General features: G+C 58.0%; 124 protein-coding genes (2 of these 124 running past the window's edge). 66 read left to right on the top strand and 58 right to left on the bottom strand.

Annotation, left to right across the window (positions count from 1 at the left end; translation table 11 throughout):
* The 3 genes from AC2FHX_RS05930 to ubiA form a co-directional block, all read right to left on the bottom strand.
* On the bottom strand, positions 1–121 hold the 5' portion of the coding sequence (locus AC2FHX_RS05930; protein ID WP_142635291.1) for a hypothetical protein. 200 nt of this gene lie to the left of the window's left edge; the window shows 121 of its 321 coding nt (coding positions 1–121); its start codon is at positions 119–121; its stop codon lies off the left edge, out of view.
* A 1-nt stretch (position 122) separates the two neighbouring features.
* Positions 123–2,021, bottom strand: coding sequence for an OmpA family protein (locus AC2FHX_RS05935; RefSeq protein ID WP_496701008.1), 1,899 nt, complete (start codon positions 2,019–2,021; stop codon positions 123–125).
* Positions 2,022–2,086: 65 nt separating this feature from the next.
* On the bottom strand, positions 2,087–3,049 hold the full coding sequence (gene ubiA, locus AC2FHX_RS05940; protein ID WP_496701006.1) for a 4-hydroxybenzoate octaprenyltransferase: 963 nt from the start codon (positions 3,047–3,049) through the stop codon (positions 2,087–2,089).
* Positions 3,050–3,061: 12 nt separating this feature from the next.
* Here ubiA and AC2FHX_RS05945 point away from each other — a divergent pair, with 12 nt between their 5' ends.
* The 10 genes from AC2FHX_RS05945 to AC2FHX_RS05990 all read left to right on the top strand — a co-directional run bounded on the left by AC2FHX_RS05945 (position 3,062) and on the right by AC2FHX_RS05990 (position 13,625).
* Positions 3,062–3,787, top strand: coding sequence for a 16S rRNA (uracil(1498)-N(3))-methyltransferase (locus AC2FHX_RS05945; RefSeq protein WP_282021667.1), 726 nt, complete (start codon positions 3,062–3,064; stop codon positions 3,785–3,787).
* Complete coding sequence (locus AC2FHX_RS05950) at positions 3,784–4,446, top strand: hypothetical protein (RefSeq protein ID WP_282021666.1); 663 nt, start codon at positions 3,784–3,786, stop codon at positions 4,444–4,446. Before AC2FHX_RS05945 ends, AC2FHX_RS05950 begins: the two co-directional genes overlap by 4 nt.
* Entirely contained in the window at positions 4,443–4,970 is a 528-nt protein-coding gene (locus AC2FHX_RS05955; RefSeq protein WP_271948569.1) for a hypothetical protein, read from the top strand. The genes AC2FHX_RS05950 and AC2FHX_RS05955 overlap by 4 nt, the downstream gene beginning before the upstream one ends.
* Before the next feature lie 65 nt (positions 4,971–5,035).
* A complete protein-coding gene (locus AC2FHX_RS05960) occupies positions 5,036–6,406 on the top strand; it encodes a glutamate--cysteine ligase (protein ID WP_281995270.1) in 1,371 nt (456 codons plus the stop codon).
* Between the two features lie 70 nt (positions 6,407–6,476).
* Entirely contained in the window at positions 6,477–7,550 is a 1,074-nt protein-coding gene (pheS, locus tag AC2FHX_RS05965) for a phenylalanine--tRNA ligase subunit alpha (protein ID WP_496696529.1), read from the top strand.
* 592 nt (positions 7,551–8,142) lie between these two features.
* The gene (locus tag AC2FHX_RS05970; protein WP_496701002.1) at positions 8,143–8,934 is read left to right on the top strand and encodes a CE1 family esterase; all 792 of its coding nucleotides are present in this window, start codon (positions 8,143–8,145) and stop codon (positions 8,932–8,934) included.
* 66 nt (positions 8,935–9,000) lie between these two features.
* Positions 9,001–9,408, top strand: a complete 408-nt coding sequence (locus AC2FHX_RS05975; protein ID WP_496701001.1) for a cupin domain-containing protein — start codon at positions 9,001–9,003, stop codon at positions 9,406–9,408.
* An 85-nt stretch (positions 9,409–9,493) separates the two neighbouring features.
* Positions 9,494–11,890 (top strand): phenylalanine--tRNA ligase subunit beta, encoded by a 2,397-nt coding sequence (gene pheT, locus AC2FHX_RS05980; RefSeq protein ID WP_496691852.1) that lies wholly within the window; start codon positions 9,494–9,496, stop codon positions 11,888–11,890.
* 263 nt (positions 11,891–12,153) lie between these two features.
* A complete protein-coding gene (locus AC2FHX_RS05985) occupies positions 12,154–13,113 on the top strand; it encodes a hypothetical protein (protein WP_496700999.1) in 960 nt (319 codons plus the stop codon).
* A gap of 62 nt (positions 13,114–13,175) precedes the next feature.
* The gene (locus tag AC2FHX_RS05990; protein ID WP_271948554.1) at positions 13,176–13,625 is read left to right on the top strand and encodes a YtoQ family protein; all 450 of its coding nucleotides are present in this window, start codon (positions 13,176–13,178) and stop codon (positions 13,623–13,625) included.
* 36 nt (positions 13,626–13,661) lie between these two features.
* Here AC2FHX_RS05990 and AC2FHX_RS05995 read toward each other — a convergent pair whose 3' ends face one another.
* The gene (locus AC2FHX_RS05995; RefSeq protein ID WP_496691849.1) at positions 13,662–14,360 is read right to left on the bottom strand and encodes a glutathione S-transferase family protein; all 699 of its coding nucleotides are present in this window, start codon (positions 14,358–14,360) and stop codon (positions 13,662–13,664) included.
* Positions 14,361–14,494: 134 nt separating this feature from the next.
* On the opposite strand from AC2FHX_RS05995, the gene mscL reads away from it, so the two are divergent.
* Complete coding sequence (gene mscL / locus AC2FHX_RS06000) at positions 14,495–14,923, top strand: large conductance mechanosensitive channel protein MscL (protein WP_142635318.1); 429 nt, start codon at positions 14,495–14,497, stop codon at positions 14,921–14,923.
* A 98-nt stretch (positions 14,924–15,021) separates the two neighbouring features.
* A complete protein-coding gene (locus AC2FHX_RS06005) occupies positions 15,022–15,831 on the top strand; it encodes a mechanosensitive ion channel family protein (protein ID WP_281995264.1) in 810 nt (269 codons plus the stop codon).
* A 194-nt stretch (positions 15,832–16,025) separates the two neighbouring features.
* On the opposite strand, the gene ald is transcribed toward AC2FHX_RS06005, so the two are convergent.
* A complete protein-coding gene (ald, locus tag AC2FHX_RS06010) occupies positions 16,026–17,144 on the bottom strand; it encodes an alanine dehydrogenase (RefSeq protein WP_496700996.1) in 1,119 nt (372 codons plus the stop codon).
* Positions 17,145–17,280: 136 nt separating this feature from the next.
* On the opposite strand from ald, the gene AC2FHX_RS06015 reads away from it, so the two are divergent.
* Complete coding sequence (locus AC2FHX_RS06015) at positions 17,281–17,739, top strand: Lrp/AsnC family transcriptional regulator (protein ID WP_142635322.1); 459 nt, start codon at positions 17,281–17,283, stop codon at positions 17,737–17,739.
* 1 nt (position 17,740) lies between these two features.
* Here AC2FHX_RS06015 and AC2FHX_RS06020 read toward each other — a convergent pair whose 3' ends face one another.
* Positions 17,741–18,580 carry a CPBP family intramembrane glutamic endopeptidase gene (locus AC2FHX_RS06020; protein ID WP_496700994.1) on the bottom strand — a complete coding sequence of 280 codons (840 nt, stop codon included), beginning with the start codon at positions 18,578–18,580 and terminating at the stop codon, positions 17,741–17,743.
* Positions 18,581–18,856: 276 nt separating this feature from the next.
* Here AC2FHX_RS06020 and ppk2 point away from each other — a divergent pair, with 276 nt between their 5' ends.
* Positions 18,857–19,774, top strand: a complete 918-nt coding sequence (ppk2, locus tag AC2FHX_RS06025) for a polyphosphate kinase 2 (protein WP_496689073.1) — start codon at positions 18,857–18,859, stop codon at positions 19,772–19,774.
* A 58-nt stretch (positions 19,775–19,832) separates the two neighbouring features.
* Here ppk2 and AC2FHX_RS06030 read toward each other — a convergent pair whose 3' ends face one another.
* Positions 19,833–20,960: a CAP domain-containing protein gene (locus AC2FHX_RS06030; protein WP_496693539.1), complete on the bottom strand. Its 1,128-nt coding sequence runs from the start codon at positions 20,958–20,960 to the stop codon at positions 19,833–19,835.
* A gap of 267 nt (positions 20,961–21,227) precedes the next feature.
* A complete protein-coding gene (gene rpsU, locus AC2FHX_RS06035) occupies positions 21,228–21,434 on the bottom strand; it encodes a 30S ribosomal protein S21 (RefSeq protein ID WP_005614280.1) in 207 nt (68 codons plus the stop codon).
* A gap of 111 nt (positions 21,435–21,545) precedes the next feature.
* On the opposite strand from rpsU, the gene AC2FHX_RS06040 reads away from it, so the two are divergent.
* Positions 21,546–22,238: a COQ9 family protein gene (locus AC2FHX_RS06040; RefSeq protein WP_496700992.1), complete on the top strand. Its 693-nt coding sequence runs from the start codon at positions 21,546–21,548 to the stop codon at positions 22,236–22,238.
* 62 nt (positions 22,239–22,300) lie between these two features.
* Positions 22,301–23,287, top strand: a complete 987-nt coding sequence (locus AC2FHX_RS06045) for an NAD(P)H-quinone oxidoreductase (protein WP_496700990.1) — start codon at positions 22,301–22,303, stop codon at positions 23,285–23,287.
* 9 nt (positions 23,288–23,296) lie between these two features.
* Here AC2FHX_RS06045 and AC2FHX_RS06050 read toward each other — a convergent pair whose 3' ends face one another.
* The gene (locus tag AC2FHX_RS06050) at positions 23,297–24,154 is read right to left on the bottom strand and encodes a DUF2189 domain-containing protein (RefSeq protein WP_496689066.1); all 858 of its coding nucleotides are present in this window, start codon (positions 24,152–24,154) and stop codon (positions 23,297–23,299) included.
* Positions 24,155–24,349: 195 nt separating this feature from the next.
* On the opposite strand from AC2FHX_RS06050, the gene AC2FHX_RS06055 reads away from it, so the two are divergent.
* Positions 24,350–25,333 (top strand): quinone oxidoreductase family protein, encoded by a 984-nt coding sequence (locus tag AC2FHX_RS06055; protein WP_496700988.1) that lies wholly within the window; start codon positions 24,350–24,352, stop codon positions 25,331–25,333.
* A 44-nt stretch (positions 25,334–25,377) separates the two neighbouring features.
* Here the strand turns inward: AC2FHX_RS06055 and AC2FHX_RS06060 are convergent, their stop codons facing one another.
* From AC2FHX_RS06060 to AC2FHX_RS06105, 10 genes are all read right to left on the bottom strand, one after another.
* Positions 25,378–25,911, bottom strand: coding sequence for an outer membrane protein (locus AC2FHX_RS06060; RefSeq protein WP_271948532.1), 534 nt, complete (start codon positions 25,909–25,911; stop codon positions 25,378–25,380).
* A 261-nt stretch (positions 25,912–26,172) separates the two neighbouring features.
* Positions 26,173–26,649: a YHS domain-containing (seleno)protein gene (locus AC2FHX_RS06065; protein ID WP_142635340.1), complete on the bottom strand. Its 477-nt coding sequence runs from the start codon at positions 26,647–26,649 to the stop codon at positions 26,173–26,175.
* Between the two features lie 216 nt (positions 26,650–26,865).
* Entirely contained in the window at positions 26,866–27,702 is an 837-nt protein-coding gene (locus AC2FHX_RS06070; RefSeq protein ID WP_496700986.1) for a fatty acid desaturase, read from the bottom strand.
* 65 nt (positions 27,703–27,767) lie between these two features.
* Positions 27,768–28,310: a GbsR/MarR family transcriptional regulator gene (locus AC2FHX_RS06075; RefSeq protein WP_496676669.1), complete on the bottom strand. Its 543-nt coding sequence runs from the start codon at positions 28,308–28,310 to the stop codon at positions 27,768–27,770.
* A gap of 81 nt (positions 28,311–28,391) precedes the next feature.
* Positions 28,392–29,000, bottom strand: coding sequence for a glycerol-3-phosphate 1-O-acyltransferase PlsY (gene plsY, locus AC2FHX_RS06080; RefSeq protein WP_142635346.1), 609 nt, complete (start codon positions 28,998–29,000; stop codon positions 28,392–28,394).
* Positions 29,000–30,280, bottom strand: coding sequence for a dihydroorotase (gene pyrC / locus AC2FHX_RS06085; RefSeq protein WP_496700984.1), 1,281 nt, complete (start codon positions 30,278–30,280; stop codon positions 29,000–29,002). The genes plsY and pyrC overlap by 1 nt, the downstream gene beginning before the upstream one ends.
* Complete coding sequence (locus AC2FHX_RS06090) at positions 30,277–30,663, bottom strand: hypothetical protein (RefSeq protein WP_496700982.1); 387 nt, start codon at positions 30,661–30,663, stop codon at positions 30,277–30,279. Before AC2FHX_RS06090 ends, pyrC begins: the two co-directional genes overlap by 4 nt.
* Positions 30,648–31,166: a hypothetical protein gene (locus tag AC2FHX_RS06095; protein ID WP_496700980.1), complete on the bottom strand. Its 519-nt coding sequence runs from the start codon at positions 31,164–31,166 to the stop codon at positions 30,648–30,650. The genes AC2FHX_RS06090 and AC2FHX_RS06095 overlap by 16 nt, the downstream gene beginning before the upstream one ends.
* Entirely contained in the window at positions 31,163–32,098 is a 936-nt protein-coding gene (locus tag AC2FHX_RS06100) for an aspartate carbamoyltransferase catalytic subunit (RefSeq protein WP_142635354.1), read from the bottom strand. Before AC2FHX_RS06100 ends, AC2FHX_RS06095 begins: the two co-directional genes overlap by 4 nt.
* Before the next feature lie 74 nt (positions 32,099–32,172).
* Complete coding sequence (locus AC2FHX_RS06105; RefSeq protein ID WP_496700978.1) at positions 32,173–32,832, bottom strand: scavenger receptor class F, member 2; 660 nt, start codon at positions 32,830–32,832, stop codon at positions 32,173–32,175.
* 40 nt (positions 32,833–32,872) lie between these two features.
* On the opposite strand from AC2FHX_RS06105, the gene AC2FHX_RS06110 reads away from it, so the two are divergent.
* The 6 genes from AC2FHX_RS06110 to AC2FHX_RS06135 all read left to right on the top strand — a co-directional run bounded on the left by AC2FHX_RS06110 (position 32,873) and on the right by AC2FHX_RS06135 (position 40,365).
* The gene (locus tag AC2FHX_RS06110; RefSeq protein ID WP_496701049.1) at positions 32,873–33,637 is read left to right on the top strand and encodes a uracil-DNA glycosylase; all 765 of its coding nucleotides are present in this window, start codon (positions 32,873–32,875) and stop codon (positions 33,635–33,637) included.
* On the top strand, positions 33,637–34,233 hold the full coding sequence (locus tag AC2FHX_RS06115; RefSeq protein WP_496700976.1) for a metallophosphoesterase family protein: 597 nt from the start codon (positions 33,637–33,639) through the stop codon (positions 34,231–34,233). Before AC2FHX_RS06110 ends, AC2FHX_RS06115 begins: the two co-directional genes overlap by 1 nt.
* Entirely contained in the window at positions 34,233–34,853 is a 621-nt protein-coding gene (locus AC2FHX_RS06120; protein WP_281972585.1) for a LysE family translocator, read from the top strand. Before AC2FHX_RS06115 ends, AC2FHX_RS06120 begins: the two co-directional genes overlap by 1 nt.
* A 6-nt stretch (positions 34,854–34,859) precedes the next feature.
* Positions 34,860–35,402: a molybdenum cofactor biosynthesis protein B gene (moaB, locus tag AC2FHX_RS06125; protein WP_281972584.1), complete on the top strand. Its 543-nt coding sequence runs from the start codon at positions 34,860–34,862 to the stop codon at positions 35,400–35,402.
* A 104-nt stretch (positions 35,403–35,506) separates the two neighbouring features.
* Complete coding sequence (locus AC2FHX_RS06130) at positions 35,507–36,961, top strand: efflux RND transporter periplasmic adaptor subunit (protein WP_496700974.1); 1,455 nt, start codon at positions 35,507–35,509, stop codon at positions 36,959–36,961.
* A gap of 5 nt (positions 36,962–36,966) precedes the next feature.
* Positions 36,967–40,365, top strand: a complete 3,399-nt coding sequence (locus AC2FHX_RS06135) for an efflux RND transporter permease subunit (protein WP_496700972.1) — start codon at positions 36,967–36,969, stop codon at positions 40,363–40,365.
* On the opposite strand, the gene AC2FHX_RS06140 is transcribed toward AC2FHX_RS06135, so the two are convergent.
* Together AC2FHX_RS06140 and AC2FHX_RS06145 are read right to left on the bottom strand one after the other, a co-directional pair.
* Positions 40,362–40,778 carry an NUDIX hydrolase gene (locus AC2FHX_RS06140; protein WP_496700970.1) on the bottom strand — a complete coding sequence of 139 codons (417 nt, stop codon included), beginning with the start codon at positions 40,776–40,778 and terminating at the stop codon, positions 40,362–40,364. The genes AC2FHX_RS06135 and AC2FHX_RS06140 overlap by 4 nt on opposite strands.
* A 7-nt stretch (positions 40,779–40,785) precedes the next feature.
* A complete protein-coding gene (locus AC2FHX_RS06145) occupies positions 40,786–41,598 on the bottom strand; it encodes a protein-disulfide reductase DsbD domain-containing protein (protein ID WP_496700968.1) in 813 nt (270 codons plus the stop codon).
* 145 nt (positions 41,599–41,743) lie between these two features.
* Here AC2FHX_RS06145 and AC2FHX_RS06150 point away from each other — a divergent pair, with 145 nt between their 5' ends.
* Entirely contained in the window at positions 41,744–42,298 is a 555-nt protein-coding gene (locus AC2FHX_RS06150; RefSeq protein WP_496700966.1) for a YqgE/AlgH family protein, read from the top strand.
* Here AC2FHX_RS06150 and AC2FHX_RS06155 read toward each other — a convergent pair whose 3' ends face one another.
* Positions 42,299–43,249: an L-threonylcarbamoyladenylate synthase gene (locus tag AC2FHX_RS06155; RefSeq protein ID WP_496700964.1), complete on the bottom strand. Its 951-nt coding sequence runs from the start codon at positions 43,247–43,249 to the stop codon at positions 42,299–42,301.
* Positions 43,250–43,387: 138 nt separating this feature from the next.
* Here AC2FHX_RS06155 and AC2FHX_RS06160 point away from each other — a divergent pair, with 138 nt between their 5' ends.
* The 7 genes from AC2FHX_RS06160 (at position 43,388) to AC2FHX_RS06190 (ending at position 49,901) form a co-directional block, all read left to right on the top strand.
* On the top strand, positions 43,388–45,094 hold the full coding sequence (locus AC2FHX_RS06160; protein ID WP_496700962.1) for an acyl-CoA dehydrogenase: 1,707 nt from the start codon (positions 43,388–43,390) through the stop codon (positions 45,092–45,094).
* Positions 45,094–46,140, top strand: a complete 1,047-nt coding sequence (locus AC2FHX_RS06165; protein WP_496700961.1) for an MBL fold metallo-hydrolase — start codon at positions 45,094–45,096, stop codon at positions 46,138–46,140. The genes AC2FHX_RS06160 and AC2FHX_RS06165 overlap by 1 nt, the downstream gene beginning before the upstream one ends.
* Positions 46,141–46,145: 5 nt before the next feature.
* The gene (locus AC2FHX_RS06170) at positions 46,146–46,595 is read left to right on the top strand and encodes a DUF6173 family protein (protein WP_496691825.1); all 450 of its coding nucleotides are present in this window, start codon (positions 46,146–46,148) and stop codon (positions 46,593–46,595) included.
* A gap of 63 nt (positions 46,596–46,658) precedes the next feature.
* The gene (locus AC2FHX_RS06175) at positions 46,659–48,497 is read left to right on the top strand and encodes a glycerophosphodiester phosphodiesterase family protein (protein WP_496730555.1); all 1,839 of its coding nucleotides are present in this window, start codon (positions 46,659–46,661) and stop codon (positions 48,495–48,497) included.
* The gene (locus AC2FHX_RS06180) at positions 48,484–49,044 is read left to right on the top strand and encodes a hypothetical protein (RefSeq protein ID WP_496700957.1); all 561 of its coding nucleotides are present in this window, start codon (positions 48,484–48,486) and stop codon (positions 49,042–49,044) included. Before AC2FHX_RS06175 ends, AC2FHX_RS06180 begins: the two co-directional genes overlap by 14 nt.
* A 68-nt stretch (positions 49,045–49,112) precedes the next feature.
* Positions 49,113–49,247, top strand: coding sequence for an aa3-type cytochrome c oxidase subunit IV (locus tag AC2FHX_RS06185; protein ID WP_142635378.1), 135 nt, complete (start codon positions 49,113–49,115; stop codon positions 49,245–49,247).
* A 21-nt stretch (positions 49,248–49,268) separates the two neighbouring features.
* Entirely contained in the window at positions 49,269–49,901 is a 633-nt protein-coding gene (locus AC2FHX_RS06190; protein WP_271948503.1) for a hypothetical protein, read from the top strand.
* Here the strand turns inward: AC2FHX_RS06190 and AC2FHX_RS06195 are convergent.
* On the bottom strand, positions 49,890–50,222 hold the full coding sequence (locus tag AC2FHX_RS06195) for an AzlD domain-containing protein (RefSeq protein ID WP_496700955.1): 333 nt from the start codon (positions 50,220–50,222) through the stop codon (positions 49,890–49,892). The two genes, AC2FHX_RS06190 and AC2FHX_RS06195, sit on opposite strands and share 12 nt — an antisense overlap.
* Entirely contained in the window at positions 50,219–50,929 is a 711-nt protein-coding gene (locus tag AC2FHX_RS06200) for an AzlC family ABC transporter permease (RefSeq protein ID WP_496700953.1), read from the bottom strand. Before AC2FHX_RS06200 ends, AC2FHX_RS06195 begins: the two co-directional genes overlap by 4 nt.
* A 49-nt stretch (positions 50,930–50,978) precedes the next feature.
* On the opposite strand from AC2FHX_RS06200, the gene AC2FHX_RS06205 reads away from it, so the two are divergent.
* The 5 genes from AC2FHX_RS06205 to AC2FHX_RS06225 are packed head-to-tail and all read left to right on the top strand — an operon-like array spanning position 50,979 to position 54,790.
* Complete coding sequence (locus tag AC2FHX_RS06205; protein ID WP_496701047.1) at positions 50,979–51,866, top strand: formate dehydrogenase accessory sulfurtransferase FdhD; 888 nt, start codon at positions 50,979–50,981, stop codon at positions 51,864–51,866.
* Entirely contained in the window at positions 51,863–52,399 is a 537-nt protein-coding gene (locus AC2FHX_RS06210; RefSeq protein WP_496700951.1) for a hypothetical protein, read from the top strand. Before AC2FHX_RS06205 ends, AC2FHX_RS06210 begins: the two co-directional genes overlap by 4 nt.
* Positions 52,396–53,040: a molybdenum cofactor guanylyltransferase MobA gene (mobA, locus tag AC2FHX_RS06215; protein ID WP_496700949.1), complete on the top strand. Its 645-nt coding sequence runs from the start codon at positions 52,396–52,398 to the stop codon at positions 53,038–53,040. The genes AC2FHX_RS06210 and mobA overlap by 4 nt, the downstream gene beginning before the upstream one ends.
* Positions 53,037–53,528: a molybdopterin-guanine dinucleotide biosynthesis protein B gene (gene mobB, locus AC2FHX_RS06220; protein WP_271948498.1), complete on the top strand. Its 492-nt coding sequence runs from the start codon at positions 53,037–53,039 to the stop codon at positions 53,526–53,528. Before mobA ends, mobB begins: the two co-directional genes overlap by 4 nt.
* Positions 53,525–54,790: a molybdenum cofactor synthesis domain-containing protein gene (locus AC2FHX_RS06225; protein WP_496700947.1), complete on the top strand. Its 1,266-nt coding sequence runs from the start codon at positions 53,525–53,527 to the stop codon at positions 54,788–54,790. Before mobB ends, AC2FHX_RS06225 begins: the two co-directional genes overlap by 4 nt.
* Here the strand turns inward: AC2FHX_RS06225 and AC2FHX_RS06230 are convergent.
* The 3 genes from AC2FHX_RS06230 to AC2FHX_RS06240 form a co-directional block, all read right to left on the bottom strand.
* Entirely contained in the window at positions 54,787–55,779 is a 993-nt protein-coding gene (locus AC2FHX_RS06230; protein WP_142635394.1) for a hypothetical protein, read from the bottom strand. The two genes, AC2FHX_RS06225 and AC2FHX_RS06230, sit on opposite strands and share 4 nt — an antisense overlap.
* 17 nt (positions 55,780–55,796) lie before the next feature.
* A complete protein-coding gene (gene greA, locus AC2FHX_RS06235) occupies positions 55,797–56,267 on the bottom strand; it encodes a transcription elongation factor GreA (RefSeq protein ID WP_142635396.1) in 471 nt (156 codons plus the stop codon).
* Positions 56,268–56,505: 238 nt separating this feature from the next.
* Positions 56,506–56,886: a VOC family protein gene (locus AC2FHX_RS06240; protein ID WP_496700945.1), complete on the bottom strand. Its 381-nt coding sequence runs from the start codon at positions 56,884–56,886 to the stop codon at positions 56,506–56,508.
* An 86-nt stretch (positions 56,887–56,972) separates the two neighbouring features.
* Between AC2FHX_RS06240 and soxR the strand changes: the two genes are divergently transcribed.
* From soxR to AC2FHX_RS06260, 4 genes are all read left to right on the top strand, one after another.
* Positions 56,973–57,428 (top strand): redox-sensitive transcriptional activator SoxR, encoded by a 456-nt coding sequence (soxR, locus tag AC2FHX_RS06245; protein ID WP_142635400.1) that lies wholly within the window; start codon positions 56,973–56,975, stop codon positions 57,426–57,428.
* A gap of 136 nt (positions 57,429–57,564) precedes the next feature.
* The gene (locus AC2FHX_RS06250) at positions 57,565–59,211 is read left to right on the top strand and encodes an electron transfer flavoprotein-ubiquinone oxidoreductase (RefSeq protein WP_271948491.1); all 1,647 of its coding nucleotides are present in this window, start codon (positions 57,565–57,567) and stop codon (positions 59,209–59,211) included.
* A gap of 7 nt (positions 59,212–59,218) precedes the next feature.
* Positions 59,219–61,027, top strand: a complete 1,809-nt coding sequence (locus AC2FHX_RS06255; protein WP_496700944.1) for a tetratricopeptide repeat protein — start codon at positions 59,219–59,221, stop codon at positions 61,025–61,027.
* Positions 61,017–61,838 (top strand): 4-(cytidine 5'-diphospho)-2-C-methyl-D-erythritol kinase, encoded by an 822-nt coding sequence (locus AC2FHX_RS06260; protein WP_496700942.1) that lies wholly within the window; start codon positions 61,017–61,019, stop codon positions 61,836–61,838. The genes AC2FHX_RS06255 and AC2FHX_RS06260 overlap by 11 nt, the downstream gene beginning before the upstream one ends.
* Here AC2FHX_RS06260 and AC2FHX_RS06265 read toward each other — a convergent pair.
* The gene (locus AC2FHX_RS06265; protein WP_496700940.1) at positions 61,831–62,829 is read right to left on the bottom strand and encodes a polyprenyl synthetase family protein; all 999 of its coding nucleotides are present in this window, start codon (positions 62,827–62,829) and stop codon (positions 61,831–61,833) included. The two genes, AC2FHX_RS06260 and AC2FHX_RS06265, sit on opposite strands and share 8 nt — an antisense overlap.
* 56 nt (positions 62,830–62,885) lie before the next feature.
* Between AC2FHX_RS06265 and AC2FHX_RS06270 the strand changes: the two genes are divergently transcribed.
* The 3 genes from AC2FHX_RS06270 to AC2FHX_RS06280 all read left to right on the top strand — a co-directional run bounded on the left by AC2FHX_RS06270 (position 62,886) and on the right by AC2FHX_RS06280 (position 64,157).
* Positions 62,886–63,101, top strand: a complete 216-nt coding sequence (locus tag AC2FHX_RS06270; RefSeq protein ID WP_496676622.1) for a putative signal transducing protein — start codon at positions 62,886–62,888, stop codon at positions 63,099–63,101.
* Positions 63,098–63,871 carry a tRNA1(Val) (adenine(37)-N6)-methyltransferase gene (locus tag AC2FHX_RS06275; protein ID WP_496700938.1) on the top strand — a complete coding sequence of 258 codons (774 nt, stop codon included), beginning with the start codon at positions 63,098–63,100 and terminating at the stop codon, positions 63,869–63,871. The genes AC2FHX_RS06270 and AC2FHX_RS06275 overlap by 4 nt, the downstream gene beginning before the upstream one ends.
* 121 nt (positions 63,872–63,992) lie before the next feature.
* Positions 63,993–64,157, top strand: coding sequence for a YdcH family protein (locus AC2FHX_RS06280; RefSeq protein WP_142635414.1), 165 nt, complete (start codon positions 63,993–63,995; stop codon positions 64,155–64,157).
* Here AC2FHX_RS06280 and yddG read toward each other — a convergent pair.
* The 11 genes from yddG to AC2FHX_RS06335 form a co-directional block, all read right to left on the bottom strand.
* On the bottom strand, positions 64,154–65,020 hold the full coding sequence (gene yddG / locus AC2FHX_RS06285; RefSeq protein ID WP_496700936.1) for an aromatic amino acid exporter YddG: 867 nt from the start codon (positions 65,018–65,020) through the stop codon (positions 64,154–64,156). The genes AC2FHX_RS06280 and yddG overlap by 4 nt on opposite strands.
* Complete coding sequence (locus AC2FHX_RS06290) at positions 65,017–65,964, bottom strand: transcriptional regulator GcvA (protein WP_142635418.1); 948 nt, start codon at positions 65,962–65,964, stop codon at positions 65,017–65,019. Before AC2FHX_RS06290 ends, yddG begins: the two co-directional genes overlap by 4 nt.
* A gap of 301 nt (positions 65,965–66,265) precedes the next feature.
* Positions 66,266–66,988: an acetoacetyl-CoA reductase gene (gene phbB / locus AC2FHX_RS06295; protein ID WP_142635420.1), complete on the bottom strand. Its 723-nt coding sequence runs from the start codon at positions 66,986–66,988 to the stop codon at positions 66,266–66,268.
* Between the two features lie 113 nt (positions 66,989–67,101).
* On the bottom strand, positions 67,102–67,488 hold the full coding sequence (locus tag AC2FHX_RS06300; RefSeq protein ID WP_142635422.1) for a hypothetical protein: 387 nt from the start codon (positions 67,486–67,488) through the stop codon (positions 67,102–67,104).
* Between the two features lie 7 nt (positions 67,489–67,495).
* Positions 67,496–68,671, bottom strand: coding sequence for an acetyl-CoA C-acetyltransferase (locus AC2FHX_RS06305; RefSeq protein ID WP_142635424.1), 1,176 nt, complete (start codon positions 68,669–68,671; stop codon positions 67,496–67,498).
* A gap of 179 nt (positions 68,672–68,850) precedes the next feature.
* Positions 68,851–69,684 carry an EAL domain-containing protein gene (locus AC2FHX_RS06310; RefSeq protein WP_496700933.1) on the bottom strand — a complete coding sequence of 278 codons (834 nt, stop codon included), beginning with the start codon at positions 69,682–69,684 and terminating at the stop codon, positions 68,851–68,853.
* A gap of 85 nt (positions 69,685–69,769) precedes the next feature.
* Positions 69,770–69,958: a hypothetical protein gene (locus AC2FHX_RS06315; RefSeq protein ID WP_281995235.1), complete on the bottom strand. Its 189-nt coding sequence runs from the start codon at positions 69,956–69,958 to the stop codon at positions 69,770–69,772.
* 88 nt (positions 69,959–70,046) lie between these two features.
* A complete protein-coding gene (locus AC2FHX_RS06320; RefSeq protein ID WP_496700931.1) occupies positions 70,047–71,018 on the bottom strand; it encodes a sterol desaturase family protein in 972 nt (323 codons plus the stop codon).
* Positions 71,015–71,401, bottom strand: a complete 387-nt coding sequence (locus tag AC2FHX_RS06325; RefSeq protein WP_281972562.1) for a hypothetical protein — start codon at positions 71,399–71,401, stop codon at positions 71,015–71,017. The genes AC2FHX_RS06320 and AC2FHX_RS06325 overlap by 4 nt, the downstream gene beginning before the upstream one ends.
* A gap of 117 nt (positions 71,402–71,518) precedes the next feature.
* Positions 71,519–71,884, bottom strand: coding sequence for a hypothetical protein (locus AC2FHX_RS06330; protein WP_281972561.1), 366 nt, complete (start codon positions 71,882–71,884; stop codon positions 71,519–71,521).
* A gap of 66 nt (positions 71,885–71,950) precedes the next feature.
* Complete coding sequence (locus AC2FHX_RS06335) at positions 71,951–72,517, bottom strand: TlpA disulfide reductase family protein (protein WP_271948463.1); 567 nt, start codon at positions 72,515–72,517, stop codon at positions 71,951–71,953.
* A gap of 21 nt (positions 72,518–72,538) precedes the next feature.
* Between AC2FHX_RS06335 and argH the strand changes: the two genes are divergently transcribed.
* The 5 genes from argH (at position 72,539) to AC2FHX_RS06360 (ending at position 78,253) form a co-directional block, all read left to right on the top strand.
* Complete coding sequence (gene argH / locus AC2FHX_RS06340) at positions 72,539–73,927, top strand: argininosuccinate lyase (protein ID WP_496700929.1); 1,389 nt, start codon at positions 72,539–72,541, stop codon at positions 73,925–73,927.
* On the top strand, positions 73,927–74,109 hold the full coding sequence (locus tag AC2FHX_RS06345; protein WP_496700927.1) for an argininosuccinate lyase: 183 nt from the start codon (positions 73,927–73,929) through the stop codon (positions 74,107–74,109). The genes argH and AC2FHX_RS06345 overlap by 1 nt, the downstream gene beginning before the upstream one ends.
* A gap of 82 nt (positions 74,110–74,191) precedes the next feature.
* A complete protein-coding gene (locus tag AC2FHX_RS06350; RefSeq protein ID WP_185956656.1) occupies positions 74,192–74,347 on the top strand; it encodes a hypothetical protein in 156 nt (51 codons plus the stop codon).
* 65 nt (positions 74,348–74,412) lie between these two features.
* Entirely contained in the window at positions 74,413–75,678 is a 1,266-nt protein-coding gene (gene lysA / locus AC2FHX_RS06355) for a diaminopimelate decarboxylase (protein WP_496689007.1), read from the top strand.
* A gap of 37 nt (positions 75,679–75,715) precedes the next feature.
* Positions 75,716–78,253 (top strand): TIGR02302 family protein, encoded by a 2,538-nt coding sequence (locus tag AC2FHX_RS06360; protein WP_496700925.1) that lies wholly within the window; start codon positions 75,716–75,718, stop codon positions 78,251–78,253.
* Here AC2FHX_RS06360 and AC2FHX_RS06365 read toward each other — a convergent pair whose 3' ends face one another.
* Positions 78,254–78,988 carry a zinc-ribbon domain-containing protein gene (locus tag AC2FHX_RS06365; RefSeq protein ID WP_496700923.1) on the bottom strand — a complete coding sequence of 245 codons (735 nt, stop codon included), beginning with the start codon at positions 78,986–78,988 and terminating at the stop codon, positions 78,254–78,256. It lies immediately after the preceding gene.
* A gap of 182 nt (positions 78,989–79,170) precedes the next feature.
* On the opposite strand from AC2FHX_RS06365, the gene AC2FHX_RS06370 reads away from it, so the two are divergent.
* From AC2FHX_RS06370 to AC2FHX_RS06390, 5 genes are all read left to right on the top strand, one after another.
* Complete coding sequence (locus AC2FHX_RS06370; protein ID WP_496700921.1) at positions 79,171–79,848, top strand: cell division ATP-binding protein FtsE; 678 nt, start codon at positions 79,171–79,173, stop codon at positions 79,846–79,848.
* Positions 79,845–80,747 (top strand): cell division protein FtsX, encoded by a 903-nt coding sequence (locus tag AC2FHX_RS06375; RefSeq protein WP_496700920.1) that lies wholly within the window; start codon positions 79,845–79,847, stop codon positions 80,745–80,747. The genes AC2FHX_RS06370 and AC2FHX_RS06375 overlap by 4 nt, the downstream gene beginning before the upstream one ends.
* Complete coding sequence (locus tag AC2FHX_RS06380) at positions 80,747–81,487, top strand: lysophospholipid acyltransferase family protein (RefSeq protein WP_496700918.1); 741 nt, start codon at positions 80,747–80,749, stop codon at positions 81,485–81,487. Before AC2FHX_RS06375 ends, AC2FHX_RS06380 begins: the two co-directional genes overlap by 1 nt.
* On the top strand, positions 81,474–82,079 hold the full coding sequence (locus tag AC2FHX_RS06385; RefSeq protein ID WP_496700916.1) for a pyridoxamine 5'-phosphate oxidase family protein: 606 nt from the start codon (positions 81,474–81,476) through the stop codon (positions 82,077–82,079). The genes AC2FHX_RS06380 and AC2FHX_RS06385 overlap by 14 nt, the downstream gene beginning before the upstream one ends.
* 91 nt (positions 82,080–82,170) lie before the next feature.
* On the top strand, positions 82,171–83,223 hold the full coding sequence (locus tag AC2FHX_RS06390; RefSeq protein WP_271948450.1) for a sterol desaturase family protein: 1,053 nt from the start codon (positions 82,171–82,173) through the stop codon (positions 83,221–83,223).
* Between the two features lie 102 nt (positions 83,224–83,325).
* On the opposite strand, the gene AC2FHX_RS06395 is transcribed toward AC2FHX_RS06390, so the two are convergent.
* Positions 83,326–83,919, bottom strand: coding sequence for an NAD(P)H-dependent oxidoreductase (locus AC2FHX_RS06395; protein ID WP_142635456.1), 594 nt, complete (start codon positions 83,917–83,919; stop codon positions 83,326–83,328).
* A 99-nt stretch (positions 83,920–84,018) separates the two neighbouring features.
* Between AC2FHX_RS06395 and AC2FHX_RS06400 the strand changes: the two genes are divergently transcribed.
* Entirely contained in the window at positions 84,019–84,597 is a 579-nt protein-coding gene (locus AC2FHX_RS06400) for a TetR/AcrR family transcriptional regulator (protein ID WP_142635458.1), read from the top strand.
* Positions 84,598–84,614: 17 nt separating this feature from the next.
* Here the strand turns inward: AC2FHX_RS06400 and lpdA are convergent, their stop codons facing one another.
* The 13 genes from lpdA to mdh all read right to left on the bottom strand — a co-directional run bounded on the left by lpdA (position 84,615) and on the right by mdh (position 97,986).
* On the bottom strand, positions 84,615–86,003 hold the full coding sequence (gene lpdA / locus AC2FHX_RS06405) for a dihydrolipoyl dehydrogenase (protein ID WP_496700914.1): 1,389 nt from the start codon (positions 86,001–86,003) through the stop codon (positions 84,615–84,617).
* An 84-nt stretch (positions 86,004–86,087) separates the two neighbouring features.
* Positions 86,088–86,477 carry an MAPEG family protein gene (locus tag AC2FHX_RS06410; protein ID WP_496700912.1) on the bottom strand — a complete coding sequence of 130 codons (390 nt, stop codon included), beginning with the start codon at positions 86,475–86,477 and terminating at the stop codon, positions 86,088–86,090.
* A 44-nt stretch (positions 86,478–86,521) separates the two neighbouring features.
* Positions 86,522–86,791: a hypothetical protein gene (locus AC2FHX_RS06415; protein WP_142635953.1), complete on the bottom strand. Its 270-nt coding sequence runs from the start codon at positions 86,789–86,791 to the stop codon at positions 86,522–86,524.
* Positions 86,792–86,793: 2 nt separating this feature from the next.
* Positions 86,794–88,296 carry a 2-oxoglutarate dehydrogenase complex dihydrolipoyllysine-residue succinyltransferase gene (odhB, locus tag AC2FHX_RS06420; RefSeq protein ID WP_496700910.1) on the bottom strand — a complete coding sequence of 501 codons (1,503 nt, stop codon included), beginning with the start codon at positions 88,294–88,296 and terminating at the stop codon, positions 86,794–86,796.
* A 2-nt stretch (positions 88,297–88,298) separates the two neighbouring features.
* On the bottom strand, positions 88,299–91,256 hold the full coding sequence (locus tag AC2FHX_RS06425) for a 2-oxoglutarate dehydrogenase E1 component (protein WP_496700908.1): 2,958 nt from the start codon (positions 91,254–91,256) through the stop codon (positions 88,299–88,301).
* 37 nt (positions 91,257–91,293) lie between these two features.
* Positions 91,294–91,992 (bottom strand): sulfotransferase family 2 domain-containing protein, encoded by a 699-nt coding sequence (locus tag AC2FHX_RS06430; protein WP_496700906.1) that lies wholly within the window; start codon positions 91,990–91,992, stop codon positions 91,294–91,296.
* 57 nt (positions 91,993–92,049) lie between these two features.
* On the bottom strand, positions 92,050–92,592 hold the full coding sequence (locus AC2FHX_RS06435; RefSeq protein WP_496689161.1) for a DUF805 domain-containing protein: 543 nt from the start codon (positions 92,590–92,592) through the stop codon (positions 92,050–92,052).
* Positions 92,589–93,242, bottom strand: a complete 654-nt coding sequence (locus AC2FHX_RS06440) for a hypothetical protein (protein WP_496700904.1) — start codon at positions 93,240–93,242, stop codon at positions 92,589–92,591. Before AC2FHX_RS06440 ends, AC2FHX_RS06435 begins: the two co-directional genes overlap by 4 nt.
* 36 nt (positions 93,243–93,278) lie before the next feature.
* Positions 93,279–94,160, bottom strand: coding sequence for a succinate--CoA ligase subunit alpha (sucD, locus tag AC2FHX_RS06445; protein WP_109312903.1), 882 nt, complete (start codon positions 94,158–94,160; stop codon positions 93,279–93,281).
* Positions 94,161–94,232: 72 nt separating this feature from the next.
* Positions 94,233–94,481 (bottom strand): hypothetical protein, encoded by a 249-nt coding sequence (locus AC2FHX_RS06450; RefSeq protein ID WP_281972548.1) that lies wholly within the window; start codon positions 94,479–94,481, stop codon positions 94,233–94,235.
* Positions 94,482–94,695: 214 nt separating this feature from the next.
* Positions 94,696–95,889 carry an ADP-forming succinate--CoA ligase subunit beta gene (gene sucC / locus AC2FHX_RS06455; protein ID WP_496696438.1) on the bottom strand — a complete coding sequence of 398 codons (1,194 nt, stop codon included), beginning with the start codon at positions 95,887–95,889 and terminating at the stop codon, positions 94,696–94,698.
* 216 nt (positions 95,890–96,105) lie between these two features.
* Entirely contained in the window at positions 96,106–96,954 is an 849-nt protein-coding gene (locus AC2FHX_RS06460) for a putative nucleotide-diphospho-sugar transferase (RefSeq protein WP_271948429.1), read from the bottom strand.
* A gap of 69 nt (positions 96,955–97,023) precedes the next feature.
* A complete protein-coding gene (mdh, locus tag AC2FHX_RS06465; RefSeq protein ID WP_142635480.1) occupies positions 97,024–97,986 on the bottom strand; it encodes a malate dehydrogenase in 963 nt (320 codons plus the stop codon).
* 161 nt (positions 97,987–98,147) lie between these two features.
* Here mdh and AC2FHX_RS06470 point away from each other — a divergent pair, with 161 nt between their 5' ends.
* Positions 98,148–98,903: a sulfite exporter TauE/SafE family protein gene (locus AC2FHX_RS06470; protein ID WP_496700902.1), complete on the top strand. Its 756-nt coding sequence runs from the start codon at positions 98,148–98,150 to the stop codon at positions 98,901–98,903.
* On the opposite strand, the gene AC2FHX_RS06475 is transcribed toward AC2FHX_RS06470, so the two are convergent.
* Positions 98,900–99,199 (bottom strand): hypothetical protein, encoded by a 300-nt coding sequence (locus AC2FHX_RS06475; RefSeq protein ID WP_496700900.1) that lies wholly within the window; start codon positions 99,197–99,199, stop codon positions 98,900–98,902. The genes AC2FHX_RS06470 and AC2FHX_RS06475 overlap by 4 nt on opposite strands.
* Before the next feature lie 171 nt (positions 99,200–99,370).
* On the opposite strand from AC2FHX_RS06475, the gene AC2FHX_RS06480 reads away from it, so the two are divergent.
* The 8 genes from AC2FHX_RS06480 (at position 99,371) to sdhA (ending at position 105,549) form a co-directional block, all read left to right on the top strand.
* Positions 99,371–100,228, top strand: coding sequence for an HpcH/HpaI aldolase/citrate lyase family protein (locus AC2FHX_RS06480; RefSeq protein ID WP_496700898.1), 858 nt, complete (start codon positions 99,371–99,373; stop codon positions 100,226–100,228).
* Positions 100,229–100,234: 6 nt separating this feature from the next.
* The gene (locus tag AC2FHX_RS06485) at positions 100,235–100,789 is read left to right on the top strand and encodes an NnrU family protein (protein ID WP_496688977.1); all 555 of its coding nucleotides are present in this window, start codon (positions 100,235–100,237) and stop codon (positions 100,787–100,789) included.
* Between the two features lie 12 nt (positions 100,790–100,801).
* Positions 100,802–101,008: a DUF1737 domain-containing protein gene (locus AC2FHX_RS06490; protein ID WP_142635490.1), complete on the top strand. Its 207-nt coding sequence runs from the start codon at positions 100,802–100,804 to the stop codon at positions 101,006–101,008.
* The gene (locus tag AC2FHX_RS06495; RefSeq protein ID WP_496676575.1) at positions 101,008–102,036 is read left to right on the top strand and encodes a MaoC family dehydratase; all 1,029 of its coding nucleotides are present in this window, start codon (positions 101,008–101,010) and stop codon (positions 102,034–102,036) included. The genes AC2FHX_RS06490 and AC2FHX_RS06495 overlap by 1 nt, the downstream gene beginning before the upstream one ends.
* Before the next feature lie 50 nt (positions 102,037–102,086).
* Positions 102,087–102,749: a DUF1194 domain-containing protein gene (locus AC2FHX_RS06500; RefSeq protein WP_496700896.1), complete on the top strand. Its 663-nt coding sequence runs from the start codon at positions 102,087–102,089 to the stop codon at positions 102,747–102,749.
* A 199-nt stretch (positions 102,750–102,948) separates the two neighbouring features.
* Positions 102,949–103,332, top strand: a complete 384-nt coding sequence (gene sdhC / locus AC2FHX_RS06505; RefSeq protein ID WP_142635496.1) for a succinate dehydrogenase, cytochrome b556 subunit — start codon at positions 102,949–102,951, stop codon at positions 103,330–103,332.
* Positions 103,333–103,343: 11 nt separating this feature from the next.
* A complete protein-coding gene (locus AC2FHX_RS06510) occupies positions 103,344–103,715 on the top strand; it encodes a succinate dehydrogenase, hydrophobic membrane anchor protein (RefSeq protein WP_496700894.1) in 372 nt (123 codons plus the stop codon).
* Between the two features lie 25 nt (positions 103,716–103,740).
* Positions 103,741–105,549, top strand: coding sequence for a succinate dehydrogenase flavoprotein subunit (sdhA, locus tag AC2FHX_RS06515; protein WP_496700892.1), 1,809 nt, complete (start codon positions 103,741–103,743; stop codon positions 105,547–105,549).
* Between the two features lie 78 nt (positions 105,550–105,627).
* On the opposite strand, the gene AC2FHX_RS06520 is transcribed toward sdhA, so the two are convergent.
* Positions 105,628–106,494, bottom strand: a complete 867-nt coding sequence (locus AC2FHX_RS06520; RefSeq protein WP_496730566.1) for an FkbM family methyltransferase — start codon at positions 106,492–106,494, stop codon at positions 105,628–105,630.
* On the bottom strand, positions 106,487–107,554 hold the full coding sequence (locus tag AC2FHX_RS06525) for a glycosyltransferase family 4 protein (RefSeq protein WP_496700888.1): 1,068 nt from the start codon (positions 107,552–107,554) through the stop codon (positions 106,487–106,489). Before AC2FHX_RS06525 ends, AC2FHX_RS06520 begins: the two co-directional genes overlap by 8 nt.
* 158 nt (positions 107,555–107,712) lie before the next feature.
* Between AC2FHX_RS06525 and AC2FHX_RS06530 the strand changes: the two genes are divergently transcribed.
* The 3 genes from AC2FHX_RS06530 (at position 107,713) to AC2FHX_RS06540 (ending at position 109,017) form a co-directional block, all read left to right on the top strand.
* Complete coding sequence (locus AC2FHX_RS06530) at positions 107,713–108,492, top strand: succinate dehydrogenase iron-sulfur subunit (RefSeq protein WP_496693580.1); 780 nt, start codon at positions 107,713–107,715, stop codon at positions 108,490–108,492.
* Positions 108,493–108,628: 136 nt separating this feature from the next.
* Complete coding sequence (locus AC2FHX_RS06535; RefSeq protein WP_496691784.1) at positions 108,629–108,769, top strand: hypothetical protein; 141 nt, start codon at positions 108,629–108,631, stop codon at positions 108,767–108,769.
* A gap of 50 nt (positions 108,770–108,819) precedes the next feature.
* On the top strand, positions 108,820–109,017 hold the full coding sequence (locus AC2FHX_RS06540) for a hypothetical protein (protein WP_496700886.1): 198 nt from the start codon (positions 108,820–108,822) through the stop codon (positions 109,015–109,017).
* A 39-nt stretch (positions 109,018–109,056) separates the two neighbouring features.
* Here AC2FHX_RS06540 and deoD read toward each other — a convergent pair whose 3' ends face one another.
* On the bottom strand, positions 109,057–109,240 hold the 3' portion of the coding sequence (gene deoD / locus AC2FHX_RS06545; RefSeq protein WP_496700884.1) for a purine-nucleoside phosphorylase. Its footprint extends 527 nt past the window's final position; only the last 184 of its 711 coding nucleotides appear in the window; its start codon lies off the right edge, out of view; its stop codon occupies positions 109,057–109,059.

Below are 109,240 nucleotides of genomic sequence, written 5' to 3' on the forward strand. Positions count from 1 at the left end.
CGGCGACGTCGCTTTGGCGAACACGAGACAGACGATGGGCCAGCCAGTTGGCGAACCACCCCATGCAGAAGGCTGCGAACAGGATGATGGCGGTGGCAATGATGAATTCTATTCTGTTCAACTTACTGATCCTCTGCGCCGGTATCTGCGGCGTCTTCTGGCGTCTCTGTCTCGGCCTCCAGCGCCTCAAGCCCGGTCTCGGAATTGGCAATGGGCTCGGGCCGGATCAGGCGGAATTCAATGCGACGGTTTTCTTCTCGGCCTGCCTCGGTATCGTTGTCTGCGATCGGTTGCGTTTCACCATATCCCACGGCCGAGTAGCTTGACGTTGGGATGCGGCGTCCGCGCAACTCATTCAGGATCGACTGAGCCCGCGCCTGGCTGAGTTGCTGGTTCATCTCTTCGCGGCCCTGACTATCTGTATGGCCCTGAATTTCAATCCGGATGGGGCCGCATTCGCGCAGAATCTCGGCGATCTGATTGACGGTATCGCGCGAATCCGCTGCAACCGTGGCCGATCCCGGTTCGAATGCGATTTTGCTGCTGGCCTGAACCTCAGCAAGCTGGTCTTCGCACAGCTCTGGGTCGGGCAGGCTGTCTGCGGGTTTCGGCGGCTCTTGATAGGTGATCGAAAGGGTGAAACCTTTGGCATCCCCAAGCTTTTCCGACAGCAATCCGGCGATACGGGCTTTGGCGTCCGGGTCGTAGCTGACCCCGCTGAGAGAAACGTCGTCAGGGGTAACAGTCAGAGCGCCGTTATGCAGCAGAGACAACGCTTCCAGCCCCGCCAGAACACGCACCGGCCAGTCTGCGGGTAAGTCGGAGGCGATGCGGGTGGCGGTATAAACCTGTTCCGATCCAAATGCCGCGCGGGCAAAACTGTCGGCCATGTCGCGCGATGTCTCATTGCTCAGACGACCGCGCATTTGGACCAGCCCTTCGGGGCTGCGCGTGGTCGAGAACTCGGGGGGGCCGGTGGATTCGGCGGTTTCGGGTTCGGGCAGGACGGCGTGCAGGGCGAAAACCTCGGGCAGCGCATTTTCCAGCTCGCCCACCACACGGTCAAAGACCCCAGCCTCTGTTCCCTGCGCCGCCACCAGCGTGATATCCGCATCCGAAATCGTGACCGAACCCTGACCAATCTTGGACAGGGCACGAATGCTGAGCGTTGCCGCTTCGGGCCAACGGGGTGAGGGCACGCCCAAACCGATTGTACAGTTAAACGGGCCAGCAAGGCCTGCCTCTTTGGCAGCAGCGACGATGGCATCCCGCGCTTTTTCATTCTGGGCCGAGCAGGCATCGAACTGGCCGCCGTTGGCATCAATCAGGTAGCGCAGTGTAAAGGGGGTGATTACGGGGCGCGGAGCCGAGATCGACAACCCGATTCGCAAACTGGGAGGTGCTGCGCGGGTCAGGCTCTGTTCCAGTCGTTCTTTTTCCCGCAGGCTGTCTGCAATGGCGGTGATTTTCACCAAACCGGGGCTGGCCGATATTTTGGCGCGCGGCAGGCGGGTCAACGCTTCGAGCGCATAGTTCAACGCGTCGTCCCAGCCTTCGGGTATAGGGTAATCCGCCGTTTCCATCAGGTCCGAAACGGTGTCGCCGTCCATCCGGCGCAACCTTTCGATCAGCTCGCTGCGGTCTTGGCTTGCGGGTATCAGACCAATAATCGAAATACCGCTGTCGTTTCGCAAAATTTCAGCGGAAAAGCGCGGTGCTGCCAGTTGCCGGGTGGGGGCGACCTGCATGTCATCAATAACGCGTGAGGTATCAACCTCGGTCCCGGCTGCGGTCAGCGCATTGAACCGCGTTGCTTCGTCAATGGCTGTGCCGGTCAGGACAACGCGCAGGCCATCGGATTCGACTTCGGCCCAGTCATGCCCTTTTAGGTCAAGCGCACGCCGCACGGCGAGTTCCGACGCTTCTTCGACTTTGGTTACCGCATATCCTGCGGCCACGAGCGAAAGGCTGGCCGAAACGAGGAATATCAGGGAGGCAGCTAGGAAATAGGGCAGGCGCATGTGCGGGCAGACGACTCCTGAAGTTATTGAGCAGGACTCTTACAGAGGCCCGCGCCGAGGTGCAATCAGAGCAGCACAGCAATGCAAAGGAAGATCAGCGGAATAAGGCCGGTGTCACGATTGGCGCGGAAAAGTTGCAGTAATTTGGCGTTGTCTTCAGTGTCCAGCCCACGCAGTTGCCACGTCATGTGCCATCCCATCGCCCAAGGTCCGGCAAGTGCCACGAACATGGCTGTAATCGGCTCCTGCCCTGTCATGGCGTCGATAATGGCCAGCGCCATTAGGGATACAGTGGCGACCAGGAAATACTTTAACCAATGCGCAGTATTTGTCCCGAACAGGCGGGCGGTGGATTTGATACCGATCAGCTCGTCATCCTCGGCGTCCTGATGCGCATAGATCGTGTCGTAGAACAGCGTCCAGGCGATGCCGGCCAGGTACAGAGTGATAGCCGGGCCGCCGACCGTTCCAGTATGCGCGGCCCAGGTCAGCAGGATGCCCCAGTTGAAGGCCAGCCCCAGAAATACCTGTGGCCACCAGGTGAACCTTTTGGCGAAGGGGTAGACAGCGACGGGCAACAGGGACAGCACGCCCATGGCGATGGCGGCCTGGTTGAAGCTCAGCAGAACCAACAATGCCAGCAGGCATTGCAGCACCATCCAGATCGCGGCCTGCCGAACACTGACTTGCCCAGAAGGGATCGGGCGCGACCGGGTCCGTTCCACTTTTGCATCAAAGTCGCGGTCCGAAATGTCATTCCATGTGCAGCCCGCGCCGCGCATCAAAAAGGCACCGATGGCACAACCGATGGCGATCCAGAGGTCCTCCCACCGCGGGGTGCCGTCGCTGAGGATGGCCAGCGCCAGCCCCCACCAGCAGGGGATCAGCAGCAGCCATGTGCCGATAGGCCGATCAGCCCGGCTCAGCCGCAGGTAAGGGCGCGAGAATTCCGGCGCATAGGTGTCGACCCAGTTGCCGCTGACCGCATCAGCGACCTGACCGTCTGGTGTTGGCGCATTGCCTTGCATATGTAAGGTCTCATGAGTGCAAAGATCAGACTGTATGTAGAGCACCCTTTGGGTCCGGGGCAATCGGTAGAATTGACGCGCGAGCAGGCACATTACCTGTTCGGTGTCATGCGCCTGGCTGTGGGGGGGCAGGTTGCCTTGTTTAACGGACAGGACGGAGAATGGCAGGCCGAAGTGGCCGAAGCGGGAAAGCGTGGCGGTGTACTGACCTGTGTCGAACAGACCAAACCGCTGCAACGGCCACCCGACCTGTGGTTCCTGTTCGCCCCGATCAAAAAGGCACGCACCGATTTCATCGTTGAAAAGGCGGCGGAAATGGGTGCGGCGCGGATCATGCCGGTGCAGACAGAATTCACCAATTCCGAACGTATCCGCCAGGACCGCTTGCAAGCCCACGCGGTTGAGGCCGCCGAGCAATGCGGCGGTACCTTTGTGCCCGAGGTCGCCGATCTGCAGCGGCTGGACCGAGTTCTGGATGGCTGGCCCGAGGGTCGTCAACTGATGTTTTGTAACGAGGCCGAGGTCGGCTCGGCCCTGCGCCTGGCGGCGAATGAAAAGGGGTTGCCATGGGCGATCCTTATCGGACCCGAGGGCGGCTTTTCCCAACGTGAACGCGCTCGGCTGACCGCCTTACCCTATGCCCATGTCGTCAGTCTTGGCCCACGTATCCTGCGCGCGGATACAGCAGCCGTCGCGGCTCTGACCATGTGGCAGCAGGCGTTGGGGGACTGGGCGTGACACAAACCCCGAGACAAGAACTTCACCTTTTCTTCTCAACTGAGAGTAGCGATGCAGTGATACTCTTTCGGGCGAGTAACAGTCTTTACCGTTTGATCCATTGGCAGACCAAAGGAGATAAGTTTACCTTTGGTCAGTGGATCAAGACACGAATTTATGGGAGCGATTGCGCGCTTTCCCCAGACGGCCGTCATTTCTTGTACGGTGGGATGCAAAAAAACTCTGCCTATCCCTTTATGGCGATCAGCAGGCCTCCTTATTTTACGGCGCTAGAGTATTTTCCATATCAGGTCACGTACTCTTGCGGTGGTTTTTTTGTAGATAACACTACAGTTTCACTTCTAGGCGCCGCAAATGACCAAGGTATTGAAGCTCTTAGATCTGGTTTCAAATTGGATAGATCCAAAAAGCCGTGGTTGCATTTGAGGCCTCGGTCTGAATGGGAAAAAACGTCTGAACAAGAAATCACGAGACTGCGAAAAATGGACGGGGAAAGAAGAGGCAGGCCTTCGGTGCTGTTGAATTGCTATTATTGCGAGGGAGCAAAGCTATTTCGTAAGACTGCAGACGGCAACAAATTGATCGGAGACTTTGGAGATATGCAGTTTGAGAATATTTCAGCACCATACCGCGGGATAGAAGGTAGTACAGTCAAATGAGTTTCATCCGACCCGAAGCGAAACTGGCCCTGTGGCGCTGGCGCGAAGTGCTGGTTGCCGGTGTCATCCTGTTGGTTGGCCTCAGCTGGATCAGCGGCCCGGGTGGGTTGCTGGGCTGGTTGGGCTGGGTTTTGGTGGCGGTGTCGGTTGCACTGGCCGTGATCGGGGTTCAGCGCGCTAGGTTTCGCACCGGCGTCGGTGGCCCCGGAGTTGTGACCATCGACGAAGGCCAGATATCCTATTTTGGCCCGCTGGACGGCGGCATGGTAGCGACGCGGGAAATCGAACGGTTGGCGTTGGACCCATCCTCGAATCCAGCGCATTGGGTGTTGGAACAGCCTGGCCAGCCGACGCTTCACATTCCTGTGAATGCCGAAGGGGCCGAAGCGCTGTTTGACGTGTTCTCGGCGCTGCCGGGGTTGAAAACAGAACATATGTTGTCGGAATTGAACGGTGGGGCCGTCCATCCCGTAGTAATTTGGGAGCGTCAGCCGATGCGCCCTGCGCATATGCGGTTGCATTGACACCGCCGTCGTTTGCGACCACGACTGACCAACAAGACAGACACATCAGGATCGGAGCACGGTTCATGTCCATCCCCCAGTCCGGCGGCGGACCGATCGAACGCCACGAGCAACTTGCCGAATATCTGGAAGCGGGCTGCAAGCCCAAAGCCGATTGGCGTATCGGAACCGAACATGAAAAGTTCGGCTATTGTAAAGACTCACTGAAACCGCTGCCATTCGAAGGCACGCGGTCGATTGTGGCGGTGCTTGAAGGGCTGCGCGACCGGCACGGCTGGGCCGAGGTGCGCGAAGCGGGCCACCTGATCGGCCTGGAAAAAGACGGCGCCAATGTCAGCCTTGAACCGGGCGGTGCACTAGAGCTGTCGGGCGCGCCGTTGGAGACGATCCACGAGACCTGCGACGAGGTGAACACCCACCTGCGCGAGGTTAAGGATATCGCTGATGAAATCGGCGTGGGCTTTATAGGTCTGGGCGCGGCCCCGATCTGGACCCATGAGCAGATGCCTCTGATGCCCAAAGGCCGTTATCGGCTGATGAACGATTACATGGAAAAAGTAGGTTCCATGGGTCGTGCCATGATGCGGCGCACCTGCACGGTTCAGGTCAATATCGACTTTGGGTCCGAGGCCGACATGGTGCAGAAACTGCGCGTCGCGCTGGCTTTGCAGCCGGTGGCCACCGCGCTGTTCGCCAATTCGCCCTTCTTTGAGGGCAAGCCCAACGGCCAGAAAAGCTGGCGCAGCCATATCTGGCGGCACCTGGACGATGCGCGCACCGGCATGCTGCCCTTCGTGTTCGAAGAGGGCTTTGGGTTCGAGCGCTACGTGCAATACGCGTTGGATGTGCCGATGTACTTTGTCTATCGCGATGGCCAGTATATCAACGCGCTGGGCATGTCCTTCCGCGATTTCCTGCAGGGCAAACTGCCCGCGCTGCCGGGTGAAACACCTACCCTGTCCGATTGGGCCGATCACCTGACCACCGCCTTCCCCGAGGCGCGGATCAAGAAATTCATGGAGATGCGCGGCGCGGATGGTGGCCCTTGGCGGCGTCTGTGTGCGCTGCCTGCCTTCTGGGTTGGCCTGACCTATGATCAGGGCGCGCTGGATGCGGCCTGGGATCTGGTCAAGGGCTGGGATGCCGAAACGCGCGAGGAACTGCGCGTTCAGGCGGCCGTCAATGGCCTGCAGGCGCAGGTTGGCGACATCAACATGCATGATCTTGCCCGCGAAGTGGTTGCGATCTCGGAAAGTGGTCTCAAGGCCCGGGCCTATCCCGGCGCAGGTGGTCTGGTTCCCGATGAGACGCATTTCCTGAATGCGCTGAAGGAAAGTCTCGATACCGGCAAGGTTCCAGCGGATGAGTTGCTGGAACACTACAATGGCGACTGGAACGGCGATCTGACCCGAATTTATCCCGAATACAGCTATTGACCCACCGCGTCCCGCTTGCATTCGCGGGGCGGGGCCGATAGCAGGTTGGCGACCAAATTCAGAGGGCGTCATGGACGATCTTAAGGCAAAATATCTGGGGCAAATCGCCGAGGCGGGCGATGAGAACGCGCTTGAGGCGATCCGCGTCGCCGCCGTGGGCAAAAAGGGCGAGGTCGCGCTGAAGATGCGCGAGCTGGGCAAGATGACCCCCGAGGAACGTCAGGTCGCAGGCCCTGCGCTGAACGCCCTGAAGGATGAGATCAACTCGGCACTGGCCGCCAAGAAAGCCGGTCTTGCCGATGCCGCGCTGGATGAACGTCTGCGCACCGAATGGCTGGACGTGACCCTGCCGACCCGTGCGCGCCGTCAGGGCTCGATCCACCCGGTCAGCCAGGCGACCGAGGAATTGACTGCGATCTTTGCCGAACTGGGTTTCTCGGTGGCCGAAGGGCCGCGGATTGAGACCGATTGGCACAATTTCGACGCGCTAAACATCCCCGGCCACCACCCCGCGCGGGCCGAGATGGACACGTTCTATATGCACCGTGCCGAGGGCGACGAGCGCCCGCCGCATGTGCTGCGCACCCATACTTCGCCGGTCCAGATCCGCTCGATGGAGCTGCAGGGCGCGCCGATCCGCATCATTTGCCCGGGCGGCGTCTACCGCGCCGATTATGATCAGACCCACACGCCGATGTTCCATCAGGTCGAGGGGCTGGCCATCGACAAAGACATCTCGATGGCGAACCTGAAATGGGTTCTGGAAGAGTTCGTGAAGGCGTTCTTCGAAGTCGACAATGTCGAACTGCGCTTCCGCGCCTCGCACTTCCCCTTCACCGAGCCATCGGCCGAGGTCGATATCCGCTGTTCCTGGGATAACGGCCAGCTGAAGATCGGCGAGGGTGACGACTGGATGGAGATTCTGGGCTCGGGCATGGTCCACCCCAAAGTGATCGCCGCCGGTGGGATTGATCCCGAGGTCTATCAGGGCTTTGCGTTCGGGATTGGGATCGACCGTCTGGCGATGCTGAAATACGGCATTCCTGATCTGCGGGCCTTCTTTGATTCCGATCTGCGGTGGTTGCGCCACTACGGGTTTGCGGCGCTGGATATGCCGAACCTGCATGGTGGTTTGTCGCGGTAAGTGTATTCGCTGGCTGTATATCTGGCTCGATACATCGACTGGTGGCGCCGCCGTGTGGCTAGGGCACCTTTCCTTTGGTTGACCGGTATTCTTTCAGCAACGATAGCAATTCAGTTTCTAACGGTAACGTTGTTCGCATCTGCCGTCGTTTGGGTTTGGCCTCTCCTGTTAGTCGCTGTAATTCCAGGATTATGGGCGGCGATGGATGCTCTTTCACATCGGGCAGACCAAAGAAAAGAGGCGAAGGACCGACAAACGATGGTTAAAAAGCTAATCGATCAATATGCAAAAGATAGATCGAAATAGTCTTCGATAATCGTGCGCGCGATAAAGTCCATAAACAAAGTGGATTGATCGAATACTGCGCGGAGCAAAGGCCGATAGGCCGCCGCGCTATCGCCAGACCGCCGGCACGGGCTGGCGATTTGTCTCCATTAGCGCAACGCTCGAACAGTGCACGGATTTGGCCAGCATATACTGCCCTCCACAGCCCAAGGATCGCCACCCCACGGTCTGGCGATAGCGCGGCTTGTTTCAGCCTCCCACGGGGTTGTGACGTGACTTCGTGCGCGGGGCGGGTAGGCTCCGAGTTATGTTCCGGATTCTGACCTGCCTGTTTTTTCTTCTCCCGCTCCAAGCTGCAGCAAATGGCTGCCATGGCGACACGGCCTGCCCGCTGGGCGACCGCTCATACCATGTGCTGGAGCCTGATGGCTGGGACGGAAAAAGCCCTCTGCCGGTATTGCTGCACTTCCACGGTTGGGCGCGGCAAGGGGATGTGGTGGTCAACCACGAACGCATCGCGGGGGCCACGAAACTGCGCGGCGTGCTGCTGGTGGCCCCGAACGGGCGCGGCAAAAGTTGGGATTTCTGGACCTCCGACACTGATGACGTCCCCTTTGCGGATCGGGTGCTAGAGGATGTGGCGGCGCGCTATCCGATCGATCCGGACCGCATCTATGTCTCGGGTTATTCCTATGGCGGCGCGATGGCGTGGCGCTATGTCTGTCAGTCCGGCGATGACGTTGCGGCCCTGCTGGCCGTGGCTGGCAGCATTCGCCAGACCGAGGAGTGCCCGCAGGCCCCGCGCCAGGTGCGCCATGTGCATGGGCTGGATGACACGGTGATGGATTTCCCTTTGGGTTCGGGCGGGGACACGACCTATCCGGTGGCGCTGTGGCGGCAGAAATTCGACTGCAATGGTGCGACGCCGCGCGGGGATTGGAGCGTGAAACCCTTCCTGACCCTCAGCCGTGTGGAATGGACCGATTGCGCGCAGGGGCAGGTTACGTTGGACACGCATCCGGGCGGGCATTTCATCCCTCATGGCTGGATCGGCTGGCAGTTGGATGAGCTGGCCGGACGAGCGCCGGTCTATCCCTGACCCGTTTGACAGCCCCCTACATCCGGGGTCATCTGCGCAGGCCATCTGACCAAGGAGCCTTGCCCGATGAAACCCCTGCTGGTGACCGCCGCGATCCTGACCGCAACCTCTGCCCTGGCGCGTGATGCCTATCCGCCTGTTGATGTGTTGCTGCAAACGGACAAATCCGTGATCGGAGAGGCGCTGGAATACCCGGACGGCACGCCGCAGATCACCATGGCCATCATTACCATGCAGCCGGGTCAAGTGACCGGTAGTCACCGACATAATGCTCCGCTGGTGGCCTATGTGCTGGAAGGGGAAATCACTGTCGATTACGGCGCGGCGGGGACAAAGACCTACAAAACCGGTGATGCCTTTGTCGAAGCGTTCCGATCCCCGCATGTGGGGGCGAATACAGGCGAAAGCATCGCGCGGATTTTGGCGGTGTTTGCCGGATCGGATAGCGTCGCCAACACAGTTGCCGAACAGTAGGTGATCATGTGGCACACGGCCTCTTTCCCCTTGTCTGAATATCCGTTACACGCGGGCTGACCCAAGATTATGCGGAATACGACCGATGAAATTCACCCTTTCCTGGCTCAAGGATCACCTGGACACTGACGCGTCGGTCGATGAGATCGCCGAAACGCTGACCGATCTGGGGCTCGAAGTCGAAGAGATCGTCAATCCGGCGGACCGACTGGCGGGCTTTACGCTGGGAAAAGTGACCCATGCCGAACAGCACCCTGATGCCGACAAGCTGCGGGTCTGTACGGTTGCGACGGATGAGGGTGATCTGCAGATCATCTGCGGCGCGCCCAATGCGCGCGAAGGTATCACTGTCGTGGTCTGCAAACCGGGCATGTATATTCCGGGCCTGGACATCACCATCAGCGTCGGCAAGATCCGCGGTGTCGAAAGCTTTGGCATGATGGCCTCGGAGCGCGAGCTGGAGCTGTCGGAAGAGCATGACGGCATCATCGAGCTGCCCTCGGGTGAGGTCGGCGATCAGTTCGTTGACTGGCTGGCCGAGAATGATCCCGCAAAGGTCGATCCGATGATCGAGATTGCGATCACCCCGAACCGTCCCGATGCGCTGGGCGTCGCCGGGATCGCGCGCGATCTGGCGGCACGCGGGGTCGGCACGCTGAAAGAGCGCGACTATGTGCCGGTGCCGGGCGATTTCGTCAGCCCGATCAAGGTGACGATTGATGATGACACGCTGGACGGAGCACCTCATTTCACCGGGCGTCTGATCAAGGGTGTCAAGAACGGCCCCAGCCCGCAGTGGCTGCAGGATCAGTTGAAGGCGATCGGCCTGCGTCCGATCTCGGCCTTGGTGGATATCACCAACTATATGACCTTCGACCAGAACCGTCCGCTGCATGTCTTTGATGCGGACAAGGTTCAGGGCAACCTGCGCGTACATAGGGCCAAGGGCGGCGAAAAGCTGGTGGCGTTGGACGAAAAGGAATACACGCTGCAACCGGGCATGATGGTGATTTCGGACGACAACGGCCCGGAATCCATTGCAGGGATCATGGGCGGCGAAGAAACCGGCTGTACCGAGGGTACCGTGAACGTCTTCCTCGAAAGCGCGTTCTGGGATCATGTGCAAATTGCACTGACAGGCCGGGCATTGAAAATCAACTCGGATGCGCGGTACCGATTCGAGCGCGGCGTCGACCCGGAATACACGCTGGAAGGATTGGAACATGCAACGCAGATGATCCTGGATATCTGCGGTGGCGAGGTCTCTAAAGTGGTTGAGGCAGGCAAAGCACCAAACCACGCGCGATCCTACAAGTTGGACTCGGCCCGGGTGCAATCGCTGGTCGGGATGGTCATTCCCGAAAGCGAGCAGCGCCAGACCCTGACCCGTCTGGGTTTCCGCCTTGAAGGCGAGATGGCCCATGTCCCCAGCTGGCGCCCCGATGTCATGGGCGAGGCTGATCTGGTGGAAGAGGTCGCACGAATTGCCTCCCTGACCAAGCTTCAGGGCAAGCCGCTGCCGAGGGTCACTGATGGCATTCCGAAACCGGTTATGACAGCCACTCAGCGCCGCCAGTCGATGGCGCGCCGCACCTGTGCCGCATTGGGTTATAACGAATGCGTCAGCTATACCTTCATTGATCAGACATCCGCAGCGCTGTTTGGCGGTGGCGATGAAGCGACGCAGTTGGAAAACCCGATTTCGTCCGAGATGAGCCATATGCGCCCCGATCTGCTGCCGGGGCTGTTGCAAGCGGCGGCCCGCAATCAGGCGCGCGGCTATGCGGATGTGGCGCTGTTTGAAGTTGGCCCAGTTTTTCACGACGGCGAGCCAGGCGATCAGAAAATCCAGATTACCGGCCTGCTGGTCGGTCGCGACGGCCCCAAGGATGTGCATAGCGCCACACGCCCGGCGGATGTGTTCGACGCCAAGGCAGATGCCGAGGCCGTTTTGGCCGCCATCGGCGCACCCGCCAAGGTTCAGATCCTACGCGAGGGCGACGCCTGGTGGCATCCGGGTCGGCACGGCAAAATTTGTCTGGGTCCGAAAAAGGTACTGGGCGTTTTCGGCGAGTTGCATCCGCGTGTGTTGCAGGCGATGGACATCAAGGGCCCGGCGGTGGCTTTCACTATCTGGCCGGATGAGGTGCCTCTGCCGCGTAAATCCGGGGCGACCCGCGCGGCGCTGGAACTGCGCGATCTGCAGGCGGTCGAGCGTGACTTTGCCTTTGTCGTCGATGAAGGCGTCGAGGCACTGACGCTGGTGAATGCCGCTGCCGGGGCCGACAAGGCGCTGATCGAAGATGTGCGCGTCTTTGATGAATTCATTGGCGGCAGCCTGGGTGAGGGCAAGAAATCTCTGGCCATCACCGTTCGGCTGCAGCCGACAGATGCGACGCTGAAGGAAAAAGATATCGAAGCGGTGGCTGAAAAGATCATCGCCAAGGTGTCCAAGGCAACAGGCGGCGTTTTGCGCGGCTAACGCCATAGTAATCCAAATGCAAAGCGCGCCCTTCGGCGCGCTTTTCTCGTTTCTCAGACGCCAGTGTTGCCGTGCTGCAACGTCCCTGCGTCCTGAAAATCCAGGGGTTGAGTGGAATCACCCCCTGGCCGTAAGCCCAGCCCCCTGATGCAATTACAATCCGGAGTCGGCCCAATGCCAGATCCCAGCCTCGCAAAAGCAATGCCCAAACCCTGATTGCCCGCCAACTGACCGGCGGGCCTTTTTCCCGTTGGAGAGTTGTCATGAAACGCCAAGACATCTCGATGATCCGGCAGATTCTGCCGGAAGAGATGCCATTCTACTATTTTACCGACCGGCAAAGCCCCTGGTTGCTGTGCCAGTCGATGGAGGCCGAAATGTCGGTTTCGGATCTAAAGCAATCGGGGCTGTCCCGTTTGCTGGCGCGTCCTTTGCTGAAACCCATGATCGCGCGGTGCGGCGGGGTTTTGCGGCGGCACGATGTGCTGGCCGTGGCCCATGCGGATCGCGCCGTGCGTCTGGAGGGGCTAAGCCCTGCGGCGTTCCATGGTTTAGAAGCGGTCTATCAGTCCGAATGGCTGGATTTCTGCCTGAGCTTTGAGCGCTGGTCGGGTGAACAAACCACGCGCAAGGCGCATAACCTTGTGGTGCAGTTGGGCTTCCCGACCGAGCATGCCGAGCTGTTGTGGAAATTCGAACAGCGCGCGGCGGTGGGTGCGTTCCAAAGCTGTTGGCACCCGGTACGCACGCATGGCCGTCCGACTCTGGCCTGGTGCCGCTTGGATATAGATTTAACAAGTGGCTTTTGTCTGATTGAAGAAATTCAGTCCGACTGGTTGCGCTTTGTCGGCCATGCCCGGCGTCGGCTGCAATGCCGGGCGCCCCGGTCGCGTGAGTTGCGTTTGACGCGTGAATACGAGCAGGCGCTGCAGCAGAAATACGCGAAAATATGGGCCGAGGTCATGATGTTGGCAGTGTTGGTGCTGCTGCGCGACGAATTCGCCATTCGCGAAGTCTGGATGCACCAGCCAGAACCGGGCGCGCAGCTGAAAGGGATCACCTGGGGGCGGTTGCCGCCGCGGTCGATCTATACCCGTTTACCCCGCAGTTTCGGGTTCGAGCCAACATCCGAGATGCCGGGGTTTCTGGGAAGCAAGCAGCGCAGCGCGGCCCGTAGGGCAGTTCCCAACGGGCAGCCGGTGTTTTGGAGGCTAGCTTTCTGAGCCCCCCTTGGGTCAGGTCCATTTTGTCTTTAGGGTCGCCAATAAAATCAAAGGAGAAATCAATGGGCCTGAACGTCTACCTGTCCGGAGAGATACACACCGACTGGCGCGAGCAGATCATTGACGGGGCGAAAGGGTTGGACATTTCGTTCAACAGCCCTGTCACGGTTCACGAAGCTAGCGACGATTGCGGCGTTGCAATTTTGGGGTCCGAGCCAAACAAGTATTGGCATGACCACAAGGGTGCGATGGTCAATGCGATCCGAACCCGCAAGGGCATTTCAGACGCGGATGTCGTGGTCGTCCGCTTTGGCGATCAATACAAGCAATGGAACGCAGCCTTTGACGCGGGATATGCGGCGGCTTTGGGCAAGTCGATCATCGTAGTGCACGGGCCAGATCATCAGCACGCGTTGAAAGAGGTGGATGCAGCCGCCCTGGCTGTTGCTGAACATCCCTCGCAGGTGGTGGATGTGTTGCGGTATGTTCTGACGGGCAAGCTTCCAAGTTAAATGGATGGGGTGAGGTATTGCCTCACCCCACACGTGTTAACCTGGGGAAGGAATCTGCAGCCCGCGCTGAACGGCGGGACGCGCAAGAAACCGATCAAGATAAGGTTGGAGATTTGCGTACTCATCCCAGCCAACAATGTCTCGGGCACCATAAAAATCCAACCCGCGCAGCCAGGGGACGATTGCAATGTCGGCGATCGAGTAATCCCCGGAGATCCATTCCTGGCCATCAAGTTGATTGTTCACGACATTCAAAAGCCGCTTTGCCTCGTTGAGATAACGCTCACGGGGGCGCGGATCTTCGATCTCTTTCCCGGCGAATTTGTGGAAAAAGCCAAGTTGCCCAAGCATGGGACCAATTCCACCCATCTGGAACATGAGCCATTGGGTAATGCGATGTCTGTCGCTTTGTGTCTGGCCCATGAATTTCCCTGACTTCTCGGCCAGATACAACAGGATCGCACCGCTTTCGAACAGGCCCAGGGGATGTCCATCAGGACCGTTCGGGTCAATGATTGCAGGGATTTTGTTGTTTGGGTTCAGCGACAGGAACTCGGAGCTTTTGACATCCGCATCCGCAAGCGTGACCAGATGCGCCTCGTAGGGCAGGCCAGTTTCCTCAAGCATGATCGAGGCTTTGACGCCATTAGGCGTCGGATAAGAATAGAGCTGAATGACCGAAGGGTCTTTGGCGGGCCATTTGTCTGTAATGGAATAAGACGCAAAATGTGTCATGGGGTCTCCTGAATAAGCCGATTGGGGAAAAATAGTCACGATTTCCCATAAAAACATACATTTTATAGTGCAATTAGCGCACAGTTGCCGTGCGTTTAGGCGCATAAAAATGACAACAGGGAAAGAGGGAAGTTATGTTCCAGGAGTTCAAGACATTCATTGCCAAAGGCAATGTTATGGATATGGCGGTGGGTATCATCATTGGAGCCGCATTTACCGCAATTGTTACGTCTCTTGTTGGCGATCTGATCAATCCATTGATTGGCCTGTTCACGGGTGGGGTTGATTTCACCAACAACTACTCCGTTCTGGCCGGTGATGTCGCCGAAGGGGCGAGCCTGGAAGCGGCGCGGGAAACCGGTGCTTCTGTTTTTGCATATGGTGCGTTCATCATGGCGATCATCAACTTTCTGATCATCGCCTGGGTGGTTTTCATGCTGGTCAAAATGGTGAACCGGGTCAAAGAGGCGGCAGAAGAGGAAGCACCGGCGGAAGAAGAAGCGCCAGCCGGGCCAAGCGAGCTGGACATCCTGATGGAAATCCGCGACGCACTGAAAAAGTGACTCCTGCAGTTACGGCAGAAGAGGAGCCCACCAGATAGGTGGGATTCAATTAACGATCTGAAAGCAGAAGGAAACCCGAATTGGAGCAGACGATGGAAATGGCAAATCAAGCCATGGATATGGCAAACGGCTATGTGCCAATCTTGATGAGTGCGGGCAAGGCTCTGATTGTTCTGATATTGGGCTGGATTGCGGCAGGTATGATCGCTGGGGTTGTTCGCCGCCGTATCAACAAAACGCCCCATATTGATCCGACGCTGGGCAATTTTGCCGCCAGCATGATCAAATGGGCCATTCTGGCCATGGTAATTGTGGCTGTTCTGGGCATCTTCGGGATCGAAGCAACCAGTATCGTTGCCATTTTGGGCGCTGCTTCGCTGGCCATAGGCCTGGCGCTGCAGGGTACACTTAGTGATCTGGCGGCAGGCGTGATGTTGGTTGTCTTCCGGCCGTATAAGCTTGGTCAATATGTCGACATCGGCGGAACAGCCGGAACTGTCAAAGATCTGAATCTGTTCACGACCGAACTCGTGACCCCCGACAATGTGCAGATCATTGTACCCAATGGCCAGGCTTGGGGGTCAGTTATCACCAACTACTCGGCACACGAGACGCGTCGTGTAGATTTGGTGTTTGGTATCGACTATGGCGATAGCGCGGATGAGGCGATGAAAATCATCCTGGACCTCGCAATGGCTGATGGGCGCATCCACGGCGATCCCGAGCCCTGGGTGCGGGTCACAAATCTGGGGGACAGCTCGGTCGATCTGACGGCGCGCTTGTGGTGTGCCGCTGTCGATTATTGGGATGTCAAATTTGAAATGACCAAAGCAGTCAAAGAAGCGTTTGATGCAAAAGGCGTTTCGATTCCATACCCGCATTCGGTCGAGATCCAGAAACAGGGATGATGCTCCCGCCCGTCGCTCGGGCAATAAAATACCCTCCTCCGGTTGGGCCCGGCGCCGCGCTAATCGCGCGGCGTCGTTGTTTTTGGTGCCCCGTTCAACGCTGTGAACAGGTCACGCCGCTTCGAAGAGGCGGCGCTATGCCCAACGCTGCAAACGCCCTCGGGAGAGGGCGCTTCAGGGGCTGGAGGGTTTCGTCAGGATTTGATGACAACGTTGGGGGATACCACGTCAATCCCAAGCGCTTTGCCAACCGCATAATAGGTGAGTTGGCCGGCGTGAACGTTCAAGCCAGCCAGCAGGTGCGGATCATCCTGACAGGCCTGTTTCCATCCTTTATCCGCCAGTGCCAGCATGAACGGCATTGTGGCGTTGCCCAGTGCTATTGTTGACGTTCTTGCAACCGCGCCGGGCATGTTGGCCACGCAGTAATGCATGACGCCGTCAACTTCATAGATCGGGTCCGCATGGGTTGTGGCCTTTGAGGTTTCAAAACAGCCGCCCTGGTCGATGGCAACATCCACCAGAACCGCGCCGGGTTTCATGGTGGACAGCTGCGCGCGCGTCACCAGTTTCGGCGCTGCCGCACCCGGGATCAGCACAGCGCCAATCACCATGTCGGCGGTCTGGATCAGCTCCGCGGTCGCACCTGCAGTTGAATACTGGTTCTTGAACTGACCGCCGAACACGTCGTCCAGATAACGCAGCCGGGGCAGGGACCGGTCCAGTACCGTCACATCCGCGCCCATACCTGCGGCGATCTTGGCGGCATGGGTGCCGACGACGCCTCCACCGATAACCACAACTTTTGCTGGACCAACGCCGGGGACGCCACCCATCAGAACTCCGCGGCCGCCATTGGCCTTTTGCAGCGTCCAAGATCCGACCTGTGGTGCCAGACGGCCCGCAACCTCGGACATGGGTGCAAGCAGGGGCAGACCTCCATTTGCATCGGTCACTGTCTCATAGGCGATAGCCGTACAGCCCGATTCCAGCAGGTCATTGGTCTGATCCGGATCCGGGGCCAGATGCAGGTAGGTGAACAAAAGCTGCCCTTCACGCAGCATCTTGCGTTCGCCCGCCTGGGGTTCTTTGACTTTGACAATCATATCTGCGGTGGCAAAAACTTCTTCTGCACTGTCCACGATGCGGGCACCTGCGGCGACGTAATCATCGTTATCAAACCCGGCGCCAATGCCAGCTCCGTTTTCGATTATCACGTCATGGCCACGAGACACCGCCTCTTGTGCGGCGTTGGGCGTCATGCCGACACGGAATTCCTGCGGCTTGATTTCTTTGGGGCAACCGATTTTCATTAGGTCTCTCCGTTCCTAAACTGCCTAAATAATGGGCGGTTTCGGGTGCAATTTCTGTGAAACTCTGCCCGCATTCCGGCTTTTCTTCGGGAAAATCTTCGCTACAATGGGTAAAACCCGCAAAGGAATTGCGTGGATGAGCCTTGATACGACAGATAGAAAGATTCTGGCCGCCTTGCAGCGGAATGGTCGTATGTCGAATGCCGAATTGTCCGAGCAGGTGAATTTGTCGCCTTCGGCCTGCCACAGGCGGGTACAGAGGCTTGAGGCCGATGGCTATATCCGCAACTACGTTGCCTTGTTGGACGCGCGCAAGATGAATGTGCCAACAACGGTGTTTGTCGAGATCACCTTGCAGGGCCAGGCCGAGGAAGTACTGGAGGCTTTTGAGAAAGCCGTTGCGCGGATCCCGGATGTTTTGGAATGCCACCTGATGGCAGGAACTGCGGACTACATCCTGAAGGTCGTTGCCGAAAACACCGAGGATTTCGCCCGCATCCACCGCCAATATCTGTCTCGACTTCCAGGCGTGGCGCAGATGCAAAGTTCATTCGCGCTTCGGACTGTGTTCAAGACGACGGCGTTGCCGGTTTAACCTAGGCTGGGCCGGGATAGGTGAAAATCACCAGATGCGCCGCGTTAAAGGCGAAATGCATCAGAACCGGAACCCAAAGACGTCCTGTCGCGTAAAATCCCAGGCCACATGCCGCGCCAAGAAGGGCTGCAAAGAAAACCAATGCAGGTCCACCTGCAAAATGTGCAAGCCCGAAAAGCAGGCTGGCCGCAGCAATCCCCGCAGCAGCCCCCAGGCGTTTGGAAAGTGCTGATTGCAGATAGCCACGGAAAAAGGCCTCTTCCGTGAGGCAGGTCAGAAACAGGTTGGAAAGTGCAAAGATCATCCACCAATGGGGAAGGGTGAACTCTGGCCGGATGGCACCAACTGAGAGGCCCAGTAGAAACAGGGCCGGCAATGCGACCAGCCCGACCGCCAGCGGCGATTTGCGTATATACGCTACCCCATCATTCATGCGTGGCCAGGCCAGAAGGACGGCGAACAGGATCAGAGGCTTGTCCAGGTTCAGGTACATCGTGAAATCGGTGCTGCCCGGACCGGAATGAACCCGGTCCAGTACCAGAAGGTTATGAAAGCCCGGAACCAGATGTGCGCCCATGGCCAAGCACCACAGGATCAAGGCGATATGTCCAACAAAGGAAAACGCACCGTTCAAACCGCGTAGCATCAACGCCCCGGCAAGACCTGCTGACGAAATAGCTGCGGCAAAGGGCGTGACCAGACCCAAGGTCAGGGCAATCAGGCCAAAACAGGTCAGCAGAACGAACCCCAAAGACCATTTCCCCGAAACAGCGCATATCTGCGCGGCGATCAGGATAAACCAGGGCCAAACAACCGGCAGAACAGATATGAAATGCGCCACGGCCCCTCTCTGAAATGACCTGTGCTTTGATGCCCTCAGAACACTCGGGCTGGCAAGTCGTGTTAACAGGCTTCATACAAACTGAAGTAGGGGTGGTTCTGGCGATTGAATGATCCAGCCGAGGGGAAATGCCAAGTTTCCGATTTCCTGGGGCAGTGATCTTGCTGACCCCGGCAGATAAGCTTAGAAAAAGGCTTTCATCTACCTCTGTGATGACATCAGGCGGTTACACGCGCCTGATAGGGTCCTGACCCGAGAATTGATAAGGAGCAGACCTTGACCGACGAGTTTAACCATGCACCAAAAGACTGGCTCGAAGCCGAGTTGGAAGACGCGCTGGACGAAGATTTTGAGATCGAATTCAGCGAGCCCATGCTGTCGGTGGAAGTGCGGAAGATCTACAAGGATCAGCATCCCGACATGCTGGATCGCAAGGTCTATTTCCGTAACTTGCTACGACTTCAGGCTGAACTGATCAAGGTGCAGGACTGGGTGCAACATACCGGTGCCAAGGTCTGTATCCTGTTTGAAGGCCGGGACAGTGCTGGCAAGGGTGGGGTGATTAAGCGGATTACGCAGCGCCTGAATCCGCGTGTTGCCCGGGTGGTTGCTCTGCCGGCGCCCAGTCGTCGTGAGCAGAGCCAGTGGTATTTCCAGCGTTACGTCCCGCATCTGCCCGCCGCCGGTGAGATCGTTCTGTTCGATCGGTCCTGGTATAACCGTGCCGGGGTCGAAAGGGTGATGGGGTTTGCCAGCAAAGATCAGGTTGATCAGTTCTTTCAGGACGTTCCCGAATTCGAACGGATGTTGGTTCGATCCGGGATCATCTTGCTGAAATACTGGTTCTCGATCACGGATGAGGAACAGCAGCTGCGATTCCTTATGCGGATTCACGATCCTATGAAACAGTGGAAACTGTCCCCCATGGATCTGGAATCCCGTATCCGCTGGGAGGCCTATACCAAAGCCAAAGAGGACATGCTGTTCCGTACCAACATCCGAGAGGCGCCCTGGTACATCGTCGAAGGCAACGACAAAAAGCGTGAGCGCCTGAACTGTATTGAGCATCTTCTGACCAAGATCCCCTATACGGATGTACCGCAGGAAAAAGTTGATCTCCCGGATCGCAAATATAATCCGGAATACGAACGGCGTGTTTTGCCGGACGAGCTGTACGTGCCCAAGATTTACTGATCACGAAAAACGCCCCCGGATTCCGGGGGCGTGGCTTTAGTTTTCGCTTGTCCGGCCTTCAGAACACAAAGTCGTCTCTGGCCAGGTCCGATAACAAGGTATCTTCTAGTGTCAGGGTGTGGCCGTTACCGGCATCGATGATGACGTCATTTCCGGATTGCGAAATGTGGTTCTTCATCAGATCGTTATACCCAACGATAGACTTGGCCTGCCGGAGGTTGACGATATCCTCGTCGGTGAAATCCGTCACAGTATCCGCGCCCTTGGTGAAGTAGAATTGATCCACTCCGGTGCCACCGGTCATGACATCTGCACCATTGCCACCAAGCAATTTATCGTTGCCAGCGCCACCGATAAGAATGTCGTTGTCCTGCCCGCCTTTAAGCACATCGTTTCCGGCGCCGCCGTCCAGCTGGTCAATGCCATAGCCGCCTTTCAGAAGGTCTTTGCCATCACCCCCATTCAGGTCGTCATTATCAGCTCCGCCAACCAGAGTGTCATTTCCGCCTTCGCCGTTCAGGGTGTCGTCGCCGGAGCGGCCAAGCAGCTTATCTCGGCCGCCGCCACCAACCAGGGTATCATCACCGCCGCGCCCATCCAAAAGGCCAGACTGTCCGGATTTCAAAACGAACCAGTCATCCGCAGCAGTGCCGATCTTGCCAGCCCTGACGTCCAACTGCCCCGAGGGCGGTGGAGGTGTGGAACCACCGGAACCACCCGAACTGCTGGTATCAAGCTGCAAAGGCGCAGAGGTCCGTGCAAAGTTCTGGGTCACCATGATGGCGTTCCAGCCGTCATAGTTTCCGACCTCAATCCCAATTCCGATAACGGTCACGTTGGCGTCCAGAATATTCGCGCGATGGCCGGAACTGTTCATCAGGCTGTTGTGCAGATCCTGAACGTCATCCGACAGCCCCGGCGCACCGCGGACACTCTGCCATGCGATGTTTTCAGTCGCGCGCCAGCTTCCGGAGAATTCGAAGCCCGCATCTTCCATTCTGTCCGATGGTCGCGAACCTCCGGCGCCGGTATGGCTGAACTTATCGACGTTCAGCATCCACTCGCTGTGATCTTCCGCCGCTGCGTTCAGCCGAAGCTCAAGCTTGACCGGTTGTAAGCCCGCCTTCGCCCGCTCTGCATTGATCAATGCGAGCATCTGCCGTTCTAGATCGCTGGCCGTTGACATGATTCTGCCTCCAATAGATTGCGTTATTTTGGCGGGACATTAGTGGCGAGAACTTGGCGACGAGAAGACACAATCGTGCCGCTCGCGGTTGGTGGGCAGATCGCCACCGGAAGTTGAATCTGAGTTCGCGATTTATCGCGCATTGACGCTGGGTTGCGTCAGCCAGTCGCGAAAAAGCGCGCAACGTCACCCTGAAAACGACAAACCCCCGGGCGATGCCTCGGGGGTCGTCAAATAGTGTCATCCAAAACTGGACGAGGAAGGTGCTTAGAGCAAACCTTCGCGCTGTGCTTTCTTACGTGCCAGTTTACGGGCACGGCGGATCGCTTCAGCTTTCTCGCGCGCTTTTTTCTCGGACGGTTTCTCGAAATGTTGCTTAAGCTTCATTTCGCGGAACACGCCTTCGCGCTGCAGCTTTTTCTTCAGGGCACGAAGCGCCTGATCGACGTTATTGTCGCGAACACTAACCTGCATGTGGTTGTCACCACCTTTCTAGATAGAGTTGCAAGGAAATTGCAGGAATTGGCCGTATAGCAAAGCGCCTCTATCTTGTCTAGTACTGGTCCTGATAACCGGAGAACCGCCATGACCACCACCTATGAAGACGCCAAGCAGCAGCTTTTGGATGCGATGCTGACACATGTTCCCTTCGATGGCTGGTCGGAAACCAGCTTTCGCGCGGCGATTGAAGAATGTGGAATGGATGACGTTCTGGTGCGTGCGATTTGTCCGCGTGGTGCCGTTGACCTGGCGTTGGCATTTCATGCGCGCGGGGACGCAGTGATGGCAGATCGCCTTAAAACTGAGGATTTGGGCGATATCAAATTCCGTGACCGGATCGCCGCTGCCATCCGGTTCCGGCTGCAGGCCGTGCCGGATAAGGAACTCGTGCGCCGGGGTATGACCATGTTTTCGCTGCCAAGCCACGCGGCTGATGGCGCAAGGGCAGTATGGCAAACCTGTGATCTGATCTGGGACACGTTGGGAGATACGTCGGACGACGTGAACTGGTACACCAAGCGGGCGACATTGTCGGGGGTCTATTCCTCGACCCTGTTGTTCTGGTTGGGGGACGATTCGCCCGGGAATCAGAAAACGTGGGAGTTTCTGGACCGTCGTATCGACAATGTCATGCAGTTCGAAAAGCTTAAGGGGCAGGTGAGGGACAATCCTCTGTTCAGACCGTTTCTTGCTGTTCCGAATTGGCTGGCCGGGCAGGTGAAGGCTCCGACTAAAACCCACGGCAGGCTTCCCGGATTCCTGACACCGCGCAAGTAGTCCTCTTGCTACTGGGCCTTGACGTTTCAGCCTGCTAGGCATTGGCCAAAGGAGATCTACCCATGACTCAGATGATGCGCGCCATTGAAATCACCGAACCCGGCGGTCCGGATGTTCTGCAACTGACAGAACGCCCGATGCCCCATGCATTGGCCGGTCAAGTGATCCTCAAAGTCGCCTATGCGGGGGTGAACCGCCCGGATGCTCTGCAGCGCGCCGGTGCCTATAATCCACCTCCGGGTGCCAGTGATCTGCCGGGTCTTGAGGCCGCGGGTGAGGTCGTGGCCGTCGGGGCGGGGGTCGAAGACCTATCTGTTGGCGATCAGGTCTGTGCTTTGCTGCCGGGCGGCGGCTATGCCGAATATGTGGCCACACCTGCGGCACATTGTTTGCCGGTGCCAGCGGGGATGGGCCTGAAAGAAGCCGCCTGCCTGCCAGAGACCTTCTTTACCGTCTGGTCCAACGTCTTTATGCGCGGCAGCCTGAAGGCCGGTGAGCGGTTTCTGGTGCATGGTGGTTCCAGTGGTATCGGCACAACGGCGATTCAGCTGGCGAACGCCTTTGGAGCGCGGGTTTTTGCTACTGCAGGCTCGGCTGAAAAATGTGAGGCCTGTGAAAAGCTGGGTGCCGAACAGGCGATCAACTACCGTGACGCGGATTTCGTAGCCGCGATGCGGGCCGAGGGCGGGGCGAATCTGATACTGGACATGGTGGGCGGCGACTATATCCCACGCAACGTCAAGGCGCTGGCCGAGGATGGGCGGCTGGTGCAGATAGCCTTCCTTCAGGGGCCCGTGGTCGAGCTGAATTTTGCGCTTATGATGGTCAAACGGCTGACCTTGACTGGCAGTACCCTGCGCCCGCAAAGCGATCTGGCCAAGGCAAAAATCGCTTCGGATCTGCACGAAGCGGTCTGGCCCTTGCTCGAGGCGGGAAAAGTTGCCCCTGTTATGGATAGTGAGTTTGATCTGGCTGATGCGGCGGCGGCCCATGCCCGGATGGAAAGCTCTGGCCATATTGGCAAGATTGTTCTGAAAGTTGCGGGATAAAGCTGTGTTTCAGGCCACGGCACGCCGATAGAGATGCCAGGTGGCGTGGCCCAGTACCGGCATCACGACGATCAGGCCCAGCAACATCGGGATCGCTCCGATGACCAGCAGCGCAGCAACGATGAATCCCCAGCTCAGGATGACGCCCGGATTGTGACGCAACACCCGTACGGATGTCACCACGGCGACCGGAACGCCCACTTTGCGGTCCAGCAGCAGCGGAAAGCTGACGACGCTGATTGCCAGGGCGACGAGGGCAAACAGAAACCCAACAGCGTTCCCGAACAAGATCATGGTCCATCCAGCGGCGGTGGTGAACACTTGGGTTAGAAAGGCACCCAGCGACGCGGGCAGGTCAGGGCCGAGTGTCTGAACATAGATGCTCTGCGCGACCATCAGCCAGACCAGAAACAGCATGACCATGTAAAACGCCAAAGCCAGAATTGCACCCAGGGAAGGGGACCGGAACACGCCAAACGCATCCAGCCATCCAGCCTCGCCACCTTGTTCTCGTTTGCGGCTGATTTCGTACAGGCCAAGGGCGGCTACCGGACCCACAAGCGCAAAACCACCAACCAGCGGTGCCAGCAGTGGAACCATGTTTGTGTTCAGCCCAATTCCGAACATCAGAAAACCTGCGATCGGATAGATGAGCACCACGAAAATCGCATCGGCCCTTGTATCCAGAAAATCGCTGTATCCTGCCCTCAGGCAGGCCCAAAGATCATCCATCGTCAGCGTACGAACCACTGGCAGGTGTCGTGTATCCGCGCTGCCGATATGGCTGATATTTTCAGCTAGGTGATCCCCGGTTGCACCTATGTTCCGTGCCGCCCAGGTGATCGGATTGCCAATCGTTTTGTCCATTGCCGTCCCCTCCTGCATTGCGATGTTGCGCAGCGGGGTCAATCCGGCGACTTGTTGCTTTTGGCCGGACCAGCCAGCAACGCCTTGGGCATAGTATAGCACAAATTTTCGCGTTTGGGTTGCGCCTCGCGTAATCGTGTCGATTGCCCTGCGTCACAGGCATGTTAGCTTGGCCTGAGGCTAGAGGAGGACAACATGCAGAAAACGGCACGAACCGTCGTCATCCATGAACACGGCGGCCCCGAGGTTCTGAAGATCGAAGATCGCCCACTTGGTGAACCCGGCCCCGGTGAGGTTCGTATTCGTCATCATGCCTGCGGGCTGAATTTCATTGATGTATATCAGCGCACTGGGCTGTATCCGCTGGATCTGCCTCAGGCTTTGGGCATGGAGGCCGCTGGCGTGATCGAAGCCGTCGGGGAAGGTGTAACGCATCTGGAACTCGGGCAGCGCGCGGCCTATGCTGCCTCTCCGCCCGGAGCCTATTGCGAGGCACGGGTCATGCCCGCCGCACAGGTGTGCCCGCTTCCGGATGGAATTTCTTTTGATGCGGCGGCCGCGATGATGCTCAAGGGGATGACAGTCGAATATCTGTTTCATCGCACCACACCGCTGAAACGCGGGGATACCGTGCTGTTTCATGCAGCTGCCGGGGGTGTTGGCTTGATTGCCTGCCAATGGGCCAAATCCGAAGGGATCACGTTGATCGGTACTGCCGGAACCGATGAAAAATGCAGTTTGGCGCAGTTCAATGGTGCCGCGCATTGCATCAATTACCGGACCGAGAACTTTGCCGAGCGCGTTGCGCAGATCACCAAGGGCAAAGGCGTAGACGCGGTGATGGATTCCATCGGGTCGGACACGTTTGACGGATCGCTCGACAGCCTGAAACCGCTTGGCATGATGATCTCGTTCGGCAATGCCTCTGGCCCGGTGCCTCTGATCGACATTGGCATTCTGGCCAAGAAAGGATCGCTCAAGATAACGCGGCCAACGCTCTTCACACATATTTCGGACCACGCGGTCTGTCAGGCCATGGCGCGGCGCCTGTTCAACAAGGTCGAAGGCGGCGAGATCAAAATCCACATTGATCAGAGGTTCCCGCTGGATCAGGTGGCCGAGGCCCATCGCGCACTTGAGGCGCGCCAAACCACAGGCAGCACTGTTCTTGAGCTGTAAATGAAAGGAACCCGGCGTTTGTGCCGGGTTCCGTCACTGTTTTCTTAGAACCGGTAGGTGGCGCGGGCCTGGATTGTGGTCGCGTCCACATCAATTCCGGTCGAATCGAAATCGTTGAATTCGTGATACAGGATTTCGCCTCCAACGCTGACATTGGGGGCGACAATTTGTTCATACCCAGCGCCGATGAACCAACCATCGTCACTGCCAAGATTGTCCGTACTCGCCTCGGCATAGCCCCCGATACCATATAGCAGCCCCACCGGAGTCACTTTGTATCCGGCGCGTGCTTTCAGGCGCCAAACGTCTTCGACCTCGACGCCGGGGGTCAGTTCAATGCTGGTCCAGTCATAGTCAAAACCGCCACCGACAACCCAATCCCCCAGATCATAATCATATCCCAACACGATACCGCCAATCGCGCCATCACCGTCGACGCCCGAAACATTGGTGTCGATATCGGCATAGCCGACCTGAAGGCCGCCGTAAAAGCCCGTCCAGTTGCCCGAGGATTGCGCCGAGGCGCCTCCGGCCGCAATAGAGGCGATAAAGGCCGCAATAAAAAATCTACCTGTCATTCTGTTAACCTTTCTTTCGAATTGGTCTTCAGCAAACCTGTGCTGCTCATTTGTACGTGGTATTGCCAGGGCCCGGTCTGACGACCGGATCGCTGTTTTTTGGCTGTTTCCGTACGTGTTCTCTGTGCCGCCGCTTCGGGGCACTGGCCCACGTTTTTTGGGCTCGTTCCTGCTTGAACAACTAGGGTGAAAAATGGCGGTTTCAAATGGTAATCGGCGGCAGGGTGAACTGCCGCCGATCCGGTGTTTTTCTTGGGCGGATTATTGCGCCTGCAATTCCGAAGGGCTCTTGTCGGCGATATCTTTCCAGTTGGTGTCGGCGCGCTCGTTAAAGCCGGGGATGTCGCCTTCCCAACGTTCCTGAATATCTGCGGACAGATTCAGGTACAGCTTGTTGTCGACGATTCTCCAGTAGTTCGGGTCGCCGTCAAACTTGAAGCCCATCGCGGTGCCGAATGCGCAATAGCCACCATATGCAGGCAGGTAGGCATCGGGGTTTTCTTCAAACGCGACTTTGTTTTCTTCCGAGGCAAAGCGGTACAAGGCTTCGTTGTGCAGCGCAGTGATGCGGTAATCGCCCTTGGTGGCTTCGCCAGCGGTGAAGTAAGCGACCGGGTCATAGCCCTGCAGCGCCAGACCGGTCGAACTTGCGTTCAGTTCGACGCCTGCAGCCAGGGTTGAGCTTGCGATGGCAACAGACAGCGCGACGCCGCCGATAAGGGATTTGATCTTGTTCATTGTTTTCACCTTTCGTGAATCGGACTGCCGGGGGATTCCGTAATTGAGTCTGGGCAACCCTGATTGTTTTGTTCCGTGCGGTCGGTAATTGGCCGCCACGACCCCGAAGTGGGCAGCGTATTGATCACGTTCAAAACAACTAAAGGTGATTGTGTGCTGGCAAACGGATCCTGTGCGTTTCCGCTCAGGATCCTTGGGTGCGCGTACCAGCAAGGATTAGGGTTCAACCCGGAACCGGCGGGGTTCCAGCCAGCCGATGACCGGCTTGCGACTTGCGGCATATCCCGCAACCGAACGTTCCAGCCGATCCGCAAGAACGGGCAACCGGCTGACAGGAACCTTCGGGAACAGATGATGTTCGCGGTGGTAGAACATCAGATAGGCCAGCCGCGCCAGCACCCCGCGCTGACTGCGCGCGGCAACGCCACTGTTATGCGTGCCCTGATGGGTTATCCAGACCGCAAACAGGGCGGCAAGGCATTGGGCTGTGCTCATCGCAGCCACGTGCAGCAGCAAGGTTTGCGATCCGCTCAGCACAGCAGCGGCGATCACGGCAAGCACCAGCCCCCAGTCGATCAGGATGCGGCGACGGGCCTTGACGTTGGCGACCCGCCAGGCCGCACGGTTGATGTCGAAGGGAAACCGGGGTCCGTATACCAAGACCTGCGCCAGGGTCATGTGCCCGCAATTCCCCTCGCAATCGCCCGGACCCATGGCGTGTTTGTGATGCAGCAGGTGGCATTGGCAGAAAGCGTGATTAGAACCCAACATAAGCGCGCTGAGCACATGCATCACCAAGGAATCCTGCCGCCGCGACAGCCCGAGATTGCCATGGATCGCTTCGTGGTTCAGGCGCAGGGCGCACAGAAAGAACAGAAAGCTGGCCATAGCACCAAGTGGCCAGAGGGCAGTGCTGTAGAGCGTCAGAGACAGCAGCAACCAAGGCAGCGGTAGCATCAGTTCCTTGATCTTGTCCCAGCGGTTCAGGGGAACCAGGTCGGCCCATTGGATGCCTTTCGGGGCGCGTTCGGGCGGGCGTTTGGGCTGGATCATGTCATGCTCCTTCTTACATCATATTCTGAGATTTCTGTATTGAGGGAAATTTGAGGGTAAAATTTTTAGGGCGACTTGTCCCCTTGTCCCTTGGGCAGCAGCCGGGCGATGCGTCCGCCAAGTTTGACGATTGCCAGTTGAACGCGGCGAGGTAGACGGTTCACATCGACATACCAGTCGTCGAACATCTGCATGGTCTCTAGCGTCTCATCAATCCGCTGGCGCACTTTGGGCGAGGTGCCGTCATTCTGAGCCTCTTGGGCAACGATACGCAGCGCGGCCAGAGTGGGCGCATATTCACGTTCGCGGCGGCCTTCAACCACAGCTTTGGTCAGGTCAAACATGTCCCGGATCGAATGAAAGTGATCGCGCCGGTCACCCAGGTTTCGGCTGGCTTTGATCAGCTTCCAGCCTTGCAGTTCCTTCAGCCCGGTCGAGACGTTCGAGCGGGCCAGCCCGAGCGTTTCACAGATCTCATCTGCAGTCATCGGTTCGGGCGAGATGTGCAATAGAGCGTGGATTTGCGCGACCGAGCGGTTCACACCCCACTTGGTACCCATTTCTCCCCAATGGAGGATAAAGTCGCGCATGGATTCAGTAAGGTGCATAATTGTATCCAGTAATTTCTGTAATGACAGAAATTACAGATAGAATTGATTCGATCAAGAACCAATTAACTCAGGCGGATATCAGGTCTTGGACCCGATCCTGGGTTCGGTGCCAGCTTTGATGCGCGAGATATTGGCGGCATGGCGCCAGTACACAAGCAATGTCAGGACGATTCCCAGAATAAACGTCGACCCGTCACTCAAAACCATGACCCAGGTTGTAGACAGGGACGCTGCTGCAAGGGCCCCAAGCGACGAAATCCGCCAGATGGCAGCGGCCACCAGCCAAGTTATGCAGCAGGCAATGCCCACGCCCCAGTCAAGCGCTAGCCAGAGGCCCAGAAAGGTCGCGACACCCTTGCCACCTTTGAAGCCCAACCAGACTGGAAAACAGTGGCCCAGAAACGCGGCCAATGCGGCGACCTGTACGGCGTCTTCCCCGGCCATGGCACGGGCGAGCAAGACGGCAGCGGCCCCTTTCCCGGCGTCAAAGATCAGAGTCAGCGCGGCGGCGGCCTTGTTGCCGGTGCGAAGTACATTGGTCGCCCCAATATTGCCCGACCCGATATCGCGCAGATTTCCCAGTCCCATCACCTTGGCGATGATCATGCCAAAGGGGATCGACCCCATCAGGTATCCAATCGCGGCCCAGAGGATCAGCTGGGTCATCGTACTGTCGATCAGGGGCATCAGGGTCTCCGGTATACTTCTTGGCCTGCCACAAAGGTTGCGGTGACCTTACCTTGCATCCTCTGGCCGTCAAATGGCGTATTCTGCGATTTGGATCTAAGCGTGAACCGGTCCAGCACAAAGGGCACATCCGGGTCGAACAGAACCAGGTCGGCCGGCGCGCCCTCAGACAAGCGACCGCTGTCCAGACCCAGTCGTTTAGCTGGGTTCAGAGCCATCGCGCGGAACAGAGTCGGCAAGTCCAGTTGATCAGAATGGTACAGGCGCAAAGCCGCAGGCAGCAACGTCTCCAGCGCCACCGCGCCCGAGGCCGCCTCTTCAAACGGGAGGCGTTTGCTTTCTTCGTCCTGTGGCGTGTGCATGGAACTGATCGTGTCGATCAGACCTGCCCGCACCGCTTCGATGACAGCCCGCCGGTCATCTTCCGACCGCAGCGGAGGTTTGACCTTGAAGAAGGTGCGATAGTCGGCCACGTCCAGCTCATTCAGCGTCAGATGGTGGATCGAGGTGCCAGCAGTGATGTCCAGCCCGTTCCGCTTGGCCCGTTCCAGCGCGGGCAGGGCGCGGGCGGTGGTAATCTGATCGGCGTGATAGGCCGCACCGGTCATTTCCAGCAACGCAATGTCGCGGTCCAGCCCCATACGCTCGGCCATTGGGGAAACGGCGGGCAACCCGCGCAAGGCGGCGAATTTGCCGCTGGTGGCGGCGGCGCCAGCGCTCAGCCCCGGTTCCTGAGGGTGGGCGATCACCAGCGCACCGCAGGATTTCGCATAGGTCAGCGCGCGGGTGAACACTTTGGTATCTGCAATGACATGATCACAGTCGGTAAAGGCGACGGCACCGGCATCCAGCAGAAATCCGATCTCGGTCATCTCGCGCCCCTCGCGCCCTTTGGTCAGGGCCGCCATGGGCAGCACGTTGACCGGGGCATCCGCCTGTGCGCGCCGGGTCGCAAATTCCAGCGTTTCCGGCGTGTCCACGGCGGGTAAGGTATCGGGGCGCGTCACGATCGTGGTCACACCCCCTGCCGCCGCCGCCAGGCCTGCGGATTTATAGCTTTCCTTGTGCCGCTCGCCCGGCTCGCAAACCTTGACGCCGAGATCGACGATGCCCGGTGCCAGGCAATGCCCGCCGCAGTCGATGACCTGCGCGTCAATCGACGGGGCCGCACCTTCGCCCTTGGCCACGATACGGCCATCAGCCACATGCACCCATCCCGGTGCGTCCGCGCCAGTTTCGGGGTCGATCAGGCGGCCGTTGGTGAAGATCAGATTGCTCATGCCATGGCCCTTTCAATAGCGGCTTTGGTAGCGGCGGGATCTGCCTGATACTTGATCAGGTGCTTGTCCCCGCCTTTTGTGACGATTTGAACAAAGCTACCCATGGTTTTAACAGCCTCGATCTGGTTCAGCGCCACTTTGCGCGGGCCAGGGCCGGTCAGAGTAGTGTCTGTCATTTCCCATGCGGCCGTCAGCTCTTCTGAGGCCAGATACCACGCACGAATGCCGATTGCAGCAAGGCCCGCTGGCGCGCCGGTCCACACATAGGGATTACCGATCAGCCAAAGGATGATCATGGCCCCTGCCATAGCCGCGGCTGCCATCCACGTGTTGGTGCGGATATAGGCCCCTTTGTCGGGCGGGAAAGTCACAGGATCAGCCATAGGGCACCTCCGATAACCAGAAGGATCAGCAGCGCCAGAACCGCAGAGCCCATGCGACGCGGTCTGTCATTTTGCGGTGCGGATTGCGGCGCCGAATACGGTTTCGCGCTTTCCGTCTCAATCCGGCCACCTGCCCAGCTTGTTGCTTCTTCGGTGTACAGGCCGATCAGGCGCAGCCTGCGGTCGGGGCGCAAAGCGGCTGCACGACCGCGAAATGCGGCGCTGCGGACCACCAGAACCCAGCCGTCAATCGCATCCAGCGCTGTGCGGTCCAGCTGATCTGCGTACACGTCGCAGCCCTCGGTCAGATAGCCAAAGAGGCCAAGGTCTTCGAGGTCCGAGACCGGAAAGACGTCAACCTGTTCGGGATCCAGCCCCGCTACCCCTAGAATCTGATCGACGGCTCCGGGTTCGCGCAGAAACTTGGCCTCTTCCGGGCGCATGTCGAGCGCGAACAGGCGGATAACGCCGTGTTCATGGGATGCGACGACCAGATCGCTCATGCGGCCTCGCGCAGATTGCGGGCCAGCAGTTCCATCGCAGCCATGCGGACGGCGACACCCATCTCAACCTGCTCCTGAATGACCGAGCGGTTGATATCATCGGCTAGCGTTCCGTCAATCTCGACCCCGCGGTTCATTGGGCCGGGATGCATTACAATGGCATCGGGTTTGGCCTGCGCCAGTTTGGCGGCATCCAGCCCGTAGCGATGATAGTATTCACGTTCCGAGGGGATGAACCCGCCATCCATCCGCTCTCTCTGAAGGCGCAGCATCATCACGACATCGACGTCTTGAAGGCCTTCGTTCATATCGTCATAGATCTCGGCTCCAAACTCGGCAAATTGGCTGGGGACCAGCGTTGGCGGGCCGATCAGGCGAATGCGGTTTTCCATCTTGCCCAGCAGGATCAGGTTCGACCGCGCCACGCGGGAATGGGCGACGTCGCCGCAGATCGCGATGTTCAGCCGGTGCAGGCGGCCCTTGGCACGGCGAATGGTCAACGCATCCAGCAGCGCCTGTGTCGGGTGCTCATGCCGCCCGTCGCCTGCGTTCAGTACGGCGCAATTCACCTTCTGCGCCAACAGATCAACCGCGCCGGAATGCGGGTGCCGCACCACCAAAAGGTCAGGATGCATCGCGTTCAGCGTCATCGCCGTGTCGATCAACGTCTCGCCTTTTTTGATCGAGCTGGCCTGCATTGCCATATTCATCACATCTGCACCCAGCCGCTTGCCTGCCAGTTCGAAACTGGCCTGAGTACGGGTCGAGTTCTCAAAGAACATGTTGATTTGCGTCAGCCCGGCCAGCACATCTGAGTGCTTGTTCGGTTGCCGGTTCATCTCGACATAGGTCTCGGCCAGATCAAGAATGGCAGTAATATCGGATTGGGACAGGTGCTCGATGCCAAGAAGGTGACGATGGGCGAAACGCATGGGCGGACTCCTGTCTGACAATCGGCCCGCTTATAGAAAGCCGCGCCGCTCAAGGCAACCTTGGGATCAAGGCGTTAGGGCAGTTTCTCGCACCCCCCCTCGGGCAAGCACTGTTCGCCGGGTTTGCACCATTTGCCATAGCCGCAGTCGATCGCCTTAACCGGCACACATCCTTGATGGTTCGAACATTTGAATCCGGGGCGGCATTGTGATCCGGTTTTCTCGCACAAGAACCAACCGGGCTGTGCGCATCCTCCGCCTGGCAGGCAGGATGATCCGGCCGCACAGGTCAGCCCGTCCTCACAGGTGATGGGGCTGCCGTCGGTTGCTGAATTCGGGTCGAATTCGGGGGTGTTTCGCTGACATTCCCCGCGCGCGTTGCAAAAGCTATCGCCGGGGCAGTCCAGACGCGTCGTGCATGCGTTGGCCCCTTTGGGTGCGCAGCGCAACCCGCCTGCCACGCAGCGCTCGAACGGCCCGCAGCTGCGGCCGCCGCCGCAATAGGTGCCGCCCAGCGGGATGCAATGATTGTCGAAACTGCATCTTTGCCCACCGGAACAGCACCGACTGCCACAGGCGAACTGCCCCGCGCTACACTGATCATTTCGGTCAAATAGCTGCGCCGAGACAGGCCCACTGGCCAAGGCCAGCAGCGCCCAAATTGAGAGGATTCGAAACATGATCAGCATGATTGCCCCAATGGTCGGTGCGACCGAGCGCGCAATCAAGGCCAATTCGCTTTCCCTCGGTCAAAAGGAGGTTAGATTGAGGTCTATGGAATCGGCTTTGGACTTTCACACAGCGCGGGCTCTGCTGGACTGGCAGATTGAACTGGGCGCGACGGATGCGATCGGGGATATCCCGGTGAACCGCTATGCGTTGCCCGACACTGCGCCCAAATCCAAAAAGCCCACAGCGGTACAAACGGCGCCGGAAAAGCCCAAGCCGGTCGATGCGTTGGCGATTGCCGATTCAGTCGCCAAGACTGCTGGATCGCTGGACCAGTTGCGCGCTGCGATGGATGCGTTTGATCATTGCGATTTGAAACGTGGTGCGCGCCAGTTGGTGTTTGCCGACGGGACGCCGGGTGCTCGGGTGATGATTATAGGCGAGGCTCCGGGCCGGGATGAAGATCGCGAGGGCAAGCCCTTTGTTGGCCGGGCCGGGCAGTTGCTGGACAGGATGTTGTCCGCGATTGAGCTGAACCGTGCCGAAAACGTCTATATCACCAATGTTCTGCCCTGGCGGCCCCCGCAGAACCGGGATCCCAAGCCCGAAGAGATCGGCATGATGAAGCCGTTTCTGGAGCGCCACGTCGCATTGGCCAAGCCCGAGGTTCTGGTCGTGATGGGCAATATCAGCTGTCAGGCGGTGCTGGGCAAACGCGGTATAACTCGGTTGCGCGGCCAGTGGGATCAGGCTTGGGGGCTGCCGGTCATCCCGATGTTTCACCCTGCTTACTTGCTGCGGCAACCGCCAATGAAACGGCAGGCCTGGGCAGATCTGTTGGAGTTGAAGGCCCGGCTGGAGGGCAAGTGATGCGCATCCTGGCCTTTTCCGACCTGCATATGGCGCGCAGTCGGGCGGTAGAATTGGTTGCCGCCAGCGCCGAGGCGGATCTGGTGATCGGTGCTGGTGATTTCTGCAATATGCGGCAAGGGCTGGATCAGGCGATGGAGATGCTTGCGGGCATTTTGGCCCCTCTGGTCCTAACCCCCGGCAATGCCGAAAGCGTCCAAGAGCTGACAGCGGCTGTGCCCGAAGGTGTCCACGTGCTGCATGGCACCGGGATGACTGTGGACGGGGTGCGCCTGTTTGGTCTGGGATATGGTGTGCCCGTGACGCCTTTTGGCGGTTGGTCCTGCGATCTGACCGAGGCCGAGGCCGCCGAGTTGCTGGATCGGTGCGACGCTGCCGATATTCTGATTACGCATTCTCCGCCCAAAGGGCATGGCGATGTCACGTCGATGGGTGGCGCTGTCGGTTCGGTCGCGGTGCGCGACGCGATCGAGCGGGTGCAGCCGCAGCTTTCTCTGCATGGCCATATCCATGACAGCTGGGGGTATCGCGGGGCAATCGGGCGCACCCAGGTGGCCAATCTGGGGCCCAGACCAAATTGGTTTGAGCTGCATTGATGATCGAAACTGTGACCCTTCTGGCGTTTATCCCGGCTGCGCTCGCTCTGAACCTCACACCCGGAGCTGATATGATGTTCTGCTTTGGGCAGGGCCTGCGCAAAGGCGCACGGCCCGCGCTTGCGGCCAGCGCCGGTATTTCTGCAGGGTCGATGGTGCATGTCCTGCTGGCTGGGCTTGGGTTTGGCGCGGTGGTATCGACGCTGCCCTGGCTGTTTGATGTGATCCGTTGGTTGGGGGTGGCCTATCTGCTGTATCTGGCCTGGCGTTCGATCCAAAACGGTGCCGTGCCGGCCGAGGCACCGGCACATAGCGGGAAACTTGCGTTTCGTGATGGGCTGCTGGTCAATCTCACCAATCCAAAGGTCATCCTGTTCGTGCTGGCCTTCATCCCGCAATTTGTGGACCCGACCTTGGGGCCAATCTTGCCGCAGTTCCTGACCCTTGGCCTCATCATCGCGGTGGGCGGCTTTGTGGTGAACGGGATGGTCGGCATGTTTGCCGGTGGCGCGGGCCGAGTCTTGGTCTCGAACCCGCGTGCCTCGCGTTTCATGGGCTGGGTGACCGGAGGGATTTTTACGGCGCTCGCCATTCGGCTTGCGATTATGGAAAGGGCCTGACGTCATATGTCACGCATCGACGAAAGCAAAAAATTCATTCCAGTTCGGATCGCCGTCCTCACTGTCTCGGATACGCGGACGCTGCCCGAGGACCGATCGGGACAGACTTTGGTGGATCGGATTCAGGCGGCGGGCCATTTGGTCGCGGACCGCAAGATCCTTCCGGATGAGCGCGCCCAGATTTCAGAACAGCTGCGCGTGTGGATCGCAGATCCTGAAATAGATGCCGTCATCTCGACCGGGGGTACCGGCCTGACAGGGCGCGACGTTACAGTCGAGGCGCATCGGGATGTCTACGAGAAGGAAATCGACGCGTTCGGCACGGTTTTTACAATCCTGTCGTTGCAAAAGATCGGCACCTCTGCCGTCCAGTCGCGCGCCACAGGTGGCGTCGCCGGGGGCACCTATCTGTTTGCATTGCCCGGCAGCCCCGGTGCCTGCAAGGATGCCTGGGATGGAATATTGCTAAAACAGTTCGATTATCGTCACCGGCCCTGCAATTTCGTGGAAATTATGCCCAGATTGGACGAACATCTGCGACGGAAGTAAGCTGGTTACACGTTCAAATGTGTATTACCGCTTTGTGGCTTGGCATTTTTCGGGGCAAAGCTACCTTCTGAAATGCTAGCCTGATGCGAACGGGGTGATAGTAAATGCGCTTTCTGAGGCAGAGCCTTGCCGGAGTTTTCCTGACGTCCTTGACGTTGGCACTCTTGTTTGTGGCGGTTCAGATGATCGCGGGTGCAGTGCAGGATGTTCTGACGCGCGAGGATGCCGCTCCGCAGGCGCGGGAGCGGATTTTTGCGGTTACTGTCCGGCATGCCGAAGTGGAAACCGTAACGCCTTATCTTGAAGCATTTGGCGAGGTGCAAAGCCGCCGCCGCCTGGAACTGCGTGCAGCGCTTGGTGGCCGTGTGATAACCTTGTCCGAAGATTTCGAAGATGGCGGTGCTGTCACTGCAGGAGAGGTTCTGGTCGAGCTTGATCCGGCGGATGCACAATCGGCGCTGGACCGCGCCAAGTCGGACCTGCTGGATGCTCAGTTTGAGGAACGCGATGCCGAACGGTCGCTGCTGCTGGCGCAGGATGAGCTGAACTCGGCCGAGGCGCAGGCCGAATTGCGGGGCCGTGCCCTGCAGCGTCAAAAAGACTTGAAAAGCCGGGGAGTGGGCGCGGCGGCATCCGTGGAAGAGGCGGAACTGGCCGAGGCATCGGCTCAGCAATCTGTTTTGGCCCGGAGGATCGCGCTGGCACAGGCGGAATCGCGCGTCGATCAGGCAACGACTTTGCTGGCCCGCGCCCGTATCGCGCTTGCCGCTGCCGAACGTGATTTGGAAGACATGACCATCCACGCTCGGTTTGGGGGAACATTGACCGACGTGACTTTGGTTGAGGGTCGCCTGGTGTCAGCCAACGAAAAACTGGCCGAATTGGTTGATCCTAAAGCACTTGAGGTGGCCTTTCGCGTCTCGACCGCGCAATTCGTGCGCCTGCTGGATGCTGAAGGGGATCTGATCAATTCCCCGGTCACTGTATCGCTAGAGGTCACAGGAGCAGATCTTGCGGCACAGGGCCGCATAAGCCGCGATAGCGGCTCGGCCGGAGAAGGGCAAACCGGTCGCCTGCTTTATGCCTTGCTCGAGGATACTTCGGGATTCAAGCCCGGTGATTTCGTGACAGTCTCGGTTCAGGAACAGCCGCTTGAGAACGTGGTGCGCCTGCCGTCCTCGGTTCTGGATTCAGCAGGGACGGTTCTGATTCTGGGCAAGGATGACCGGCTTGAGGTTCTACCAGTGCAGTTGATCCGCCGTCAGGGTGATGAGGTGCTGCTGCGCGGGCGGGGGTTGGAAAGTCGCGAGGTTGTCATTGGTCGAACGCCTCTGCTTGGGGCCGGTGTCCGGGTCAGGCCGCTGCGGGATGAGGCCAGCGCAGGGGGCCAGACGGATATGGTCGAGCTGTCCGAGGAACAGCGTGCCCAGCTGGTGGCGCAGGTCGAAGCCAGTGATGCATTGCCTCAAGATGTCAAAGCCCGCGTGCTGGGCCAACTGGGCGAAGCCAAGGTTCCCGCGTCGTTGGTGCGCAGCATTGAAAACCGAGCCGGAGGTTAGGCGCGATGATGCGCGAAATTCCCGGCGCGGCTGGGGGGATACTCAGCTATTTCACGCGTCACAGGACGGTCGCCAACCTGCTACTGCTAGTTATGCTGGTGCTGGGCGCGGCTGCCATCCCGAATATGCGGGCGCAGTTCTTTCCCGATGTGATCCTTGAACGGGTGGATGTCAGCGTTAGCTGGGATGGAGCTGGCCCTGAAGATGTCGATAATGGCATCGTTCAGTTGTTGGAGCCGGCCCTTCTGGCCGTTGAAGGCGTGTCCAGCACCTCTTCGACTTCGCGCGAGGGCACAGCCCAGATCCGGATGGAGTTCGAGCCGAACTGGGATATGTCTCGCGCGGTCGAAGAGGTCAGAACAGCGGTCGACAGTGTCACCAACCTGCCAGACGACGCTGATGAGCCGACCATCCGACGCGGTGCCTGGCGCGATCGCGTCACGGATGTTGTCGTCACCGGCCCTGTCGATCCTGAACAGCTGGCCAAGTTCACCGATGAGCTGATCAACCGTTTGTTCGCTGTTGGCGTGACCCGCACCACGATCCGGGGCCTCGCCGCGCCGCGCGTTGTAGTCGAGGTGCCCACAGCACAGCTGATCGCCAACGACATCACCCTATCCGAGATCGCCTTAGCCATCGCTGCCGAGGTCAACGCCAATCCGGCAGGGGATGTGACAGGGGCCAATGCGCGCATTCGCACCGGCACCGAAAAGCGCAGCCCGGAAGAGATCGAAGGGATTACGCTGCGCAATTTCGCCGATGGCTCAAAGCTGTTGATCGGTGACGTGGCGCAGATCCAGATTGAAGGTGTCACCAGAAATCGTAGCTATTTTGTTGGCAAGAATCCGGCAATGTCCGTTCGTGTGGACCGGTCAAATCTGGGCGACGCGATAGAAATTCAACACACGGTCGAAGATGTCGTCTCGCAGATGCAAGCCAGCCTGCCCGAGGGCGTAAAGGCCGAGTTGATCCGGACACGGGCGCAAGCGATCACCGACCGGCTGGATATTCTAGTCGATAACGGGCTGGTTGGGCTGGGTCTTGTGGTCTGCCTACTGTTTCTGTTTCTGAATGCGCGGATTGCCTTTTGGGTTGCCGCGGGTATCCCGGTGGCAATGTCGGCAGCGATTGCGTTCATGTATATTGGTGGCCTGTCGATCAACATGGTGTCGTTGTTCGGCTTGATTATCACTCTGGGTATCGTCGTGGATGACGCCATCGTTGTGGGTGAACATGCCGATTTTCGCGCGCGACGGCTGGGTGAGCCACCAATGGTGGCCGCCGAACGCGCCGCACGTCGCATGGCGATGCCGGTCTTTGCTGCGACGCTGACCACGGTTATCGCCTTTTTCGGCCTGACTGCGATTGGTGGCCGTTTCGGAGAGTTGATCCGCGACATCCCCTTCACGGTGATAGCGGTGTTGATCGCCTCGCTGATCGAGTGCTTTCTGATCCTGCCCAACCATATGGCCCATGCGATTGCGCACTCTGCCAAGGAACATTGGTATGATCTGCCGAACCGTGTGGTGAACAAGGGGTTTCGCTGGGTGCGCGATACGCTGTTCCGACCGCTGATCGCCTGGGTAATCTGGGCGCGCTATGTGGTGGTGTCGGCGATGATTGTCATTTTGGCCAGCCAGATTTCCCTGTTCATACGCGGGGACGTGAACTGGCGGTTCTTCAATGCGCCCGAGCGTGGATCGGTTACAGGCAATTTTATCATGGCCGAGGGCGCAGGCCGCGCGGATACGTTGGCCATGATGCACCAACTACAGGCCTCGGTAGAGGCGCTTGGCCAACGCTATGAAGAGCGGCACGGGCGCAACCCCATTGATTACGTGCTGGCCGAGATCGGGGGATCCGCGGGCCGTGCACTTTCGGCAGCGGATGGCAAGGACACGGATTTGCTGGGCGGGATTTCGATCGAGTTGATAGATGCCGACCTGCGCCCCTATTCGAGCTTCGAGTTTGTCGGAGAGTTGCAGGAAATGGCGCCAAGCCATCCCAAACTTGAGCTGCTCAGCTTCAGGGGCTGGCGGTCTGGTCCGGGAGGAGATGCGATTGACGTGCAGCTCTACGGCGCCGATGTGAGCACGCTTAAAACGGCTTCCGAGGACTTGCAGGTCGCGCTTTCGAAATACCCTGAGGTTTCAGCGCTGGAAGACAATCTGGCCTATGACAAGGAAGAATACATTTTGGATCTGACCGCGCAGGGACAGGCGCTGGGCTTTCGGATCGAAACATTGGGCCGGGTGCTGCGGGACCGTCTGAACGGGATTGAGGCCGCGACCTTCCCGGATGGCCCGCGCAGTGCCGAGATCCGGGTTGAAATGCCTGAAGGAGAACTGACCGCCGATTTCCTGGAACGCACACTGATGCGCACGCCTGATGGAGTCTATGTCCCGTTGGCCGATATCGTTTCGGTTCAGCGTAAATCCGGATTCTCGACCGTGCGGCGTGAAAACGGACTGCGGGTGATTTCGGTCTATGGCGATATCTCCGAGGATGATCCAACACGCGCGGCCGAGATCGCCCGTGCGATGAGCGAGGAAATTCTACCCAATATCGCAGCCACACGTCAGGTCGAGTGGACCATGGCAGGTCTGAGCGAGCAGGAAGAAGAGTTTCTGTCCGAAGCCCGTACTGGTCTGATCCTGTGCCTGACAGGCATCTATCTGGTGCTGGCCTGGGTCTTTGCCAGTTGGACCCGACCATTGGTAGTGATGGCGATCATTCCGTTTGGTTTGGTCGGAACCATTTGGGGTCATTATATCTGGGAGGTTCCGCTCAGCATGTTCACGGTCGTTGGCCTGCTTGGGATGACCGGAATCATCATCAACGACTCGATTGTTCTGGTGACGACGATTGACGAGTATCAGCAGACTCGTGGGCTGATGCCCTCCATCGTCGAGGGGACATCGGACAGATTGCGGCCAGTGATGCTGACGACGCTGACCACGGTTCTGGGCCTGACCCCACTGTTGTACGAAGGATCGCAGCAGGCACAGTTCCTCAAACCGACCGTGATCACGCTGGTCTATGGGTTGGCGTTTGGGATGGTGCTAGTATTGCTACTCGTTCCTGCCCTGCTGGGGATCCTGAACGATCTGTCGCGGCCAATGACGGCCATGCGTCGCGCAATTCGGGCGCCGGATCGGGTGGTGCAGGGGGCGCTTGTTGCCACCGGGTTTGCCTTGATGCTCTGGTTTGCGTTGACGATGATCTGGCCTGCGGTGACCGGCTCTCCGCCGGGTCTTGTTTCCGCGCTCTATGCCGGGCCAGAGGGTCCCTCGGTCCTGCGCATGGGGCTCGGGGCTTTCGCCGCCGGTGCCACTGTTATTCTGGTGGTGAGCATTGCTTTGTCGAGCCTGCTCTATGCCCGTCTCAAAGGGCGCGCTGCCTAGCCCTGACGTAGGGCGGTTTCCAACAGGTTTGTGACCCGGTCGCTCATGGGCAAATCGCCTTGCCGGATCAACTCCAGTGGAAACCAGCGCGCATCCATCGCGTCGTCCCCCGCAACCGGCTGCCCGGTCTGATAGCGGCAGGCCACGCCGACCAACAGGTAATGAGACAGAACCGCGCCCTGAGCGTCGCGGCGCAACAGGTCCAGATTGTCCAGATACCGCAATGGCTCGGCAATGACCGAGGTTTCTTCGCGCAGTTCCCGCTGTGCTGCCTGCAGGACGGTTTCACCCCATTCCACATGGCCGCCGGGAAAGCCCCACAGCCCCTTATCGGGTTGTTTGCTGCGCTGAACCAGAAGGACGTGCCCGTCATGAATGACGACCGCAAGCGCACCGATTTTCGGAGTTTGCATCATGGGATCAGCCAGCGCTGCACCCCAGAATGTCCACCGCGTGATTGGCCCCCAGAACAGTGATCCGGATCTTTGAGCGATCCAGCGCAAACGGACCGCCCGAGGCGTTGATCACCTCGGATGTGGCGACCAGAGTACCGCCCTGCCGTTTGGCGTCGGTTTGCGAGGCCCACAGCTCGGGGTTGCCGGGCTCGATCACGGCAACCTCGCGGCCACCGGCGGAAGGCATGGTGACGCGCGCCTCGATCTGCATTCCGTCAGACGTCGGGGTCAGGTGGCACCGCGCGTTGGCGACCCGGGCTTCTTTGGCGGAATAGGGACGCTTGGCCAGTGCCGCCGCGATCGTCGGGTTGCGCTCTGCTTCGGCGTTCAGGGTATGATCGAAGCCCAAACGTTCCGGGATGCAGACGTCTTTGCAGACCCCCAGATCCACCGTGCCTTTCAGCCGCACGGGTTTGGCCGGGTTCTTCGGCAAAATTTCGACAGGGAGGACCATTTGATTTTGGTATCCAATCGACTGCAGGCCATTCTGATCAAAGACATCCGGCGCGGGCCATGTGATCGACACGCTGCCGACATTGGTTGATCTATTCCAGTCGAACTGTGGCGGAATACCTGCATCGCCCGGCGCCCGCCAATAGGTCTTCCAGCCGTCCTGCAGGGTCACCCGCAGCGCCCCAAGATAGGCTCCATTTGCTGTGCGCCCGCCATCCAGGATATCCAATTCGGCGACTGAGCCGACCACTTGTGCAGATGCCGGTCCAATCGCGCCAACGGTCACGGCAAGGGCGGCTGCCAGAAATGTCTTGTGAATGTTCATACCCTATAAATGCGTGGTCTCGAGGCGAATTCCAAGTCACGTTCGGGTCACTCGAATGAAATCTAGCGAAATCGCCGCTGGTCCCTTGCCAATACCGGGACTGCGGGGGCATTGTTGATGGGAGCTCAGCAAGAGATGTCGTCTTATGGATCTGACCGGTAAACTGTTGATTGCGATGCCTGGGATGGGCGATCCGCGTTTCGATCATTCGGTTGTCTATATTTGCAGCCATGGCGACGATGGCGCGATGGGTCTGATCATCAACAAACCTTCGGATTTACGCATAAAGACGCTGCTGGGTCAGTTGAACATCGCTTGCCGTATCCCGATCGTGGGTGAGCGTCTGGTGCATTTCGGCGGCCCGGTCGAGATGTCGCGCGGATTCGTCCTGCACAGCGCCGATTATGACGCGAACCTCCATTCCCTGCAGATTTCGGATGATTTCAGCATGACAGCAACATTGGACGTGCTTGAAGACCTGGCCTCGGGGCAAGGGCCGCTGAATTCTATGCTGACGCTAGGGTATTCAGGCTGGGGACCCGGGCAGCTTGAGGATGAGATCGCGATGAACGGATGGCTCACAACCGATGCGGATTCGAAGCTGGTGTTCGATGTCCCCGATGATCAGAAATGGGAGGCGGCGCTGGCAACGTTGGGCGTCGATCCTCTGACTCTGTCGGCCAGTGCAGGGCGCGCCTGATCAACTGTCACGCGGTGCTGCAGCCCGGCGCAACCGGTCGTTGATAGCGGCGCCCAATCCGTGGTCCGGAATAGGGGACACGGCAATCGGGCGTCCGGTGCTGTTGAGCTTGTGCAAAGCGGCAAAAAGATTGGCCGCTGCCTCGGTCAGGTTACCATCAGCGGACAGGTTCAGGTCGCATTCGACCGGTCCAAATCCCAAGAGAATCTCGTCACCATGTGTAGTCTGCGCGTGCAACCGGACCGCCACGTCCGGGGCGTAATGCGACAGCATCTGTCCGGGTGCTGTTAGCGTGTCGCCCGATTGGTGTAGATGCAATGCCGTGCCGAGAGCTGCCTCGATCTGGTCCAAAGCCACCCCTCCGGGGCGTAGCAAAGCGGATTCTCCAGCGAGGCCGACAATGGTGGATTCCAGCCCGACACCGCAGGGACCGTCATCCAGAATGGCAGCGATGCGCCCGTCCAGACCGGCGCGGACATGCGCGGCTGTTGTCGGGCTGATCTGTCCAGAAGGGTTGGCCGAGGGCGCAGCGACCGGCCCGTCGAACATCTCGAGAATAGCCCGGGCCGAAGGATGCGCAGGCACCCGAACCGCCAATGTATCCAGCCCGGCAGTGACAAGCGACGATACACCGTGCCCTTCCCGCAGCGGCAGAACCAGAGTCAGCGGGCCGGGCCAGAACGCATGTGCCAAAGCCTCGGCCTGATCTGACCATTCAACAAACCTGCGCGCGGACTCTACCGATGCGACATGCGCAATCAGAGGGTTGAAACTGGGCCGGCCCTTGGCGGCATAGATGCTGGCGACAGCCTCTCCGTTGCGAGCATCCCCACCCAGCCCATAGACCGTTTCAGTCGGGAAAGCGACCAGCTGTCCCTGCCTCAAAAGATCCGCAGCCTGAGCAATTCCCGCCTGGTCGGCTGACAGTTCGAGTGTACCGTTAGAGATCATTGTGAGTGACGCCGCGTTTTGATTGCTTGTAGCATAAGGATGGGTACGTAATCGTTCAAACCCAGATGAATAACGGCGAGTCAGCGGATTTCCAACCCCGGCGTCGCGGACCGTTCAAGACAGCCCCGAGGTAATATTATGCCCTATCGCGCACCAGTTGCAGATTACGAATTTCTGTTCCGCCATGCGGTTGATTTTGATCGTATCGCAGCAACCGACAAGTTCGCGGAAGCAAGCGAAGACGTCGTCAGCGCCATCCTGACCGAGGCTGGAAAACTCTGCGAAGAAGTCATGGCGCCGCTTCAGCGGAACGGAGACCTAGAGCCCGCGCGTCTGGAAAACGGCGTGTTGCGTACCTCGCCAGGATTTAGCGACGGTTGGAACGCTATTGCCGAGGGGGGCTGGATCGGCATGAGCGCTGATCCCGAATATGGCGGTATGGGGCTGCCGATGACCTTGACCACTGCCGTCAACGAGATGATGTCTGCGGCCTGCCTGTCACTGCAACTGGCGCCGCTCATGACGCAGGGCCAGATCGAAGCACTGGAGCACCACGCAAGTGATGAGCTGAAGAACCTGTACCTGCCCAAAATGATCGCTGGTGAATGGTCGGGCACGATGAACCTGACCGAGCCTCAGGCCGGATCGGATGTGGGTGCGCTGACGTCGAAGGCAGAATCGAATGGAGATGGCACCTATTCGGTGTCTGGTCAGAAGATCTTCATTTCCTGGGGTGACAACGATTTTGCTGAAAACGTGTGCCATCTGGTGTTGGCACGCCTGCCCGATGCTGTTCCCGGAACCAAGGGAATATCGCTGTTTCTGGTGCCCAAATACCTGCCGGACGAGAATGGCAATCCGGGTGTGGCAAATGACCTGAAAGTGGTTTCGCTCGAGCACAAGATGGGTCTGCATGGTTCGCCAACTTGCGTGATGCAGTATGATGGCGCCAAAGGTTGGCTTGTGGGTAAGGAACATGGCGGAATGGCTGCGATGTTCACCATGATGAACAACGCGCGACTGGGCGTCGGCGGACAGGGTATCGGTGCCGCCGAAGGCGCCTATCAGCAGGCCCTAGAATATGCGCTTGAGCGGAAGCAAGGCAAGACACCTTCGGGCACAATCCTCGATCACGCCGATGTACGCCGGATGCTGATGAGTATGCGTGCGGATACTTTTGCTGCGCGTGCGATCATGCTTGCAAACGCAGCCGCGATCGATATGGCCAATGCAACAGGCGACGCGGACTGGGTTTCGCGCGCGGCCTTGTTGACGCCGATAAACAAGGCCTTCGGTACCGAAACCGGTATGCGGGTTTCGGAAGAAGGCGTGCAGGTCCATGGCGGTATGGGCTTTATCGAGGAGACCGGCGCGGCACAGTTCTATCGCGACGTCCGTGTGACCGCGATTTACGAGGGCACCAACGGCATTCAGGCCATGGACCTTGTCGCACGCAAGATGATGGATGGCGGCGAAGCGGCGTCCCGTTTGCTGGACGAAATCGAGGATCACGCCGAACGTGCGCGTGGGTCGATGCCGGAACTGGCGGGTCCTGTCTGGGAGGCCACGGAAAGCCTGCGTGAAACGACCGAGTGGCTGATATCGCAGTCCGACATGAACACGCGATTTGCTGGCGCCGTGCCCTATCTGAAGGCATTCGCCCGCGTTCTGGGCGGTCACTATCACCTCAAGGCGGCCCTTGCCGAGCCAAACGGCACCCGTTTCAAGCTGGCACGCTTTTATATCAATGCGTTGTTGCCTGAGTTTTCGGGGCTTTTGGTTCAGGCGCAGAACGGTGCAGATGACGTCTTTGCTCTCAGCGCCGAGGAAATGGTAGCTGCCTGATGGACGGTGATACACATTTGACGATCCGCTATCCTTGGCCCGAGGCTCCGGCCCTGGGCGAGGCCGTTGAAATTGCCGAAGGCGTGCTTTGGATGCGGTTGCCGCTGCCTATGGCGCTGGATCACGTCAATATCTATGCGCTGGATGATGGCGACGGATGGACGGTGATCGACACTGGCATGTCCTCGAACAAGACGCGCCGTATTTGGGCGGACCTGATGGCGGGACCGCTGGGGGGCAAACCCGTGACGCGCGTGGTGGTGACCCATCACCATCCCGATCACGTTGGCAATGCCGGTTGGTTTCAATCTGAACACGGGGCCGAGCTGGTCACGTCGCGTACTGCATGGCTGTTTGCACGGATGCTGACGCTGGATGTGCAGGAAAACTGGCCGCAGGAAACGCTGGATTATTACCGAAGCGCCGGGATGGATGCCGATTTCCTTGCCAAAAGGATGACAGAACGGCCCTTCAATTTCTGCGACACGGTCTATCCGATGCCGCTGGGCTTTACCCGGATCAAACAGGGCAGTGTCATTCGTATGGGTGGGCGCGACTGGGATGTTCATATGGGCAATGGCCACGCTCCCGAACATGCAACTTTTTGGAGCCGTGACGATAATCTGGTGATCACGGGCGACCAGGTTCTCAGCTCGATCAGCCCCAATCTGGGCGTCTATGTTACCGAGCCCATGGCGGATCCAGTGGCGGAGTGGATGGAAGCCTGCGAGCGCCTGCAAGACCTGGCGCGCCCGGATCATCTGGCGCTGGGCGGGCATAAACTGCCCTTTACCGGCCTGCCGGTCAGGATGAGGCAGTTGATCGACAACCACCACAGCGCGCTGGACCGTCTGCAGAATTATCTGGATCAGCCCAAAACCGCTGCTGAATGCTTTGTGCCCTTGTTCAAACGCCAGATCGGTGAAGGAGAGTATGGGCTTGCTCTGGTCGAAGCAGTTGCACATCTGAACCATCTCCACCACATTGGTGCTGTTACCCGAACGCGGCGCGCGGACGGGGCGTGGGAGTTTCAGCGCAAAGGGTAGAAGGCATGGACAAGATCGAAACCTCAGCCGAGGCAGCGGAATCAGCAGCATTGCCCCGATGTTACGAGGTGCATGCCAACCCGGATACGAAATCCGGCGCCAAGGATCTGCCCGGCCAGTTGCAAAAGCCCGTAGCCACCAAAAGCTCGGCGCAATGGGCCTATGAACGGTTGATCCTGTATATCCAGAATTTCGAGAATACGCTGGATGCGGATCATGAGGTCGCCATGGGATTTACTGGCGGCGATGCCGGGGTAATGCGGATCGAAGGAATGGGCTATTTCGACCCTGATATCATCACTTTTTACGGCGCAGATGGGTCCGGGGCGCGAACCCAACTCGTGCAGCATGTCAGCCAGTTGAATGTGATGCTGCGAGCGCTGCCCAAGTCGGTCGAGGATAAGCCCGCCAATCGCATCGGATTCCGGCTGGCGGCTGATCTCGAAGAAAACTGATAGCCTGACTTGCAATTCACGTCTGCGCAGCCTTGAATGAATCAATCATTTGGGGGGCGCAACGTGGCCACTTTCTCTGCCGTTACAAAAGCATACAAGGGCGCGTGGGCACGCCGCCGGGTCTTTGTGCCGATCTATGTCGCCGTGCGCCTGTTGCTGATTGCGCTGATTGCGCCGGGCGTGGCGATTGCGGTGAACCTAGCAGTTTCGCTCTCCAGCCAGACCGCCCTGACGGATCAGGATATTGCCGCGTTCATCCTGTCACCGCTGGGGTTTGCGGTCGCAATCGCAATGCTCAGCCTGTTCCTGCTGGCCGAGGTCTTTGTCTTCTCGGTCATGGCCGGGTCGCTGAGGATGGGTGAAAGCGATCCGTGGCGCGCGGGGAGCGCGGCGATCAAGTTGATCCTGTCGCGCCTGCCTGCGCTGTTTGGATTTGCTGCACGCCTGGTTCTGCGGATCATCCTGTTGATCCTGCCTTTCGCCGCTATCGCTGCTCTGATCGCCTGGTGGACGCTGACCGAGTATGACATCAACTATTACCTGACCTTCCATCCGCCGTCTTTCTGGATCGCCGTTGCGCTGATCGGAGCTGTGGTGCTGGTCATGGCATGGGTGCTGATCCGCAAGCTGTCCGCATGGGCGCTGGGACTGCATCTGGTTCTGTTCGAAAACCTGCCACCGGCTGATGCTTTCCAGGTCAGCGCGGATCGGATGGAGGGCAAGCGCGGGCGGCTCAAGATCGCACTGGTGTTTTGGCTGGGGCTGAGGGCAGTTCTTGCCGCGCTGATCGCTTGGGGCGCGGGATCATTATTCGCGTTGGTGCCCCTGCAGGGGGCAGAGCATCTGCGGCTGGCGCTTGTCTACAGCCTCCTGGTCGCCGGGCTCTGGTCGTTGGCCGGGCTGGTTTTGGCAGCCACCGCGCTGGGAGCACTGGCGGTTTTGCTGGACGGTTTTTTCGAGATCCGGACCTCTGAACCACCACATCCCGCGCCAGGCAATCTGCGCATTGGTCTGCTGAGTGCTGTTGGCATTGCGGCGGTGGCGGTATTGGTCGGGCTCTGGTTCGGTCAATCCCTGCTGGAACGCGTTCAGGCCCCTGACAGGGCCGAGGTGATCGGCCACCGTGGTGCCGCTGCGTTACGGCCGGAAAACACCATGGCCTCGGTTCTGAAGGCGATTGAGGACGGGGCGGACTGGGTTGAAATCGACGTGCAGGAAACGGCGGATGATGAGATAATCGTCGCCCATGATAGCGATTTCATGAAGCTGGCCGGGGTGAACCTGAAGGTCTGGGATGCCACGATGGAAGACGTGGCCGAGATCGATATCGGCAGTTGGTTTGGCCCGGAATACGCAGATGAACGCACGCCAACACTGCGCGACGTACTGGCTGCGGCCAAAGGCAGGGCCAAGGTGATCATCGAGTTGAAATATTACGGTCATGACGTCGATCTGGAAAACCGCGTTGCGGCCTTGGTCGAGGAATTCGGCATGGAGGATGACATCGCCACCATGTCGTTGAAATATCCAACTGTGCAAAAGATGAAGGCACTGCGCCCTGAATGGCGAGCGGGGGTTTTGGCGGCAACCGCTGTGGGCGATCTGTCGGGTCTCGAAGGGGATTTTGTGGCTGTCAACGCCGCCATGGCCACGCCGGGGCTGGTACGTTCGGTGCAGGCCGCGGGCAAGGATATCTATGTCTGGACGGTGAATGACCCGTTGCAAATGTCGGCCATGGCCTCGATGAGGGTGGATGGGCTGATCACGGACCGACCGGCAATGGCCAAAGAAGTCTTGCGTATCCGCGCTGAAATGGGGCCGGCAGAACGTCTGATGCTGTGGCTGGCAACGGTGCTCGGCATGGCCGTTGATACCGATGCGATGCGCGATGAAAGCCCGTAATCTGGCCGTTTCTCTGGCGCTGATCGCGGCGCCAGTCGGGGCGCAGGACTTTATGCGCAGTCTTGAGATGCCCGCCCATCGCGCGCTGATCGCACAGCGGAGCGCTGCGGAATTGACACCGTTTGAAACGGATGGCTGCTCGGGCGGGTTGTCAGCCAGCTGGCGCTTTGTGGCCGACACATTTCCCAGCTTTCAAGCCCTGTTCGAGGCGCATCCCCCATGGGAGAGTTGCTGTGTCAGCCATGATCGGGCCTATCACCACGCGGGCGGAGGCCTGCGCCCCGAAGACAGTTATGACGCGCGCCTGTCAGCCGATGACAGCCTGAGAGCCTGCGTGCGGCAACACGGGGATGAGAACGCCGAAATTTACGCCGAACGCTATGACATGACTTCGGATCAGATACGATCCGCCCATGCCATAACCGCCGAGGCCATGTATGGCGCGGTGCGATTGGGCGGGGCGCCTTGTTCGGGCCTGCCCTGGCGGTGGGGGTTCGGATATCGCGGGTGTTCGGTCTTTAACTCCGTGTCACCTGCGCCCGAATGACGTGGTGACAGGCCCGGGATTTTCGATTATCCAACGTATCAAACACGCGAATTAGGATTCTGAAAATCATGGCTGAACATAAGCACGGCGAAATGGACATCACCGTTCAAACCAAAACCTTCAACGGTTTCGTAAAAGCGACCACATGGTGCGTGGTGGCGATTGCTTTCCTTTGCCTGTTTCTGGCGGTTTTCGCCGCTTAATCCCGGGCGAGGCTGACCGCCGTGATCAGATTTGTGATTGCCTGCCTGCTAGCAGCAACAGTGGCTGGCTGTGCCGGTTCGCAGCGTCCGCAGGCCGATCAGACCGAAGTTGTGGCCCGTTCCTATCGTGATCCGGGACCATCAACACTGACGCTCTATACCATGATCAGCACCCGGACCGGTTCGGGGGCGCATACCTCGCTGATGATAAGCGGCAGCGAGAGGGTGATCTTTGACCCCGCAGGCTCGTTTCGCGCCGATGTAGTGCCGATCCGAAACGATGTTCTGTATGGCATCACGCCGAATGTCGAACGCGCTTATCGCAGCAGCCACGCGCGCGAAACGCATTATGCGCGTATCCAGACGATTCAGGTGACCCCACAGCAGGCCGAAATTGCCCTGCAACTGGCCAAGCAGATGGGCCCTGTATCCGAAGCGTTTTGCGCCAACTCAACCTCGCAGCTATTGCAGCAGGTGCCGGGTTTCGAGCAGATCAATACGACCTTCTACCCGGTCAAGCTGTCCGATCAGTTCGGTGAACTCCCCGGCGTCGTGACCACCGAATACCGCGAGAATGACGATGCTGACCTGCAGGCCGGTTTGGCCTCGAACAATGCGCGCCTGAACCAGTTGGAAGCGGCCTCAACCCAATAGGTACAGCAAGCCATAGAGCGTGCCCGCCCCGGCAAAGATGGCAATGACCACGTTTTTTGTGATGACACCAACCGCCAAAGCAACCGCTGCTGCGGCCATGCGCGGCACGTCGGGCTGACCACCCGTCGCGGTTGGCCAGACCACCAGCGGCGCAATCAGGGCCGGGACGATGGCAACGGCGGTATAGCGCAGGTGGCGTAACAACCAGGGTGGCATCGGGCGGTCTCCGACGATACCGATAAAGGTAAAGCGTAGTGCAAAGCTGCCAATCGCCAAGCCAACGATAATGCTCCACATGGTCACCGGATCAATCTGTGTCATGACCTATTCCGCTCTAACATCAATTCGGCCTGCGCCCCTGCGATCATCCCGGCGGTCCCGGCGATCAGCAGGCCAAGGTTGAACGGCACGCCTACGGTCAACAGAGCAACGGTTATGGCGACTAAGGCGGCGATGACATGGGCAAGCGTCCTCATCATCGGCCCGATCATTGCCAGGAATGTGATCGGAAGTGCAAAATCCAGCGCCCAGCTTTCTGGAATCTGTGCGCCCAAAACTGCGCCCAGATAAGTTGCCAAAATCCAAAGCGGCGTGATCGGCGTGACCGAGCCAAAGAAATAGGCCATGCGCTGCGGCACGGTCATATCGGGCTTTTTTTCGAACTGTACAATGGAGCAGGCATAGGACTGATCGACCGTCAGATAGGCGGCGCAGGCCCGTTGCCACAGGGGGGCCGCCCCAAGATAAGGCGTCAGTGAGGCCGAATACATTGCCACGCGTAGGTTAACCGCCAGGGCCGATGCCAGAACGATCAGGCTGGGTGTGTTGTCCTGCAACAGCTGCAGGGCGGTGAACTGGGCCGCCCCGGCAAAGACAGCCGCCGAAAAGGCGATTGTCTGGATAATATCCAGCCCAGCCTCGGTCGCAAATACGCCGAAAAGGGTGCCGAACGGAATTGCCACAAAGATAAACGGCGCTCCATCACGAAAACCCTTCCAGAAGTATGACTTGGATGTGGTGTAAGCCATGGCAAATTCCTATGGTATCGCCAACAGCAGTAGCGATCTTGGGAAAGGGTTGCAATTGGCCACGAAACGGGATGCCACCGACTACATCATCGCCCCTGATCCTGGCGCGGTCCGCCTGACCCGTGCGGTCGAAGGCATCGACCAGAATGGCGCGGTCAGCCGGATCTCGGTTGTCGAGGAACGCCCCCTGACGATTTTCCTCAACGCGCAGGAAATCGTGACTGCAATGACAATCGGCGATTACCCTGAATATCTGGCGCTGGGGTTCCTGCGCAATCAGGGGATGCTGTTAGCCGATGATGACATTACCGGCGTGGATTACGATGACGATCTGGAAACCGTGGTGGTGCGCACCGCGCGCGAAACCTCATATGAGGACAAGCTGAAGAAAAAGACCCGAACCAGCGGCTGCGCGGTCGGTACTGTGTTTGGTGACATGATGGAAGGGCTGGAGGACGTGCGCCTGCCGCAGGTTCAGGTCCGCACCTCATGGCTGTATGATCTGGCAGCCAAAATCAACCGAACCCCTTCATTGTATCTTGAGGCTGGTGCAATTCACGGCACGGTCCTGTGTCGGGAAAACCGGCCGTTGGTCTATATGGAGGACGTGGGCCGCCACAACGCGGTCGACAAGATTGCAGGCTGGATGCTGTCCGAAAGTGTAGGGGCCGAAGATAAGATCCTCTACACCACAGGTCGTTTGACCTCGGAAATGGTGATCAAGACCGCGATGATGGGCATCCCGGTGCTGGCGTCACGGTCAGGCTTCACCGCCTGGGGTGTCGAAATCGCGCGTGAGGTTGGCCTGACCCTGATCGGCCGCATGCGGGGGCAGCGGTTCGTGTGTCTTGCGGGCGAGGACCGGTTGGTGCGCGACGTCGACCCGTCAACAGTGGCGGTCGAAGATAAAAAGCATAGACGGAAAAGTGCGGAATGATTTTGGAAGTCTTTGGTTTATTTATTTTATTCGTCGCGACATTGGGCTTGCTGCCATTGATGGTCTATGTGTTCTGGCTCCTTGAGCGGTCGAAACGCACGATCATTGAGGGTATGGCGCAATTGGACGTCAACCTGCGTAACCGTCTGGGGTGGGCGCCAGAGGAATATATCAGCATTTGGAACATCGCCGCCCCCTTTCGGCTTGGTTGGCAGGCATGGGGGGAGTTGTCTCAAAAACAAGCACTCGTGCTTCAGCGGGTTTTGATGCACGGTCTGCCTGAGTTTGCCGGGATACCAGATGAGGTCAGAAAGGCGGTGCGCACGTATCGGTGCTGTTTTGGTCTTATCTTTGCTGTTGGAGCCGTCTTAGTGTTTTTGCCAGCCCACTATAGCCTGAGTCACAAGGCGGCCGAATTGACGGGGTGGCCTGCAATTATTTGGTTTACAGCATTCGGATTGGCCGTCTGTCCATTGCTTTTCCTGCCCACCCAGAAATTCAGGAAATGGCCCGCGCTTGAGGAGATCAAATGACCCGCCCTCTCGGCATCATCCTCGCAGGAGGCCTTGCCACTCGGATGGGTGGTGGCGACAAAGGCTTGCTGACAGTCGGTGGGCAGAGCCTGCTGTCTCATGTCATTGACCGGTTTGGCCCGCAGGTGGTCGGTCTGGCGCTGAATGCCAATGGTGATCCTGAACGGTTCGCCGACCTCAACCTGCCGGTTCTTCCCGACACGATTGAAGGTTTCGCCGGGCCTCTGGCGGGTGTGCTGGCGGGGCTCGATTGGGCAGCAGAACAGGGGGCCGACAGTATCGTCACCGCCGCTGCCGACACGCCGTTTTTTCCGCGCGATCTTGCGGCGCGCCTAACGGATGCTGCTCAAGGGCAAACCCATCCGCTGGTGCTGGCGACTACGCCTCGAACCGGGGATGAAGCACTGAAATCCGGCGGCGGCAAACGGGTCAACCGGCATCCGACATTTGGCCTCTGGCCTGTCGCGTTGCGAGATGATTTGCGGGACGCCTTGAATGACGGGCTGCGCAAGGTTGTGCTGTGGACCGATAAACATGATGGGCGTGAGGCGTTGTTTCCGGCGGAGCCGTTTGACCCCTTCTTCAATGTCAACACGCCCGACGATCTGGCGCGGGCGCAAAAGCTGCTGGAGCAGGCATGAAGGTCTATGGCGTCACCGGCTGGAAAAACGCGGGCAAGACCGGCCTGATGGAGCGTTTGGTGGCCGAGATCACCGCGCGTGGCTTTTCGGTTTCGACCGTCAAACATGCCCATCACGCCGTCGATGTCGACCAGCCCGGCACGGACAGTTTCCGCCATCGAGAAGCCGGTGCGTCCGAGGTGCTGTTGGCGTCCGGCAAGCGCATTGCGATGATGCAGGAACTGCGCGGCGCACCCGAGCCGCCTCTCTCTGATCTGCTGGCACGCTTGGCTCCGGTTGATCTTGTGCTGATCGAGGGGTTCAAACGCGAAGCCCACCCCAAGGTCGAGGCGTATCGGGTGGCCGCTGGAAATCCGTTGATTGCGGCCGAGAACGAAACTGTGCGCGCGGTTGCCAGTGACACAGAGCTGAACTTCGACCGTCCGGTTTTTGATCTGGACGACACCGCAGCCATCGCAGGGTTCATTCTGCAAGAGGTAGGATTATGAGCAAACCGGACATTGCCCCACCGCCCTTGCGCAACGATTGTTTTGCCTTGCCTGCGGGCGTGAGCTGGACGCCGGTTGACGAAGCGTTGGCCCTGCTGCGCGACCGCCTTTCGGTCGTGATGGGGGCTGAAACCGTTCCGTTGGCACAAGCCGCAGGTCGGATTTTGGCCGCCGATGTATATGCCCAACGTTCGAACCCGCCGCAGGCAAATACGGCGGTAGATGGCTATGGCTTTGCCGGTCCGGTTCCGGATGGGCCGCAGGTGATGCCGCTGCAAGACGGGCGTGCTGCGGCTGGTGTTCCCTTTGATGGTCAGCTTGCGCCCGGCCACGCCATACGGATTCTGACTGGTGCGGCCCTGCCCGATGGGGTGGACACCGTTATTCTGGAAGAGGACGTGACATTTCAGGACGGGCATATCGCCTTTCGCGGCCCCCTGAAACAGGGTGCCAATACCCGCAATGCGGGCGAAGATGTGGTTGGAGGTGATCTGGCTTTGCCCGCTGGACGCCGGTTGACACCTGCCGATCTGGCCCTTCTCTCCGCGACGGGTGCTGGTGATCTGCTGGTTCGCAAAGCTCTGCGGGTAGCCGTCCTGTCAACGGGGGATGAGCTAGTCGAGGCCGGCGAGGTTGCTGAGCCAGGGCAAATCTACGATGCCAATCGCCCAATGTTGCTGGCTCTGATCCAGCGGATGGGATTCCAGCCACTGGATATGGGCCGCGTTGCCGATGATCGTGAAACCCTGCGCGAGCGGCTGAACGAAGCTGCGAAAGAGGCGGATGTTGTTCTGACTAGCGGCGGCGCGTCGGCAGGGGACGAAGACCATGTCTCCGCGCTGTTGCGGCAGGCCGGAGCGATGCAGGAATGGCGTATTGCCCTGAAACCGGGGCGACCTCTGGCTTTGGGGATTTGGGACGGAGTGCCGGTTTTCGGACTGCCCGGCAATCCAGTAGCGGCATTGGTCTGCACCCTAATCTTTGCCCGCCCGGCGCTGGGCCTGATGGCTGGCGAGGGCTGGCAGGACCCGCAGGGGTTCGATCTGCCAGCCGCCTTTGATAAGCGCAAGAAACCCGGGCGGCGGGAATATCTGCGGGCCCGTATCCGAGACGGAAAAGCCGAAGTTTTCAACTCGGAAGGGTCCGGGCGGATCAGCGGGCTAAGCTGGGCCGAAGGGCTGGTCGAGATCGAAGACGGCGCGCGCCACATCCAACCGGGTGATCTTGTCCGGTTCATCCCCTATGGAAGTTTCGGAATCTAGTCGAAGGTTCCAGCCACACGCCCCAGCAACATGAAGGCCCGCGCGGTTCTTGTATCACCCAAAGCGGTCAGCTCTGCATCGCTGGCACGGGGTTCAAACTCGATGATCATGTGATCGAACCGGCGCAGAAAGTGATGGGCGGCGTCCCGGAAAATGGGATCCTGCTTCATCCGGGCCGAAGTCAGCGCCAGCGAGGAGCGGTCGCGAATGCCGCCCAAGGCCGCGACAGCCCGTCCGCGCCCACCCTGCGCAAATTGTCGCCAGATCTCGGGGCGGGCCATGTCAGGGCGCAGGTCATCCATATAGATGCCCTCTTGGCTGAGCAGGGTCAGCACGTCCTGAGAGGCCTGTACAAGCTTGGCTGTCTTGCGGTCCTTGAGCGCCAGCCGTAGGGCATCAAAGCCTTCGGTATCTTCCTGTGTTTCCGGAAAATTCAGCGCACGGATAAAGATGTCGGTGCCAAGCGGGGGCACGATATCCCCAGCTTGTGTACCCAGTTCCAGCGAAGTCTGATCGCCGTTCCCCACGGCTGTCGGTTGCTGTGCGGGTTCCCTGCGCTTGGTTGAAAACGTGGCCAGCGCGCTTTCGGCTTTCTTGGCCGTTTCCGCGATCTGATCCAGCTTTTTGGATACGGCTGGCTCATAGGTGCTGGAAGATCGCTGTTGCTGAGCGATATATGCGTTTCGGATGGCGTCAATCGAGGTTTGTAGTCGTGCGCTTTCCTCGCGCATGATCCGGCTGGCGCGCATGGCCATTGCCGCGACCCAGATCATCGCTACCGGCATGAAGACCGCCAGCAAGGTCACGACAAAGCCTCCGCCGTCGACCTCGTCGGGCAGCACCAGAAAAACAACCGAGACGATCAGCCAGATCACGCTGAGGGCGACGGCTGCAATTTCGATCTCGGTTATCGAAGGCTTGGTTGGCCTATCATATATGCCCAGTGAGGTTGGCCGATTGGCTTCCTGCTCTGGCGTGGGCTCGGACATTGGGAACGCTCCGGGGCTCAGGCGTAAGTGATACTCAGGACTTCATAAGAACGTACACCGCCAGGTGTGCGTACTTCGACACTGTCGCCTTCGTCCTTTCCAATCAGGGCGCGGGCAATAGGGGATTTGATGTTCAGCAGGCCGGCTTCGATATTGGCCTCATATTCCCCTACAATCTGCCAGGTCTTTTCCTCGTCAGTGTCTTCGTCAACAAGCGTGACCTTGGCGCCAAATTTGATAGCACCGGACAGTTTGGCAGGGTCGATCACATCGGTCAGTGAAAGGATGCCTTCCAACTCTTTGATGCGGCCTTCGATAAAACCCTGCTTTTCCCGGGCCGAATGATATTCGGCGTTTTCTTTCAGGTCACCCAGTTCCCTGGCCGAGGCGATGGCTTCGATAATAGCTGGCCGCTCGACGGATTTTAGGTTCTTGAGTTCGGCCTGAAGCGCAGCATTGCCCGCAGGCGTCATGGGAATTTTTTCCATATTCTTGTCGTCCACGCTGAAATTGTAACGCCCCGCCGCATGGAACCAGCGTCGGGGCGATTTGATGGGTTGGCAAATACCTGACCCAAATGATGCGTGAAATGCAAGAGGTCAAAGAAGACAGCAAGCTGGATTTGCGACTTAACGCCGTTGAATTGGGCGCCGTGGGCACCTGTTACGCTGTCCAAACAGCTGACCGCGCTGCCATTTCCAGGTGGTTGAGGCCATCCAGAGTGTTTCAAGCATATTGCACCACCTCAAACTCGATGCCGTTCTCATCATCGAAATAGAACCGCCTGCCGGGCTCGTAATCTGCATGCGACTTGGGGGTGAAACCTGCTTTGATCACCTTGTCTTCGGTTGCGTCGATGTCTTCGACCAGAACGCCGACATGATTCAGCCCCCCGATGATGTCATAGCTGCTTTCACCCGAGGGTTTGGGATCGCTGGGTGCATAAAGCGCCAGGTAGGTATGTGCGCTACCGACATGCACGGTATAGCCACCCGCGATTGCAGGGCCTTCCCAGCGGGTTTTCCAACCGAAGACGTCCTGCATCCATTTGGCTGAAGCCTGCGGGTCGCGGACGGTGAAATTGGTGTGTTCAAGTGTCGCCATCATGGGATCTCCTATTCAATTTGAGGCTTGTCCCGACTCACCGTAATTTCTAAACCTAACTTTAGGTCAAGGATTTTTTTGAGGGCGAGATGGCGATTTCAGAGGGGCTGGCAATAGGCGCTTTGGCCCAGCGCACCGGGCTGGCGGTTTCAGCGATCCGATATTACGAGGCGCAGGGTCTGATTGCCCCCTGGCGCAATGCGGGTGGGCAGCGGCGATATCAGCGCGCCGACATAAGACGGTTGAGTTTTGTGATGATAGCGCAGCAATTCGGACTAACCTTGCCCGAAATCCGAGAAGTCCTGTCCGGCTTGCCCGGAAATCGTACACCAACGCCGCAGGATTGGAAAAACATCAGCAAGGATCTGCGGTCGCATCTGGATCAGCGAATCGATACGTTGATGCGCCTACGTGACAATCTGGACGGATGCATTGGCTGTGGGTGCCTTAGTTTGCCCAAATGTGCTCTTTACAATCCTGATGACCGTGCCAAATCCAAGGGAAGTGGCCCCAGATACCTGATGGGTGACACTCCGGACACGTGATCTGCCGCATAGCGGCATAGTTACGCCGTGTTTCGATTGACCTGTGGCTTTCCCAGCATGTAATCAGCCGTGAAACAAAATTGCGCCGACCGTGCGTTAGATGCGCCAATTCGGAAAGTTAGCGAAGGAGCCCGCAATGGCCGAGATTGAACGCGAAGCGATGGAATATGACGTGGTGATCGTGGGCGCCGGCCCCGCGGGACTGTCGGCGGCCATCCGTCTGAAACAGCTGGATGCCGATCTGAACGTCGTCGTTCTGGAAAAGGGCTCGGAGGTGGGTGCGCATATCTTGTCAGGTGCGGTGCTGGACCCGTGCGGCCTGGATGCGCTGATACCGGACTGGAAGGAAAAAGGTGCGCCGCTGAACACGCCGGTCACCGAAGATAACTTCTATATGCTGGGTGAGGCCGGAAAAATCCGCATTCCGAACTTCCCGATGCCGCCGCTGATGAACAACCACGGCAACTATATCGTGTCGATGGGCAATGTCTGCCGCTGGATGGCCGAACAGGCCGAAGAGCTGGGCGTGGAAATCTTCCCCGGCATGGCCTGTTCCGAGCTGGTCTATGGCGACAATGGCGAAGTCAAAGGCGTTGTTGCCGGTGTCTTCGGCCTTGAGGCCGATGGCTCCTACGGCCCGAACACCGAGCCGGGCATGGAGCTGCACGGCAAATATGTCTTCTTGTCCGAAGGTGTGCGCGGGTCGCTGTCCAAGGAAGTGATCGCGAAATACGATCTGCAAGCCGGAAAAGAAGTCCAGAAATACGGCGTCGGCATGAAAGAGATCTGGGAGATCGACCCGGCCAAGCACAAGGAAGGCACCGTCACCCATACGATGGGCTGGCCCCTGGGCAGCAACGCGGGAGGCGGATCGTTCATCTATCACCTGGAAAACAATCAGGTCTATGTCGGGTTTGTGGTTCACCTGAATTACAAGAACCCGCACCTGTACCCCTATATGGAATTCCAGCGCTTTAAGCATCATCCGATGGTGGCCGAGCTGCTGAAAGGCGGCAAGCGCGTGGCTTATGGCGCTCGTGCGATTACTGAGGGTGGATATCAATCGATGCCCAAGCTGGTCGCGCCAGGCGTGGCGCTGCTGGGCTGTTCGGCGGGCATGGTCAATGTGCCGCGCATCAAGGGCAACCACAACGCGATGCTGTCCGGCAAAGCTGCGGCCGAGGCGGCATTTGATGCCATCAAAGCCGAGCGTTCGGGCGATGAATTGACTGTCTATGAAGCAGATGTTCGCGAAGGTGCCATCGGAAAAGACCTCAAGAAAGTGCGCAACGTCAAACCGATGTGGTCAAAGTGGGGTCTGATGCCCTCGCTGGCGCTGGGCGGTTTGGACATGTGGACAAACACTCTGGGCTTTTCGCTGTTTGGCACTCTGGGCCACGGCAAGAACGACGCGGAATCGACTGAAGAAGCCAGTAAACATAAACCAATCGACTATCCAAAGCCGGATGGCACGTTGTCCTTCGACCGCCTGACCAACGTCTCGTTCGCGATGACGAACCACGAGGAAAGTCAGCCTTGCCATCTAAAACTGTCGGACCCGGCGATTCCGGTCAGTGTCAATCTGCCCGAATTCGACGAACCGGCGCAGCGCTATTGCCCGGCGGGCGTGTATGAGATGGTCGAGGATGAAAATGGTCCGCGATTCGTGATCAACTTTCAGAATTGCGTTCACTGCAAGACCTGCGACATCAAAGATCCCAGCCAGAATATCACCTGGACCACGCCACAGGGAGGGGATGGTCCGAACTATCCCAATATGTAAGCGAAAAATGGGCAATGGCGGCGTCGTGAAGGCTCTGCCATTGCCTCTTTCTGGTCAAAGCCCTAGCTTATTGCGCAACCGACAATCGCAAGGCAGGAATTTGGTGACTTTTCTCATTCGTCGCACAGCGCTAGCTGTGCTGTTTACCACGTCATTCGCCATTCCGGCTTATGCCGACACTGGGTTCGGTGCGTATCTTGCCGGGCGTCAGGCGATTTTTCAGGACGACTATACGGCGGCTGAGAAATACTTTGCGCAAGCATTGCGCGCAGATCCTCAAAACGACCGGTTGCTGGAGAATGTCGTCGTTGCGCGCTTGTCGCTGGGCGAGGTTAAGCGCGCTTTGCCGATTGCCCAAACCATCGAAGAGTTGGGCCTGCCCAACCAGCCCGCGAAAATGGCGATTGCCGCTAATCTGGTGGCTGAAGGCAAGCTGGATGAACTGCTGGCCCGCGACCCCGAAACGCAAGGCGTCGGGCCGCTGGTTGACGGGTTAATATTGGGCTGGGCCCATATGGGCCAGGGCGCGATGACCAGCGCGCTGGAGCAGTTTGACCAAGTTGCAGCGCAGGAAGGTCTGCGCGAGTTCGCGCTTTACCACAAAGCTTTGGCACTGGCCTCAGTCGGAGACTTTGAAAGCGCCGAGGCAGTCTTTGCGGCCGATAACGGTGTTGTGGCGCGATTTACCCGCCGCGCAGCGCTGGCACGGACCGAGGTTCTGTCGCAGCTGGACCGCAATGAGGATGCGCTGCAGTTTCTGGATGACGTGTTCGAGTCGGGCTCTGATCCCTCGATTGAAGGGTACGAAGCGCGTCTGAGCGCTGGCGAAACGCTGCCCTTTACTCATGTCCGCACATCGCAGGACGGTATCGCAGAAGTGTTCTTTTCCGTGGGAGCCGCGCTCAGCAGTGAGGCGGCTGAGAATTACGTCCTGCTTTATGCGCAGGTCGCAGCTTTTCTGCGCCCGGATCACGTGGACGCAATCTTGTTGAGTGCCGAACTTTTGGACGAGTTGGAGCAATACGATCTTGCCGTCGAGGCCTATCGCAAAGTGCCCGCGAGCAGCAGTGACTATCACGCTGCTGAACTGGGCCGGGCCGAGGTGCTTGTCACGGCAGGCAAAACCGATGCGGCGGAAGAAGTCTTGCAGACCCTTGCGACGCAGAGACCGGATCTGCCAAGTGTTCACGTGGCGCTGGCTGATTTGCAAAGACGTGAAGAAAACTATGCTGCGGCTGTCGAAACCTATAGCACAGCGATTGAATTGATTGATGCTGATGGTGGCGGTAACTGGTTCCTGCACTACGCCCGTGGTATCTCGTACGAGCGACTAAAGCAGTGGGACAATGCTGAGGCCGATTTCCGCCGTGCGCTAGAACTTAACCCCGACCAACCGCAGGTCCTGAATTATCTGGGTTATTCGCTTGTAGAACGGCGCGAAAATCTGGACGAAGCGCTTGGCATGATCGAACGCGCCGTCGCCGCGCGCCCTGGTAGCGGCTATATCGTCGACAGCTTGGGATGGGTTCTGTTTCGACTGGGCCGCTATGAAGAGGCGGTCGAGCATATGGAGCGTGCCGTCGAGCTGATGCCGGTAGACCCAGTGGTGAATGATCACCTGGGTGACGTTTACTGGGCCGTGGGCCGCGCACGCGAAGCCGAGTTCCAGTGGAAGCGGGCATTGTCTTTCATTGACCTCGAAGACGCTGATGGTGAGGCCGACCCCGAGCGTATTCGTCGCAAGATCGAGGTCGGGCTGGACGGGGTTCTGATCGAAGAAGGTGCCGCGCCGCTGAAGGTCGCCAATGAAGGCTAAGGCTTTCGCGCCCGCCAAGATCAACCTTACCTTGCACGTCACCGGCCAGCGCGTGGACGGCTATCACCTGTTGGATTCGCTCGTGGTGTTTGCCGATCTGGGCGATACGCTGCATTTCACCGCAGGTGAGGCGCTGTCGATCTCTGTCACTGGCGAACATGCGGCGGGTGTGCCAAGCGATAGTTGCAATCTGGTGTGGAAAGCCGCCGAGGCTGCAGGCTGGACTGGACATATTGACCTGAACAAAGTGCTGCCGCATGGGGGCGGGATCGGCGGCGGTTCTTCCGATGCCGCCGCAACTTTGCGGATGATCGAGGGCCAGGGTGGGCACGTCCCGCCAGAAACAGCACTGCGCCTGGGTGCGGATGTCCCTGTCTGCTTGGCAGCCAGATCAAGCCGTATGCGCGGGATCGGAGAGTGTCTGAACCCGGTCACCCTCCCACATCTACCAGCCTTGCTGGTCAACCCGGGTGTAGAGGTTCCAACGCCTGCGATATTCGCGGCTTTGGAATGCAGGGAAAACCCGCCCATGGCAGAGGATATCCCGGTATTTGAGGGGCCTCAGGATTGTGCCGAATGGCTGGGGAAACAGCGAAACGACCTGGAAGGTCCAACCACTTCTCTGGCTCCCGACGTCGCGCAGGTGCTGGACGCGCTGAGCGATACAAAAGCGGCGTTGTTGGCGCGCATGTCGGGGTCAGGATCGACCTGTTTCGCGCTGTATCCGACGATGAAAGCCGCCCATTTCGCCGCCTATGAGATTGGAGCAGCCCATCCCGACTGGTGGTGCCGTGCGGTTCAGCTTAACTAAGGCGCGAGACGACGAAATCGGCGAGGTCACTCAGCAGGGTACGGATCTCATGATCGGGTAGGATGGTCAGCGACGCCTTGGCCTTATTGGCCCAGCCAAGCGCATCTTTGCGCGTCGCAGCAAGCGTGCCGTATTTACCCATGAGACCAAGAGCGGTTTCGAGATCACCGCTTTCCTGACGACCCTTACCGATGGTGCGCTGCCAGAAGGCGCGTTCTTCGGGGGTGGCCTGCGCCACCGCCTTGATCACTGGCAGCGTCAGCTTACGCTCGCGAAAGTCGTCGCCGACATTCTTGCCGGTCGCTTTGCTGTCACCCTGATAATCCAGCAGGTCATCAGCGATCTGGAAGGCAATCCCCAGCGCATCGCCATAATCGAAGAGCGCCTTGACCTGGGCCTCTGACGCTTGGGCGATGACCCCGCCCACCTCGGTTGCGGCTGAGAACAAGGCTGCGGTCTTGCCGCGCACAACCTGAAGATAGATGGCCTCATCCGTGCCCAGATCGGTTGCAGCAGTCATCTGTAGCACTTCGCCCTCGGCGATTGTTGCAGACGCATTGGCAAGGATGTCCAGAACCCTAAGAGACCCGGTCTCGACCATAAGCTGGAAGCTGCGTGAGAACAGGTAATCCCCAACCAGAACGCTGGATTTGTTGTCCCAAAGCAGATTCGCTGTTGGCCGTCCGCGCCTTTGTGCGCTTTCGTCAACAACATCGTCATGCAACAGGGTCGCGGTGTGGATGAACTCAACCGTTGCCGCCAGACGCAAATGATGGTCCCCGGCATAGTCGAACAGCCGCGCCGCGGCCAGTGTCAGCATCGGACGCAGGCGCTTGCCGCCCGCTTCGACCAAATGTGCGGTGACTTCGGGAATGCGAGGCGCGTGTTCTGAGGCCATGCGCGTGCGTATCAGGTCATTGACCGCGTCCATTTCACCCGAAAGAATCTCGGCCAGCCGCTCATGCGGTTTTGAGACTGTGCTGATGTTCATCACACTCCTGATACAAGGCTCGACTTCCGCCTCACCTTGCCCTTACATCCATCCCCATGAAAGAACTTTTGCGCAGCACTGATCCGACGATCCTGGCCTTTGCATCCGCCCTACTTCAGGGCGAGGATATAGACTGCTTTCAGATGGACGTAAATATGAGCATCCTAGAAGGCGGCATCGGTATTTTCCCGCGTCGCCTTATGGTGCGGGCAGATGATTTGATCCGCGCTGAACGGGTGATGCGCGACAACGAGATCCCGCTGGGCCGATGACGCAATTCACTGACCCAGAGCTAAGTTTGAACGACTTTCTGAATGGGCGCGTTCGGCTTTGGCAGCCCCTGTCCGGCTATCGCGCCGGGGTCGATCCTGTCTTGCTGGCGGCAGCGGTACCGGCCAAGGCTGGGCAATCCGTGCTGGAGCTGGGATGTGGCGCTGGTGCCGCCATCTTGTGCCTGATGGCGCGCGTGCCGGGATTGAACGCCACGGGTGTTGAGCTGCAATCGCCCTATGCCGATCTGGCCACCCGCAACGCGGATCAGAATGCGCAGGCGCTGACAGTGGTGCAGGCCGATCTGAGCAAACTGCCCGCTGAACTGAAACAACAGCAGTTCGATCATGTGATTGCGAATCCGCCCTATTACTTGGCCGGTGCCCACAGCCCTGCGGCGGACTCGGGTCGCGGAATTGCCTTGGGCGAGGATACACCGTTGCGCGATTGGTTCGATTGTGCGGCAAAGCGCCTTGCACCGCGGGGCTATCTGCACATGATCCAAAAGGCCGATCGGTTGCCAGACATGCTGTCAGCCTGTGCGGGGCGGCTTGGCTCAGTCGAGGTTCTGCCTCTGGCCGCGCGGGCTGGTCGGAAGGCTGAATTGATGATCCTTAGGGCCAGAAAAGGCGGTCGGACTGCGTTTCAACTGCATGCCCCGCTGATTTTGCACAAGGGTGTGCGCCACGAAAAAGACGGCGAAAGCTATACCTCTCAGATATCGTCCGTTTTGCGCGACGCTGCTGCGCTGAACGGGTTTTCGGATCAATAGGCGCCAACCAGCCGAATTTGTCAGATTTATTATAGAATCTGTGCGTCTGCAGCGTGACAGGCTGGAAACGATGTGCTCAACTTCCTACTTTATTCAGAGACACCAATGAAGGAGTATCGCCATGAGCGTGAGCGCACATCTGACGGAACTGAAGAAGAAGCACGAAACTCTCGGTCTCGAAGTAGAACAAGCCCAGCGCGCGCCAGGCATCGACGATCTCCATATCGCTCAACTCAAGAAACAGAAGCTAAGGCTTAAGGAAGAGATAGAGCGACTTTCCAGTTAACTTTTAAGGCTGGCGCGCGCGGCTATGGCCGCGCCGCCGGTGACCAGGATGGCTGCGATTGCCAGACCCCAGGATGGGGCTGCGATCCCGGCAACCACCAAAACGACGGTAGACAACAGGGGCGCTGCATAAGACGCGGTGCCAAGAATCTGAATGTCGCCTTGTTTGACCCCGATGTCCCAGACATAGAACGCCAGACCAACAGGCCCCAGCCCAAGTGCCGCGATCGAAGCCCAGCCAAAGGCCGTGCCCGGCCAAACGGTTTCTTCGATGGCTAGATGCAGACCACCCGAGGCGATGGCGGTAAAGATGCAGAACACAGCGACAGAGCTTGTGGGGGTATCCCCAAGACGACGGGACATAACGGAATAGCCCGACCATGTCAGAGCGCACAGCAGCGCCAGCCCGTAACCGGGTAGGTGGCTGGCCTGAAATCCTGCGCCACCACCCCCGGCGATGATCACAGCGGCCCCAGCAAAGCCCAGGCAGGCTCCGATCAGGTGCCCTGCACGCAGATGCTCGCCCGGTAGCAAACCTGAAAACAGCACAATCAACAGGGGCCAGAGATAGGCAATCAGCCCGGCCTCGGCTGCAGGGGCCATGCGCAGGGCCGAGAAGTAGAGTGTGTGATAGCCAAACAACCCGATGGTGCCAAACAGATAGGTGGTCCAACGCACGGTCCGCAACTGCCCCAGCCCGCCATTGGCCCAGGCCCAGACTAGCCCCAGCGTACCCCCGATCGAGAAGCAGATCGTATTCAGCAACAGCGCAGGAACGGGGGCTGAGCCGACGGTGAACAGGGCCAGAAGGGACCAGAGTAAAACGGCGACAAAACCGATAGTAGTGGCGCGGTTTCGGGTCATGCGGCTGACAGGTCCTCGACTGGAATGATGTCGAACTCATCGGATATATGTGCGGTCTTTTCAATCTCGGCCAGAAACCAATCCCGAAACGCCGCAATCTGAGGGCGGTTCTCGGCCCCCGAGAGGCACAGGAAGCGAAAGCGCCCCTTTGTTTCGATGGCGGTCTTGAAAGGTGCGACCAGCGTGCCTTCGGTCAGATCTTTCAGGATCATGGCCCGGCGGCCAAGCGCGACGCCAACGCCCGCAACAGCCGCGTCAATTGCGTGATCGGCGTTCGAAAACTCGGCACCATGGGTCGGGGTATGTGCGATGCCCACGGCCCTGAACCAGGCGGGCCAATCACTGGGTGGGGTCAGAAAGCGGATCGAGGCGTCATGGATCAACGGTGCATCCCGCAGGCTTTCCGGCGTGGTGAACTGGCGGGCGAGCTCGGGCGTCATGACCGGCGTCAGCCATTCCCGGCGCACTGGCACGGAATACAGCCCCTTATCCGCACCTTCGCCAAATCGGATGGCCACATCCACATCATCCCGTTCAAGGTCGATGATGCGTAACGTGGCCGAGAATTTCAGATCTATTTCGGGATGTGCGCGGGCAAATTCGTACAGGCGGGGCGCCAGCCATTTGGCCGTCAGGGCAGGGCCCGCTGTGACGGTCAGGCTAGTGTCGTCACCCTGTCTGCTCACGGCGCGCCATGCGGCTTGTAACGTGGCAAATCCATCCGCGGCGCCCGGGGCCAGGGTGCGCCCAGCCTCTGTCAGCTCCACCGCGCGGTTCAGGCGGTGAAACAGAGGGCGGCCCAAATGCTCCTCAAGGGATTTGATCTGAAAGGACAGGGCCGCAGGCGTTACATGCAGCTCTGCCGCGGCTTTGGCAAAAGACATGTGCCGGGCGGCGGCATCAAAGGCACGCAAAGCGGTCAAGGGCGGCAGGTAGTCGCTCATAGTATAGAAATTCTTAACTGAATGTTCAAAAAAGCTCGTTTGCGGCTTTGCCAACTAGAGTTCATATTGCTCATAAGTCAAGGAAAACTGTTTTGAACTGAGAGGCTGCCATGATTGAGATGACAACAAATCCAGCTGCACAATCGGCGATTCTGCGCGCGCATGAGGCGCGGGGCAAAGCGGTTCTGAATGTGTTGAAGTGGATTTTCGGTTCCCGCTGATCGCAGCGCGCGCGGTCTTACGGGATAAAAGAAGGGCCGGTTCTGCTTAGAACCGGCCCGCTTGCATTTTGGCAGCCAACTTAGGCGAAGAACTGAGCACCATTGGCCGAGATCGTCGATCCGTTGATGAATTGCGAGTCTTCAGAGGCCAAGAAAGCAACGCAGCGTGCGATCTCTTCCGGTTCGCCCAGTCGGCCCGCTGGAATCTGGCTGATGATGGAATCACGAACCTTCTCGGGGACAGCCATGACCATTTCGGTTGCGATATAGCCGGGGCAGATAGCGTTGGCGGTGATGCCCGCGCGCGCGCCTTCCTGCGCCAGCGACTTCACGATTCCCAGGTCACCCGCCTTGGTTGCGGCATAGTTCACCTGAGCGAACTGACCCTTTTGACCGTTGATCGAGCTGATGACGATGACACGGCCAAACTTGCGCTCACGCATGCCAGGCCAAACCGGGTGAACGGTGTTGAATACGCCGGTTAGGTTGGTGTCGATCACCTGATGCCACTGCTCGGGTGTCATTTTGTGGAATGGGGCGTCCTTGGTGATGCCGGCATTGGCAACAACGATGTCGATCGGGCCAATCTCGGCTTCGACCTTTTCGATGCCCGCTTTGGATTCGTCATAATCCGCAACGTTCCATTTGTAGGTGGCGATTCCGGTCTCGTCGGTGAAATTCGCGGCGGCTTCGTCGTTCCCCGCGTAGGTGGCTGCAACATTGTACCCTTCGGCCCTAAGCGCCTTGGAAATTGCTGCGCCAATGCCGCGGGAACCGCCGGTGACGAGTGCTGTTCGTGCCATTTAGGAATCCTCCAATTTAAGTCGTCTTGGTAATGCTGTTACTATTCCGAACCAACCAGCGCAACAATATTGCGCAGGCAAGTTGCCGCAGCGCTGGGGTTTTTGGTTTCGCCTCAGGGTAGTGTGAGGCCACGATCTTTACCCAATGCACGGCAATAGTCGATCCAGTCCTTATTTTCGTTCAGCAGAGCCAAATTGCCAAAGCGAACGTGCCATGTCTCGGACAATCGAACCTGCGCGGACTGGATGTGTTTGTAGGGGTTCTTAATGCCTTCCATTGCGGCCTGATCACGAGCTTCCACAACGAATAACGCCGCGCTGGCAAGCACGGCGTCTGTGGTTGTTTGGTCCTTGTTCCGGCGTGCTCTCAGCTCGGCCAGCTCTGTAAAGATGACGCTGCACTCCGTCAGGCTGGTCGAAAGCGGTTGACGGTTCTGTGCGTCTGCGGCCCCTGCAAAGCAAATCACAAGGGCCGAAATAAGAGTGGGCCGAGAAGGCATTGTTAGATCAGTCGCGCTCGACACATAGGGCGACGCCCATGCCGCCACCGATGCACAGAGTCGCCAGACCTTTTTTCGCGTCCCGCCGCTTCATTTCGAACAACAGAGTGTTCAGAACGCGGCAGCCCGAGGCGCCGATCGGGTGACCGATGGCAATGGCGCCGCCATTGACGTTCACGATGGACGGGTCCCAGCCCATGTCTTTGTTCACTGCACAAGCTTGTGCGGCAAAGGCTTCGTTGGCTTCGATCAGATCCAGATCGTCAACCGACCAGCCCGCCTTTTCCAGCGCCTTTCGCGAGGCATAGATCGGGCCGACGCCCATAATCGACGGGTCCAGACCAGCGGTAGCATAAGATGCAATCCGCGCCAGAGGCTCAATCCCGCGCTTTTCGGCATTTGCCGCCGACATCAGCAGGGTCGCAGCCGCGCCGTCGTTCAGGCCCGAGGCATTGGCGGCGGTGACCGATCCGTCCTTAGCAAAAGCCGGGCGCAGTTTGGCCATGGCTTCCATGGTTGCGCCGTGGCGGATGTATTCGTCCTTGTCCATCACGATGTCACCCTTGCGGGTCTTGATGGTAAAGGGGGTGATCTCATCGGCGAATTTGCCTGCCTTCTGCGCAGCTTCGGCCTTGTTCTGGCTTGCGACGGCGAATTCATCCTGCATATCGCGGCTGATCTGCCACTTTTCAGCAACGTTTTCGGCGGTTTGACCCATGTGATACCCGTTGAACGCATCCCACAGTCCATCGCGGATCATTGTGTCGATATACTTCATGTCGCCCATCTTTTGTCCGGCGCGCAGAGCGGCGGCATGGGGCGACAGGGTCATGTTCTCTTGTCCGCCAGCAGCGACGATATCAGCATCGCCCAGTTGGATATGCTGTGCGCCCAGTGCCACGGCGCGCAGGCCGGATCCGCAGACCTGGTTGATGCCCCAGGCCGCGCTTTCTTGCGGCAGACCGGCGTTGATATGCGCCTGACGCGCCGGGTTCTGACCCTGGGCTGCGGTCAGAACCTGACCCAAAATTGTCTCGCTGACTTCGCCTTTTTCGATTCCGGCGCGTTCGACAACGGCTTCAAGAACGGCTGTGCCCAAATCATGGGCTGCGGTGTTCGCAAACGAACCACCAAAGCTGCCGACGCCTGTACGTGCGGCGGATGCGATAACTACATTGGTCATTATGATCAGTCCTTTACCGTCATGGTCCGGCGGAATGTCTGACGGCGCAGGTCGAGAGGTTCCCCCCGCAACAAGAGCGCCCCGTAATCCCCCGCTCAAGTATCACTGCAATAGCGCAATGCTGCATTTGCAGCAACGGGCAGCTTGTCTCAGGACCCAAGGTCTCTGGTTTTTTGGGGTTAACCCGCCGATTTCTGTTCGTTTTCCGTTTTCCAGGGCGCAGAAACCGTAGGTGCGCCGAACAGAAATCCTTGCAGACAATCGACGCCATTGGCCACCAAAAACTCAGCATCCGCTTTGGTTTCGACCGATTCGGCCGTGACCAGAATCTCAAATTCCCTTGCAACTGCGATCAGGGCACGAACCAGCGCCTGATTATCCGGGTTTTCACTGATGCCGCGGATGAACTGGCCATCAATCTTGGCGGCATCAAAAAGAAACTCGCGGAAATGGCGGAAGCAGAAATTGCTGGCACCAAAATCATCCAGCGCAAATGCAACGCCACGTGGTTGCAACCGGTCCATGAAATCGACCACGAGTTCCGGCACGGTCATGGCCGAACTTTCGGAAATTTCAAGGATCAGCCTTTCACCGATACTGGCATCTTTTTTCATGAACCGGTCAAGAACACGCGACCAACGTCCATATCCGATCGACCTTGCGGACATATTGATCGACATGCGGATGTCCGGGGTGCGCGCCAATGTGCGCAGGCCCATCTCAAGCGCGATGCAGTCCAATTCGCGGCCAATCGGGGTGTTTTCAAGCTGAGGTATAAATTCGCGTGCCGGGATGACACGACCGGTTTCATCCAGCACCCGGATGAAGCCCTCGTAGAAGGCGATACCATGTGGCGCGTTAGCCTGCATGACCGGTTGAAAGGCCAGTTTGCACTGTTTGTGTTTGACAGCATCCGTAGCCATCTGGATCGTTGAGTTGTCGCGCGACAGCACGGCCGCGTTTAACGGGCTGTCTGATCCTTCGGGTAAATCTGCCAGTTTCCTGTCCTGCATGATCGAAATCGCTTCCCTACCGTCGTCGGTCAGGATCCAATTTCAGGGCAAAGATGTGAATCTGCGGTTAATGGAAATGAAAATGTCAGCGGGCTGCGTCCAGAACACGTCCCAGAGATCTAGCGGCACCAATAACTGCGCCCGTAAATCCCAGCACCATCATGGCCAGTCCAAACGCGATCAGCGTTGCGGTCCCGGCGGCCAGCGCTGTCAGCATTGCGACAAGCAGGCCTATCAGTCCTAAAACTGTGGAAAATGTTGTCCAACGGGTCATGATAATCTCCGGTCACTCGTAATGCACATCGTTTGGATATGTGCAGGCTGAGCTAATTTTCAAGAAAATCAGCACGTGACAGGCGGATTCAAGCTTGTTTTGCTTCGGATTTGTGCGTTTCGGTCTCAAAATGCTCAAATCCGGGCGTCCCTCGATCCCTGGGGTTGCGCGAGATATGCTTGGCTTTGATCTGCTCCGAGCTATCCCGGCTGCCGTCATGGCTGTAACCGGGTGGGGCAAAGCAATAGGCCAACCGCTGGCGCAAAGTTAGCCCCGATTGCGTGGCATCCTGCCAGATTCCGACCCATTCGTGAAAGGCGACGCGCAAAGGGTTGAAGGTTCCGATATTGTGAACCAACCCATAGTCGACTTTGTCATCGATCTGCTCTGGCACAAAGGTGCCGAACATTTTGTCCCAGATGATGAACACGCCGGCATAGTTGCAATCCAGATAGCGCGCGTTGCGGCCATGATGGGCGCGGTGGTGGCTGGGGGTGTTCATAACCGCCTCGAACCAGCGGGGCATCTTGCCGATGGCCTCGGTGTGAATCCAGAACTGATAGATCAGGTTCAGACCGCCGACAAACAGAACTATTGCCGGATGAAACCCCAGCAGGATCAGCGGCGCGCGCACGACCATCATGAAGGTGAATGTATAAGTCCAGGTCTGACGCAACGCCGTGGTCAGGTTGTAATGCTGAGAGCTATGATGGTTCACATGGCTGGCCCAGACCCAACGGATGCGATGCCCGAACCGATGCACCCAATAGTAACGCAAATCGTCCAGCAAAAAGCACAGGATAATCACCGGGATCGAGGTGCCCAGGTTCAGTGGAGTAATCTGCCACAACCACATAAAGAACCCGTAGGCGATGAAACCGAGCAGAAACCCCGAGGCAATATTGCCCGCGCCCATGATCAGCGAGGTGACCGCATCCCGCGTTTCATAGCGCCCGCCCCGGCCTTTGAAAGCGATCCAGACGAACTCGGCCAGAATTGCGGCGATAAAGAACGGGACTGCCCATTGCACGGCATCGGGAAAGGAAATCTGGTCGGTCATGCGGGCTCCATCAGGTGTCGCCAGTGGGCGCGTTCGATGTCATCGAGGTGGATGCGGGTTGAGGGAGTTCCGAAATCATGAAACTGAACTTCGAATCCGTCCGGATGCTCGATCCAGTCATAATCCTGCAGGTGGCGAGCCACGGTATCCGCGCCGAACGACCACAAAAGGCCAGAACCGGTTGTGGTTCGGATCAGCGCGGAACGTTCGTCATGCGCTACGGTTACATCTGCGATCACGTCATCGGGGAAATGGCGCGACCATTGCGCGCGGGCCAGATCAGGCGTCAGGGCGAACTGCCGCGAACGGCCCGTCAGATGCAGCAGAATAGTAATTCCGCCGATCCCCCCAACGACCAGAACCAACAATATCTCAAGCGGCATGACATCCTCCTGACCGACAAACTGCAAAGCAGATGCGCGGCTGTCAAAGGTGGCGTCGCGTAAGCTGGAATTGGACCTGTGGCACCGGTTGGGAATCACGGCGCCTTTGTAAAGAGGTCAGTTGGTAATCGTATAGGTCCCCCCGGAATCACCCTTGCCCTTGTTGCGGGTAAAGGTCACCTGGTTCCCTTCTATCGTTACTTTCTGGCAATCCTGCGGGATCTGATTTCCGCCAACAACAAGCGTTCGGCACCAAAACCTTTTGTTCCAGGCCCATGCGCCCGAGAATTTGACCTTGTCGCTGGTTTGCCCGGAAATCTTCCCGTCGGGTGAAATAAGCACCCAGGTGCCGCCATTCACCAGTTTCTTACCGGCAACAGCATTCAGAAAATCTTGTTCTTTCTTGATGTCTTTGGCCTCGGCAACCAATGCCGAGCCCAAAACCAGACAGGCAGCAATGGCCAGAGTGAATACGTTCTTCATAAAGAAAGCCTCCTCGTTACAACGACGGGGAAGCTATCATAAATTCAGGACTTCAGGAAAACGACCTTAGCTTTCTTCCGCGACCAGTGCCGCAATGATCGCCTTGGCACTGTCTGAATTCCACTCGGCATCCCCGATCAGGCGGGCGACTTCATTGCCATCGGGGTCAAGAATGACCGTGATTGGCAGGGCAATGACACCGAACTCACGTGCCACAGCCGAGCCCGGATCTTGATGGCGCGGCAGGTTCTCGATGTTGTTTTCCTCGAAAAACTTCTTGATCCCCGCGGGTGAGTTGCGCCCGGTGGCCAATGTCAGGACTTCGAATTTGTCACCCCCGAATTCCGCCTGCAACTCGGCGATCTGAGGCATTTCCTTGCGGCACGGTGCGCACCATGTGGCCCAAAAGTTCAGCAGAACGTATTTGCCCTGATAGTCGGCAAGCGTTGCGGTGCCACCGTCATCTTCCAACTGAAATTCGACCAAGGTGTGCGGTTTGGGCTCTTTGTGCAGGATCAACCGCTTCAGGGTGCCTTCGCGCAGCGGACCCAGAGTTTCCGCATCTGTGGCCAAAGCCGCGTTTGCACCTAGCGCAAGGGCCATATAAAGGGGGATCAGACGAAATAGGCGCATATCAACTCCGGGTTTTCTTACATGACCGATCAATCTTCGAACCAGATGTGGGGCGGCCGCTTTGCCGCCGGTCCAGACGCGATCATGGAGGCAATCAATGCCTCGATCGGGTTCGATCAGCGGATGGCAGCCCAGGACATTGCAGGCTCGCGCGCCCATGCCGCCATGTTGGCTGCCACGGGCGTTATAACTGATAGTGATGCTGAGGCCATTCGGGAAGGGCTGCTCACCGTATTGTCAGAAATTCAGAGCGGGGCGTTCCAGTTCTCGACAGCTCTGGAAGACATCCACATGAACGTCGAGGCGCGCCTGAAAGAGATCATTGGCGAACCTGCGGGCCGTTTGCACACAGGCCGGTCGCGCAATGACCAGGTGGCGACCGATTTCAAATTGTGGGTGCGTGATCAGTTCGATGCCGCCGATACCGGTCTGCTGGCCCTAATCCGCGCGCTTTTGGCGCAGGCAGAGGCCGGGGCGGACTGGGTCATGCCGGGCTTTACGCATCTGCAAACCGCCCAGCCTGTGACCTGGGGGCATCACATGATGGCTTATGTCGAAATGTTCGGGCGTGATCTGTCCCGCGTCCGCGATGCCCGCGCGCGGATGAACGAATCCCCACTGGGGGCTGCCGCGCTGGCTGGAACCTCGTTCCCTATTGATCGGGTCATGACCGCCGAGGCGCTGGGCTTTGACCGTCCCGCTGCCAATTCGCTGGACGCCGTCAGTGACCGCGATTTTGCGCTGGAATTTCTGTCAACTGCTTCGATCTGTGCAATGCACCTGTCGCGCTTTGCCGAAGAACTGGTGATCTGGTCTTCTGCCCAGTTCCGCTTTGTCACCCTGTCTGACCGTTTTTCGACTGGCTCGTCTATCATGCCGCAAAAGAAGAACCCGGATGCGGCAGAACTGATCCGTGCCAAGGTCGGGCGCATTTATGGCGCCAACACCGCGCTGATGATGGTGATGAAGGGCTTGCCGCTGGCCTATTCCAAGGACATGCAGGAAGACAAGGAACAGGTTTTTGACGCTGCCGATAACTGGATGCTGGCGCTGGCAGCGATGGAAGGCATGGTCAAGGATATGACCGCCAACCGCGAAAGCCTGGCTGCGGCTGCAGGGTCGGGTTTTTCGACCGCGACTGATCTGGCCGACTGGCTGGTGCGCGTTCTGGGCCTGCCGTTCCGCGATGCCCATCACGTCACCGGATCGCTGGTTGCGATGGCCGAGAGCAAGGGCTGCGATCTGCCGGACCTGACGCTTGCGGATATGCAAACAGTGCATGCGGAGATCACCGATGACGTCTTTTCTGTCCTTACGGTGCAAAATTCGGTAAACTCGCGCCAGTCTTACGGCGGCACGGCACCGGATCAGGTGCGGGCTCAGGTCAAGCGATGGAAGGCGTTGGTGTAATGCGAATTCTGACTGCGGCTCTGTTTGTGCTGGCAGGGGTAACCCTGGCCGGATGCGGTGCGGATGGCGAACCGATCCAACCAACGATGAGCGCCAATATCGGCGTCGGCACCAGCGGCGCCTATGTCGGGGGCGGCGTTGGCCTGCAACGCGGCCCCCTGAGCGTTTTTCTCGGGCGGTAGTGTTTCCCGAGTTGCAGTTTCAGCACTCAGTTCCCATTTCAGGCCGATCAATGACGCTCGGCCGTAAACCTTGGAAAAAGAAATGAATATGAAGATTCTAGGCCTGTTCTTTGGCCTCGCCATTCTTGCGGCTTGCGACCCATCCTATAAACCGCGACCCGATCCCGAACCCCAATCCGGCGGATCTGGAATTTCGATATCCGGTTATGGGCGGGTCGGCGTTTCGCATATTGAATGACGCGACACCCCTGTTTGCGTAGAATCCATTGATCCGCCGGGGCATTTTGGTCTAAGCGCGTCTTTATGGATCACTTTCTTTACCGCGACGGCGCGCTTTACGCCGAGGATGTCCCGATCTCCGAAATCGCAGCTGCGGTTGGGACACCCTTTTACGTCTATTCGACGGCGACGCTGCTGCGTCATTTCCAGCTGTTCGATGAGGCGTTGGACGGGACCGACCACCTCGTATGTTATGCGATGAAGGCCGCCAGCAATCAGGCCATCCTGAAGACGCTGGCCGAGGCAGGCGCGGGGATGGACGTTGTTTCGGGTGGGGAATACCTGCGGGCCAAAGCTGCCGGAGTGCCCGGCGATAAGATCGTGTTTTCGGGCGTTGGCAAAACAGCCGAAGAAATTCGCACTGCTCTGACCGGTGGCATTCGTCAGTTCAACGTGGAATCCGAACCCGAGATGGAGGTGATCAACGCCGTTGCGCTTGATTTGGGCGTCGTTGCTCCGATCACCGTTAGGGTAAATCCGGATGTGGACGCCAAGACCCATGCCAAAATCGCCACCGGAAAATCCGAGAATAAATTCGGCATTCCGATCGCCCGTGCGTCAGAAGTCTATGCCCACGCTGCCAGCCTGCCCGGGCTGGAGGTCATTGGCATCGACGTCCATATCGGCTCGCAACTGACCGAGCTGGAGCCTTTTGCATTGGCCTATCAGAAGGTTGCTGAGCTGACTGAGACGCTGCGCAATGAGGGTCACAATATTCGCCGCCTTGATCTGGGTGGGGGGCTGGGCATTCCCTATGCGCGCTCGAACGACGCGCCGCCGCTGCCTTTGGAATACGGTGCGCTGATCAAAGACACTCTGGGTCATCTGGGATGCGAAATCGAAATAGAGCCGGGCCGCCTGATTGCCGGTAATGCTGGTTTGATGGTCAGCAAAGTGATTTATGTGAAATCCGGCGAGGGCCGGGATTTCCTGATCCTCGACGGTGCCATGAACGACCTGATCCGCCCGGCCATGTACGAAGCCTATCACGATATCGTACCGGTGATCGAACCCGTGCCGGGCACGGAACAGCAACCCTATGATATCGTCGGTCCGGTTTGCGAAAGCGGCGATACATTTGCCAAGCAACGGCAGATGCCGCCACTGGGTGCTGGTGATCTGGTCGCCTTTCGCAGCGCAGGGGCCTATGGCGCGGTCATGTCCAGCGAATACAACACGCGGCCCCTGATACCCGAAGTTCTGGTGCACGGAGATCAATTTGCCGTAATTCGTGAACGTCCGAGCTTTGACGAAATCATAAACCGCGATACCATACCCGAGTGGCTCTGACGCAATAGACGCGCGGGCCGCTGAACGGAGGCCCGACTTGACCGCAAGAGAAACCTTGCCGATCCCCAGATTGTCTTTGCTGCTAACGCAGGTGGGGATGCTAAGCGAGCAGGTTTGGCGGTCTTTCTGGCCGTTTTTCTCAATTTCCATGGCGCTGTTGGCCGCGCTGATGCTCGGACTGCAGGACCATGTCGGGGTGGAAACCGTTTGGGTCGCGGGGTCGGCGGCGTTGTTTGGGCTGTTGGTTGCACTGATCCACGGCGCGCGGCGGTTCCGTATCCCGACACGAAACGAAGCGTTGATCCGGATGGATGAGACCCTGCCAGGGCGTCCTATCCAGGCTCTGATGGATGAACAGGCCATCGGCGCGATGGATGCTGATTCTGTGGCCCTGTGGCGGGCTCATCAGGCGCGTATGGCGGAACGTGCCGCACAGGCTGCGCCGGTAAAGCCCGATCTCCGACTGGCCGACCGCGACCCCTATGCTCTGCGGTTCATAGCTTTGCTGGCGCTGGTGATTGCAGTGCTTTTCGGCTCTTTCTGGCGCATAGGATCCGTGACAGAGATGACACCGGGTGCAGCCGTTGCCGGTCAGGGACCAAGTTGGGAAGGCTGGGTCGAGCCGCCACGCTATACCGGCTTGCCAACGCTCTATCTGGCGGATCAATCCGACCCGACACTTTCGGTCCCGCAAGGCAGCCGCATCACATTGCGATTCTACGGCGAGGTCGGTGCGCACAGCTTGACCGAAACCTCGACACCGCTGGGCACGGAAGCGGTCACCGACCCTGAACAGGAATTTGTTGTCGAACGTTCGGGCCAAATGACGCTAGACGGGCCTTCCGGGCGCGATTGGGCGTTGGAAGTGATCGCAGATACGTCTCCGCAGATCACCGTGTCGGACGTTGCCAAATCCGAAGCAGGCGGCCAGATGAAACTGCCCTTTGCGGCCAAAGATGATTACGGTGTGATAACAGGCTCTGCCCTGATCGAACTGGATCTGGATGCAATTGATCGCCGCTATGGTCTGATGGCGATTCCAGAACCGCGTGAGGTGATCGAGGTTGAGTTACCGATGCCCATTACAGGCGACCGGGCCGATTTCACCGAGAATCTGATCGAGGATTTCTCACAACATCCCTGGGCGCATCTGCCAGTAAAGATCACTTTGATGGCGCGTGATGCTGCCGATCAGCAAGGGCAGTCTGAACCCTATACAACAGCACTTCCGGCGCGTCGGTTCTTTGATCCGCTGGCGGCTGCGATCGTTGAACAGCGGCGCGATCTGCTGTGGTCACGGGACAACGCGAAACGGGTATCTCAGATTCTGCGGGCGGTATCGTATCTGCCCGAGGACCTGTTCCGCTCGGATACGGCCTATTTACGCCTGCGGGTGACACTTCGGCGGCTTGAGACATTTACCGAATACGGGTTGAAGCCGACGCAGCAGGAAGAAATCGCGGCCTCACTATGGAAGCTGGCCGTATTGATCGAGGACGGTACGCTTGCCGACGCTCTTGAGCGGATGCGCCGGGCGCAGGAGCGCCTGACGGAGGCGATGCAGAACGGGGCAAGCGACGAAGAGATCGCTGAGCTGATGCAAGAGCTGCGCGAGGCCACCCAGGACTACCTGCAACAGTTACAGCGGTTGGCAGAGCAGAACGGTGAAGAAGGTCAGCAGGGGCAAGACGGAGAATCCTTGCAGATGACGCAGGATGATCTGCAACGGATGATGGATCGAATTCAGGATCTGATGGAGCAGGGCCGTATGGCCGAGGCGCAGCAGGCGCTGGAGGAATTCCAGCAGATGATGGAGAACATGCGCGTCACGCAAGGTCAGGGTCAAGGTCAGCAATCCGAAGGCCAACAGGCGATGGAGGGTTTGGCAGAGACATTGCGCGATCAACAGGGGCTGAGCGATCAGGCTTTCCGCGATCTGCAAGAGCAGTTCAATCCCGGTGCGCAGACTGGTGAAAACCAGGGCAATCAAGGCCGCAATGGCGGTCAGGGCCGTGGTCAGAGCCACGAAGGCCAGGGCGGACAGGGGCAGGGTTCGGACCAGGCTGATGAAGGTCAGCAGGGTCAGGGTTCGCTGGCCGATCGTCAACAGGCCCTGCGCGATGAGCTGGGCCGCCAGCAACAAAACCTGCCCGGTGCCGGTACCCCGGAAGGCGAAGCCGCCCGTGATGCGCTTGGGCGCGCTGGCCGCGCCATGAATGAGGCTGAGCAGGCTCTGCGGAATGACGAGCTGGCCGATGCTATCGACAACCAGTCCGAAGCGATGGATGCGCTGCGGGAAGGGATGCGCTCGTTAGGTGAGGCCTTGGCCCAGAACCAGCAGAATCAACCAGGTCAAGGCAGCCAGGAAGGTGATATGCAGGCCAACAACCGCGATCCACTGGGCCGCAACCCAGGGGCAAACGGGTCGATGTCAACCGATGAGAGCCTGCTGCAGGGTGAGGACGTTTATCGCCGTGCGCGCGAGTTGCTGGACGAAATTCGCCGCCGGACCGGTGAATCCGAACGTCCCGAGATTGAATTGGAATATCTCAAGCGCCTGCTTGAACGGTTCTGATCAGTTCTGGGAAGCGCCAGCCTGAGTATCCAGCCAAAGCCGGGCTTGATCCACCAAAGACACATAAGGTTTGAGAACTGCATCCGCCTGAGGAACAGCCTCACTGATTTGCGGAGCATTGCCGTAGATCAGGAACAGGATCACACCAAGTATCAAGATCAGAGCAAACCCACGCAGAAAGCCGCCGGATTTGCGGGGCGCAGGCGCTGATACCTCGGGCGCATCTGCAGAGGCGTCGCCGCGGAAACCGGAATTGATCGTCTCGACATCGGGCAGGGCGTCACCTTGCCCGGAATCTTTAGCGATTTCTGTAGCTGTCAGTTCCTTGACCGCCTGTTCGGGGTCTGGTTCCGGCTCGGAAGGTGGATCAAGAGCAAGATCAGGCTGGCTTTCAAGGCTGCTACCTTCCTGAGCCCGCAATTCGGCTTCGCGTGCGGCTTCTTCCTTCAGAATATCGGCGACCGAAGGATCCACATTGCTGACCGGCGCACCATCCTTTGGTGCGGTTTCGGGCTCGGGCTCGGTCTGGTCGGCGGTTTCTGACTCCGCCGGTGGAACAGCCTTATCCTCGGCAGACGTTTCATCTGAAGGTTGCTCAACGGTTGGATCCGCCGGATGTTTGGCCTGGAACCACGTTTTCTCGCAATTCGAACACTGAACATCGCGGCCTTCCTCTGGAATGACCTCGTCTGGCACCTCGTATTGGGCACTGCAGTTGGGACAAGTAAGACGCATGCTGCCTCCGGGCCGGGGGTTGGCCTGATAATAGTTTTTTTAAGAATGATATTCCGTTAGAACCAAACAGCAAAGCGCGTTTTCGGTTTCGCGGGCCAAGTGTCACCATTTGGACCCGGTACGGGCATTGAAACCTGAACCGCGCTGGGGCAAGAAGAGCGGCACAAAAATTGGGGGCCCCCGTGATCGAGCTGGACCATGTCAGCTACACCTATGGTGGAGGTGAATTGCTGAGCGACGTATCGCTTAAGCTTCAACCGGGGTCGTTTCATTTCCTGACCGGGCCGTCCGGTGCTGGCAAAACAACCCTGTTAAAGCTCTGCTATGGCGCATTGCTGCCCACATCGGGAAGGCTGAGCGTGTTCGATCAGGATATCGCCCGCCTTGACCGCGATCAGATGGCCCTGATGCGCCGCCGGATAGGTGTGGTGCATCAGGATTGCCGGTTTCTGGATCACATGACTTTGGCCGAGAATGTCGCTTTGCCGTTGATGGTATCCGGTAAGGCGGAAATTGCCGAGCAAACAGATCTGTCAGATCTGTTAAACTGGGTCGGGCTGGGTACGCGTCTTGACGCGCTGCCACCAGAGCTGTCAGGCGGTGAACGCCAGCGTGCGGCGCTGGCCCGTGCGGTGATGCTGTCGCCGGATGTCGTGCTGGCCGATGAGCCGACGGGCAATGTGGATTGGGAAATGTCTCAGCGACTTTTGCGCCTGCTGGTCGAGTTGAACAAGATGGGCAAGACAGTCTTGATTGCGACCCATGATCTTAGCCTGATCCGTGCGGCGAAAAGCCAGGTGCAGGCGCGTGTTTTGCGCATCTCGCAGCGCCAAATTCAACTGGCGGGGGCGGATCTATGAACATGGAAACCTTCCGCAACCTGTTGAAACGCGACGGTCGCGCCGACCGGGTTGTTCCGCCCACTGGCTATACTGCACATCTCACACTGTTCGTGTCCGGTGCGATGGGCTTTCTTGCGGTGTTCGCGCTGGCTCTGTCATTGGCGTCGGGGCGAGTGGCAGACCGCTGGGCAAGCGAACTTGCCGGCGCTGCCACGGTGCGGATCAATGCCCCGGCCGACCAGATGGCCGCCCAGACTGAAACCGCGCTGACGGTGTTGTCGCAAACACCCGGTGTCGCCTCTGCCCGGGCGTTGACCATCGAGGAGCAGATTGCGCTGTTGTCGCCCTGGTTTGGCCCGGATTTGCCACTGGACACGCTGCCCGTGCCGCAGCTGATCGAAATTGTCGAAGGTGAGCCAGGTCTGGATGCAGCAGGATTGCGCCTGCGTCTTGGGGCCGAGGTGCCCGGAGCCGTTCTGGACGACCACTCGCGCTGGCGCGAACCTTTGGTTGATGCGGCCCGCTCGCTCCGGAGGCTTGGCTGGGTCTCAATCCTTCTGATTGGCGGAGCGACCGCCGCCATGATCACATTGGCGGCCAATGCGTCGCTGGCAGCCAACGCGCAGATTATCGAGGTGCTGCGTCTTGTCGGGGCCCGGGATCGATTTATTGCCAATGCGTTTGTTCGCCGCTTCACCTACCGCGCATTTTTTGGCGCGATGGTTGGTGTGCTGTTCGGAATGACAGGTGTGTTGTTGCTGCCCGAGGCATCGTCGGACGAGGGCGGCTTTCTGACGGGCCTGGGCTTTCAGGGGGCAGGGTGGCTGTTGCCAGCCCTCATCCCGGTACTGGGTGCTGCGGTGGCCTTTCTAGCCACATGGACTGCGGCAAACCGCAAATTGAAGGAGCTTTCGTAATGGCCACTCCAATTCAATGGGTCCGCTCACTGGTCTTCATGATCGTGATCTACATGTGGATGCTGGTCCTTGGCCTCGTGTTTGCTCCTTACGCCATGTTTGCAAAGCGCGGAGCGTTACATGCATGCAAGACCTATGCGCGCACAACCATGTGGCTGGCGCGTTGGATGGTTGGTATTCGATGCGAAGTTCGCGGGACTGTGCCAGTGGACGAGGTGGTCATCGGGGCCAAACACCAGTCTTTCCTCGATATCATCATGATCTTTAGCGCGATTCCTCATGGCAAGTTCATTATGAAGCGCGAATTACTGTGGACGCCAGTCATTGGGCTTTACGCCAGCCGCCTGGGGTGCATCCCGGTCAATCGCGGCAAGAAGGGCGCTGCTGTGGCCAAGATGGTCCAGGATGTGGCAAAGGAATTTACAGAACCTGGCCAGTTGGTGATCTATCCGCAGGGCACCCGTGTCGCGCCAGGCGTTCACAAACCGTATAAGGTTGGAACTGCCGTCCTGTACGAAGGCTTGGGAATCCCTTGCGTACCTGTTGCAACAAATGCCGGAGTGTTCTGGCCCCGAAGCGGCGTGATGCGCAAACCCGGCCTTGCGATCGTCGACTTCCTTGATCCGATAGAACCCGGCGTCGAACGTGCGCGCTTTCTGGACCGATTGGAAGATGTGATCGAGACGCGCTCGAACGCTTTGATGACAGAAGTGGGGTTTGATCCTGATGCAGTTCATTGACGATATCGAAACGCTCGAGGGACATTACGGCGCACCGGGCGCCCCATCATTGCGTAAAGTAGCGCACCGGTTGACGCCTCTGTACCGGCAATGGGTTATGGCTTCGCGGCTATGCGTACTCAGTACGGTTGGGCCCGAAGGGGTCGATGGCAGCCCACGTGGCGATGATGGTTCGGTGGTTCTGGAACTGGATCCAAAGACATTGGCGATGCCCGACTGGCGCGGAAACAACCGGCTGGACAGCTTGCGCAATATCGTGCGCGATCCGCGTGTGTCCTTGATGTTCATGGTCCCAGGGTCGAACAATGTTGTGCGCGTCAACGGGTCGGCCCGACTGACAGCGGACCAAGACCTTCGAACCCGGTTCGAAAAACAAGGCAGGCTTCCGGCCACCGTGATCGTCATCGACATTACCGAGGTCTACACTCAGTGTGCCCGTGCGCTGATGCGTGCGCGGACTTGGAGCAGCGGGGACGAAGCCGCCATATTGCCGACAATGGGTGAAATCCTGGCCGAAGCGTCAGACGGCGAGGAAGGTGGCACGCAATATGATGAGGCCTGGGGGCAACGCGCCGCAAAAACGATGTGGTAGCCTGTTTACTTATCAAGGTTTGGTCAAAGAATCGTCACACGGGTAGGTAAGTAGAGAACCGTGAGGCAAATACAGGTTACAGGAGCCGTCAATGGAGCAGCTTAGTTCAGTTTGGGATTCTTTCCTGAACCACGCCCGCTATGTGTTTACGTCTCCTTTGGATCCCACGAACCGGATTTTCTATGTTTATGTTGGCAGTTCTCTGCTGATTGCCTTCGCCATCTATGCCGTGAAGCGCAGAAACGCGTCACATGTCGACGGTGAGAGCAGCTTTCTGGGGTTTCTGTTTCCCCGCAAGGTCTGGGACCACCCTTCGGCATGGCTCGATATCCGCTATTTCTTTTTCCACAAACTGATCGGGCATTTTCTGATATTGGGTCTGCTCGCCGGATCAGCTGCCTTGTCCTATCAATGGGCAAGCGGTGGGCTTGACCCCAATAACTCACCCCGGGCAGAGCCCTTGGTTGGCTGGTTGGGGGCTTTGGCTACCTTCACCTACATGCTCATTCTATTCCTGATTATGGATTTCATCGGCTACGCAGCCCATTACCTGCAGCACAAGGTCCCGCTGTTGTGGCAATTTCACAAAGTTCATCACAGCGCCGAGGTGATGCACCCGTTGTCGAATTTTCGCGAACATCCGATAGACAATATCCTCTACAATGTTGCGATTGGGTTTGGTGCCGGCGCAGTAACCGGGTTTGCGTTTCGACTGTTAGGGTACCAGCCGAACATGCCGGCATTGCTGGGCGTGCCGGTGCTGATGTTCTTGTTCAATGTCGGAGGTTATAATCTGCGACATTCCCATATCTGGTTGCGTTGGCCGGGTGTGTGGTCGAAAGTTTTTCCCTCGCCTGCGCATCACCACGTGCATCACAGTTGCCACCCGGACCATCTGGACAAAAACTTCGCCTTCATGTTTCCGTTCTGGGATGTGTTGTTCGGCACCTATATCATGCCTGAGGATAACAGGGACGTGAAATTCGGCGTGACCGAGAAGGACAAGGGTCACGAGATGGACACCTGCATGAAGCTCTATTTCCTGCCGTTCAGAGATGCGTGGCGTATTCTGAACAAGAAACGGCGGCCATCGTCTTACCAAGCGCCCGATGCAGATGCCGCCAGTCGCCATTCGGTCAAATAGCGAGCATCTGCGGTGGTTGCCGGCCTGACGTGATCCGCTGATCGCCTGTGCCCGGCAACGCCTTGGCGGTGGTTTCGGCTGGGCATAGTGACGCAAACGCCCTCAAGCCGCGGCGGCTCCGATCTTGGCGATCTTGCTGACCCAGCGGTCCACGTGACCCGGTTTGGGATAACTTGCCCCGGCAAAATAGGTGAACCGGGTCGGCTTGAAGCCAACAAATCCCAATATCTGATCGCGTACCTGGCGGATCAGGGCCTGGCGATAGATCAGGCGCATGAACCAACCCGGCGTATCTGATGTCAGAATGACGCGCGCGGTGCGTCCGCTCAGCATCGGGGCGGGCAATCCAATCTTAGTGGTGTTTCGCGTGTCAAAGGTGCGTCCGGGGATGAACATCCGGTCGATCAGACCTTTGAGTTTTGCGGGCAATCCGCCCCACCACATTGGTGTGGTCAAGACCAGATGCTCGCTCCATTCGAAATCTTGCAATACCTGCTCAAGAACCGGTTCTAGCGGTTTGAAATCGTGATAATTGCCCTGGCCAAAATCAAAGTCGAACTGCATCTCACTCAGATGGACTAGACGTACGTCATGTCCCTTGCCTCGGGCGGCGTCGGCATAAGTTTCAGCAAAGGTCCGCGACAGGCTGCTATCGGCGGGGTGTCCGTCGAGGACGAGTATTTTCTTCGGTTGCATGGGGCTCTCCTGAAAATGACCATGGTCACTTATAGAATCAGAAAATGACCGCGGTCAATAAAAATTTGACCATGGTCAGAAAACATGCGAGCAAACCATATGCAAAAACCACCCCAGAAACGAACTCTCAAAACTCGGGCCCGGCTTTTGGCGGCTGCCGAGGCGCTCATTGAAAACAGCGGATACGAGGCGCTGAGGGTAGAAGAGGTCGTCCAGAGCGCTGGCGTCGCCAAAGGGACGTTCTTCGCGCATTTTCGCGACAAGGATGCCTTGATGGAGCTTCTGATCGCAGATCGGCTGAATGCCTGCCTCGATCAGGCCGAGGCTGGGACAGCGCCCAAATCGGTGAATGATATCATGACCGCCCTGCAGCCGGTTCACAGCTTCATGACATCCGAACGGTATGTCTTTGACTTGTTGATAAGATATTCGGGGGCGACGGCTATCGCCGATATCGGACCGATCGCATATTGCTTTGAGCGCTACTTTCGTGTGGTGATGATGTGGCTTGACGCTGCGGATGTCCGACAGGACATTCCGACCGAGCTGTTGGCCGAAGGTGTTCAGGCCTTTGCCATTCAGGCCATGTCCCTTAAGTTCTGCGCCTTGCACGCCTCGACCGGTTTTACCGACCGGTTGAGGGTCTATCTCGATGCATGGTTGACCCCGGCGACCTAGTCACCGGGGTCCTTTTTTTAGCTGTGAATTGGCCCGTCACCGCAGGCCAGGGCCGCCTCACGCACCGCTTCGGAATATGTCGGATGCGCGTGACAGGTCAGCGCCAGATCTTCGGCCGAGGCGCCGAATTCCATCGCCACGCAGACCTCGTGAATCAAATCACCCGCAGCCGGGCCAATGATATGCGCGCCCAGAATGCGGTCGGTTTCCTTGTCTGCCAGAATCTTGACGAAACCATCCGAGGCAAAGTTCGCCTTGGCGCGGCCATTGCCCATGAACATGAACTTTCCGACCTTATAGGCACGGCCCTGTTCCTTGAGCGTCGCCTCGGTCTCGCCGACATTGGCGACCTCGGGCCAGGTGTAGATCACGCCCGGAATGACGCCATAGTTCACATGCCCATGCTTGCCCGCAATCTGTTCGGCAGCGGCCATGCCTTCGTCTTCGGCCTTATGCGCCAGCATCGGGCCTTCGGTCACGTCGCCGATGGCGTAGATGCCGGGGACGTTGGTCTGCCAATCGGCGCCTACCTTGATCTGACTGCGGGGTGTCATTTCAACACCCAAAGCGTCCAGCCCCAAACCATCCGAGAACGGTTTGCGCCCAGTAGCGACAAGGACGGTATCGGCGTCAATCACATGCTCGCTGTCATCCTTCAGCAGCTTATAAGTTACCTTGGCCTTGGTCTTGGTGGCTTCGGTCTTTTGCACCGCAGCACCCATGACAAAGTTCAGGCCCTGTTTCTTGAGGATGCGCTGGAAGGTTTTCTGAACCTCAGGGTCCATGCCCGGGGTGATTTCCTTGAGGAATTCGATAACTGTCACTTCGGCGCCCAGACGGCTGTAGACCGAGCCCAGTTCAAGCCCGATCACACCTGCGCCGATGACGACCATTTTTTTCGGGATTTTTCCCAGCGCCAACGCACCGGTCGAGGTCACGACAACCTTTTCGTCCACTTCGACACCGGGCAGCGCGGATGGCTCGGACCCGGACGCGATGATGATGTTCTTGGCTTCATGCACCTCGTCACCCACCTTGACCTGCCCAGCGGCCGGGATCGAACCCCAGCCTTTCAGCCAGTCGATCTTGTTCTTCTTGAACAGGAATTCGATGCCCTTGGTGTTGCCGTCAATGACTTCGTCCTTATAGGCCTGCATCTGCTTCCAATCGACCGAAGGGCTTTTGCCCTTGAGGCCCATCTTGGCAAAGTTATGTTCGGCCTCGTGCAGCTGATGGCTGGCATGCAACAGCGCCTTGGACGGAATGCAGCCCACGTTGAGGCAAGTGCCGCCCAGCGTCTCACGCCCTTCGACCACGGCGGTTTTCAACCCCAGCTGCGCGCAGCGGATGGCGCAGACATAGCCGCCGGGGCCTGCTCCGATTACGATGACGTCATAGTTTGCCATTTGTCCGGTCCTTGTATTTGGTGGGGTCGGATGCGCTTGTCCGCGCAATGCACCCCCATTGAATAATCTATGCGGCAGCTCGAATCAAAACACAGCTGCCAACAGCATTGCAGTGGTCGCCAGCAGCCCGATCATCCAGATCACCGTACGCCATGGTGTCCAGCCAAATGCATAGGCCGGAACATAGGAAGCGCGTGCGATCAGGTAGACCCAACTACAGGCGGCAGTAAAAGCGCTGGATTGCCCCGAGGCCGTAATGACCAAAGATGCGATAGCGAACAAAACCAACCCTTCGGAATGGTTGCTAAGCGCCCGGTGCAATCGTCCCATTGCAGCAGGTTTGTCAAACGGGGTATCACGTGGCCCCAACGCGTGCAGCACATCGACCTTGCCGTGGCCAGAGATCAAATAGGCGACAAATTGAGCGACCCAAAGAAGGGCTGCCAGCGACAAGACGGTCAATTCCGTGGTCATTCAGCTTGTTTCCTCGGCACTAGGAACGGATGCGATAAATCGGTTTAGACTGGCGTCAGAAGCTTCACCTGAATATGCGCGATCCCGCCGCGTTCGTGATGCATGGCCAATTCCTCGGAATCAAAGAAACTCAGGGCCTTTTCAAGATCAACCACCTCAAACATTGCAACCGCATGATCACGCTGATCGGGGTCTTTCCAGATGTGGAGGTCGCGGATACCCGCGGCCTCCCGCATTGGCTTGTCTTCGCGAAACACCTTTAACCAGACATCGAAATCGGCAACGTCAGCCTGCCAGAGAACATGAGTTGCCATGGTTATAGATCCATCAGCAGACGACGTGGGTCTTCCAGCGCCTCTTTCACGCGCACTAGGAAGGTCACAGCACCTTTGCCGTCCACGATCCGGTGGTCATAGGACAGAGCCAGATACATCATCGGGCGGATCTTGACCTCACCGTTGATGGCCATGGGACGGTCCTGAATCTTGTGCATACCAAGAATACCCGACTGCGGCGGGTTCAGGATCGGCGAGGACATCAGCGAGCCATAGACGCCGCCGTTCGAGATGGTGAACGTGCCGCCCTGCATTTCTTCCATGCTCAGCTTGCCGTCACGGGCGCGCCTGCCCTTTTCGGCGATGGCCTTTTCGATCGCGGCAAATGACATCGAATCCGCATCACGGATGACCGGAACAACAAGACCGGTCGGCGTGCCTGCGGCGACACCCATATGCACAAAGTTCTTATAGACTATGTCGGTGCCATCAATCTCGGCATTCACTTCGGGCACTTCTTTCAGTGCATGACAGCAGGCCTTGGTGAAGAAGGACATAAAGCCCAGACGGACGCCGTGCTTCTTCTCGAACTGGTCTTTGTACTGGTTTCGCAGGGCCATCACCTCGGTCATGTCCACCTCATTATAGGTGGTCAGCATGGCGGCGGTGTTCTGGCTGTCTTTCAGGCGTTTGGCGATGGTCTGGCGCAGGCGTGTCATGCGCACACGTTCCTCGCGGCTGGCATCCTGTGCAGCAACGGGTGCGCGTGGCGCCTGGATCGCAGGTGCGGGTGCCGCGACAGCGGGCGCTGGGGCCGCGACTGCCTTGGCCACATCTTCCTTCATGATACGTCCGTCGCGTCCGGTTCCCGTGACCTGATCGGCGGACAGGCCAGCCTGGGCCATGGCTTTTTCGGCCGAGGGTGCATTGGCCACATCTTTGCCGCCAACGGAATCACTTCCGCTTGCAGGTGCAACCGCTGCCGGAGCGGCTACTGCCCCTGCTGCTGAACCCGAGATCACCGCCAGCTTGGCAGCGGCGTCTACAGTTGCGCCTTCAGGGGCAACGATTTCTGCCAGAACACCCGCCGCAGGAGCGGGAACCTCGACCGAGACCTTGTCGGTTTCCAGCTCACACAGCATCTCGTCCTGTGCGACGCTGTCACCGACCTGTTTGAACCAGGTCGAGACCGTCGCTTCGGTCACGGATTCGCCCAACGTGGGCACCATCACATCAACGCTGCCGCCCGAGGCTGCCGGTGCTGCGGCAGGCGCAGGTGCGGCGGCTGGGGCCGGGGCGGCGCCTTCTCCGGCGACGATTGTCGCCAGCAGGGCATCAACACCAACGGTTTCGCCTTCGGCGGCGACAACCTCACCCATCACGCCAGCGGCTGGCGAGGGGACCTCGACCGTGACCTTATCGGTCTCAAGCTCGCACAGCATTTCATCGATGGCGACCGCGTCACCGGGCTTCTTGAACCAGGTGGCGACGGTGGCTTCGGTAACGGATTCGCCCAGCGTGGGAACACGAACTTCAATGGACATCATTACTTTCCTTCAATGCTCAGCGCTTCGTTCACCAGCGCTTCTTGTTGGGCTTTATGTTGGCTGGCCAGACCTGTCGCAGGTGAGGCCGAGGTGGCGCGGCCGACATAGACCGGGCGGGTATGTTTGGCGCCGATCCGGGTCAGGACCCATTCGATATTGGGTTCGATAAAGGACCATGCACCCTGGTTCTTGGGCTCTTCCTGACACCAGATGATTTCGGCTCCCTTGAACCGTTCCAGTTCATTGATCAGCGAATGCGCGGGGAACGGATAGTACTGTTCGATCCGCATCAGATAGACATCGTCGATACCGCGCGCGTCACGCTCTTCCAGCAGGTCGAAATAGACCTTGCCGGAACACATCACGACCCGCTTGATTTTGTCATCCTTGACCAGGGTTGTGTCCGAGTTACCCTTTTGCGCGTCGTCCCACAGCACCCGGTGGAAGCTGGAGCCGGTGGTGAAATCCTCGGCCGTGCTGATCGCCAGCTTGTGGCGCAGCAGCGATTTCGGTGTCACCAGGATCAGAGGCTTGCGGAAGGTTCTGTGCAGCTGACGGCGCAGGATATGGAAGTAGTTTGCAGGCGTCGTGCAGTTGGCTACGATCCAGTTGTCCTGACCACACATCTGCAGAAAGCGTTCCAGACGCGAGGACGAGTGTTCAGGCCCTTGCCCTTCGAACCCGTGCGGCAGCAGGGTCACCAGACCGGACATGCGCAGCCATTTGCTTTCGCCCGAGCTGATGAACTGATCGAACATGATCTGCGCACCGTTGGCGAAATCGCCGAACTGCGCCTCCCACAGGGTCAGAGCGTTGGGTTCAGCCAGGGAAAAGCCGTATTCAAAGCCCAGAACCGCGTATTCCGACAGCATCGAGTCGATCACCTCATATTGTGATTGACCAGCCCGGATGTTGTTCAGTGGATAGTACCGCTCTTCAGTTTCCTGATTGATAAAGCCGGAATGACGCTGGCTGAACGTACCGCGCGTCGCGTCCTGTCCCGACAGGCGAACTGGATAGCCTTCGGTCAGCAATGATCCAAAGGCCAGTGCCTCACCCGTGGCCCAGTCAAAGCCTTTGCCGCTTTCGAACATTTGCTTTTTGTGATCCAGCAGGCGGCCGACAGTTTTATGGAGCGCAAATCCTTCGGGGGCCCGGGTTAGCGATGCGCCAACCTCGGCCAGGGTTTCTGGTGCAATCGCAGTATCGCCGCGGACATATTCGTCTTTGTTCTTATCCAGATGCGCCCAACGCCCGTCCAGCCAGTCGGCCTTGTTGGGCTTATAGTCTTTGCCGGCTTCGAACTCATCATTCAGATGGGCCTGGAAGGCGGCTTTCATATCTTCGATCTCGCCTTCGGGGATCAACCCGTCCTTGACCAGCCGTTCCGTGTATAGTGACAGCGTGGTCTTATGGGTCTTGATCTTCTTGTACATGATCGGGTTGGTGAACATGGGCTCGTCGCCCTCGTTATGCCCGAACCGGCGATAGCAGAATATATCCAGAACCACGTCCTTGTGGAACTTCTGGCGAAACTCGGTCGCAACCTTGGCTGCGTGTACCACCGCCTCGGGGTCGTCGCCATTCACGTGGAAGATCGGAGCTTCAACCATCAGTGCGATATCCGTGGGATAAGGGCTGGAGCGCGAGAAATGCGGTGCAGTGGTAAAGCCGATCTGGTTGTTCACCACGATATGCATGGTGCCGCCGGTCCTGTGACCGCGCAGGCCGGACAGGCCGAATCCTTCGGCAACGACACCCTGACCGGCAAAGGCCGCATCGCCATGCAGTAGAATGGCCATGACTCTGGTCCGGTCGGTGTCGTTCAACTGATCCTGCTTGGCGCGGACCTTGCCCAGAACAACAGGGTTCACCGCCTCAAGGTGGCTTGGGTTAGCGGTCAATGAAAGGTGTACACTGTTGCCGTCAAATTCGCGGTCGCTTGAGGCGCCCAGGTGGTATTTTACATCGCCCGAGCCATCCACGTCCTCAGGCTTGAAGCTGCCCCCCTGGAATTCGTTAAAGATGGCGCGGTATGGCTTGGCCATTACATTCGCTAGAATGTTCAGACGTCCGCGGTGGGGCATGCCGATGACAATATCGCTCAGGCCTAGGGCCCCGCCGCGTTTGATGATCTGTTCCATCGCGGGGATCAGTGCTTCGCCGCCGTCCAGACCAAAGCGCTTGGTGCCCATGTATTTCACGTGCAGGAACTTTTCGAACCCTTCGGCCTCGACCATCTTGTTCAGGATGGCCTTGCGGCCCTCTTTGGTGAACGCGATTTCCTTGCCATAGCCTTCGATCCGCTCTTTCAGCCAGGCGGCCTCTTCCGGGTTCGAAATATGCATGTATTGCAGTGCGAAGGTGCCGCAATAGGTGCGTTTCACGATCTCGACGATCTGGCGCATACTGGCCATCTGCAGGCCCAGCACGTTGTCGATAAAGATCGGGCGATCCATATCGGCATCGGTAAACCCATAAGTCTTGGGGTCCAATTCCGGATGCGTGCTGGCAGCCCGCATGCCCAAAGGGTCCAGATCGGCGGCCAGATGACCCCGAATACGATAGGCCCGGATCAGCATCAGCGCCCGCAGACTGTCCAGAACTGCGCGCTTAATCTGGTCTTCGCTGACGGCAACACCTTTGTCGGCGGCTTTTTCCTTGATCTTCTTACCCGCCGCCTTGGCGTCGATCTCGGCCCATTCGCCAGTCAACGCACCGGTCAGATCATCCGTCGGCATCGGCGGCCAGTCGGACCGCGCCCACGAAGGCCCCTCGGCCTCGCGCTGGACATCAGGCGAGGCGTCGCCCATGGCCTTGAAGAACTCGGCCCAGGCGGCATCCACCGCGCCGGGGTTCTTGGAATACTGGGCGTAGAGCTGCTCCAGATATTCGGCATTATGCCCCTGCATAAAGCTTGAGGCGTGGAAGGCAGAGTTGGGCGAATGTTCGGTCATTGTAGGACCTCAAATGCGATTTCGGATTTGGTAGGATTTAGTTTTGCGGATCTTCGGGGTAGTTTCCGGCCTCGAATACCCAGGTCATTCTTCGTCGAACGATGTCTATCGTATCTGCGTCGAAATAATCGGGCACCGGAATGCCTTTTCGTCGTTCGGCCATCGACTTTTCGTGCGGCAATTCAAAGCTGTCTTCCGGCAGCCCAAAGGAGCGATAAATCTCTTTCAGATCTGACTGCAGGTTTTCCTTGCGGACGAACTTGTCCACGATCAGCTTGTTGTTGATCGAGACTATGTCCCAGTTATTGCCCCAGGCCTTTGACCGGATGAACTCTTTGAACTGAGCAATTTCGGTCTGCGGGTCTTCCGAGGGCAATCCTTGCTGATGCTTCCGAAAGTGGTAGTCGGATACAGCACGATCGAAAGGATTTCGTACGTTGGCGATCTTTGTATAGGAATCAAAGGTCTTTGCACCAAGATTGGCTCGAACCTGTTTCGCAGGCATATGGTTGCGCCATGCGTATTTGCGCCAGAACTGCCATTTCGGCCGGACCAAACTTGCAGTTTTCCCACGAGCACCGACAATACCGTATTTCGATACGCGGATTTGCCCATTTTCAAGCCGCGGAAGACCGGGTTCTTCGCATAAAGGCTGAAGCGCTATCTCGGTAGAGGTTCCCGCGGTCTTCGTCGTCTTGAGATAGATGAATTTGTGCTCATGGCAAACCAAAACCATGTCAGATGGCCTTTCTGGCCACAGGGGCCGCTTGTAGAGAGTTTACGCTCAGCAGGTTCATTGAGGGACCTCTGAAGGATTGGGACCGTATTGGTTGGTGCCTGGCTGGCTGGGGCGGGTCAGCCACCATAGGACCAGGAGGGGCGACACAAACAGAACGATAAATGTCGGAATGACGATCAGCAAAGTGGCGCGGGTGAACAGGATGTCCAGATTGCCACCATGCTGGAAATGCGAGGCGAGGCCGATGCCAAAGACCAGTACGGCCCCGGCGCCAAAGAACAGCAGGATCGGCAGCAGCGCATACAGCCCGCTGCGCCCGGTATCATGCATCCGCCGCCAGGCGACGGCCAGATGCGGGAAGAAGACGATCAGGCTGACGATGCTTTGCACAGGCTGCGAGGACGTGACGGAAACAGATTTGGACGTTTCTGTTTCGCTCACGGCGACCTGTGTGAAAAACTGCGCATCGATGATCCCGGCGATGATGCTCCAGATCACGATGAACAGGAAAAAGAACCAGTATTCAGGCCGCGAGGCTCTCCCTGAGAAGGTGAAGAACTTGGCGAAACAGGTGCGGATGGCGTCAGAGAAGGTCATTCGGGGGCCTCTGGCTGTTTCGATGTGAACGTCAAGAAAACGGATGCCACGTCAATTTCGGACCCCGAAACAGTCGAAATCCGCTCGGTATTGAGTATCGCTCCATTTAGCCTTCGCTTGAGGCCGGCGCTTTCGGATGATTGAGGCCGAAGATGGTAGAGCGGCGGAAGGGTCTGAGGATCGCGATCTGAATCGCCAAGCATTTTCCGAAACGTAGTTGGTGAATCTTCTTCTTTGAATGCAAATACGCAACTCACTTGGCTATAGGACGCATTCTCAAAACTATCGACGCGCAAAACGCTTCCGGTTTGTGTTCGAACAAACCACAGGTCTTGCTTTTGAGAGTCTTTTATCTGTTTCAGATTCCGCGCTCCGGAAGCATTCTTGAGCGCCCGTGCCCATGCACTCGCAATTCTTGGGTCAGGGACATCGCTAAAGCCAAGATGGTGGTATAAAAAGGTAGCTGCATATGAGCGAATTGCGCGTTCTTCGAGATCGGCGGGCAGGCTAGGTGTCCAGCCGATCTTGACTAGGGCGTCGGCTAAGGCCTCCAAATCAGTTGTTGACTGGCATGCAGCCGTGGTTTCCGACGCCAAGTCCGAGTTTTTCGCTGCCGCGGGAACGGTTGCGGCTGCCGCAATGGCAGCCACAAAACCAACCAGGAGTTTGCAACCCCAAGCCACAGTCTACCCAATCGCTTCCAGCACAGCCTCACCCAGCTGTGCGGGGCTTTCGGCCACGACGATACCGGCCGAGCGCATGGCTTCGATCTTGTCCTCGGCTCCGCCTTTGCCACCGGCGACAATCGCGCCCGCGTGACCCATGCGGCGGCCCGGAGGGGCTGTGCGGCCAGCGATGAAACCCGCCGTGGGTTTGGAACGGCCCTTCTTGGCCTCATCCGCCAGGAACTGCGCGGCTTCTTCTTCGGCGGAACCACCGATTTCACCGATCATAATGATCGAATGGGTTTCGTCATCGGCCAGGAACCATTCCAGCACGTCGATATGCTCGGTGCCTTTGATCGGGTCGCCGCCGATGCCCACACAGGTGGACTGGCCCAGACCCACATCAGTGGTCTGCTTGACCGCTTCATAGGTCAAAGTACCAGACCGCGACACAACACCGACCGAGCCGCGCTTGTGGATGTGGCCGGGCATGATGCCGATCTTGCAGGCGTCGGGCGTGATGACACCGGGGCAGTTCGGGCCAATCAGGCGCGAGCTAGAGCCTTCCAGAGCGCGCTTCACCTTCATCATGTCCAGAACCGGGATGCCTTCGGTGATGCAGACGATCACTTCCATCTCGGCATCAATCGCCTCAAGGATCGAGTCCGCCGCAAAGGGCGGTGGAACATAGATCACCGATGCGTTGGCTTCGGTCACATGCTTAGCTTCGTGGACCGAGTTGAACACGGGCAGGTCAAGGTGGGTCATCCCGCCTTTGCCGGGGGTCACACCGCCAACCATCTTGGTGCCATACGCAATGGCCTGTTCAGAGTGGAATGTGCCCTGCGAGCCGGTAAAGCCCTGACAGATCACTTTGGTATTTTCGTCGATGAGGACTGCCATTTGGCGTTCTCCTATTTTTACCATTGATGGGTCAGGTGACCCTTAAGGTATTGGTTGTAGGCTCACGCCCATTCAAACTTTGATCCGTGCGCTGAAGTAGTGTTCGCCGCCGAGTACACCCACGTCCCGGATGCTGATCGGACCCAAGTCGCTTTGCAAAGCGTTAAAAGTCCCATTGACCGTTGATGGATTTTCGTTGGACACAAACACAATTGAGCAGGCAGTATCGGTCAGTTTGACCGAAAGATCTTGTTTCTGATGAAAGTATGTCGTTGTTTTCGAGTTCTGGACAAATCCATTTGCCGCCGCTGCGTCTTCCAAAGCACTGCGTCCCAATTCTGCCTGACCACACAGCGCGCGGAAATACGCCGTAGCTTGTCTGGCCGAGACCGGATTGGCGCCTGGACCCGCGTTTGATGACCGCTTGATTTCTGGCGGGTTCGACGGCGACGTGCTCTCAGTTGTTGTTTGACAGGCGGCCAAGCTAAGCAGTGCGCCTGCAAACAACAGTGGCTTACTGAAAAGACCCACGAATTTACCCCTTAACCGCCTTCACGATCTTCTCGGCTCCGTCTTTCAGGTTGTCCGCCGCGATTACGTCCAGGCCAGAGGTGTTGATGATCTCTTTACCTTTCTCAACGTTCGTGCCTTCCAGACGCACGACCAGCGGAACCTGCAGGCCGACCTCTTTCACCGCAGCCACGACGCCCTCAGCAATCACATCACAGCGCATGATGCCGCCGAAGATGTTGACCAGAATGCCTTTGACCTGCGGGTCCGAGGTGATGATTTTGAAAGCTTCGGTCACTTTCTCTTTGGTCGCGCCACCACCCACGTCAAGGAAGTTGGCAGGTTCGGCCCCGTACAGCTTGATAATGTCCATCGTCGCCATCGCCAGACCGGCGCCGTTGACCATGCACCCAATCTCACCATCCAGCGCGATATAGTTCAGGTCGTATTTCGAGGCTTCCAGTTCCTTGGGGTCTTCCTCGGTGGTGTCGCGCAGTTCTGAAATATCCGGATGGCGATACATCGCGTTGCCGTCAAAACTGACCTTGGCATCCAGCACCTTGAGGTCGCCGCTGTCGGAGACGATCAGCGGGTTGATCTCCAGCATTTCCATGTCCTTCTCGACGAAGGCGGCATAGAGCTGGCTCATCAGTTTGACGCATTGTTTGACCTGTGCGCCCTGCAGGCCCAGCGAGAATGCGATGCGGCGGCCGTGATAGGCCTGATAACCGGTGGCTGGGTCAACCGAGAAGGACAAGATTTTTTCAGGCGTGGCTGCGGCCACCTCTTCGATATCCATGCCGCCTTCGGTCGAGCAGACGAATGAGATGCGGCTGGTCTGGCGGTCTACCAACAGGGCCAGGTACAATTCCGTTTCGATGCCGGACCCTGCTTCGATATAGATGCGGTTGACCTGTTTGCCTGCGGGGCCGGTTTGATGGGTGACCAACGTGCGCCCCAGCATCTTCTTGGCTTCCTCGGCGGCCTCTTCAACCGATTTGGTCAGACGGACGCCGCCTTTTTCCCCGGCATCGGATTCCTTGAAAGACCCCTTGCCGCGGCCGCCCGCGTGGATCTGCGCTTTGACGACCCAAAGAGGTCCGTCCAACTCACCGGCTGCGGTTTTAGCTTCCTCGGCGCGCAGGACCGCGCGACCGTCGGAAACCGGGGCGCCATAGCTGCGAAGAAGCGCTTTGGCCTGATATTCGTGAATGTTCATCGAAACTGTCCCGTCTGACTACGATTGACCGATATAGGCGTGTCTAAGGGGCAAGTTTAAAGGCTTTTTTGATGTTGAGTAGGTTTTTCACGAAGATTTTCATTATTTGTGATCACAGCATTTCGGGGTGTGATCACAAAACTTGAGTCGGTATTGAGCGTTGATTCGTCGGGAAATTCACCCAATAGAATATGACGTTTTCAAGCTAGCGCTAACCTATCCGCGTCTGAGGCGGACGATACCCTTTTTCACAGACATCACCAGTTTGCGCAGTTTGCCCAACAAGCCTTTGTCAACCAGTGGTCGGACTTTTTTCGACGCGCCGGGCGTGAGCTGTGCGTCGGCTTCGATAAGGCTGTTGATATGACGTTCGAGATCGGGCCCCACCAAACCCGCGACGGTTCTTGCACTGTCCAGCCGCTTGTCATGACGGCTGTGAAATTTGTAGTGATGCAGCAGGCGCGGGGCGCTGTGCAGAAAACCAAACATCTCGGCCTGACGATAATCGAGGAAGTTGTACTCGGGTGGCAGAACTGCCAGTCGCAACGCGCTGGCAAACAGCTTTTCGCGGATCAGCGCCTGATCTGAGGTCAGGTTTTCCGAGATGATAGTCTCTTGTACATCTCGCAGGAAATCCAGCACTGCGTCCGAAGTGCGAATTCCAACCAGCCCGCCATTGAGATGGGGAAATGCGTTGGGCAGCGGAGTTTTCCAAACACGTTGCGCATGGGCCGAGTTGCGTAAAGGGTCATGGACCATCGCGATATCAAACTGCTCCAGGACGGTGAAGATATCCGACATATCTGCCAGACAGCGCACATCGGCATCCAAATAGACCGTCTTTTCGAACCGGGACCGCACAAGGCTTTCGAACTTGGGTCGGAACCAGCTTTTGTCCAGCATGTGGATTTGGTCAAACACTTCTGTTCCCGGGATGTTTTCGAGGTCGGTGAACAGGTCGACCGGTACATCCGGCATGGCGACCTTTAACGACCGAGCCGCTGCCACCGCTGTTTCGATGTAATCCTTACCGCTTGCGGCAATCACAAATCCCTGGGGCGACATGGCAATCTTCCAAAAAATGACCCGGCCCACCAAAGGTGAGCCGGGCACTGTTTAACGGTATTAGGCGGATCAGGCCAGAGAGCTGTCGATGCCTTTACACGCTTCGATCAAACCCTTCACGGCGTTGACCGAGTTGTCGAAACCGGCCTGCTCTTCTTCGTTGAGCTTGATGTTGACGATACGCTCGATACCGCCTGCGCCGATCACGGTGGGTACGCCGACATACATGCCTTCGACACCCAGCTCTCCGTCGCAATAAGCGGCGCAGGGCAGGACGCGTTTCTGGTCTTTCAGATAGGCTTCGGCCATTTCGATTGCCGATGTGGCAGGCGCATAGAAAGCCGAACCTGTTTTCAGCAGGCCAACGATTTCAGCCCCGCCGTCTCGGGTACGCTGCACGATTGCGTCCAGTTTCTCTTGTGTGGTCCAGCCCATCTCGACCAGATCGGGAAGCGGGATGCCCGCAACGGTAGAATAACGAACCGAAGGAACCATGGTGTCGCCGTGGCCACCCAGAACGAAGGCAGTGACGTCGCGCATGGACACGTTGAACTCTTCCGACAGGAAATGGGCAAAACGGCCCGAGTCCAGAACGCCCGCCATGCCGCAGACCTTGTTGTGCGGCATGCCCGAGAATTCACGCAGAGCCCAGACCATCGCGTCCAGTGGGTTGGTGATGCAGATGACAAAAGCATCGGGCGCGTTGGCGGCGATGCCTTCACCGACCGACTTCATGACTTTCAGGTTGATGCCCAGCAGGTCATCACGGCTCATGCCTGGCTTGCGTGGGACACCTGCGGTGACGATGCAAACGTCGGCGCCTGCGATGTCCTCATAGGACTGGGTGCCTTTCAGCTTGGCGTCGAACCCTTCGGAAGGGCCGGATTCTGCGATATCCAGCGCCTTGCCTTCCGGAGTGCCTTCGGCGATGTCGAACAGCACGACGTCACCGAGTTCCTTCATTGCTGCGAGGTGGGCGAGCGTGCCGCCGATCTGACCTGCGCCGATCAGCGCGATCTTGGGTCTGGCCATTTGGAAAATCTCCGGTCGGTATTGAAATCGCGGTTTTGCTAGTCCTAAAACCGGCGCTGCGCAAGCCTTCTGCGGCGCGGCATGCCACCGCATACCGTTTGCATGTCTCCTACCGATTGCGCTAAACCGCCTGTGACTCATGCATATTTACGGGACACCGCATGTTCGAGATGGACCTGATGTTTTTTGCCGTGGCGATCCCTGCTGTGATCTTCGCCGGCATCTCGAAGGGTGGGTTTGGCTCGGGGGTGGCGTTTGCCGCATCATCGATTCTGGCACTGATCCTTACACCGGGACAGGCGCTTGCACTGATGTTGCCAATTCTGATGGTAATCGACGTCGCTACGCTGGGCCCCTATTGGAAACGCTGGAGCTGGCCGGATTCACGCCTGCTGATCGTGGGGGCAGTGCCGGGTGTGGCAGTGGGCGCCTGGCTGTATCGCGCCACGAATGACGACCTTCTGCGCCTGCTGATCGGAGGAATTTCAGTGGGGTTCGTGATCTGGCATGTGGCCCAGAGAAAGGGCTGGATCCGCGGCTTTGCCAATCGTCTACCGCCATTTGCGGGAATTTTTGCGGGGTTGGTCGCCGGGTTCACCAGCTTTGTCAGTCATGCGGGCGGCCCACCCGCCGCCGTCTATCTGATCTCGCAGCGTCTGTCGAAAACCGAGTTTCAGGCGAGCACCGTGCTGGTCTTCTGGGTCATCAATGTCGCTAAATTCATTCCGTATGCCTATCTGGGTCTGTTCACATGGCACACTGCGCTGGCCGACTTGTTGCTGGCTCCATTTGCCGTGCTTGGTGCATGGCTGGGTGTGCGCGCGCATTTCATGATATCCGAACGCCTGTTCTTCGGTATTGCCTACGTTTTGCTGATGCTGACCGGAACAAAACTGATCTGGGAGGCCCTGAGCTAGACATTGGGCGGCAGTGCTTCGGCCATATCTTCGTAGGACTGGCCCGAAGCCACAAGGCAGGTCATTCCATCTGGTAATGTCACCGTAATAGTCCAGCTTCCGCTTTGATCAGAGGCAAAGACTTCCATCACCGCACCTTGTCGGGCGATGCCAATGCTCTTACGCGTTTCGCCATAAGTCTCGGCCAGTCGAGTTAGGACCTCGTCGCGGGGGGCGCAGCTTTGGGCCTGCACCTGCTGGGCGGCCAAAACCATGATACCCAGCCCCATTGTCATCTTGAACAGCGTCTTGCTCATCGGTGAACCCTTTTGATTGCGATCTGCCAAGACGGTGACCGTTGCAGACCGAAATACGGTTAAAGGAACGCACGTTGCGTCGTTAATGCTGCGGTGCGGCAAGTTTGCGCTTGAACTTTCCTGCAGAAAATGCCCCATTCTGCGCAACATTATTTCAAGAGGCCGAAGCCAATGGACTCCCGTCAGCGACCCTACCGTTCTGTATTGTACATTCCCGGTTCCAAGGACCGCGCGTTGGACAAGGCCCGCAACCTGCCTGTTGATGCGGTTATTTTTGACCTCGAAGATGCGGTCGCGGCGGACGAAAAAAACAACGCGCGCGAAACGCTGGGGGCTGCCTTGGCTGCTGGCGGTTATGGGGCGCGGGTCAAGATCGTACGAATCAATGGCCTAGATACCGAATGGGGCCTGGCCGATGCCCAAGCCGTGCGGGACATGGACGTGGATGTGGTTTTGCTGCCCAAAGTGAATTCTGCTGCAGATGTGGATGCATTGGCCGCAATAACCGGTGATCTGCCGATATGGGCCATGATGGAGACGCCGCGCGGGATGCTGAACGCCGCCGAAATTGCCGCGCATCCGCAGATGGCGGGCTTCGTCATGGGCACCAACGATCTGGCCAAGGAATTGCAGACACGGTTCCGCCGAGACCGCCTGCCGTTGCAGACGTCGCTGGGCCTGTGCCTGTTAGCCGCAAAAGCCGAGGGGCTGATCATCGTCGATGGCGTCTATAACGCCTTCAAGGACAGCGAAGGCCTGGCGGCAGAATGCGCGCAGGGCCGCGATATGGGCTTTGACGGCAAGACCCTGATCCATCCCGCACAGGTCGATGTCACCAACGACGCCTTCGCCCCATCGGATGAGGAAATCGATCTGGCCCGCCGCCAGATCACCGCGTTTGAAGAGACCGAAGCACAAGGGCAGGGCGTCGCGGTCGTCGATGGCAAGATCGTGGAAAACCTGCACGTTGCAACCGCCCGTGAAATTCTGGCAAAAGCAGAGGCGATTTCAGCTTTGCAAGCGGGGTAAGCCAGCATGGGCTTTGTTCTTCTGATTCTTGGTGTGGCGCTCTGGTGGGCTGCACATCTGTTCAAACGCGTGATGCCGGACCAGCGCGCGGCGATGGGCAAAGGCGGTGCGGGCGCGGTGGCGCTGGCGCTGCTGGCGTCAATCCTGTTGATGATCTTCGGTTATCGCATGACCGATTTCATCCCAATCTGGTCGCCGCCGACCTTTCTGATCCACGTCAACAACCTGTTGGTGCTGATCGCCATCTATATGATGAGCCCCGCAGGCCAAAAGGGTCGTCTGCTGAACAAGCTGCGTCACCCGATGCTGGGCGGCATGAAGCTCTGGGCCTTTGCGCATTTGCTGGTCAATGGTGATCTGGCCTCAATCGTCCTGTTCGGCGGCTTGCTGGCCTGGGCGGTGGTCGAAGTGATCGTGATCAACAAATCCGAGCCGGACTGGACACCGGGCGAGCCGGGCACTTACGGCAAGGATGCGATGTTCTTTGTCGCGTCGATCGTTCTGCTGGGCATTATCGGCTATATTCACGGGTTGGTCGGCCCGTCGCCGTTTGGTTCATAAAGGTTTGACAACATGGCAACACTCTATCGTCTGCTGACCGAGGAAGACACCGCAGCCTTCTGTCACAAAGTGTCGGACGCGCTGGCAAAAGGGTGGGAGCTGTATGGCGACCCGTCCTATGCCTTTGACACTGCAAACAACGTGATGCGTTGTGCGCAGGCCGTGACCAAAGAGGTTGCGACCGACTATTCCCCTGAAATGAAACTGGGACAGCAATAATGGCAAAAACCAATCCGGGCCGTTTCTTCGAGGATTATTCTGTAGGGCAAGTGCTGCACCACGCGGTGCCTCGCACCGTGACCGATGGCGAACGGGCGTTGTATCATGCGCTCTATCCGGCGCGTCATGCTCTGTATTCCTCGGATGAGTTCGCCCGGAATTGTGGCCTGCCGCAAAGCCCGATCGATGATCTGGCGGCGTTTCACGTGGTGTTTGGCAAGACTGTCCCTGATGTATCGCTGAATGCAGTGGCCAATCTGGGCTATGCTGAGGGGCGTTGGTTGAAGCCGGTTTATCCCGGCGATACGCTGCGGTCGGAATCCGAAGTGATTGGAGTCAAGCAGAACTCGAACGGAAAAACCGGTGTTGTGTGGGTGCGAACCCGTGGCCTAAACCAGCGCGATGAGGTGGTTATTGAGTATGTCCGCTGGGTGATGGTGCGCAAATCGAACCCTGACGCGCCCGCCCCGGACACGGTGGTGCCCGAGTTGAAACAGGCGCTGGAGCCTCAGGATCTGGTAGTGCCACAAGGGCTGAACTTTTCCTCCTATGAATTTGTTCAGGCCGGTGAGGCGCATCGGTGGGGCGATTACGCGATTGGTGAAAAGATTGATCATGTGGACGGCGTCACGGTGGAAGAAGCCGAGCATATGCTGGCCACGCGGCTTTGGCAGAACACTGCCAAGGTTCATTTCGATCTGACCTTCCGCCCCGAAGGCCGTCTGATCTATGGCGGGCACGTGATCTCGATGGCGCGGACCCTGTCGTTCAATGGATTGGCAAATGCGCAGATGATCGTCGGGTTGAACGGTGGCGCCCATGCCAACCCTTGCTTCTCAGGCGATACCATTAAGGCCTGGTCTGAGGTGCTGGACAAAGCCGAAACCGGCATCCCCGGCGTTGGGGCGGTCCGGTTGCGGCTGGTCGCCACGAAGGGTGGAGAGCCATTCGAGTTGAAAAATGACGATGGCCGATATCTGCCCAACGTTCTGTTGGACCTCGACTACTGGGCTTTGATGCCAGTCTGACCCCACATTCATTTGAACGCAGCCTGCAATATTCGTGCTAGGCTGCGACCATGTCTCTGCTTCGCTCTTTCGTCGCCTGTTTCTTTCTGGCCCCGACCGCCGAGGCGTGTGATCTTGCTTTGGCTCTGGCCGTTGATGTCTCGGGATCGGTGGACTCGAACGAATACCGCATACAAATGGACGGCCTGGCCGCTGGATTGCGTGACCCCATCGTCTCCGAGGCGCTGGTGCGCGGGAATGCGCGGTTGATGCTGGTCCAATGGACCGGAGCCTCTCGTCAGAAGGTGACGATCCCCTGGACACATATGGATAGCTTTGAAGCCATAGATAGTTTCGCCAACCAGGTGGCCGCAGATGCCAGAGTCTGGCGCAATTTTTCGACTGCAATCGGTGAGGCGCTTGAGACCACAATGTCCAGTTTCAGCGAGGTAACCGAATGCAAACGGCACCTGATTGATATCTCGGGTGATGGGGTTTCCAACGAAGGGGTTGAACCGTCCGAGATTCACGATGTGTTGCGTGGGAAAGGTGTCACGGTAAATGCCATCGCCATCGAGGAAAGCGAACCCGACTTGACGGCCTATTTCTTTGAGAACGTCATTGTAGGTGAGGGAGCGTTTGTCGTTTCGGCGGCCGGGTTCGAGGATTATCCGGCCCGCATCCGAAAGAAACTGTTGCGGGAAGTGACCCAGCAAACGGCCGGTCTGAAATAAGTGTGGCAGGGATTCGGAGCTGCAGGCGCTAACATCTGTTTCGTCTTATTTGATTTGTGATCACAAGAATATTTTGTGTGATCACTTTATCGCTTAATCTGTCATTTTGCGCGAATTCTGAGCTTTTTTGCAGCTGCAGCACGTGACAGTGTCGCAAAAACCAGTAAAACCTTCGGAAGCCAACCGAAAAGGAGCCGCCATGAGCGATGTAAATCGGGGCAACCGCCCGCTCTCACCGCATATCCGCATCTACCGCCCACAGATGACGTCTCTGTCGTCGATCATGGTTCGGATGACTGGATTGGCCGTGTTCGCAATCGCAGCACTTGTGGTGTGGTGGCTGTTGGCGGCGGCAACCTCTGAGGCGGCCTTTGCAGGCATAGACGGGTTTCTGCGCAGCTGGTTCGGTGATCTTGTCATGACCGGAGCGGCCTGGGGTTTGTGGTACCACACATTGGGCCGGTTGCGTCATGTCTTTTGGGATTTCGGCTACTGCCTGGATGTCGATCTCTCTGAAAAGCTGGGATGGGGCATGTTCGTTGGTGCCACGATCCTGACCATCATCACCGTTCTTGTGGTTTAAGGAGACGTTCGATGCGATACCTGACTGACCGTAAACGCGCCGAGGGTCTGGGAGCGGGCAAATCCGGAACCCAAACACATTGGAACACAATGGTCCGGGCCATGATCCTGACCGTTCTGATTCCTCTCTTCATCTTCACATTTGGTGCCGGTCTGGGCGGAACCTACGAAGAGGTTCTGGCTTATTTCAGTCGCCCCTTCCCGGCGATCATATGCGCGCTGACACTGATCGTTGCCCTGTTGCAGCTGATGTACGAAGCGCAGGAGGCCATCGAAGACTATATCCATGGTGTCGCCGAGAAAGTGACGCTGGTTGCGATGTGGGCGTTTGGCTACACGCTGATGGTTGCAGGGCTGTTTGCCCTGGTGAAACTCGCCCTGTGATGATGCGCGGTAAGGAATAAGAACAATGACAGCAGCATATGAATACGAAACCCACGAATACGACGTCGTTGTCGTAGGCGCAGGTGGTGCAGGTCTTCGCGCAACGCTGGGTATGGCGGAACAGGGTCTGCGTACGGCATGCGTGACCAAGGTGTTCCCGACCCGCTCGCACACGGTTGCCGCACAGGGCGGCATCGCGGCGTCGCTGTCGAATATGGGTCCTGACCACTGGCAGTGGCATATGTACGACACGGTCAAGGGCTCGGACTGGCTGGGCGACACCGACGCGATGGAATACCTCGCACGTGAGGCACCCAAGGCGGTCTATGAGCTAGAGCATTACGGTGTGCCCTTCAGCCGGACCGAGGAAGGCAAGATTTATCAGCGTCCCTTTGGTGGCCACACCACCGAATTTGGCGAAGGCCCCGCCGTGCAGCGGACCTGTGCCGCCGCTGACCGGACCGGCCACGCGATCCTGCACACGCTCTATGGTCAGTCGTTGAAAAACAATGCTGAGTTCTACATCGAATATTTTGCCATCGATCTGATCATGTCCGACGACGGACAGTGTCAGGGCGTTGTCTGCTGGAAGCTGGACGATGGCACCATGCATGTGTTCAACGCCAAGATGGTGGTGCTGGCGACCGGCGGCTATGGCCGGGCGTATTTCAGCGCCACTTCGGCCCATACCTGTACCGGTGACGGTGGCGGTATGGTGGCCCGCGCGGGTCTGGCGCTGCAGGATATGGAGTTCGTTCAATTTCACCCGACCGGCATCTACGGCTCGGGCTGTCTGATCACCGAAGGTGCGCGGGGTGAGGGCGGGTACCTGACCAATTCCGAAGGCGAACGGTTCATGGAGCGCTATGCGCCTCAGTACAAAGACCTGGCACCGCGCGACTATGTCTCGCGCTCGATGACCATGGAAATCCGCGAAGGACGTGGTGTGGGTGCAGAGGGCGACCACATCCACCTGAACCTCAGCCACTTGCCTGCCGAGGCATTGGCCGAACGTCTGCCCGGTATTTCCGAAAGCGCCAAGATCTTTGCCGGTGTGGACGTGACCAAAGAGCCGATCCCGGTTCTGCCGACCGTGCATTACAACATGGGCGGTATCCCGACCAACTATTGGGGTGAAGTTCTGAACCCCACCGCCGATGATCCAACCGCTGTCGTGCCCGGCCTGATGGCTGTGGGTGAGGCGGGTTGTGCCTCGGTCCATGGGGCGAACCGTTTGGGCTCAAACTCGCTGATCGATCTGGTGGTCTTTGGCCGCGCGGCGGCGATCCGGGCCGGCAAGGTCGTGGATGCCGATAGCGCCAACCCGGTTCTGAACCAGGGGTCGGTCGACAAAGCCTTTGATCGCTTTGACACCGTCCGTAACGCCAGCGGAGCGATCCCGACCGCCGATCTGCGGCTTGAGATGCAAAAGACCATGCAGGCTGACGCGGCCGTATTCCGCACCGCCAAAACCATGGCTGAAGGCGTTGAAAAGATGACGGCGATTGCCGCCAAGATGGACGACCTGAAAGTCACCGACCGCTCGCTGGTCTGGAACAGCGATCTGATGGAAACGCTGGAACTGACCAACCTGATGCCAAGTGCGTTGGCCACCATCGTCGGTGCCGAAGCGCGCAAGGAAAGCCGTGGTGCCCATGCGCATGAGGATTTCAGCGAACGCGACGACAAAAACTGGCGCGTTCACACGGTGTCCCGCGTGGACGGCAACAAGGTCGATCTCAGCTATCGCCCGGTGATCGTCGATCCGCTGAGCACCGAAGCAGAAGGCGGAATCAGCCTGAAGAAAATCGCGCCCAAGGCGCGGACTTTCTGATGTGATTGGGCAGTCCGCGACCAACCACCGGACTGCTCAAATTCTATGGGTACGTAATATCTGTACTTAGCCAATCGGCTATGGCGAGATGAATGTTTCAATGTACTCATTCACATCGGCTTCAGAGATTTCCTGACGCTGTGCCAATATGTCGAGAATTTTCAGGCTGACATCTGTGAACCCAAAAACACCTTCGGTTAGAATTGCCAGTCGCTTTAGCATCTGGCTATTCAGCTCTGCAGGATCAGACAAGTCCCTGAGATAGATAATGTCCCCGTCCAGCATTTGAGTCGATTCAAAGTCCGAAAGAACTCCCGACCATTTCGATATGACCAGCCTGTTCTCGATTTGCGTAAAACTATGAGGCAAAAACCCCAATTTTCTGAGAAATGTGTCAACCTCGCCAAAACCTGGCTGATTCTCGTACAATGGAAAAAACGACACTTCGGTCTGTATGGCGGCGACATTTTTCAGCGTGTTTTCCGCCGAGGTAAATACCGAAAGCTCGGCGCCCTGAATATCGATTTTCAGAAAGTCCACTGGACCCAAACCTGCGATATCATCCAGCCGCTGCGTCTGCATCTCCATACTGCCAATTTGCCTTGCAGCATTGCGTAGGCCGCGTAGGTAAAAAAGAGTTTTTCCCCTTATTTTCAGCAAGGATGTCAAACCCGAGCCCTTGTAGATATTCAACAAGGCCGGTTTGCCGTCTCCGACTGCAAAGTTGAAATACTCTTCATTTGCACCTTTATTGCGGACGACCTCTTTCATCGTATTTTCCTGAGGTTCGAAACCGATGACATTGCAAAATTTGTTCTTTAGTAGGTCACGGTAAGGGGCGTCATGGCGCATTGGATTGGCGCCAATATCGGCAATGCGTACAAAACTGGTCAAATCCAGAAGATCGTACAAAGCAGAAATGCGGGCGCTGAAAAGATTATCCATTTCTTAGAACCGTAAGCGCTTCGGCCAACTTGCGGCTGATCCGCTCTGGCGCGCGTTCCTGAGCGAATTCGAAGCACGCCCTACGTTTTTCAGCCAGTTCTGAATCGGACATTTCCATCACCTTCATCATCATGCGGATCAGTCCTCGAGGGTTTTGTGCCGGATACAGTAGATCATGACAGGATTCCGGGGTCGTCTGCCGGTGGGGTTCAATGTCCGGGGCGACAACTGGCAAGCCGAAGGTCATGGCAAGCATTGCGGTTCCAGAGGTGAAGGTTTGTGTAGATGGCAAAACATAGGCGTGAGCTTGGGAAAAAACACTCGGAATGGCCTCATCTTCTACGCGTTCGCCTATCACGGTTACGTTTGAAATGGCGTCCAGCCGTCGTACCAATCGCCGACTGGGCCGAAAGACTCGGCCTACCACTGACATATGAAAGTCGAAACCCCTGTTGGTTAGCTTCCGGATGGCGAAATGAAGCCGGTCCAACTCGCGGTTTCCGCGCATCGCGCCAAAGGTCAAAAAGTGAGTCTGATCGCGTGGTTGCATCAGGCGCGCAAGCGTGATTTCAGCGCTTTCATAAACGCCTAGATAGCTTGGGTGAGGGATCAGGCAAATCTTATTCGGCTCCGCGTCATATTGGGCGATCATATGTTGTCGCGCATTTGGGGTATGGACATGGATCATATCGACCAGCTCTGCCAACTTGCGTCGCGCCGCGTGAAATCCATCGTTGCCCTCACGCGCTGAATGCGCGGCGCGATTGTGAATGGTCCAGATGACGCGACCACCGTTTGATTTATACAGCTCAAGTCCCGACACGGCATCTTGAAACAGAGCGTTGTTCGCGGGATCTTCACCATCCATGATCGGAAACAGCCTGTCATCCCATTGGATATGCAGGATTCCGTGTTCGGTCTGAAATTCTGGTTTCGCAATCTCTGCAAAGTTCAGCTGTTTCATTGCAGCTAGAGAAAACTCTGGCTCGCATGCGCTGTACATCATGTTTTGATAGGGGTTTTTGGTGCCATAGGGAATATTCAATACTCGTGTCTGCATACGGCACTCAGCTTTTGCTTTCTCGGGTGCAGACTCCATGCACATAAGCTCAATGTAAAGGTGAAATCACCCATCTTTATTGACTGTTTTCAAGGCTAAATGGTTGGCTTTCGCACTTGCAGCGTGTATCTATACACGGGAATTTAGCGAGGTCGGAAATGGTACAACTCACCCTGCCAAAAAATTCTCGGATTACCACCGGAAAGACATGGCCCAAGCCAGAGGGCGCGACGAATGTGCGCAAGTTCCAGATCTATCGCTGGAATCCTGACGACGGTCAAAATCCCCGGGTGGATACCTATTTCGTCGATATGGACAGCTGCGGTCCGATGATTTTGGATGCGCTGATCAAGATCAAGAATGAGATCGACCCAACCTTGACCTTCCGCCGGTCTTGCCGCGAGGGCATTTGTGGGTCCTGTGCGATGAATATCGACGGGATCAACACGCTGGCCTGTATCTATGGCATGGATGAGATCAAGGGCGATGTGAAAATCTATCCTTTGCCCCATATGCCTGTGGTCAAGGACCTGATTCCGGACCTGACCCATTTCTATGCCCAGCACGCAAGCATCATGCCCTGGCTAGAAACCAAGACCAACCGGCCTGCGAAAGAGTGGAAGCAATCCATTGAAGACCGCAAAAAGCTGGATGGTCTTTATGAATGTGTGATGTGTGCCAGCTGCTCGACCTCGTGCCCAAGTTATTGGTGGAATGGCGACCGCTATCTTGGCCCGGCGGCTCTGCTGCATGCATATCGTTGGATTATTGACAGCCGAGATGAGGCAACGGGTGAGCGCCTGGATGAGTTGGAAGATCCGTTCAAGCTGTATCGTTGCCACACGATCATGAACTGCGCCAAAACCTGCCCGAAGGGTCTGAACCCTGCAAAGGCAATCGCCGAGATCAAAAAGTTGATGGTCGAACGCACGGTGTGAGGCGGACTTGATCCATGTGTCTGCTGTGTTGCGGTAGGTGCAATTCCCATTTGCAAGAATATGTGGTGTGAACGCCTGCAGCCTGTCCTATGTTTGGCTCAGGGAGGAGTGATTATGTCACAATGGGATCACTCCGATGAGAACCAAAACCAACTCCGCTGATGCCGCCGAAGCCCTGGAATTGCTGGAACTGGCATGGGCCTATTATACGCCAGAAACGGTAATCCCCACTTCAGAGCGGATGCCAGAGCTGTTCGAATACGCAAATGCTGCCTGATCTGCGATTGCAGGGCTTGAAAACAACCGACTGATCAGCAAAGCAGGAGAATGCCTGTTTTTCTTCTGCTTCTTGCCGCCGCCGTATTCGCCTATTTTCTGTGGCGCGCCCGTACTTCGTCACTGACGCGTGAATGCCGCTGGCGCCAGCACCGAAAAGAAGGGCAATGGGTCTGTTCGTTCTGCGGTGCTCAGACCGATGGGGCGGAAAGCCCCAAGCAGTGTTTAAAGGGATCGACCGGTAGATAGCCGATGCGGGACAGGGTCGACCCTGCCCCAACTCGTTTGCTAAGCCTTTGGAAACGCCGCCTGAAGTGCGATCTCAACCATGTCGCCAAAGCTGCTTTCACGTTCGGACGATGGCAGAGCTTCTCCTGTCAGCAAGTGGTCGGAAACGGTCAGCACGGCAAGGGCCCGGCACTTGTGGCGCGCGGCCAGGATGTAAAGTTCGGCGGCTTCCATTTCGACGCCC

This window comes from Ruegeria sp. CDSC042 (assembly GCF_059610745.1).

Coding starts and splice junctions, on each gene's coding strand:
- AC2FHX_RS06375 (WP_496700920.1), top strand. CDS start 79,845: ATGAACATGGAAACCTTCCGCAACCTGTTGAAACGCGACGGTCGCGCC.
- AC2FHX_RS06050 (WP_496689066.1), bottom strand. CDS start 24,154: ATGGACAAAACGATTGGCAATCCGATCACCTGGGCGGCACGGAACATA.
- AC2FHX_RS06410 (WP_496700912.1), bottom strand. CDS start 86,477: ATGACCACGGAATTGACCGTCTTGTCGCTGGCAGCCCTTCTTTGGGTC.
- moaB (WP_281972584.1), top strand. CDS start 34,860: ATGTCACGCATCGACGAAAGCAAAAAATTCATTCCAGTTCGGATCGCC.
- mdh (WP_142635480.1), bottom strand. CDS start 97,986: ATGGCCAGACCCAAGATCGCGCTGATCGGCGCAGGTCAGATCGGCGGC.
- AC2FHX_RS06160 (WP_496700962.1), top strand. CDS start 43,388: ATGCCCTATCGCGCACCAGTTGCAGATTACGAATTTCTGTTCCGCCAT.
- AC2FHX_RS06200 (WP_496700953.1), bottom strand. CDS start 50,929: ATGGCTTACACCACATCCAAGTCATACTTCTGGAAGGGTTTTCGTGAT.
- AC2FHX_RS06460 (WP_271948429.1), bottom strand. CDS start 96,954: ATGTCGCCCCAGGGATTTGTGATTGCCGCAAGCGGTAAGGATTACATC.
- sucC (WP_496696438.1), bottom strand. CDS start 95,889: ATGAACATTCACGAATATCAGGCCAAAGCGCTTCTTCGCAGCTATGGC.
- rpsU (WP_005614280.1), bottom strand. CDS start 21,434: ATGCAGGTTAGTGTTCGCGACAATAACGTCGATCAGGCGCTTCGTGCC.
- AC2FHX_RS06335 (WP_271948463.1), bottom strand. CDS start 72,517: ATGCGCCTATTTCGTCTGATCCCCCTTTATATGGCCCTTGCGCTAGGT.
- lysA (WP_496689007.1), top strand. CDS start 74,413: ATGGATCACTTTCTTTACCGCGACGGCGCGCTTTACGCCGAGGATGTC.
- AC2FHX_RS06525 (WP_496700888.1), bottom strand. CDS start 107,554: ATGCAGACACGAGTATTGAATATTCCCTATGGCACCAAAAACCCCTAT.
- AC2FHX_RS06230 (WP_142635394.1), bottom strand. CDS start 55,779: ATGTCCGAGCCCACGCCAGAGCAGGAAGCCAATCGGCCAACCTCACTG.
- AC2FHX_RS06045 (WP_496700990.1), top strand. CDS start 22,301: ATGACTCAGATGATGCGCGCCATTGAAATCACCGAACCCGGCGGTCCG.
- AC2FHX_RS06435 (WP_496689161.1), bottom strand. CDS start 92,592: ATGACCTTCTCTGACGCCATCCGCACCTGTTTCGCCAAGTTCTTCACC.
- pheT (WP_496691852.1), top strand. CDS start 9,494: ATGAAATTCACCCTTTCCTGGCTCAAGGATCACCTGGACACTGACGCG.
- AC2FHX_RS05970 (WP_496701002.1), top strand. CDS start 8,143: ATGTTCCGGATTCTGACCTGCCTGTTTTTTCTTCTCCCGCTCCAAGCT.
- AC2FHX_RS06100 (WP_142635354.1), bottom strand. CDS start 32,098: ATGCGTTTCGCCCATCGTCACCTTCTTGGCATCGAGCACCTGTCCCAA.
- AC2FHX_RS06510 (WP_496700894.1), top strand. CDS start 103,344: ATGCGATACCTGACTGACCGTAAACGCGCCGAGGGTCTGGGAGCGGGC.
- AC2FHX_RS06495 (WP_496676575.1), top strand. CDS start 101,008: ATGGCAAAAACCAATCCGGGCCGTTTCTTCGAGGATTATTCTGTAGGG.
- AC2FHX_RS06325 (WP_281972562.1), bottom strand. CDS start 71,401: ATGCCGCTTGAGATATTGTTGGTTCTGGTCGTTGGGGGGATCGGCGGA.
- AC2FHX_RS06265 (WP_496700940.1), bottom strand. CDS start 62,829: ATGAACATCAGCACAGTCTCAAAACCGCATGAGCGGCTGGCCGAGATT.
- mscL (WP_142635318.1), top strand. CDS start 14,495: ATGTTCCAGGAGTTCAAGACATTCATTGCCAAAGGCAATGTTATGGAT.
- AC2FHX_RS06475 (WP_496700900.1), bottom strand. CDS start 99,199: ATGAGCAAGACGCTGTTCAAGATGACAATGGGGCTGGGTATCATGGTT.
- AC2FHX_RS06015 (WP_142635322.1), top strand. CDS start 17,281: ATGAGCCTTGATACGACAGATAGAAAGATTCTGGCCGCCTTGCAGCGG.
- AC2FHX_RS06150 (WP_496700966.1), top strand. CDS start 41,744: ATGGATCTGACCGGTAAACTGTTGATTGCGATGCCTGGGATGGGCGAT.
- AC2FHX_RS06130 (WP_496700974.1), top strand. CDS start 35,507: ATGCGCTTTCTGAGGCAGAGCCTTGCCGGAGTTTTCCTGACGTCCTTG.
- AC2FHX_RS06330 (WP_281972561.1), bottom strand. CDS start 71,884: ATGAAGAACGTATTCACTCTGGCCATTGCTGCCTGTCTGGTTTTGGGC.
- AC2FHX_RS06315 (WP_281995235.1), bottom strand. CDS start 69,958: ATGACCCGTTGGACAACATTTTCCACAGTTTTAGGACTGATAGGCCTG.
- AC2FHX_RS06090 (WP_496700982.1), bottom strand. CDS start 30,663: ATGGCTGATCCTGTGACTTTCCCGCCCGACAAAGGGGCCTATATCCGC.
- AC2FHX_RS06485 (WP_496688977.1), top strand. CDS start 100,235: ATGGGCTTTGTTCTTCTGATTCTTGGTGTGGCGCTCTGGTGGGCTGCA.
- pheS (WP_496696529.1), top strand. CDS start 6,477: ATGGACGATCTTAAGGCAAAATATCTGGGGCAAATCGCCGAGGCGGGC.
- AC2FHX_RS06275 (WP_496700938.1), top strand. CDS start 63,098: ATGACGCAATTCACTGACCCAGAGCTAAGTTTGAACGACTTTCTGAAT.
- AC2FHX_RS05975 (WP_496701001.1), top strand. CDS start 9,001: ATGAAACCCCTGCTGGTGACCGCCGCGATCCTGACCGCAACCTCTGCC.
- sucD (WP_109312903.1), bottom strand. CDS start 94,160: ATGGCAGTCCTCATCGACGAAAATACCAAAGTGATCTGTCAGGGCTTT.
- AC2FHX_RS06115 (WP_496700976.1), top strand. CDS start 33,637: ATGCGCATCCTGGCCTTTTCCGACCTGCATATGGCGCGCAGTCGGGCG.
- AC2FHX_RS06390 (WP_271948450.1), top strand. CDS start 82,171: ATGGAGCAGCTTAGTTCAGTTTGGGATTCTTTCCTGAACCACGCCCGC.
- phbB (WP_142635420.1), bottom strand. CDS start 66,988: ATGGCACGAACAGCACTCGTCACCGGCGGTTCCCGCGGCATTGGCGCA.
- odhB (WP_496700910.1), bottom strand. CDS start 88,296: ATGTCCATTGAAGTTCGTGTTCCCACGCTGGGCGAATCCGTTACCGAA.
- AC2FHX_RS06030 (WP_496693539.1), bottom strand. CDS start 20,960: ATGTCAACGGCCAGCGATCTAGAACGGCAGATGCTCGCATTGATCAAT.
- AC2FHX_RS06040 (WP_496700992.1), top strand. CDS start 21,546: ATGACCACCACCTATGAAGACGCCAAGCAGCAGCTTTTGGATGCGATG.
- mobB (WP_271948498.1), top strand. CDS start 53,037: ATGAAGGTCTATGGCGTCACCGGCTGGAAAAACGCGGGCAAGACCGGC.
- AC2FHX_RS06185 (WP_142635378.1), top strand. CDS start 49,113: ATGGCTGAACATAAGCACGGCGAAATGGACATCACCGTTCAAACCAAA.
- AC2FHX_RS06140 (WP_496700970.1), bottom strand. CDS start 40,778: ATGCAAACTCCGAAAATCGGTGCGCTTGCGGTCGTCATTCATGACGGG.
- AC2FHX_RS06195 (WP_496700955.1), bottom strand. CDS start 50,222: ATGACACAGATTGATCCGGTGACCATGTGGAGCATTATCGTTGGCTTG.
- AC2FHX_RS06430 (WP_496700906.1), bottom strand. CDS start 91,992: ATGGTTTTGGTTTGCCATGAGCACAAATTCATCTATCTCAAGACGACG.
- AC2FHX_RS06300 (WP_142635422.1), bottom strand. CDS start 67,488: ATGCCTTCTCGGCCCACTCTTATTTCGGCCCTTGTGATTTGCTTTGCA.
- AC2FHX_RS06110 (WP_496701049.1), top strand. CDS start 32,873: ATGGAATCGGCTTTGGACTTTCACACAGCGCGGGCTCTGCTGGACTGG.
- AC2FHX_RS06075 (WP_496676669.1), bottom strand. CDS start 28,310: ATGCACCTTACTGAATCCATGCGCGACTTTATCCTCCATTGGGGAGAA.
- AC2FHX_RS06260 (WP_496700942.1), top strand. CDS start 61,017: ATGAAGGCTAAGGCTTTCGCGCCCGCCAAGATCAACCTTACCTTGCAC.
- argH (WP_496700929.1), top strand. CDS start 72,539: ATGACCGATCAATCTTCGAACCAGATGTGGGGCGGCCGCTTTGCCGCC.
- AC2FHX_RS06065 (WP_142635340.1), bottom strand. CDS start 26,649: ATGAACAAGATCAAATCCCTTATCGGCGGCGTCGCGCTGTCTGTTGCC.
- AC2FHX_RS05960 (WP_281995270.1), top strand. CDS start 5,036: ATGTCCATCCCCCAGTCCGGCGGCGGACCGATCGAACGCCACGAGCAA.
- AC2FHX_RS06385 (WP_496700916.1), top strand. CDS start 81,474: ATGCAGTTCATTGACGATATCGAAACGCTCGAGGGACATTACGGCGCA.
- AC2FHX_RS06270 (WP_496676622.1), top strand. CDS start 62,886: ATGAAAGAACTTTTGCGCAGCACTGATCCGACGATCCTGGCCTTTGCA.
- AC2FHX_RS06255 (WP_496700944.1), top strand. CDS start 59,219: ATGGGCAATGGCGGCGTCGTGAAGGCTCTGCCATTGCCTCTTTCTGGT.
- lpdA (WP_496700914.1), bottom strand. CDS start 86,003: ATGGCAAACTATGACGTCATCGTAATCGGAGCAGGCCCCGGCGGCTAT.
- AC2FHX_RS06305 (WP_142635424.1), bottom strand. CDS start 68,671: ATGACCAATGTAGTTATCGCATCCGCCGCACGTACAGGCGTCGGCAGC.
- mobA (WP_496700949.1), top strand. CDS start 52,396: ATGACCCGCCCTCTCGGCATCATCCTCGCAGGAGGCCTTGCCACTCGG.
- AC2FHX_RS05995 (WP_496691849.1), bottom strand. CDS start 14,360: ATGACACATTTTGCGTCTTATTCCATTACAGACAAATGGCCCGCCAAA.
- sdhA (WP_496700892.1), top strand. CDS start 103,741: ATGACAGCAGCATATGAATACGAAACCCACGAATACGACGTCGTTGTC.
- pyrC (WP_496700984.1), bottom strand. CDS start 30,280: ATGAGCAATCTGATCTTCACCAACGGCCGCCTGATCGACCCCGAAACT.
- greA (WP_142635396.1), bottom strand. CDS start 56,267: ATGGAAAAAATTCCCATGACGCCTGCGGGCAATGCTGCGCTTCAGGCC.
- AC2FHX_RS06165 (WP_496700961.1), top strand. CDS start 45,094: ATGGACGGTGATACACATTTGACGATCCGCTATCCTTGGCCCGAGGCT.
- AC2FHX_RS06135 (WP_496700972.1), top strand. CDS start 36,967: ATGATGCGCGAAATTCCCGGCGCGGCTGGGGGGATACTCAGCTATTTC.
- AC2FHX_RS06490 (WP_142635490.1), top strand. CDS start 100,802: ATGGCAACACTCTATCGTCTGCTGACCGAGGAAGACACCGCAGCCTTC.
- AC2FHX_RS06415 (WP_142635953.1), bottom strand. CDS start 86,791: ATGGCAACTCATGTTCTCTGGCAGGCTGACGTTGCCGATTTCGATGTC.
- AC2FHX_RS06005 (WP_281995264.1), top strand. CDS start 15,022: ATGGCAAATCAAGCCATGGATATGGCAAACGGCTATGTGCCAATCTTG.
- AC2FHX_RS06170 (WP_496691825.1), top strand. CDS start 46,146: ATGGACAAGATCGAAACCTCAGCCGAGGCAGCGGAATCAGCAGCATTG.
- AC2FHX_RS06240 (WP_496700945.1), bottom strand. CDS start 56,886: ATGATGGCGACACTTGAACACACCAATTTCACCGTCCGCGACCCGCAG.
- AC2FHX_RS05985 (WP_496700999.1), top strand. CDS start 12,154: ATGAAACGCCAAGACATCTCGATGATCCGGCAGATTCTGCCGGAAGAG.
- AC2FHX_RS06145 (WP_496700968.1), bottom strand. CDS start 41,598: ATGAACATTCACAAGACATTTCTGGCAGCCGCCCTTGCCGTGACCGTT.
- AC2FHX_RS06500 (WP_496700896.1), top strand. CDS start 102,087: ATGTCTCTGCTTCGCTCTTTCGTCGCCTGTTTCTTTCTGGCCCCGACC.
- AC2FHX_RS06095 (WP_496700980.1), bottom strand. CDS start 31,166: ATGAGCGATCTGGTCGTCGCATCCCATGAACACGGCGTTATCCGCCTG.
- sdhC (WP_142635496.1), top strand. CDS start 102,949: ATGAGCGATGTAAATCGGGGCAACCGCCCGCTCTCACCGCATATCCGC.
- ald (WP_496700996.1), bottom strand. CDS start 17,144: ATGAAAATCGGTTGCCCCAAAGAAATCAAGCCGCAGGAATTCCGTGTC.
- yddG (WP_496700936.1), bottom strand. CDS start 65,020: ATGACCCGAAACCGCGCCACTACTATCGGTTTTGTCGCCGTTTTACTC.
- AC2FHX_RS05990 (WP_271948554.1), top strand. CDS start 13,176: ATGGGCCTGAACGTCTACCTGTCCGGAGAGATACACACCGACTGGCGC.
- AC2FHX_RS06400 (WP_142635458.1), top strand. CDS start 84,019: ATGCAAAAACCACCCCAGAAACGAACTCTCAAAACTCGGGCCCGGCTT.
- AC2FHX_RS05955 (WP_271948569.1), top strand. CDS start 4,443: ATGAGTTTCATCCGACCCGAAGCGAAACTGGCCCTGTGGCGCTGGCGC.
- AC2FHX_RS06120 (WP_281972585.1), top strand. CDS start 34,233: ATGATCGAAACTGTGACCCTTCTGGCGTTTATCCCGGCTGCGCTCGCT.
- AC2FHX_RS06395 (WP_142635456.1), bottom strand. CDS start 83,919: ATGCAACCGAAGAAAATACTCGTCCTCGACGGACACCCCGCCGATAGC.
- AC2FHX_RS06520 (WP_496730566.1), bottom strand. CDS start 106,494: ATGGATAATCTTTTCAGCGCCCGCATTTCTGCTTTGTACGATCTTCTG.
- AC2FHX_RS06530 (WP_496693580.1), top strand. CDS start 107,713: ATGGTACAACTCACCCTGCCAAAAAATTCTCGGATTACCACCGGAAAG.
- ubiA (WP_496701006.1), bottom strand. CDS start 3,049: ATGCAAGGCAATGCGCCAACACCAGACGGTCAGGTCGCTGATGCGGTC.
- AC2FHX_RS06250 (WP_271948491.1), top strand. CDS start 57,565: ATGGCCGAGATTGAACGCGAAGCGATGGAATATGACGTGGTGATCGTG.
- AC2FHX_RS06180 (WP_496700957.1), top strand. CDS start 48,484: ATGAAAGCCCGTAATCTGGCCGTTTCTCTGGCGCTGATCGCGGCGCCA.
- AC2FHX_RS06055 (WP_496700988.1), top strand. CDS start 24,350: ATGCAGAAAACGGCACGAACCGTCGTCATCCATGAACACGGCGGCCCC.
- AC2FHX_RS06480 (WP_496700898.1), top strand. CDS start 99,371: ATGGACTCCCGTCAGCGACCCTACCGTTCTGTATTGTACATTCCCGGT.
- AC2FHX_RS06280 (WP_142635414.1), top strand. CDS start 63,993: ATGAGCGTGAGCGCACATCTGACGGAACTGAAGAAGAAGCACGAAACT.
- AC2FHX_RS06225 (WP_496700947.1), top strand. CDS start 53,525: ATGAGCAAACCGGACATTGCCCCACCGCCCTTGCGCAACGATTGTTTT.
- AC2FHX_RS06345 (WP_496700927.1), top strand. CDS start 73,927: ATGCGAATTCTGACTGCGGCTCTGTTTGTGCTGGCAGGGGTAACCCTG.
- AC2FHX_RS06070 (WP_496700986.1), bottom strand. CDS start 27,702: ATGATCCAGCCCAAACGCCCGCCCGAACGCGCCCCGAAAGGCATCCAA.
- AC2FHX_RS06210 (WP_496700951.1), top strand. CDS start 51,863: ATGATTTTGGAAGTCTTTGGTTTATTTATTTTATTCGTCGCGACATTG.
- AC2FHX_RS06365 (WP_496700923.1), bottom strand. CDS start 78,988: ATGCGTCTTACTTGTCCCAACTGCAGTGCCCAATACGAGGTGCCAGAC.
- AC2FHX_RS06155 (WP_496700964.1), bottom strand. CDS start 43,249: ATGATCTCTAACGGTACACTCGAACTGTCAGCCGACCAGGCGGGAATT.
- AC2FHX_RS05935 (WP_496701008.1), bottom strand. CDS start 2,021: ATGCGCCTGCCCTATTTCCTAGCTGCCTCCCTGATATTCCTCGTTTCG.
- AC2FHX_RS06380 (WP_496700918.1), top strand. CDS start 80,747: ATGGCCACTCCAATTCAATGGGTCCGCTCACTGGTCTTCATGATCGTG.
- AC2FHX_RS06290 (WP_142635418.1), bottom strand. CDS start 65,964: ATGAGCGACTACCTGCCGCCCTTGACCGCTTTGCGTGCCTTTGATGCC.
- AC2FHX_RS06310 (WP_496700933.1), bottom strand. CDS start 69,684: ATGCAGGACAGGAAACTGGCAGATTTACCCGAAGGATCAGACAGCCCG.
- AC2FHX_RS05945 (WP_282021667.1), top strand. CDS start 3,062: ATGAGTGCAAAGATCAGACTGTATGTAGAGCACCCTTTGGGTCCGGGG.
- plsY (WP_142635346.1), bottom strand. CDS start 29,000: ATGCCCCTGATCGACAGTACGATGACCCAGCTGATCCTCTGGGCCGCG.
- soxR (WP_142635400.1), top strand. CDS start 56,973: ATGGCGATTTCAGAGGGGCTGGCAATAGGCGCTTTGGCCCAGCGCACC.
- AC2FHX_RS06540 (WP_496700886.1), top strand. CDS start 108,820: ATGCCTGTTTTTCTTCTGCTTCTTGCCGCCGCCGTATTCGCCTATTTT.
- AC2FHX_RS06470 (WP_496700902.1), top strand. CDS start 98,148: ATGTTCGAGATGGACCTGATGTTTTTTGCCGTGGCGATCCCTGCTGTG.
- AC2FHX_RS06535 (WP_496691784.1), top strand. CDS start 108,629: ATGAGAACCAAAACCAACTCCGCTGATGCCGCCGAAGCCCTGGAATTG.
- AC2FHX_RS06425 (WP_496700908.1), bottom strand. CDS start 91,256: ATGACCGAACATTCGCCCAACTCTGCCTTCCACGCCTCAAGCTTTATG.
- AC2FHX_RS06350 (WP_185956656.1), top strand. CDS start 74,192: ATGAATATGAAGATTCTAGGCCTGTTCTTTGGCCTCGCCATTCTTGCG.
- AC2FHX_RS06320 (WP_496700931.1), bottom strand. CDS start 71,018: ATGACCGACCAGATTTCCTTTCCCGATGCCGTGCAATGGGCAGTCCCG.
- AC2FHX_RS06060 (WP_271948532.1), bottom strand. CDS start 25,911: ATGACAGGTAGATTTTTTATTGCGGCCTTTATCGCCTCTATTGCGGCC.